Source organism: Bradyrhizobium quebecense, assembly GCF_013373795.3.
Taxonomy (GTDB): domain Bacteria; phylum Pseudomonadota; class Alphaproteobacteria; order Rhizobiales; family Xanthobacteraceae; genus Bradyrhizobium; species Bradyrhizobium quebecense.
Genome location: NZ_CP088022.1, coordinates 3957952 through 4069740, shown reverse-complemented (window position 1 = coordinate 4069740; position 111789 = coordinate 3957952). Strand labels below are relative to the sequence as shown.

115 protein-coding genes, 1 pseudogene and 1 riboswitch (2 of these 117 cut by a window edge) are annotated in these 111789 nt (G+C 64.5%); of the genes and pseudogenes, 69 read left to right on the top strand and 47 right to left on the bottom strand.

What is annotated here, in order from left to right:
- Both HU230_RS19820 and HU230_RS19815 read left to right on the top strand, forming a co-directional pair.
- Nucleotides 1-214: the 3' portion of a phosphatase PAP2 family protein gene (locus HU230_RS19820; RefSeq protein ID WP_176530230.1), read on the top strand. The gene continues 224 nt to the left of window position 1, outside the view; 214 of the gene's 438 nt are visible here — the last part of the coding sequence; its start codon lies beyond the left edge, outside the window; it ends in the stop codon at nt 212-214.
- A gap of 116 nt (nt 215-330) precedes the next feature.
- Nucleotides 331-603 (top strand): hypothetical protein, encoded by a 273-nt coding sequence (locus HU230_RS19815; protein WP_176530231.1) that lies wholly within the window; start codon nt 331-333, stop codon nt 601-603.
- A 156-nt stretch (nt 604-759) separates the two neighbouring features.
- Here HU230_RS19815 and HU230_RS19810 read toward each other — a convergent pair whose 3' ends face one another.
- From HU230_RS19810 to flgF, 6 genes are all read right to left on the bottom strand, one after another.
- Nucleotides 760-1053 carry an antibiotic biosynthesis monooxygenase gene (locus HU230_RS19810; RefSeq protein ID WP_176530232.1) on the bottom strand — a complete coding sequence of 98 codons (294 nt, stop codon included), beginning with the start codon at nt 1051-1053 and terminating at the stop codon, nt 760-762.
- Between the two features lie 96 nt (nt 1054-1149).
- On the bottom strand, nt 1150-1584 hold the full coding sequence (locus HU230_RS19805; protein WP_176530233.1) for a hypothetical protein: 435 nt from the start codon (nt 1582-1584) through the stop codon (nt 1150-1152).
- Nucleotides 1585-1912: 328 nt separating this feature from the next.
- Nucleotides 1913-2665: a flagellar basal body L-ring protein FlgH gene (gene flgH / locus HU230_RS19800; RefSeq protein WP_173637557.1), complete on the bottom strand. Its 753-nt coding sequence runs from the start codon at nt 2663-2665 to the stop codon at nt 1913-1915.
- 5 nt (nt 2666-2670) lie between these two features.
- The gene (flgA, locus tag HU230_RS19795) at nt 2671-3726 is read right to left on the bottom strand and encodes a flagellar basal body P-ring formation chaperone FlgA (protein ID WP_176530234.1); all 1056 of its coding nucleotides are present in this window, start codon (nt 3724-3726) and stop codon (nt 2671-2673) included.
- A 2-nt stretch (nt 3727-3728) separates the two neighbouring features.
- Entirely contained in the window at nt 3729-4517 is a 789-nt protein-coding gene (gene flgG / locus HU230_RS19790; protein WP_173637555.1) for a flagellar basal-body rod protein FlgG, read from the bottom strand.
- Nucleotides 4518-4533: 16 nt separating this feature from the next.
- Nucleotides 4534-5298, bottom strand: coding sequence for a flagellar basal-body rod protein FlgF (gene flgF, locus HU230_RS19785; protein WP_092115410.1), 765 nt, complete (start codon nt 5296-5298; stop codon nt 4534-4536).
- Between the two features lie 383 nt (nt 5299-5681).
- Between flgF and fliL the strand changes: the two genes are divergently transcribed.
- The 4 genes from fliL to HU230_RS19765 are packed head-to-tail and all read left to right on the top strand — an operon-like array spanning nt 5682 to nt 8670.
- Entirely contained in the window at nt 5682-6170 is a 489-nt protein-coding gene (fliL, locus tag HU230_RS19780) for a flagellar basal body-associated protein FliL (RefSeq protein ID WP_176530235.1), read from the top strand.
- Nucleotides 6171-6188: 18 nt separating this feature from the next.
- Nucleotides 6189-7391, top strand: a complete 1203-nt coding sequence (gene fliM / locus HU230_RS19775) for a flagellar motor switch protein FliM (RefSeq protein WP_092115408.1) — start codon at nt 6189-6191, stop codon at nt 7389-7391.
- Nucleotides 7388-7861 (top strand): DUF6468 domain-containing protein, encoded by a 474-nt coding sequence (locus HU230_RS19770; protein ID WP_176530236.1) that lies wholly within the window; start codon nt 7388-7390, stop codon nt 7859-7861. Before fliM ends, HU230_RS19770 begins: the two co-directional genes overlap by 4 nt.
- Entirely contained in the window at nt 7858-8670 is an 813-nt protein-coding gene (locus tag HU230_RS19765; RefSeq protein ID WP_176530237.1) for a MotE family protein, read from the top strand. The genes HU230_RS19770 and HU230_RS19765 overlap by 4 nt, the downstream gene beginning before the upstream one ends.
- 40 nt (nt 8671-8710) lie before the next feature.
- Here the strand turns inward: HU230_RS19765 and HU230_RS19760 are convergent, their stop codons facing one another.
- On the bottom strand, nt 8711-9913 hold the full coding sequence (locus HU230_RS19760) for a glycosyltransferase family 87 protein (protein ID WP_176530238.1): 1203 nt from the start codon (nt 9911-9913) through the stop codon (nt 8711-8713).
- 527 nt (nt 9914-10440) lie between these two features.
- On the opposite strand from HU230_RS19760, the gene HU230_RS19755 reads away from it, so the two are divergent.
- Both HU230_RS19755 and HU230_RS19750 read left to right on the top strand, forming a co-directional pair.
- Entirely contained in the window at nt 10441-11664 is a 1224-nt protein-coding gene (locus HU230_RS19755) for a glycosyltransferase family 87 protein (protein WP_176530239.1), read from the top strand.
- 261 nt (nt 11665-11925) lie between these two features.
- Entirely contained in the window at nt 11926-15744 is a 3819-nt protein-coding gene (locus tag HU230_RS19750) for a tetratricopeptide repeat protein (RefSeq protein WP_176530240.1), read from the top strand.
- 115 nt (nt 15745-15859) lie between these two features.
- Here the strand turns inward: HU230_RS19750 and HU230_RS19745 are convergent, their stop codons facing one another.
- Entirely contained in the window at nt 15860-16678 is an 819-nt protein-coding gene (locus HU230_RS19745; protein WP_338077450.1) for a glyoxalase superfamily protein, read from the bottom strand.
- Between the two features lie 299 nt (nt 16679-16977).
- Here HU230_RS19745 and HU230_RS19740 point away from each other — a divergent pair, with 299 nt between their 5' ends.
- The 5 genes from HU230_RS19740 to HU230_RS19720 all read left to right on the top strand — a co-directional run bounded on the left by HU230_RS19740 (nt 16978) and on the right by HU230_RS19720 (nt 20739).
- Nucleotides 16978-17214, top strand: coding sequence for a hypothetical protein (locus tag HU230_RS19740; protein WP_176530242.1), 237 nt, complete (start codon nt 16978-16980; stop codon nt 17212-17214).
- Nucleotides 17215-17340: 126 nt separating this feature from the next.
- Complete coding sequence (locus HU230_RS19735) at nt 17341-18300, top strand: LysR family transcriptional regulator (protein WP_176530243.1); 960 nt, start codon at nt 17341-17343, stop codon at nt 18298-18300.
- 88 nt (nt 18301-18388) lie between these two features.
- The gene (locus HU230_RS19730) at nt 18389-19099 is read left to right on the top strand and encodes an SDR family NAD(P)-dependent oxidoreductase (protein WP_176530244.1); all 711 of its coding nucleotides are present in this window, start codon (nt 18389-18391) and stop codon (nt 19097-19099) included.
- 24 nt (nt 19100-19123) lie between these two features.
- Complete coding sequence (locus tag HU230_RS19725; protein WP_176530245.1) at nt 19124-19375, top strand: tautomerase family protein; 252 nt, start codon at nt 19124-19126, stop codon at nt 19373-19375.
- 122 nt (nt 19376-19497) lie between these two features.
- Nucleotides 19498-20739, top strand: coding sequence for a YbfB/YjiJ family MFS transporter (locus HU230_RS19720; RefSeq protein ID WP_224943380.1), 1242 nt, complete (start codon nt 19498-19500; stop codon nt 20737-20739).
- Here HU230_RS19720 and HU230_RS19715 read toward each other — a convergent pair.
- The 4 genes from HU230_RS19715 to HU230_RS19700 form a co-directional block, all read right to left on the bottom strand.
- The gene (locus HU230_RS19715; RefSeq protein ID WP_176530246.1) at nt 20705-21886 is read right to left on the bottom strand and encodes an aminotransferase class V-fold PLP-dependent enzyme; all 1182 of its coding nucleotides are present in this window, start codon (nt 21884-21886) and stop codon (nt 20705-20707) included. The two genes, HU230_RS19720 and HU230_RS19715, sit on opposite strands and share 35 nt — an antisense overlap.
- A 53-nt stretch (nt 21887-21939) precedes the next feature.
- Nucleotides 21940-22827 carry a hypothetical protein gene (locus HU230_RS19710; protein ID WP_176530247.1) on the bottom strand — a complete coding sequence of 296 codons (888 nt, stop codon included), beginning with the start codon at nt 22825-22827 and terminating at the stop codon, nt 21940-21942.
- Between the two features lie 85 nt (nt 22828-22912).
- On the bottom strand, nt 22913-23665 hold the full coding sequence (gene fliP / locus HU230_RS19705) for a flagellar type III secretion system pore protein FliP (protein ID WP_176530248.1): 753 nt from the start codon (nt 23663-23665) through the stop codon (nt 22913-22915).
- On the bottom strand, nt 23662-24597 hold the full coding sequence (locus tag HU230_RS19700) for a flagellar biosynthetic protein FliO (protein WP_176530249.1): 936 nt from the start codon (nt 24595-24597) through the stop codon (nt 23662-23664). Before HU230_RS19700 ends, fliP begins: the two co-directional genes overlap by 4 nt.
- Nucleotides 24598-24955: 358 nt before the next feature.
- On the opposite strand from HU230_RS19700, the gene flgB reads away from it, so the two are divergent.
- From flgB to HU230_RS19655, 9 genes are all read left to right on the top strand, one after another.
- Nucleotides 24956-25366, top strand: coding sequence for a flagellar basal body rod protein FlgB (gene flgB, locus HU230_RS19695; protein ID WP_176530250.1), 411 nt, complete (start codon nt 24956-24958; stop codon nt 25364-25366).
- 27 nt (nt 25367-25393) lie between these two features.
- Nucleotides 25394-25819 carry a flagellar basal body rod protein FlgC gene (gene flgC / locus HU230_RS19690; RefSeq protein WP_097675999.1) on the top strand — a complete coding sequence of 142 codons (426 nt, stop codon included), beginning with the start codon at nt 25394-25396 and terminating at the stop codon, nt 25817-25819.
- Nucleotides 25820-25845: 26 nt separating this feature from the next.
- Nucleotides 25846-26157 (top strand): flagellar hook-basal body complex protein FliE, encoded by a 312-nt coding sequence (gene fliE / locus HU230_RS19685; RefSeq protein WP_173637542.1) that lies wholly within the window; start codon nt 25846-25848, stop codon nt 26155-26157.
- A 62-nt stretch (nt 26158-26219) separates the two neighbouring features.
- Entirely contained in the window at nt 26220-26483 is a 264-nt protein-coding gene (gene fliQ / locus HU230_RS19680) for a flagellar biosynthesis protein FliQ (protein ID WP_050401183.1), read from the top strand.
- Between the two features lie 18 nt (nt 26484-26501).
- Nucleotides 26502-27272 carry a flagellar biosynthetic protein FliR gene (fliR, locus tag HU230_RS19675; RefSeq protein WP_176530251.1) on the top strand — a complete coding sequence of 257 codons (771 nt, stop codon included), beginning with the start codon at nt 26502-26504 and terminating at the stop codon, nt 27270-27272.
- Between the two features lie 12 nt (nt 27273-27284).
- Nucleotides 27285-28358 carry a flagellar biosynthesis protein FlhB gene (flhB, locus tag HU230_RS19670; RefSeq protein ID WP_176530252.1) on the top strand — a complete coding sequence of 358 codons (1074 nt, stop codon included), beginning with the start codon at nt 27285-27287 and terminating at the stop codon, nt 28356-28358.
- Between the two features lie 141 nt (nt 28359-28499).
- Nucleotides 28500-31079 (top strand): cell cycle histidine kinase CckA, encoded by a 2580-nt coding sequence (gene cckA / locus HU230_RS19665; protein WP_176534948.1) that lies wholly within the window; start codon nt 28500-28502, stop codon nt 31077-31079.
- Nucleotides 31080-31322: 243 nt separating this feature from the next.
- On the top strand, nt 31323-32282 hold the full coding sequence (locus HU230_RS19660; protein WP_176530253.1) for a Tim44 domain-containing protein: 960 nt from the start codon (nt 31323-31325) through the stop codon (nt 32280-32282).
- 201 nt (nt 32283-32483) lie between these two features.
- A complete protein-coding gene (locus tag HU230_RS19655) occupies nt 32484-33110 on the top strand; it encodes a lectin (RefSeq protein WP_224944183.1) in 627 nt (208 codons plus the stop codon).
- Nucleotides 33111-33243: 133 nt separating this feature from the next.
- Here the strand turns inward: HU230_RS19655 and HU230_RS19650 are convergent, their stop codons facing one another.
- Nucleotides 33244-33639, bottom strand: a complete 396-nt coding sequence (locus HU230_RS19650) for a DUF3606 domain-containing protein (RefSeq protein ID WP_176534949.1) — start codon at nt 33637-33639, stop codon at nt 33244-33246.
- A gap of 153 nt (nt 33640-33792) precedes the next feature.
- On the opposite strand from HU230_RS19650, the pseudogene HU230_RS19645 reads away from it, so the two are divergent.
- Nucleotides 33793-34499, top strand: a pseudogene (locus HU230_RS19645) (glutathione S-transferase).
- A gap of 137 nt (nt 34500-34636) precedes the next feature.
- Here HU230_RS19645 and HU230_RS19640 read toward each other — a convergent pair.
- Nucleotides 34637-34996: a GFA family protein gene (locus HU230_RS19640; protein ID WP_176530256.1), complete on the bottom strand. Its 360-nt coding sequence runs from the start codon at nt 34994-34996 to the stop codon at nt 34637-34639.
- 9 nt (nt 34997-35005) lie between these two features.
- Nucleotides 35006-35680, bottom strand: coding sequence for a methyltransferase family protein (locus HU230_RS19635; protein WP_176530257.1), 675 nt, complete (start codon nt 35678-35680; stop codon nt 35006-35008).
- A 156-nt stretch (nt 35681-35836) separates the two neighbouring features.
- Between HU230_RS19635 and HU230_RS19630 the strand changes: the two genes are divergently transcribed.
- Nucleotides 35837-36163 (top strand): ArsR/SmtB family transcription factor, encoded by a 327-nt coding sequence (locus HU230_RS19630; protein WP_176530258.1) that lies wholly within the window; start codon nt 35837-35839, stop codon nt 36161-36163.
- A complete protein-coding gene (locus tag HU230_RS19625; RefSeq protein WP_176530259.1) occupies nt 36163-36603 on the top strand; it encodes an SRPBCC family protein in 441 nt (146 codons plus the stop codon). Before HU230_RS19630 ends, HU230_RS19625 begins: the two co-directional genes overlap by 1 nt.
- Nucleotides 36604-36607: 4 nt before the next feature.
- Here HU230_RS19625 and HU230_RS19620 read toward each other — a convergent pair whose 3' ends face one another.
- Together HU230_RS19620 and HU230_RS19615 are read right to left on the bottom strand one after the other, a co-directional pair.
- The gene (locus HU230_RS19620; RefSeq protein WP_224924882.1) at nt 36608-37051 is read right to left on the bottom strand and encodes a hypothetical protein; all 444 of its coding nucleotides are present in this window, start codon (nt 37049-37051) and stop codon (nt 36608-36610) included.
- A gap of 123 nt (nt 37052-37174) precedes the next feature.
- Complete coding sequence (locus HU230_RS19615) at nt 37175-37492, bottom strand: Kazal-type serine protease inhibitor family protein (RefSeq protein WP_176530261.1); 318 nt, start codon at nt 37490-37492, stop codon at nt 37175-37177.
- Between the two features lie 233 nt (nt 37493-37725).
- On the opposite strand from HU230_RS19615, the gene HU230_RS19610 reads away from it, so the two are divergent.
- Together HU230_RS19610 and HU230_RS19605 are read left to right on the top strand one after the other, a co-directional pair.
- Entirely contained in the window at nt 37726-39381 is a 1656-nt protein-coding gene (locus tag HU230_RS19610) for a fumarate hydratase (RefSeq protein ID WP_176530262.1), read from the top strand.
- The gene (locus HU230_RS19605) at nt 39378-40052 is read left to right on the top strand and encodes a DUF429 domain-containing protein (RefSeq protein ID WP_176530263.1); all 675 of its coding nucleotides are present in this window, start codon (nt 39378-39380) and stop codon (nt 40050-40052) included. The genes HU230_RS19610 and HU230_RS19605 overlap by 4 nt, the downstream gene beginning before the upstream one ends.
- A gap of 68 nt (nt 40053-40120) precedes the next feature.
- Here HU230_RS19605 and HU230_RS19600 read toward each other — a convergent pair whose 3' ends face one another.
- The 4 genes from HU230_RS19600 to HU230_RS19585 form a co-directional block, all read right to left on the bottom strand.
- Nucleotides 40121-40417, bottom strand: a complete 297-nt coding sequence (locus tag HU230_RS19600; protein ID WP_173637531.1) for a hypothetical protein — start codon at nt 40415-40417, stop codon at nt 40121-40123.
- 79 nt (nt 40418-40496) lie between these two features.
- Entirely contained in the window at nt 40497-41051 is a 555-nt protein-coding gene (locus tag HU230_RS19595; RefSeq protein ID WP_176534950.1) for an inner membrane-spanning protein YciB, read from the bottom strand.
- 54 nt (nt 41052-41105) lie between these two features.
- Nucleotides 41106-41681: a hypothetical protein gene (locus HU230_RS19590; protein WP_176530264.1), complete on the bottom strand. Its 576-nt coding sequence runs from the start codon at nt 41679-41681 to the stop codon at nt 41106-41108.
- Nucleotides 41682-41980: 299 nt separating this feature from the next.
- The gene (locus HU230_RS19585; protein ID WP_176530265.1) at nt 41981-43384 is read right to left on the bottom strand and encodes a carotenoid oxygenase family protein; all 1404 of its coding nucleotides are present in this window, start codon (nt 43382-43384) and stop codon (nt 41981-41983) included.
- 113 nt (nt 43385-43497) lie between these two features.
- Between HU230_RS19585 and HU230_RS19580 the strand changes: the two genes are divergently transcribed.
- The gene (locus HU230_RS19580) at nt 43498-44214 is read left to right on the top strand and encodes a TetR/AcrR family transcriptional regulator (protein ID WP_176530266.1); all 717 of its coding nucleotides are present in this window, start codon (nt 43498-43500) and stop codon (nt 44212-44214) included.
- Nucleotides 44215-44218: 4 nt separating this feature from the next.
- Here the strand turns inward: HU230_RS19580 and HU230_RS19575 are convergent, their stop codons facing one another.
- Nucleotides 44219-44791, bottom strand: coding sequence for a hypothetical protein (locus HU230_RS19575; RefSeq protein ID WP_176534951.1), 573 nt, complete (start codon nt 44789-44791; stop codon nt 44219-44221).
- 195 nt (nt 44792-44986) lie between these two features.
- Between HU230_RS19575 and HU230_RS19570 the strand changes: the two genes are divergently transcribed.
- Complete coding sequence (locus HU230_RS19570; protein WP_176530267.1) at nt 44987-45754, top strand: SET domain-containing protein; 768 nt, start codon at nt 44987-44989, stop codon at nt 45752-45754.
- 29 nt (nt 45755-45783) lie between these two features.
- On the opposite strand, the gene HU230_RS19565 is transcribed toward HU230_RS19570, so the two are convergent.
- On the bottom strand, nt 45784-46218 hold the full coding sequence (locus tag HU230_RS19565; RefSeq protein ID WP_176530268.1) for an RrF2 family transcriptional regulator: 435 nt from the start codon (nt 46216-46218) through the stop codon (nt 45784-45786).
- 84 nt (nt 46219-46302) lie between these two features.
- Between HU230_RS19565 and HU230_RS19560 the strand changes: the two genes are divergently transcribed.
- Nucleotides 46303-46764 carry a group III truncated hemoglobin gene (locus HU230_RS19560; RefSeq protein ID WP_176530269.1) on the top strand — a complete coding sequence of 154 codons (462 nt, stop codon included), beginning with the start codon at nt 46303-46305 and terminating at the stop codon, nt 46762-46764.
- A gap of 116 nt (nt 46765-46880) precedes the next feature.
- Here the strand turns inward: HU230_RS19560 and HU230_RS19555 are convergent, their stop codons facing one another.
- Nucleotides 46881-47279, bottom strand: a complete 399-nt coding sequence (locus HU230_RS19555) for a hypothetical protein (RefSeq protein ID WP_176530270.1) — start codon at nt 47277-47279, stop codon at nt 46881-46883.
- Nucleotides 47280-47309: 30 nt separating this feature from the next.
- On the bottom strand, nt 47310-47534 hold the full coding sequence (locus HU230_RS19550; RefSeq protein ID WP_176530271.1) for a hypothetical protein: 225 nt from the start codon (nt 47532-47534) through the stop codon (nt 47310-47312).
- Nucleotides 47535-47628: 94 nt separating this feature from the next.
- On the opposite strand from HU230_RS19550, the gene HU230_RS19545 reads away from it, so the two are divergent.
- The 3 genes from HU230_RS19545 (at nt 47629) to HU230_RS19535 (ending at nt 49905) form a co-directional block, all read left to right on the top strand.
- Entirely contained in the window at nt 47629-48453 is an 825-nt protein-coding gene (locus HU230_RS19545) for a helix-turn-helix domain-containing protein (protein WP_176530272.1), read from the top strand.
- A 62-nt stretch (nt 48454-48515) separates the two neighbouring features.
- Nucleotides 48516-49181, top strand: a complete 666-nt coding sequence (locus tag HU230_RS19540; protein WP_176530273.1) for a DsbA family oxidoreductase — start codon at nt 48516-48518, stop codon at nt 49179-49181.
- A gap of 85 nt (nt 49182-49266) precedes the next feature.
- Entirely contained in the window at nt 49267-49905 is a 639-nt protein-coding gene (locus tag HU230_RS19535) for an NIPSNAP family protein (protein WP_092115365.1), read from the top strand.
- 260 nt (nt 49906-50165) lie between these two features.
- Here the strand turns inward: HU230_RS19535 and HU230_RS19530 are convergent, their stop codons facing one another.
- Both HU230_RS19530 and HU230_RS19525 read right to left on the bottom strand, forming a co-directional pair.
- Complete coding sequence (locus HU230_RS19530; RefSeq protein ID WP_176530275.1) at nt 50166-51350, bottom strand: GNAT family N-acetyltransferase; 1185 nt, start codon at nt 51348-51350, stop codon at nt 50166-50168.
- A 194-nt stretch (nt 51351-51544) separates the two neighbouring features.
- The gene (locus HU230_RS19525) at nt 51545-51973 is read right to left on the bottom strand and encodes a hypothetical protein (RefSeq protein ID WP_224943378.1); all 429 of its coding nucleotides are present in this window, start codon (nt 51971-51973) and stop codon (nt 51545-51547) included.
- 181 nt (nt 51974-52154) lie between these two features.
- On the opposite strand from HU230_RS19525, the gene HU230_RS19520 reads away from it, so the two are divergent.
- The 3 genes from HU230_RS19520 to HU230_RS19510 all read left to right on the top strand — a co-directional run bounded on the left by HU230_RS19520 (nt 52155) and on the right by HU230_RS19510 (nt 56039).
- Nucleotides 52155-52382 carry a hypothetical protein gene (locus tag HU230_RS19520; RefSeq protein ID WP_176530277.1) on the top strand — a complete coding sequence of 76 codons (228 nt, stop codon included), beginning with the start codon at nt 52155-52157 and terminating at the stop codon, nt 52380-52382.
- Between the two features lie 129 nt (nt 52383-52511).
- The gene (locus HU230_RS19515; RefSeq protein WP_176530278.1) at nt 52512-53942 is read left to right on the top strand and encodes a caspase family protein; all 1431 of its coding nucleotides are present in this window, start codon (nt 52512-52514) and stop codon (nt 53940-53942) included.
- 72 nt (nt 53943-54014) lie between these two features.
- Nucleotides 54015-56039, top strand: coding sequence for a pyrroloquinoline quinone-dependent dehydrogenase (locus HU230_RS19510; protein ID WP_176530279.1), 2025 nt, complete (start codon nt 54015-54017; stop codon nt 56037-56039).
- Nucleotides 56040-56129: 90 nt separating this feature from the next.
- Here HU230_RS19510 and HU230_RS19505 read toward each other — a convergent pair whose 3' ends face one another.
- Together HU230_RS19505 and HU230_RS19500 are read right to left on the bottom strand one after the other, a co-directional pair.
- Entirely contained in the window at nt 56130-56591 is a 462-nt protein-coding gene (locus HU230_RS19505) for a PaaI family thioesterase (RefSeq protein WP_176530280.1), read from the bottom strand.
- Between the two features lie 18 nt (nt 56592-56609).
- Complete coding sequence (locus HU230_RS19500; RefSeq protein WP_176530281.1) at nt 56610-58112, bottom strand: amidase; 1503 nt, start codon at nt 58110-58112, stop codon at nt 56610-56612.
- Between the two features lie 178 nt (nt 58113-58290).
- Here HU230_RS19500 and HU230_RS19495 point away from each other — a divergent pair, with 178 nt between their 5' ends.
- From HU230_RS19495 to HU230_RS19485, 3 genes are all read left to right on the top strand, one after another.
- On the top strand, nt 58291-58422 hold the full coding sequence (locus HU230_RS19495; RefSeq protein WP_176530282.1) for a peptidylprolyl isomerase: 132 nt from the start codon (nt 58291-58293) through the stop codon (nt 58420-58422).
- A 74-nt stretch (nt 58423-58496) separates the two neighbouring features.
- A complete protein-coding gene (locus HU230_RS19490; RefSeq protein WP_176530283.1) occupies nt 58497-58799 on the top strand; it encodes a hypothetical protein in 303 nt (100 codons plus the stop codon).
- Nucleotides 58800-58898: 99 nt separating this feature from the next.
- The gene (locus tag HU230_RS19485) at nt 58899-59129 is read left to right on the top strand and encodes a hypothetical protein (RefSeq protein ID WP_097676056.1); all 231 of its coding nucleotides are present in this window, start codon (nt 58899-58901) and stop codon (nt 59127-59129) included.
- 22 nt (nt 59130-59151) lie between these two features.
- Here the strand turns inward: HU230_RS19485 and HU230_RS19480 are convergent, their stop codons facing one another.
- Nucleotides 59152-59358: a hypothetical protein gene (locus HU230_RS19480; RefSeq protein WP_176530284.1), complete on the bottom strand. Its 207-nt coding sequence runs from the start codon at nt 59356-59358 to the stop codon at nt 59152-59154.
- A 1816-nt stretch (nt 59359-61174) separates the two neighbouring features.
- Between HU230_RS19480 and HU230_RS19475 the strand changes: the two genes are divergently transcribed.
- The 7 genes from HU230_RS19475 (at nt 61175) to HU230_RS44095 (ending at nt 68341) form a co-directional block, all read left to right on the top strand.
- Nucleotides 61175-62035: a tyrosine-type recombinase/integrase gene (locus tag HU230_RS19475; protein ID WP_029085027.1), complete on the top strand. Its 861-nt coding sequence runs from the start codon at nt 61175-61177 to the stop codon at nt 62033-62035.
- A 20-nt stretch (nt 62036-62055) separates the two neighbouring features.
- Nucleotides 62056-63282: an IS91 family transposase gene (locus HU230_RS19470; RefSeq protein ID WP_176528572.1), complete on the top strand. Its 1227-nt coding sequence runs from the start codon at nt 62056-62058 to the stop codon at nt 63280-63282.
- A 418-nt stretch (nt 63283-63700) separates the two neighbouring features.
- Nucleotides 63701-64652 (top strand): IS630 family transposase gene (locus tag HU230_RS19465; RefSeq protein ID WP_176528729.1). Its coding sequence is split into 2 segments (ribosomal slippage): nt 63701-64041 and nt 64040-64652, totalling 954 coding nucleotides; the frame shifts between segments, so codons are not numbered across the junction.
- A gap of 185 nt (nt 64653-64837) precedes the next feature.
- Nucleotides 64838-65296: an IS66-like element accessory protein TnpA gene (tnpA, locus tag HU230_RS19460; RefSeq protein WP_166073826.1), complete on the top strand. Its 459-nt coding sequence runs from the start codon at nt 64838-64840 to the stop codon at nt 65294-65296.
- On the top strand, nt 65289-65642 hold the full coding sequence (gene tnpB / locus HU230_RS19455; protein ID WP_166073804.1) for an IS66 family insertion sequence element accessory protein TnpB: 354 nt from the start codon (nt 65289-65291) through the stop codon (nt 65640-65642). Before tnpA ends, tnpB begins: the two co-directional genes overlap by 8 nt.
- A 52-nt stretch (nt 65643-65694) precedes the next feature.
- On the top strand, nt 65695-67266 hold the full coding sequence (gene tnpC, locus HU230_RS19450) for an IS66 family transposase (protein ID WP_166213725.1): 1572 nt from the start codon (nt 65695-65697) through the stop codon (nt 67264-67266).
- Nucleotides 67267-68197: 931 nt separating this feature from the next.
- Nucleotides 68198-68341, top strand: coding sequence for a hypothetical protein (locus HU230_RS44095; protein ID WP_420831831.1), 144 nt, complete (start codon nt 68198-68200; stop codon nt 68339-68341).
- A gap of 200 nt (nt 68342-68541) precedes the next feature.
- Here the strand turns inward: HU230_RS44095 and HU230_RS19445 are convergent, their stop codons facing one another.
- A complete protein-coding gene (locus tag HU230_RS19445) occupies nt 68542-68790 on the bottom strand; it encodes a hypothetical protein (RefSeq protein WP_176530285.1) in 249 nt (82 codons plus the stop codon).
- 474 nt (nt 68791-69264) lie between these two features.
- Here HU230_RS19445 and recA point away from each other — a divergent pair, with 474 nt between their 5' ends.
- The 4 genes from recA (at nt 69265) to HU230_RS19425 (ending at nt 73538) form a co-directional block, all read left to right on the top strand.
- Nucleotides 69265-70359 carry a recombinase RecA gene (recA, locus tag HU230_RS19440; protein WP_176530286.1) on the top strand — a complete coding sequence of 365 codons (1095 nt, stop codon included), beginning with the start codon at nt 69265-69267 and terminating at the stop codon, nt 70357-70359.
- A 108-nt stretch (nt 70360-70467) separates the two neighbouring features.
- Nucleotides 70468-71448 carry a hypothetical protein gene (locus HU230_RS19435; protein ID WP_224943376.1) on the top strand — a complete coding sequence of 327 codons (981 nt, stop codon included), beginning with the start codon at nt 70468-70470 and terminating at the stop codon, nt 71446-71448.
- 125 nt (nt 71449-71573) lie between these two features.
- Entirely contained in the window at nt 71574-72452 is an 879-nt protein-coding gene (locus HU230_RS19430) for a hypothetical protein (RefSeq protein WP_224943374.1), read from the top strand.
- A gap of 222 nt (nt 72453-72674) precedes the next feature.
- Nucleotides 72675-73538, top strand: coding sequence for a hypothetical protein (locus tag HU230_RS19425; RefSeq protein ID WP_224943372.1), 864 nt, complete (start codon nt 72675-72677; stop codon nt 73536-73538).
- 33 nt (nt 73539-73571) lie between these two features.
- Here the strand turns inward: HU230_RS19425 and HU230_RS19420 are convergent, their stop codons facing one another.
- From HU230_RS19420 to gcvT, 4 genes are all read right to left on the bottom strand, one after another.
- Nucleotides 73572-74003, bottom strand: coding sequence for an acyl-CoA thioesterase (locus HU230_RS19420; protein ID WP_176530288.1), 432 nt, complete (start codon nt 74001-74003; stop codon nt 73572-73574).
- A 117-nt stretch (nt 74004-74120) separates the two neighbouring features.
- Nucleotides 74121-76994, bottom strand: a complete 2874-nt coding sequence (gene gcvP, locus HU230_RS19415; RefSeq protein ID WP_176530289.1) for an aminomethyl-transferring glycine dehydrogenase — start codon at nt 76992-76994, stop codon at nt 74121-74123.
- A gap of 22 nt (nt 76995-77016) precedes the next feature.
- On the bottom strand, nt 77017-77382 hold the full coding sequence (gene gcvH, locus HU230_RS19410; RefSeq protein ID WP_176530290.1) for a glycine cleavage system protein GcvH: 366 nt from the start codon (nt 77380-77382) through the stop codon (nt 77017-77019).
- Nucleotides 77383-77402: 20 nt separating this feature from the next.
- Nucleotides 77403-78548: a glycine cleavage system aminomethyltransferase GcvT gene (gcvT, locus tag HU230_RS19405; RefSeq protein ID WP_176530291.1), complete on the bottom strand. Its 1146-nt coding sequence runs from the start codon at nt 78546-78548 to the stop codon at nt 77403-77405.
- Nucleotides 78549-78689: 141 nt separating this feature from the next.
- Nucleotides 78690-78778, bottom strand: a riboswitch (glycine riboswitch).
- Between the two features lie 202 nt (nt 78779-78980).
- Between gcvT and alaS the strand changes: the two genes are divergently transcribed.
- Together alaS and HU230_RS19395 are read left to right on the top strand one after the other, a co-directional pair.
- Nucleotides 78981-81668 carry an alanine--tRNA ligase gene (alaS, locus tag HU230_RS19400; protein ID WP_176530292.1) on the top strand — a complete coding sequence of 896 codons (2688 nt, stop codon included), beginning with the start codon at nt 78981-78983 and terminating at the stop codon, nt 81666-81668.
- An 11-nt stretch (nt 81669-81679) separates the two neighbouring features.
- Nucleotides 81680-82933 carry a cyclic nucleotide-gated ion channel gene (locus HU230_RS19395; RefSeq protein WP_176534954.1) on the top strand — a complete coding sequence of 418 codons (1254 nt, stop codon included), beginning with the start codon at nt 81680-81682 and terminating at the stop codon, nt 82931-82933.
- 98 nt (nt 82934-83031) lie between these two features.
- On the opposite strand, the gene HU230_RS19390 is transcribed toward HU230_RS19395, so the two are convergent.
- The 3 genes from HU230_RS19390 to HU230_RS19380 form a co-directional block, all read right to left on the bottom strand.
- A complete protein-coding gene (locus tag HU230_RS19390) occupies nt 83032-83532 on the bottom strand; it encodes a DUF3455 domain-containing protein (RefSeq protein WP_176530293.1) in 501 nt (166 codons plus the stop codon).
- 40 nt (nt 83533-83572) lie between these two features.
- The gene (locus HU230_RS19385; protein WP_092115336.1) at nt 83573-84787 is read right to left on the bottom strand and encodes an NADP-dependent isocitrate dehydrogenase; all 1215 of its coding nucleotides are present in this window, start codon (nt 84785-84787) and stop codon (nt 83573-83575) included.
- Between the two features lie 192 nt (nt 84788-84979).
- The gene (locus HU230_RS19380) at nt 84980-86674 is read right to left on the bottom strand and encodes an alpha/beta hydrolase family protein (RefSeq protein WP_224943369.1); all 1695 of its coding nucleotides are present in this window, start codon (nt 86672-86674) and stop codon (nt 84980-84982) included.
- A 349-nt stretch (nt 86675-87023) separates the two neighbouring features.
- Between HU230_RS19380 and HU230_RS19375 the strand changes: the two genes are divergently transcribed.
- A complete protein-coding gene (locus tag HU230_RS19375) occupies nt 87024-88223 on the top strand; it encodes a TrmJ/YjtD family RNA methyltransferase (RefSeq protein ID WP_176530294.1) in 1200 nt (399 codons plus the stop codon).
- A gap of 458 nt (nt 88224-88681) precedes the next feature.
- A complete protein-coding gene (locus tag HU230_RS19370) occupies nt 88682-89527 on the top strand; it encodes a c-type cytochrome (protein WP_210284209.1) in 846 nt (281 codons plus the stop codon).
- A gap of 35 nt (nt 89528-89562) precedes the next feature.
- Here the strand turns inward: HU230_RS19370 and HU230_RS19365 are convergent, their stop codons facing one another.
- The 4 genes from HU230_RS19365 to HU230_RS19350 form a co-directional block, all read right to left on the bottom strand.
- Nucleotides 89563-90333: an SDR family NAD(P)-dependent oxidoreductase gene (locus HU230_RS19365; protein WP_176530295.1), complete on the bottom strand. Its 771-nt coding sequence runs from the start codon at nt 90331-90333 to the stop codon at nt 89563-89565.
- Between the two features lie 11 nt (nt 90334-90344).
- Entirely contained in the window at nt 90345-92009 is a 1665-nt protein-coding gene (locus HU230_RS19360; protein ID WP_176530296.1) for a thiamine pyrophosphate-binding protein, read from the bottom strand.
- Between the two features lie 120 nt (nt 92010-92129).
- Nucleotides 92130-93356 carry an ABC transporter substrate-binding protein gene (locus HU230_RS19355; RefSeq protein WP_176530297.1) on the bottom strand — a complete coding sequence of 409 codons (1227 nt, stop codon included), beginning with the start codon at nt 93354-93356 and terminating at the stop codon, nt 92130-92132.
- A gap of 219 nt (nt 93357-93575) precedes the next feature.
- Nucleotides 93576-94037 (bottom strand): PACE efflux transporter, encoded by a 462-nt coding sequence (locus HU230_RS19350; RefSeq protein WP_176530298.1) that lies wholly within the window; start codon nt 94035-94037, stop codon nt 93576-93578.
- An 85-nt stretch (nt 94038-94122) separates the two neighbouring features.
- Here HU230_RS19350 and HU230_RS19345 point away from each other — a divergent pair, with 85 nt between their 5' ends.
- Complete coding sequence (locus HU230_RS19345) at nt 94123-95013, top strand: LysR family transcriptional regulator (RefSeq protein WP_173637496.1); 891 nt, start codon at nt 94123-94125, stop codon at nt 95011-95013.
- A gap of 101 nt (nt 95014-95114) precedes the next feature.
- Nucleotides 95115-95843, top strand: a complete 729-nt coding sequence (locus HU230_RS19340) for an SDR family oxidoreductase (RefSeq protein WP_176534957.1) — start codon at nt 95115-95117, stop codon at nt 95841-95843.
- A gap of 125 nt (nt 95844-95968) precedes the next feature.
- Here HU230_RS19340 and HU230_RS19335 read toward each other — a convergent pair whose 3' ends face one another.
- Entirely contained in the window at nt 95969-96628 is a 660-nt protein-coding gene (locus HU230_RS19335) for a TetR/AcrR family transcriptional regulator (protein WP_176534958.1), read from the bottom strand.
- A gap of 267 nt (nt 96629-96895) precedes the next feature.
- Between HU230_RS19335 and HU230_RS19330 the strand changes: the two genes are divergently transcribed.
- The 7 genes from HU230_RS19330 (at nt 96896) to cynS (ending at nt 103453) form a co-directional block, all read left to right on the top strand.
- Nucleotides 96896-97438 (top strand): OsmC family protein, encoded by a 543-nt coding sequence (locus tag HU230_RS19330; protein WP_050402025.1) that lies wholly within the window; start codon nt 96896-96898, stop codon nt 97436-97438.
- A gap of 36 nt (nt 97439-97474) precedes the next feature.
- Entirely contained in the window at nt 97475-98602 is a 1128-nt protein-coding gene (locus tag HU230_RS19325; protein WP_176530299.1) for an acyl-CoA dehydrogenase family protein, read from the top strand.
- Between the two features lie 48 nt (nt 98603-98650).
- Nucleotides 98651-99529, top strand: a complete 879-nt coding sequence (locus HU230_RS19320) for a sulfurtransferase (RefSeq protein ID WP_176530300.1) — start codon at nt 98651-98653, stop codon at nt 99527-99529.
- A 106-nt stretch (nt 99530-99635) separates the two neighbouring features.
- Nucleotides 99636-101027 (top strand): CmpA/NrtA family ABC transporter substrate-binding protein, encoded by a 1392-nt coding sequence (locus HU230_RS19315; protein WP_176530301.1) that lies wholly within the window; start codon nt 99636-99638, stop codon nt 101025-101027.
- A 157-nt stretch (nt 101028-101184) separates the two neighbouring features.
- Complete coding sequence (gene ntrB, locus HU230_RS19310) at nt 101185-102024, top strand: nitrate ABC transporter permease (RefSeq protein ID WP_176530302.1); 840 nt, start codon at nt 101185-101187, stop codon at nt 102022-102024.
- 2 nt (nt 102025-102026) lie between these two features.
- The gene (locus HU230_RS19305; RefSeq protein WP_176530303.1) at nt 102027-102944 is read left to right on the top strand and encodes an ABC transporter ATP-binding protein; all 918 of its coding nucleotides are present in this window, start codon (nt 102027-102029) and stop codon (nt 102942-102944) included.
- 20 nt (nt 102945-102964) lie between these two features.
- Nucleotides 102965-103453 carry a cyanase gene (cynS, locus tag HU230_RS19300; protein WP_092115321.1) on the top strand — a complete coding sequence of 163 codons (489 nt, stop codon included), beginning with the start codon at nt 102965-102967 and terminating at the stop codon, nt 103451-103453.
- Between the two features lie 56 nt (nt 103454-103509).
- Here cynS and purB read toward each other — a convergent pair whose 3' ends face one another.
- Together purB and HU230_RS19290 are read right to left on the bottom strand one after the other, a co-directional pair.
- A complete protein-coding gene (purB, locus tag HU230_RS19295; protein WP_176530304.1) occupies nt 103510-104940 on the bottom strand; it encodes an adenylosuccinate lyase in 1431 nt (476 codons plus the stop codon).
- A gap of 218 nt (nt 104941-105158) precedes the next feature.
- Complete coding sequence (locus HU230_RS19290; protein WP_176530305.1) at nt 105159-105983, bottom strand: isocitrate lyase/PEP mutase family protein; 825 nt, start codon at nt 105981-105983, stop codon at nt 105159-105161.
- A gap of 113 nt (nt 105984-106096) precedes the next feature.
- Here HU230_RS19290 and HU230_RS19285 point away from each other — a divergent pair, with 113 nt between their 5' ends.
- On the top strand, nt 106097-107041 hold the full coding sequence (locus HU230_RS19285) for a LysR family transcriptional regulator (RefSeq protein WP_176530306.1): 945 nt from the start codon (nt 106097-106099) through the stop codon (nt 107039-107041).
- 34 nt (nt 107042-107075) lie between these two features.
- Here HU230_RS19285 and HU230_RS19280 read toward each other — a convergent pair whose 3' ends face one another.
- Nucleotides 107076-107399 carry a DUF1476 domain-containing protein gene (locus HU230_RS19280; RefSeq protein WP_176530307.1) on the bottom strand — a complete coding sequence of 108 codons (324 nt, stop codon included), beginning with the start codon at nt 107397-107399 and terminating at the stop codon, nt 107076-107078.
- A 347-nt stretch (nt 107400-107746) separates the two neighbouring features.
- Here HU230_RS19280 and purC point away from each other — a divergent pair, with 347 nt between their 5' ends.
- The 5 genes from purC (at nt 107747) to HU230_RS19255 (ending at nt 111058) form a co-directional block, all read left to right on the top strand.
- Nucleotides 107747-108514 (top strand): phosphoribosylaminoimidazolesuccinocarboxamide synthase, encoded by a 768-nt coding sequence (purC, locus tag HU230_RS19275; RefSeq protein WP_016843454.1) that lies wholly within the window; start codon nt 107747-107749, stop codon nt 108512-108514.
- A gap of 15 nt (nt 108515-108529) precedes the next feature.
- Nucleotides 108530-108772: a phosphoribosylformylglycinamidine synthase subunit PurS gene (gene purS / locus HU230_RS19270; RefSeq protein WP_176530308.1), complete on the top strand. Its 243-nt coding sequence runs from the start codon at nt 108530-108532 to the stop codon at nt 108770-108772.
- 69 nt (nt 108773-108841) lie between these two features.
- Nucleotides 108842-109366: a hypothetical protein gene (locus tag HU230_RS19265; RefSeq protein WP_224924494.1), complete on the top strand. Its 525-nt coding sequence runs from the start codon at nt 108842-108844 to the stop codon at nt 109364-109366.
- 4 nt (nt 109367-109370) lie between these two features.
- Nucleotides 109371-110072 carry a phosphoribosylformylglycinamidine synthase subunit PurQ gene (gene purQ / locus HU230_RS19260; RefSeq protein WP_176530309.1) on the top strand — a complete coding sequence of 234 codons (702 nt, stop codon included), beginning with the start codon at nt 109371-109373 and terminating at the stop codon, nt 110070-110072.
- 5 nt (nt 110073-110077) lie between these two features.
- Nucleotides 110078-111058: a tripartite tricarboxylate transporter substrate-binding protein gene (locus HU230_RS19255; RefSeq protein WP_176530310.1), complete on the top strand. Its 981-nt coding sequence runs from the start codon at nt 110078-110080 to the stop codon at nt 111056-111058.
- Nucleotides 111059-111066: 8 nt separating this feature from the next.
- Here the strand turns inward: HU230_RS19255 and HU230_RS19250 are convergent, their stop codons facing one another.
- On the bottom strand, nt 111067-111789 hold the 3' portion of the coding sequence (locus tag HU230_RS19250; protein WP_210284210.1) for a DMT family transporter. The gene runs 258 nt beyond the window's last position; the window shows 723 of its 981 coding nt (coding positions 259-981); the start codon falls outside the window, past its right edge; it ends in the stop codon at nt 111067-111069.

Sequence of the window (111789 nt, the reverse complement as noted above, 5' to 3'; positions counted from 1 at the left end):
TTTGGCGACGATCGACACATGGTGGCTGTTCGGCATCACGCTGATCTGGAATCTCCTCGTCCTCGTCTCGACGCTTCCGATCGGCGGGCATTACGTCATCGACCTGACCTGCGGTGCGCTGCTGTGGCTGGCGGCGATGAAGATCGAGGCGATGCTCGGCAGATCGTTCATGACCTGGCGCGGAATGCCGATGCCGGAAGCCGTGTCCGCCTAGCGCGGGCGCAGAGCGGATCAGCGAGGCGATATCACCTCTGCTTGATGTCGGCGGCGGCTCTTTAGCTGAACCCGCCAACCGCGGTTCCGACAAACGTGAAGGTGGAGCGGACGGCAATGGACTGGGAAGCGTTGTGGGAAGCCCTGTTAGGCTCGTTCTTCCCGGCGCCAACGGGCTCCAGACTGCTTGACGCTGCCCCAACTGGAATTTTCCGCTCACGGCTTTTCTGGGCGTGGATTGTACTGCTTGCCCTTCTGATCGGACTGGCGTGCTGCATCATTCACATCGGCCTTCGGTCAACGCCGACGTTGCTTCGGCTCGCTGTCCTCGTGGATGCCGTTGCACTGGTGTTCGTGCGGCGCGCGCTCAAATGGCGCTATCCGATCTAGCGATAATTTCGATGGCACCGCCAAGCGACCGCCGGGCTCGCGCACAGCCAACCTACGCCGAGATGTCCACCGCCTGGCCGGATCGCGATGATGCGACACGCGCCAGACGTGCGGCAGGAAAGTTCTGCCGGGTGAACCTTGCCTGGGAAGCGGCCGTCACGCCTTGGTGTGCACGATCACCGGTCCGGCAATTGCCGTGACTTGCCCGACCAGCAATGGGCCGAGATTGTCATCGATCCAGGCCAGTGCGCGGCGGTTGGCTTCCTCGGCGCCGGCATGGTTGTTGAAGACGCTGATCGCGGTGACCGTGTCGTCGCCGGCATAGACCACGTAGTAGGCCATGAAGCCTTCGACATCGCTGATGATCGGAATTGCGCCTTCCTTGATCCGGCGCGCGAGTTCTTCGGCGCTACCAGTCTTCGCCTTGGCGTGACGGATGGCGGCATACATGCGTTCCTCCTGCCGGCTGCATCGATCGGGCTGCGCTTCGCGCATGCGCGATGGTACGCCTGAAGCGGCGGAGATGCCATCGGGATTGCGGACCGATCAGCTGAAGCGCCGCGTCACGACGGCCGCGCGGCGGTCGGGGAGCTTCGGCAGCCTCGTCAGATCCGCGCGCGTTGCCATGGTTTTTGGGCCGGGGGCGGGCGCCTGCTCCTGTTGCTGCAGAAACAGCGTGGCTTCGAACAGCACGCCGGGGGCCTGCTTGGCGGTGCCCGAGCACACCGCGCGATTGCCACTGAAGGTGCCGGTCAGCTGCGCCTCGACCTCGTCGCAGCCGAACACGGTGGTGAAGGGGCCGTCGGCATATCTGTGCGTCGTCAGGACCGCCGTGAAGCGGTCCTCATCGAGCTGATAGGAGCCGCCATAGGTGAACATGGCGTCGCCGCCTGTGATCCTGCCGTTTGCGAGCTGGACTATTCCGGTGCCTTCGCCCCGCGGCGTCCGGAACCACGCCGCATATCGACCGTCTCTTTGCATGACCGTCATAGAAACAGAAAACCCTGCGTTGTCTCCTTGCTACGTTGCAAGCGCCGGGACTGCTACTGCGGGCTGCTGCAACGGTTAACGAACCGAGAAAGCGATCGCGCGAGTTGCGCGAAGCGGTATCGAACTGATGCGCGACGATCGCGCGAGTGAATTGGACCGGTCACAAGAACGCCACGGCCCTCGCCAGGGGAGCTAGCGAGGGCCGTGTTGGTACACCGCGCCGCGCCTAGGTTCGCGACGAGATGTGGGAGCTCGAAAAAGTCTTACTCACGCATGATCCGTTTCCGAAAACCGGTTCCCACTTTTCGGGACCGTGCCGTTAGAAGGGCAAGAGCACGTCGAGAACCTGCTGGCCGTAGCGCGGCTGTTGCACGTCGGTGATCTGGCCGCGGCCGCCATAGGCGATGCGGGCCTGGGCGATCTTCGAGGAGTCGATCGTGTTGTCGCTCTGGATGTCTTCCGGACGTACGATGCCGGCCACGATCAGCTCGCGGATTTCGTAGTTGACTCGGATCTCCTGCTTGCCTTCGACCACAAGATTGCCGTTCGGGAGAATCTGGGTGACGACGGCGGCGACGTTGGTCTGCAATGCTTCCTGGCGGTTGACCGAGCCCTTGCCGTCGCTCGAGGCCGTGGAGTCGGCGGTCAGGATACGGCCGGGCAGGATCTTGTTGGCCTGCGTGATGGTCTGCGAGCCGAGGAAATTGGTCACCCCGGAATCTTCGGAATTGGTGCGGCTGCGCTGGGTTTCGTTGGCGATCGCGGCCTTGTCGGTGATGTTCACCATGACGGTCAGGATGTCGCCGACACGTGCGGCGCGCTGGTCCTTGAAGAAGGCGCGCGAGCCGCTGCGCCACAGCGAGTTGGGGCTGTAGGAGGCGACTTCGGGCTTCGGCATCGGCATCTGCACCGGCTTGTAGCCGGGCTGCGCCGTCGGGTTCTCGATCTCCGTCAGCTTCGGCTTTTCACCGATCTGGGAGAGACGGTCGATCGACGAGCAACCGCTGGCGATCGTTCCGAGCGCGAGCAGCGCACCGGTCAGGATGAGGCGGTTGATGCGGTACTGGGACATGAACTTTACTCGGCGTTTGGTGCGACTGAACTCAGCTTGACGGGAGCGGAATCTGAAGAGGCGGCGTCGGCGGCCGGCGCTGCGCGCGGCGTCGCGACCGAGATCGAAACCTCGCCGCGCCCGGTGACGACGCCGGTGACGGCGCGCTTGGACTGCAGGTTCATCACGTTGACGACATCGCCCTCGGCGCCGCCATCCATCGCCTTGCCGCGGATCGTGAGGTAGAGACCGGAGGTGCGGTAGACCAGCGTGACGTTCTGGTCGCGGGTGACGAGATCGGGTTTTGCCATGTCGGCTGTGCGCAGCGCCTGGCCGGCGCGGATCTGGCGGCGCATCTGCATGCCGACGGCGCTGTCGCGCACCGCCGCGTCGTTGCCGATTTCGGCTTTCGGACGGCGCTCGACCACCACGTCGGAGGCTTTCAGCACGTCGCCGCGCTCGACATTGCGCGTCAGCACGGCGGCCTCGATGGTCTCGATCGCGGTTCCGGTGAGGCGCAGCTTGTACGGAGCCGTGCCGGCTTCGTTGCTGACCTCGAAGGTGACGTCGAAACGCGTCGAACGCGGGTCGTAGCGCACGGCGACGGGCTGCATCGCGCCGGTGTTGGTTGCCTCGAGGCGGAGGTCGCCGGGATCGCGGTCGAAGGTCAGCGCGATGTTGCCGGCCTTGCCGAGCCCGTGGCGGCCCTCCAGCGCGCGCGCCAGCTGCTGCTCGATCTCCTTGCTGTCGATGGTGCGCGCGAGCCGCGTGACGGTGATCTCCTTCAGCTCGCGGGTGTCGACGCCGATCACCTGGTGGGTGCGCAGCACGTTCAGCACCTGTGCGACCGGCAGCGTGCCTGTGGTGCCGAGGTCGGGCGCGCGGTAGATCGCAATGCTGCCGGCGCTGCCGGCGTTGTCGATGAGGTCGCCGACCCGCACGATGTCGTCCGCGACCGTGACGCTGGCGCGCAGCGTCGGCACCGCGATGCTCTCGCCGCGGACTTGCGCTGTGGCTGGTAGCGCGGTCACCGCGAGGAGCGCGGCTGCGATCAGGAATGAGCGGGCGATCATCGACATCATCCTCAGCGGAACAGGTTGGAGGTCGACTGCATCATCTGGTCGGCCGCGGAGACCACCTTCGAGTTCATCTCATAGGCGCGCTGCGCGGCGATCAGGTCGGAGATTTCCGAGACCACTTCGACGTTGGCCTGTTCGAGGTTGCTCTGCTGCATGTCGCCATAGCCGTCGGTGTTGGCGATGCCATCCTGCGGCTGGCCGGAGGCCGGCGTTTCCTGGAACAGATTGTCGCCGATCGGCATCAGGCCCGCCTTGTTGATGAAGCGGGTCAGGCCGATCTGGCCGATCGTGGTCGATGCGGTCTGGCCCGGCAGCGTCACCGAGACCTGACCCTGCGCATTGATGGTGAGGCCGGAGGCGTTCTGCGGGATCGTGATCGTCGGCTGCACCAGATTGCCCTGCGCGTTGACGATGCGGCCCTGATTGTCCATCTGGAACGAGCCGTCGCGGGTGTAGGTGAAGGTGCCGTCGGGCATCAGGATCTTGAAGAAGCCTTCGCCGCGGATAGCGATGTCGAGATCGTTGCCGGTCGGCGACAACGTGCCCTGGGTCATCATCCGCGGCGTGCCGACGGTCTTGACGCCGCCGCCGAGATCGATGCCCATCGGCATGATGGTGTTCTGGTCGGAGGCCTGCGCGCCGACCCGGCGCACGTGGTCGTAGATCAGGTCCTGGAACGCGGCGCGCTGCTTCTTGTAGCCGGTGGTACGCAGGTTCGCGATGTTGTTGGAGATCACCTGAACGCTGAGTTCCTGTGCCGCCATTCCGGTCGCCGCGGTATAAAGTGCGCGCATCTGTCAGTCCCCCGGATCAGTTCGGCACGTCGGCGAGCTTCTCGATCGCCGATTTGTGCAGGTCGCTCTGCTGCTGGAGCAGCGAGGCGATTTGGGTGTAGGTCCGCGTGATCTCGATCATGCGGCTCATCTCGACGACGGAATTGACGTTCGACTTCTCGATGAAGCCCTGGCGGATCTGCGCCTTGGTGTCCGGCTGCGGTACCGCGCCTTCGCCCGGCACATAGAGGTTGGAGCCTTCCTTCAGCAGGCGCTGGGCCTGCGCGAACGAGACCAGGCGCAGCTTGCCGCGGATCGAGTCGAGCCGGGACGTGCCCTCGAGCACGCTGACGTTGCCGTCGGGGGCGATGTTGACGTCGTGATCGGTCTGCTGGAACGTGATCGGGCCGGCGGTGCCGAGCACCTGATAGCCCGAGGCGGTGACGAGCTGGCCGCGATTGTTGATCTGAAGGTTGCCGTCGCGGGTGTAGCGCTCGCCGCCCGGCGTCTGCACGACCAGGAAGGCGTTGCCGTCGATCGCGACGTCGAGCGGGTTCTTGGTCTCTTCGGTCGGGCCCTGCGAGAAATCGTGGAAGGTCGCGCGGTCCTGCACGAAGGAGACGCGGCGGTCGGAGGACGCGAAATTGTCCTCATGCGCGTTCGAGGACAGATATTCCTGGAACAGCGACCGGTCGGCCTTGTAGCCGTTGGTGTTCATGTTCGCGATGTTGTTGGAAACGACATCCATCTGCCGTTCCAGCACCATCTGCTTCGATAGTCCGACCAGAAGCGTATTCTGCATCGGTGGTTCTCCCCTGTGAGGTGATCCGATGCGAATGGTTCTCCCAAACCTTCACGCCGGACCGTCGGTAACCATTGGGTTCTCCCAAACCCGCCAGTCACGTCGTCCTCTCAGCGAAACCCGTGCCAACTTGAAATAGGCAGATATTTTAATGGTTTAGATGTTTTGCGGGACGCCGTGCCGGGCGGCAGAAAGGTCTTGTTGACCATGTTTGCCCGGCAGTTTTTTCCTAGTGGAAGGTAAATCCTAATCTTCCATTAACCATTATGACCCCAGTGTTGCCGGCATTGGGGCGCGTGTGCGCCGGCGGCCTTTGTATCGCGTCTTCAAGCCAAAGCTGGGGCAAATCGCGTTCGCATCCTTCGGGTTGAAGCGAGCGGACGATGGCGGATGAGGAAAAGACGGATGGCGGCGAGGGCGCGGCCGCTCCGAAGAAGGGCAAGCTCAAGCTGATCATTGCCGTCGTCGGCTTCCTCGTCGTGCTCGGCGCGGGCGCGGGCGGATGGTTCTTCTTCATGCGCGGTCACGGCGAGGAGCAGCACGCCGAAGCGCCGCCGCCGAAGCCGCCGAGCTTCGTCGACGTGCCTGACATGCTGGTCAATCTGGTCGGCGCGCCCGGCGAGCGGGTGCAATATCTCAAGCTGAAGCTCGTGCTCGAGATCAAGGAAGAGAAGCAGGTCGAGGCGATCAAGCCGGCGCTGCCCCGCGTTACCGACCTGTTCCAAACCTATATGCGCGAGCTGCGCCCGAGCGATCTCAACGGCTCGGCCGGCCTGTTCCGTCTCAAGGAAGAGCTGACCAAGCGCGTCAACCTCGCGCTGGCGCCCAACCAGGTGAACGCGGTGCTGTTCAAGGAAGTCGTGATCCAGTGACGGGGCGGATGTAAAGCCATGGCCGGCAACGACCAGATGGACCAGGACGCCATTGCGGCCCAGTGGGAAGCCTCGCTCGATTCCGAGGATCCCGCGGCGGCCGCGGCGGAAGCTGCCAAGAACGAGCTCACCGAGAACATGGCGCTGCAATGGGCCGCCATGGTCGAGGACGGCAGCCGCGACTTCGGCGGCAAGAACACCAATGGCGAGCGCGTGCTGTCGCAGGAGGAGATCGACAATCTCCTCGGCTTCACGGTCGGCGACGTCAGCCTCGACGATCACTCCGGCATCCGCGCCATCATCGATTCCGCGATGGTGTCCTACGAGCGTCTGCCGATGCTCGAAATCGTGTTCGACCGCCTGGTACGGTTGATGACGACCAGCTTGCGCAATTTCACCTCCGACAACGTCGAAGTCTCGCTCGACCGCATCACCTCGGTGCGCTTCGGCGACTACATGAACTCGATCCCGCTGCCGGCGGTGCTCTCGGTGTTCAAGGCGGAGGAGTGGGAGAATTTCGGCCTCGCCATGGTCGACTCCAACCTGATCTATTCGATGATCGACGTGCTGCTCGGCGGCCGCCGCGGCCAGACCCAGCTCAAGATCGAGGGCCGGCCCTACACCACGATCGAGACCAACCTCGTGAAGCGGCTGGTCGAGGTGGTGTTGTCCGATGCCGAGCAGGCGTTTCGGCCGCTGTCGCCGGTGACCTTCACGATCGACCGCCTCGAGACCAACCCGCGCTTTGCCGCGATCAGCCGTCCGGCCAATGCCGCGATCCTGGTGCGCCTGCGCATCGACATGGAAGACCGCGGTGGCAATGTCGAATTGCTGCTGCCCTACGCCACCATCGAACCGATCCGCAACGTGCTGTTGCAGATGTTCATGGGCGAAAAGTTCGGCCGCGATCCGATCTGGGAAGGCCATTTCGCCACCGAGGTGGCGCAGGCCGAGATTGCGGTCGATGCGGTGCTGTACGAGGCCGATATCCCGCTCAAGGAGCTGATGAAGCTCAAGGTCGGCGACACGCTGCCGCTGGATATCCGTTCCGACGCGCTGGTCTCGGTCCGTTGCGGCAATGTCACCTTGACGGAGGGCCGCATGGGCCGCGTCGGTGACCGCGTCGCGATCCGCGTCACCAAGAATTTGCGTAAACCCCAAACCACCTTCGCGATGTTCGAGAAGGCGGACGAGCGGACCAAGATGATGGAGGCACCATGAGTCATGTGCTTGGACTAGCAATCGAGAGTCTGGTAGCCGTGCTGCTGATGCTGACGATCGGCTATTGCTGGCTGCTCAACAAGCGGCTGCAACGGCTGAAGGCGGACGAGCATTCGCTGAAGGCGACGATCGCCGAATTGATCACCGCGACCGAGATCGCCGAGCGGGCGATCGGCGGGTTGAAGCACGCGGTGCGCGACGTCAACGAGAACCTCGGCAACCAGCTCGATGCAGCGGTGCAGATGTCGGCGCAGCTGAAGAACCAGCTGGCGGAAGGTGATGGTGTGGTGCGCCGCCTGTCCAAGATCGCGATGGCCGCGCGGCCGCCGGAGCCCGCGCATGCACCGGCACAGGCGGCGGCGCCCGCCGCACCGGTAGCGCCGGCGCCCAGGGTTTCGGCCGCGCGCGCGGTTGCCGCGGCGGCTGAAGCCTTCACCGAGCGCAGGAGGGCCGGCGGCCTCGCTGCATGAAGTTGCTTCGTGACATCAGAGTGATGCCCGTGGTGCTGGTCGCGATCTTCGGCCTGATGGTGCTGAAGGTCGCGGGCCTCGTGCTCGATGGCGGCTACGTGTTTGCCGACGACGCGCCGCCGGCCGGCCCGGCCGGTCCATCTTGGGCGCAGCAGAATTTCAACTTCCCCGGCGCTCCCAAGGCGGTTGCCGACAGCAAGTTCAAAGCCGATCCCGGCGACATCACGGGATCGGTCGAGGGCAAGGACGCGAAGAAGGACGAGGCACCTAAACCGGCCGCACCGGCCGCGGAGGCGCCCAAGCCCGACGGCGTGGTGGTCAATCTGGATGCGCCGCCGCCGGTGTCAGCGTCCGAACGCGCGATCCTGGAACGGCTGCAGTCGCGCCGCCAGGAGCTCGAGACGCGCGCCCGCGAGGTCGAGATCCGCGAAAGCCTGCTGAAGGCCGCCGAGAAGCGCATCGAGGCCAAGGTCGAGGAGGCCAAGGCCAATGACGCCAAGGCGAATGCCGATGCGGCGGCCAAGGCAGAAGCCGACGCCGCCCGCTTCAAGGGCATCGTCACCATGTACGAGAACATGAAGCCGAAGGACGCCGCAAAAGTGTTCGATCGGCTGGAGATGACCGTGCTCTACCAAATCGCCTCGCAGATCCAGCCGCGCAAGATGTCGGACATCCTCGGCCTGATGCAGCCCGAGGCCGCCGAACGCCTCACGGTCGAACTCGCCCGCCGCGCCGGCGGCGACAAGTCGGTATCAACAGACGATCTTCCCAAGATCGAAGGCAAGATGCTCACGCCGAAGACGAATTGACGGACGCTATCGGGAAATCCGTCAATTGGCAGTGGCGTCCTCAGCCGTAAGCCAGATCCGACTTAACGCCGGGTTGCCGGCATCTGATCCAGATCATCGCAATGACGGTCGCGCACATGAACGGACCGACGGGCACGAGCGCGACCGGGTAGGTAAACCCCGCCAGGACAAGCACGCCGAAGCCGATCCGGAGTTCGGAGCGATTCGAGAGAAGGGAGCCATGTTCGGCCATTGGCTCGTTCATGAGAAAAATGAGCGCGAGAGCCAGTATCGCCGTGTCGTAGATCGCGAAGTAGGGAGAGACAAGTAGGGTTGCGACGAGCAGGCTCGCGGCCTTCACGGCGAAGCTGACGTTGCGGCGCCATATGATCACGCCCCACATCGCGGCTGCCGCAGCGACAGCGATGTGCAATGCCATGGCCGATCCGTAGCCAAAGCCGGCAAACCGAAGCACACCGTAGACGCTCTGCAGCTTGTACCAAGCCAGTGTGCCGGTGAGATGGAACTGCGTCGTCGCGAAGACTGCCGCCTCACGGAATCCCTCAAAGGTACCCCAGCCGAAAGTAAGCCCGGCGAGCAGCATGAGGACCGGTATCACCAAACTGGCCGTGATGACGACGACCCAGCGTCCAGTGGCTATCAGAACGAGAGGAAGCAGGACGCCATATTGCGGCTTGAAGATCAACAGCGCGATCAGGAAGCCGCTGACGATCGGACGCCTGTCCAGCGTCAGCAGGATGACGCCGAGCAGCGATGCCGCGAGGAGGGAGCTTTGGCCGACAATGAAATCGTATAGGACGGCCGGCACGGCGAATGCCACCAGCAGCGCGGCGAAGCGCGGCCGGATGGCGGAAACAACGAGCGCCCAGCACAGCAGCTTTGCGGAGCTCCAGATCCAGAACGCGGTCGGATACGGCAGCAAAGCCAGCAGTCCCGCCAGAAAGAAAAATACCGGCGGGTAGAAGAACGGTATAGGTACCTCGTAAACGGGATACGGAGCCAGGTTCAAGCTAGGATGAATCTGAAGGATCAGTTGCCGCAACTGCGGCCAATCGTAGGCGGTGGCGGCATGGCCATCGAGAGCCATTTTCCCCGCACTCCAAAAACATGAAAAGTCGAGCCCGGTCGCGCCGGTACCGTCAACGACTTTCGGTACCACGCAGTATAGGGTGAAACTCAACACGATGAGGCTGGCAATGGCCAACGCACGGTCGTATCCGCTGCGCTCCGTACCGCGCGCCATTCCAATTCCATTCATGAAACTGCCAGAAGCTAAAAAATATTTGAAATGTAAGCCGTTTTATACCGCCACTGGCCGCGGCGCAAGCAAGTGGCCCGTCTCCGTGCAGGCTGAGGTTAATCGCCAGGAGTTCCGCGCGTGCCCGGTGGATCGGGTCGTTGATCTTCTCGATACAATGGCGGAAGCCGAGGCCATCCGCTTCAAGGCCATCGTCACCAAGTACGACAACGCGGTCGGAGGCGCTGCAGTGCCAGGTGCCGGCTGGCTGAAGCGGATGTTCGCCCGCCTTCGGTGGTGTAGGGCTCGACGGGGCCTCGGCGAAGCCAAATTCGTATCGACGCCGAGAAGTCTCCGGTCGCCACCGCATCTCCCAAGACAGATGCGGGATCTTTTGCGCGGTGCCCGATGGACACGATCGCCACGGAGCACCGAGGTTATGGTAGCGTTAAATGGTAGCGTTAAGTTGCAACCGATTTGTCATTTTGGAATTGAAGTCGCTATGTCTCAAGGTGGTGCTTTAGGAATTGCCGATGCTGAAAGACATGCCCTGGCTGACCGCGCGGCGCGCCCGGTTATACGTAAGTGGCACCGCAATTGTGCTGGTGCTGACCTTTGCGAGGTCGCTTTTGCTGTTTTACCGCGATGGCGGCTATGGCGCGAATGATTTTCTGCTCGGCTCGGACTTCCTGACGTTCTGGGCAGCCTCGCTTCAGGTTTTGGCCGGGCATCCCGCAGAGGTTTATGTGCCCGAATTGCATCTGCTCGCGGAAGCTCCATACCTGCGAGATGGCTACGAGGCGTTCTTCTATCCGCCGCCGATGCTGATCCTGTGCCTGCCGCTCTCGCTCGCGCCCTATTTCGCCTCGTTGTTCGTGTTCATCAGTATCACGGCGGCGTCGTTCGTCGCGGTGATCTGGCGTATCCTGCGATCGCCTTGGTGCCTGGTTGCGATCTGCGCCTATGCGCCGGTCTATCTTAATGCGGTGGCAGGGCAGAATGCTTTTCTGACGGCTTCGATCCTTGGGTGCGGTCTCGGCATCATGGACCGGAAGCCAAAGCTTGCCGGCGCGATCCTCGGGCTGATGGTGATCAAGCCACACCTGGCGCTGGCCGTGCCGATCGCCCTGATCGTCACGGGTCGCTGGCGCACGCTGATCTCGGCAGGTCTTTCGTCGATTTCGCTCGTCGTGCTGTCCGCGCTGCTGTTCGGCCTGGATACGTGGTTCAGCTTTCTCGACGTCTCTCACTCGGCCGGCGAGACCCTAAAGAACGGCGACGTCGGGTTTTCGTTGTTGCAGAGCGTGTTCGCGATGGCGCGCATACTTGGCGCCAGCGTCAGCACGGCCTTTGTCATTCACGGCCTTGCGACATTGGGCATGGTGTGTGTGATGGTCTGGATGTTGCGTCGGAACATCAGCGCTGCCGCTGAACGCTCGATCATCGTGCTCGCCTGCCTCCTGATTACGCCGTTCTCTCTGTTCTACGACATGCTCATCATGGCGTTGCCGCTGGCGTGGATGGTGCGCGAATGGTTGAAGGTCGGCTTTCCGGCCTGGTCGAAATTGGTCGTTGGCGTGACGTTTCTCGCGCCGATGGTCTTCTACCTGCCGGTCCTCTATCAACTGTCGGTGGTGAAGCCGCTGCCGTTTGGTGCTCCGGTCATCATCCTGTTCTGCTGGTTGCTGGTCCGGGAGAGCACGCAGACGCGGCAAGCGGCGCATGGCGAGCCAGAGGTCTCGGCGATCCGAGTTTGAGCATGCTCACTCGGGCCTCCGTGACACGCAGTCCGCACTCCGCCAGCCCGGTCGGCAGGACGCATAGACCGGCCCCATCCGCGGCGGTCGAACCGGGAACCCGGGGCGCATGGTTGAGCGTCGTACCGGCATCGCCCGAATGAAATCAACGGGCTTCGGTTTACGTTAACAGCTCCTTAACGCCGCCCGATCCAAGATCGGGACGCGTGGGCGAGGGCGCTTCGCGCTGGTATGGCTGAGGTCCTGAGAAGACGTTTCGAGATGGCGCGAACGGCTGCCGCTGAAACATGGTCGCTAGGCCGCGCCTGGGCGCGGACTGCGCGTCTGTGCCTGCTCGCCACCGGCCTTGCCCTTACAACCCTCACATATCCAGCCACAGTGCGGGCCCAAGACCCGCCGCCGGTGCCGGGCGAGGCGACATTCTCGGCCGCGAACGGCTATGCCCGGCTGGTGCTGAAGCTGAAGGAAGACGTCGAGTCGGAGGTCACGACCGCCGGCTCGATCATCGTGATCCGCTTCAAGCGTCCGGTCGATATCCCTGTCGAGAAACTCTCCGATGCGGTGCCCGATTATGTCGGCGCCGCGCGCCGCGATCCCGACGGTTCGGCGATCCGCCTGTCGCTGGCGCGCCGCGTCACCATCAACACCATGACCGCCGGCGAGCGCATCTTCGTCGACTTCCTGCCCGACGGCTGGACCGGCCCGCCGCCGTCGCTGCCGCAGGAAGTGATCCGCGAGCTGGCGGAGCGCGCCCGTGCCGCCGAGCGTCTGTTGCGTATCCAGCGCGCCGCCGATGCCGCCAAGAAGAAGCCGCCGATCCGGGTTCGCGCACTGGTGCAGCCCACCTTCGTCCGTTTCGTGTTCGAGGTTCCCGACGGGGTTAGCGTCTCCTCGGTGCTGAACGAGCAGAAGCTGACGCTGTCCTTCAACTCGGTCCTGAGCTTCGACCTGGCCGATGCCAAGGTTGCCGCTCCCCCGAACGTCGCGTCGATCAGCTCGCGCGCCGACACGGATACCTCGGCGGTCGACGTGACGCTGATTGGCGATGTCGACGTGCATTCGTTCCGCGACGAGAAGAACTACATTGTCGATGTCGCCTTCCAGCAGAGCGAGCAGCAGCCGGCGGCGAAGCCCTCGCTGAGCTCGTTGTTGCCGACGCCGCGCGGCAAGCCGAGGGGTGCCGCTGCGATCGCGCCGGTGACCTCGGAGAGCATCGCGCAGCAGGCCAAGATCGAGATCAAGTCCGAGCAACCCAAATCTGAGCAGTCCGAGGCGGAGCCGGCCAAATCGGAACAGGTAAAGTCTGAACAGGTGCAGTCCGAGCCGGTCAAGCCCGAACAGGCCACGACCGAACAACCGGCGCCCGTGCCCGCCAAATCGGAACAGCCGAGATCCGAGCTGCCCAATTCGGAGCTGCCGAAGATCGCCGCGGCGCCGGCGGCCGACGTCGAGAAAGCCGCGGCGCCGGCCGCGCCGCGCGAGGGCGGCGCTGCGACGGAACAGAGCGACGCGCCAAAGCCTGCTGTCGCGGCCGCGCCGGTCATGGAGACACCGAAGCCAGCGGCGGCGCCATCGCCGCCTGCAGAGGCCCGCGCCAGCGCCAAGTCTGCTGCCAGTTCCGCGGTCGAAGCCCAGCGCGACAGCGACGGGCTGCGGGTGACGTTCTCATTCCCCGGCGCGACGCCGGCGGCACTGTTCCGACGCGCCGACACGGTATGGATGGTGTTCGACACGCCTGAGCCGATCGACGTCGATCCGATCCGCGTCAAGGCCGGCTCGCTGATATCAGACGTCAGCCGGATCGCGCTGGAGAAGGGGCAGGCGGTGCGCTTCCGCCTCAACCGGCCGCAGATGCCGTCACTCGAGAGCGACGATCGTTCGCGCGGCGTGAGCTGGACACTGACCTTCGCCGACCGGGTGCAGAAGCCGCCGCTGCCGCTCAGCGTGGTGCGCAACATCAGCGAGCCCTCGCTCGCCAATGTCAGCGTGCCGCTCGCCAATCCCGGCCAGCTCCACAGACTGATCGATCCCGATGCGGGCGATACGCTCTGGGTCGTGACCGCGCCGCCGCCGACCCGCGGCATCATCAAGCGGCAGGACTTTGTCGAGCTCTCGCTGCTGGAATCGATTCACGGCGTCGTGGTTCATCCGAATGCCGACGACGTCAAGGCGGAGGTCGGCGCCGACAAGGTGATGCTGGGCCGGCCCGGCGGCCTGACGCTGTCGTCGGCCGACGTCGCCGCCGAGCGCGCGACCGCGGCGGTGAAGCCGCTGTTCGATCCGGACGAGTGGCGCAAGAACCAGTCGGAGAACTTCCTCAAGCAGCTCGACGGGTTGATTGTGGCGGCTTCGACGGCCAATGCCGAGCAGCTGCCGCAGGCGCGGCTCGATCTCGCCGATTTCTACATGGCGCGCGGCATGTACCAGGAAGCCCATGGTGTCGCCAATCTGATGCTGTCCGAAAGCAAGCGCGGCAGCGAGGCGGCCTCCGTGGTGATGGTGCACGCGGTTGCCAGCATCCTGATCGGGCACCCGGCACAGGGGCTCAAGGATCTCGCCAATCCCGTGATCGGCAATGGGTACGATTCCCAATTGTGGAAAGGGCTGGCCTTTGCGCGCGAGGGCAAATGGCCCGAAGCGCGCGAAAAGTTCAAGAACGCCGAATTCGCGGTCGCGACTCTGCCGCCCGATCTGCAGCGCATCGTCACCATGGATTCGATGAAGGCCTCGCTCGAGGTCAAGGACTATGCCGGCGCCGCGCGGCGCAAGAGCGATCTCGACGTGGTCGGCGTTCCCGACGCGCTCAAGCCCGCGGTTGCGGTGCTGCGCGGCCGGCTCGCCGAAGCGCTCGGGCAGGAGAAGGATGCGCTCGACGCCTATCGCTTCGCCGCCGGTTCGCCCGACCGGCAGGCCGCCGCCGAAGGCAGACTGCTGGAGACGCTGCTGCGGCAGAAGCGCGGCGAGATCGGCCGCGACGATGTGCTGAAGGAGCTCGAGCTCTTGTCGATGCTGTGGCGCGGCGACAATATCGAGCTGAAGACGCTGTACGTGCTGTCGAATATCTATGCTGAGACCGCGCGCTATGCCGATGCCTTCGCGGTGACCCGTGCGGCGACACGGCTGCAGCCGAACGCGCCGGAATCGCGCCAGGCGCAGGATGCCGCCTCGGCGTTGTTCGTGCAGCTCTACCTCGGCCCGAAGGGCGACGAGATGGCGCCGATCGATGCGCTCGGCACCTTCTACGACTATCGCGAACTGACGCCGATCGGCCGCCGCGGCGACGAGATGATCCGCCGTCTCGCCGACCGTCTCGTCGGCGTCGATCTGCTCGACCAGGCCGCCGACCTCCTGCAGTACCAGGTCGACAAGCGGCTCGAAGGCGCGGCGCGCGCCCAGGTCGCCGCACGCCTTGCGATGGTCTATCTGATGAACCGCAAGCCCGACCGCGCCATTGGCGCGCTGCGTTCGACCCGCATTGCGGATCTCTCCGGCGAGCTGCGCCAGCAGCGGCTGCTGCTCGAGGCGCGTGCGCAGAGCGACGTCGGCCGGCACGACCTCGCGCTCGACATCATCTCGAACATCACCGGCCGCGAGGCGATCCGGCTGCGTTCGGACATCTATTGGGCGTCGCGGCACTGGCGCGAGGCATCCGAGCAGATCGAGCTCTATTACGGCGACCGCTGGCGCGACTTCACCCCGCTCAATCCGAGCGAGAAGGCCGACGTCATCCGCGCCGTGGTCGGCTACGCGCTCGCCGAGGACACCATCGGCCTGTCCCGATTCCGGGAAAAATACGCGCCGCTGATGTCCGGCGATGCCGACAAACTGGCGTTCGACGCGGCCAGCAAGCCGGTCGCGACCTCAAGCGCCGAGTTCGCCCAGATCGCGCGGATGGCCGCCAGCGTCGACACGCTCGACGGCTTCATCCGCGAGATGAAAACCCGCTTCCCCGACGCCACCGCCCGCGCGCCGCTGCCCGATCCGTTCACGACCGGATCGCTGCCGGAGAAGCCGAAGGCCGCGCCGGTCAGCGCGCTGCCGGTCATCAAGGGCGAGCGCCGCGCCGGCGCGACGCCGTAGAGCATTTTCGGTTCTGATTGAATCAGAATCGAAGCTCTAGATTTTTGTCTTGACGCGTTTTCTTCACGCGAACCGGTGTCCACTTCGCTTGAAAACGCTCGAGCGGCGCCGGCTCTCACGGGCCGGGAGTCACCCACGCGGTCGAAATGATCCCCTTGTCGTCGAGCGCGATGCGCCAGTGCGTAGCGCCGTTCGCCTGTCTCACGCTATAGACGTCTTCGCCTTGCTCGCCGACACCGAGAAAGAGGATCGACTGGATCGTGCCGAGGTCCGCGAGGGGCTGAAGCCACGCCATCTGCTTGCGGGTCGCCGCCGCCAGCGGCGGGCTCATCTCATTGTAGTTGGGAGTCCCCGAGGCGATCCCATCGATCAGGCGGTGAAGTGCAGCCTCGGTCCCAGGATTGGCCGACTGGTTCTTGACGCGCTCCGCCGTCTGATCGGCGATCTTCCGTGCCGCCGCGGCGTCGATGCGCGCCATCGCAATATCGCTGCCGTTCTGATGCAGAATCAGCGAGGTGGCTGGTCCGTCCGGTCCGACAACGAAGCTGACCTGCGCGTCGACGATCCTGGCGAAGAATTCGGTCACGCTCTCCGCAAAGAACTGCACCGAGCGCTGTCCGGTCAGTTGCATCACCAGATGATGTCCGTCAGGTGTCACCGTGAACACGGCGCGGTCGTTGAGCTGATAGAACCCGGCATAACGATCGAGCGTGGCTGAATCCACGGCGGTCTCCTGCCGCGTGACGATCGGCGGTGATTCTGCGGTGGAGTCTGCAGCCTGTGCCGGCGTGCTCGGCGGTCCGGCGGAGTGAATCCGGGCGGACAGCGTGTTCCAGTCACGCAGACCGAGGACGTTGGCGATCAGCTCCAGGCTGTCGCTGTGGGTGAGGGGGATCGATTTGGCGGCGAGCGCTTCGCGCAGCGTCTGCGCCATGGCCTTGGCATCACGAAAGTCGCGCATGGGATCAACCTTTGCATCGACGAACGGAAAGCGTCAGGGGCTTGCGTTGCTGACCCGTTCGTGCGGGCAAAGGAAGCCTGAAACCTGGCTTGATACGTTCACCGTCCCCAGGGCGGGGTGCAAGCGGCGGGTGGTATCGACCCAGCCCGATGTTCGCCGGGGACCTGCAATTTGTCAATTGCAACAGCCCGTGATCGGGTGCGTCCCTCTCGACATTCCGCCGCCAAATCGGCAACCATGGCTGATGTCGCCAGCCGGGAGGACGTCGTTACATGAGCAAGCCGATCAAGACCGAAGCCGAACTCGTCGCGATGGCGCGGGCCGAGTTGAAAGTCCATGCCGACTGCCCCGACGGCATCGACATCTCCGTGCTGCGCGACGGCGACAGCTGGGAATTCCGCGCCAGCGCCAACGAAGCCACGGTGGCAAGGCCCGGCTATCCCGAATGCGTCGCGATGCTGGTGCAGATCGGTGATCACCTCAGCAAGCAGTATGACGTAGAGAGCTAAAGCATGATCCGGAAAAGTGCGAAGCGGTTTTCCGAAAAGATCATGCTCAAACAATGAGCTAGAGCGCGATGAGAACTCAACCCAATCTCATCGTGCTTTAGCGGCGGCCGCGAACCGGGGAGAGCGATGGACCGCATCGACGCCATGAAAGTCTTCGTCGCAGCGGTCGACGAGGGCAGCCTTGCCGGTGCGGGGCGGAAGCTGCGGCGCTCGCCGGCGGCGGTCAGCCGGGCGATCGCGTTCCTCGAGCATCATGTCGGCGCCGAACTGCTTCATCGCACCACGCGGTCGCTGAAGCTGAGCGACGCCGGCCAGCGTTACGCGGCGGCGTGCCGGCGGATCCTCAGCGAGCTCGAGGAGGCCGACATCTCGGCCGGCGGCGAGCGGTCGGCGCCGCGCGGCACGCTGACCATCACCGCACCGGTCGTCGTCGGCGAGGACGTGCTGCGGCCGCTGCTCGACGCCTTCATGACCGAGCATCCGGCGGTGACGGTGCGGCTCGTGATGCTCGATCGCACCGTCAACCTGATCGACGAGGGCATCGACGTCGCGCTGCGCATCGCGCAACTCGCCGATTCCAATTTTGTCGCGATCAAGCTCGGCGAGGTGCGTCGCGTGGTCGCGGCGTCGCCCGGCTATCTCGCGCAGCACCCTGATATCAGCGAGCCGGCTGATCTCGCAAAACACCAGATCATCGCGATGACGCATTTCGGGCTCGACTCCTGGAGCTTCCCGCCGGCCGCGAAGTCGAAGGTTGCGCGCGCGGTCCAGTTCGCGCCGCGCCTGGTCGTCAACACGGTGCGGGCGGCGGTCGCCTCGGCCAGCGAAGGGCACGGCGTCACCCGGCTGTTTTCGTATCACATTGCCGAGGAAATCCGTGACGGGCGATTGCAGATCCTGCTTGCCAAGGACGAGCATCCGGCGTTGCCGGTGCATCTGTTGGCGCCGCAGGGTCGCTTCGACGTTCCGAAGGTGCGCGCCTTCGTCGATTTCGCGGCGCCGCGGCTGAAACGCTATTTCGAGCGGCTGTCGCGCGAGGCCAGCCGGGCCAGTCGTTCGCGCCGCGGAAGAGTGTCTGCCGAATAGCGGGCATTCGCACGAAATGCGGATGTATCTAGGTTGCTCTCCATCGAGGCGGTGCTGATGCCGCTTCAGCAACAGATGGAGAGAGATCATGGGTGCAGAGCAGAAGGTTGCCATCATCACCGGTGCGTCGCAGGGGATCGGCGAGGCACTCGTCAAGGGCTATCGCGACCGGAACTATCGCGTCGTCGCCAATTCCCGCAGCATCAAGCCGTCGACCGATGCCGATGTGCTGGCGGTCCCGGGCGACATCGGCGATCCCGAGGTGGCCGACCGCGTCGTCAGGCAGGCACTCGCGCGCTTCGGTCGCGTCGACACGCTGGTCAACAATGCCGGCATCTTCGTCGCCAAGCCCTTCACCGATCACACCGACGAGGACTACGCCGCGGTGTTGGCGACGAACCTCAATGGTTTCTTCTACATCACCCGCCGCGTGGCGAAGGAGATGGTGAAGCAGGGGTCGGGGCATATCGTGCAGATCACGACGAGCCTCGTCGACCACGCCAACAGCAACGTGCCTTCGGTGCTGGCCTCGCTGACCAAGGGCGGGCTCAGCGCGGCGACCAAGTCGCTTGCGATCGAATATGCCGCCAAGGGCATCCGCGTGAACGCAGTGGCGCCCGGCGTGATCAAGACGCCGATGCACGCCCCCGAGACCCACGACTTCCTCGCCAAGCTGCATCCGGTCGGCCGCATGGGCGAGATGAAGGACATCGTCGACGCCGTGCTGTTCCTGGAAGGCGCGGGCTTCGTCACCGGCGAGATCCTGCATGTCGACGGCGGCCAGAGCGCCGGACACTGACAGGCACGATCGGGAGCTCGTGTGATGCCTGTTGTCACCATCCAGGTCACGCGTGAGGGGACGACGCCGGGTGCGTCGTCCACCACGCCGGAGCAGAAGGCGGCGCTGATCAAGGGCGCCAGCGAGTTGCTCCGCGACGTACTCGGCAAGCCGATGGAATCGACCTTCGTCATCATCGAGGAAGTCGATACCGACAATTGGGGCTGGGGCGGACTGCCCGCGCTGGAATATCGCAAGAAGCGCGCCGCCGCTGCGGCGTCGAAATCTTCCCGCTGACGGCCCTTGCCACATCGAACTTGGCGCCTCTCCCGATCGGGAGAGGTGAGCTGTGATCGCTGCGAGCGATTGCTGCGATCGGAACTAATCATTTTTCCCGAACGGCCGGAGGGCCTACTGCGATGTCCATGTCAGCCAATGTCGATCATGACCGGCGCCATCACGCCGAGCCGCAGCGTGATGCCGGCGGGCCGCTGTGGCTGTCCGCCGCCGCGGGACTTTGCGCCTCGCTGGTCGGGCTCGGGCTGGCGCGCTTCGCTTACACGCCGCTGATTCCAGCGCTGATAGCGGCAAAGTGGTTCACGCCGGCGGAAGCGGTCTATCTCGGTGCCGCGAACCTTGCCGGCTATCTCGCCGGCGCGCTGATCGCCCGCGATCTCGGCGCGCGTGTCGGCTCGGTGTGGGCGCTGCGCGGCATGATGGTGCTGGCGGCCGTGACCTGCTTTGCCTGCGCGGTGCCGATCTCCTTCATCTGGTTCTTCGGCTTCCGCTTTCTCGCCGGCATCAGCGGCGGCGTGATCATGGTGCTGGCGGCGACCGCGATCCTGCCGCACACCGCGCCGAGCAAGCGCGGTTTGATCGGCGGCGTGATCTTCGCCGGTGTCGGATTGGGGGTCGCCGCGTCCGGCACGCTGGTGCCGCTTTTGCTGCAGCAGGGCGTCAAGCAGGCCTGGTACGGCCTTGGCGTGCTGTCGGCGGTGCTGACATTGATCAGCTGGAAGGCATGGCCGGCGGAAGTGCCTGCCGCGCATGCTGCGGCCGAGCAGCCTGTTGCTGCGCATAGTGTGCGCTCGCCGCTGGTGATCGCGCTGTGCGTGGAATATGGCCTCAACGCGCTGGCGCTGGTGCCGCATATGGTGTTCCTGGTCGATTATGTCGCCCGTGGCCTCGGGCAGGGGATCGCGGCGGGATCGTATTACTGGGTGCTGTACGGCATCGGCGCCGTGATCGGCCCGCTGCTCACGGGTCATCTCGCCGATCGCGCCGGCTTCGCTGCGGCGCTGCGCGCTGCGTTCCTGATCGAGGCGGTCGCGGTCGCGCTGCCCGCCGTGACGAACTCGCCCGCCGCGCTGATCGTGTCGAGCCTCATCGTCGGCGGCTTCACGCCCGGCATCGTGCCGCTGGTGATCGGCCGCATCCACGAGCTGATCCCGCATTCCGCAGCGAGCCAGCGCTCGGCCTGGGCGCAGGCGACCACGACCTTCGCGCTGTTCCAGGCGGCGGGCGCCTACGGCCTGTCCTACCTGTTCGCGCAGAGCGGCGGCGATTATGCGCTGCTGTTCGTGATCGGCGCGGCGGGCGTCGCTGTCGCGCTGGCGATTGAATTGTTCAGCGTCGTGGCGCTGGGACGAAAGCGCGGCTAGCCGCGAGCGCTTTCGTGAAGACGGCGATGAGGCGGTCGACATCCGCCTCGTCGTTGAAGACGTGCGGCGAGATCCGCATCCGGCCGAGCCGCAGCGCCACATGGATGTTCTCCGCGGCGAGCCCCGCGATCAGCTCCTTCGGAATTCCGCCGGCCATGCCGAGGCTCAGGATGTTCGGCGCGCGCAGGCCGCGCGCCAGCAGATTGAGCCCGAGATCGCGCACCCCATCGGCGATCCGCCCGTTCAGCATCGCGAGCCGCGCGCTGACGGCAGCAGCGCCCCATTCCGCCATCATCTCCATGCCGATCGAAGCCATCTCCAGCGTGATGAAATGATCGCGCTCGCCCATGTCATAACGCCGGGCATTGTCGACATAGGCGAGGTCGCCGAAATAGACCGGGTTCTCGGAGTTCACATTGCGGCGGCCGGCGGAGGTCTGCTCCAGCGGCACGCCGTTCTGGTGGCGCTTTGCAACGTAGAGGAAGGCGCGGCCGTAGGGGCCGATCAGCCATTTGTAGGTCGGGAAGATCACGGCGTCCGGATCGAGCCGTGTCACATCCAGCGCGACGACACCGGCGCTCTGCGTCGCGTCGATCACGAGCATGGCGCCCTGCCGCCGCAGTGCGGCCTGCACCTTGTCGACGTCGATGATGCCGCCGTCGGACCAGTGCACTGACGAGATCGAGGCGAGGCCGACCGGCGGCGCGCCCGAGCGGTCGATCGTTGCAAGCACCGCCGACGTCCAGTCGCCGTCGGCGGGCTGGCGCACGGTGTCGACGACAAAACCCTGCGCCTCGGCGCGGGCGTGCCATTCCAGCACCGGCGAGGAGTGATCGTTCTCCAGCACGATGACGCGGGTACCGCGCGGAATGGTCAGCGCCTTCGCCACCGTAGCTATGCCGTAGCTGATCGCCGGGATCAGTGCGATGTCATTCGCATCGGCATTGATCAGGCGTGCCGCCGCGGTGCGGGCGCGTTCGTGCTGGCGGCCGGCGAAACCGGCGTCGATCGTCCAGGGCTGGCCCTTGCGTCCGACCGCGGCGCGGCCGGCATCGAGCGTCTTGAGCGGCAGCGGGCTGTAGGACGCCGAGTTCAGGTAGCAGAGGTCGCGTGGGATCTCGAACAGATGGCGCTGGGAGGGAAGCATGTCGTCTCGTGGCTGGGATTGCGGATGATGTCGCGATGCGGATGAGCGCGCGCTCATCCGTCATACTGGTCCGGCCCCATCGCCCACGGCGCCTGATCGTAGCCGTTGGCGAAGGTACGGTTGGTCTGCGCCGGATTGCGGTTGATCAGCGGCCGCAGATACATCGGATGGGTGGCGCTGCGCACCTCATGCTCGACGGTGAACAGGTGCCGGCCATTGGCGGGATCGACGATGTCGCAGAAGCGGTACTGATATTGATTGTCCTCGCGGGATACCAGGTTGCGCTCGCGCAGCCGCTTGTAGGGGCCGGAGAAGTCCGTGATGTAGATCTGGACGTGATGGCCGTCGAACTCGCGCTGCGCCTGGTCGGTTTCGCGGAATTGCAGATACTGATCCTTGCCGACCTTGGCGCGCGCGACGACACCGTCGCCGTTCACGACGCTGGCGGGGATGCCCATGATTTCGGGATAGAACCGGCTGATCGCTTCAGCGGTGCCGCGCGGCACGTCGAACTCGACATAGGGCATGCCGAGCGCGATGCGCCCGAACCGCTCGGCGTCCGGTTCAAAGCAGCGCAGCCGGTTGCCCCACGGGCAAATGGCCTCGACGTGATCGTTGTGCTCGCGATAGCCGAACGCGGTGCCTTCGAGCTTGGGCGCGACCGCGGCAAGCCGCTGCAGCAGGGCCTGCCGTCCGGCGATCACGATCGCGGTGTGGCCGCGCAGCACCTGCGGCCGTCCGCTCGGCAGATGAAACTGGCTGCGGCCGGCATTCACCCACATGTTGCTGTCGGAGACCATCAGATAGGGATCGCGGGTCAGCCCGATTCCGGCGATGTAGAACAGCGTGGCGAGGCGCTGGTCCGGCACCTGCACATTGACATGCTCGAGATGGATGGCGTTGCCGAGGTCTTCTGCGGCGCGGTCGAATGGCTGCTGCACGGCGCGGCTCCCTGGATGCGATGCCGTGCATGATAGTGCAACGGCACGGCCGATCCAGCTGACGGGCCATGAATGTTTCGCGGGGCTACCCCCCGTAACTCTGCACCAGGCTGCCGGCCACCAGCGCCCAGCCGTCGACCAGCACGAAGAAGATCAGCTTGAACGGCAGCGAGACCACCACCGGCGGCAGCATCATCATGCCCATCGACATCAGGACCGAGGCGACCACGAGGTCGATGATCAGGAACGGCAGGAACAAGAGGAAGCCGATCTCGAAGGCGCGCTTCAGCTCGGAGATCATGAAGGCCGGCACCAGGATGCGTAGCGACAGCTCCTCCGGCGTCGCCGGCGGCGGCTCGCCGGAGAGGTCCATGAACAGCTTCAGATCCTTCTCGCGGACGTTCTTCTGCATGAAGCCGCGCAAGGGGACCGAGGCGCGCTGCAGCGCTTCCTCGACGCCGATCTGGTTGGCGACCAGCGGCTTGATGCCGTCGTCATAGGATTTCTGCAGCACCGGCCCCATCACGAAGGCGGTGAGGAACATCGCGAGCGCAATCATCACCGAGTTCGGCGGCGCGGTCGCGGTGCCGAGCGCGGTGCGCAGCAGCGAGAGCACGACCACGATGCGCGTGAACGACGTCATCATGACGAGGATCGACGGCGCGATCGACAGCACCGTGAGCAGCGCGATCAGCTGGATCGCGCGCTCGGTCACGCCGCCATTGCCGCCGCCGAGATTGATGCTGATATCCTGCGCCATCGCCAGATCGGCGAAGGATCCGGCGGCGATCAGGACAGCGATGAAAAAAACTCTACGCGGGACTGCCCCGAACCTCACGAAGGATTCTTCGGTCGGCCGAGCAGCGATGCCATCTCGTCCTCGAGATTCTCGAAGCCGCTCTTCTGTCCGCCAGCGGGCGGGGCAGGCGGCTCGCTACGCGGCGCGCGAACCGGCGGCGCCTCGGGCGCAACCGGCGGCGCGACGGTCTCGCCGGCGCCGGTCGGGCGGCGCAGCGCCGCCTCAAGCCGCTGCGCCATCTCGGCCAAATTTGCATCGGCGTTCGATGCAGGCGGCACCGGCGGTGGCGCCTGGGTTGCGACCGGCGGCGGAGCAGGGGGAGGCGGTGGCGGCGGCGTGACGGCGCGCTCGGGCGCCCGCGGCGGGGCCTTCGGCGGCTCTGCAGCGCGCGGCGCACGCGGGATGACGGGTTCGGAGCGCGGCGGCAGCCGCGGCGGCATCGGATCGGGGCGCGGTTCGTTGCGCTCGGCCGTGAAGCCCGCGAGCGGATCGTTGCGACGCTCGGCGATCGGCGGCGGAGGTCGGCGCAACTCGTCGGCAAAGGAGGGTCGCGCCTGGCGCGGCGGTAGCTCCGGCTCGGGAAGCTCGAAATTGTCGGAGCGGGCGGCTTCGCTCTCGTTCCAGGCGGCATCCGGAAGCGGCGCCACGCGCGGCGGCGCGGCATCCGCGGCGACCGCGGGCCGGGTCGACATCTGATCGCGCCCCGGCGTCGCCCGGACGATATTCGGCTCGACGACGATGTCGGTCGGGCCACCGATCATCAGCAGATGCTCGATGTTGTCGCGGCGGACCAGCACCAGCCGGCGGCGGCCATCGACGGCAGCGGCGTCGATCACCGCCAGCCGGGGCATGCGTCCGCGGTTGGCGTTGGCCCCGAGGCGGTTTCCGGCGAAGCGGCGGACGAGCCATGCGGTGACGCCGATCAGCGCCAGCACGACAACGAATGCCAAGACGAAAGTAATGACCTGCATATTGGAGTCCCCGGCCATGGTGGCCTTCCTCAGCTTCCGCCATCAACGAGCGCGGATTGATAGGTGCGGTTTGCGCAGCGAATCGCGCCCGAGATTCGCCTTATTTCTTAATTCCCAGCGGCTTGCAGCCGACTGTTCTATTAATAAACCAAGAATCGCTTGTCCCAAAACGACTTCTCAGCGCCCACGCTGTCTTGGTTTGTGCTGGTTAACGCAGCATTCGTGGCGAAAATGCGCTCGCCGCCCGCAGTTGCGGCGTTCTCCACGGCTCCGTCCGACATTTTAACCACCCGTTAACCATACACCGGGCAAATTCTGCCTACCTCGGGAGGTCCCAGAGGTTAACGGAGCCGCGGCGATGTCCATGAACGATCTGCCGATCCTGTCGGCGTTGCGCAGCAAGATGCAGTGGCACCAGGAACGCCAGCGGGTGCTCGCCGAGAACATCTCCAATTCCGACACGCCGAACTTCCGGCCGCGCGACCTGGTCGAGCCGAAGTTCGACCGGGCCGGCGCCACGGTCGGCGGCGGCATGGGGACGCTGCCGATGATGCAGACCAGCGCCACCCACATGGCGGCGTCCGGCGCGCCCGACACATTCGACAATGATCGCGGCAAGAGCGGGTTCCAGACCCGCCCGGCCGGCAACGCGGTCAATCTCGAGGACCAGATGCTGAAAGTGTCGGCCAACCAGATGGACTACGCAGCCGTCACCTCGCTCTACAGCAAGAGCCTGCATCTGCTGAAGACCGCGATTGGCAAGAGCTAGGCCGCCTGACGGCGGCGGGAGGATCCCATGGCAGATGGAACAAGCGATTTCACCCGCTCGATGAGCATCGCGACGTCAGGCCTGCGTGCGCAGGCGGGGCGGATGCGGGTGATCTCGGAAAATATCGCCAACGCCGATTCGACGGCGCAGACCGCGGGCGGCGATCCCTACCGCCGCAAGGTGCCGACCTTCTCCTCGGCGCTCGATCGTTCGCTCGACGCCCAGGTCGTGACGCTGGGCCGGATCCGCCCCGACCAGTCGTCATTCCGCATCAAGCACGAGCCGGGCAATCCGGCGGCGGACGCCTCCGGCAACGTCAAATATCCGAACGTCAATTCGATGGTCGAAATGACCGACATGCGCGACGCCCAGCGCTCCTATGAGGCGAACCTCAACATCATCAGCGCGACGCGGCGGATGATCCAGCGCACGCTCGACATCCTCAAGTCCTGACGCAACAAGAACAGGGAACGTAAATCATGGCTACACCGACAGTCGCCGCCAACGCCTACGCCAGCCTCGCGAAATTGATGGAGCGCGGCGGTGTCGAGAAGGCGGGGCAGGCCGTCGCCGGCCCGTCCTTCAGCGCGTTGCTGAAGGACTCCGTCGGCAGCGTGCTGGAAGCGGGCAAGAAGTCCGACGCGCAGACCATGGCGATGGCCTCCGGCAAGGCGAATGTGATGGACGTGGTGACGGCGGTCGCCGACACCGACGTTGCGGTGTCGACGCTGGTCTCGGTGCGCGACCGCGTGATCCAGGCCTATGAAGACATCATGAAGATGCCGATCTGACGTCCGTCAGGACGTCATCCCGGGGCGATGCGAAGCAAGATTGCAAAAGCGAGAACACAACAATGACCGGCCCTGAAACTCTCGACGTGGCGCGCGATGCGATCTGGACCATCGTGCTGGTGTCGTCGCCCCTGATGGTGGTCGGCCTTGTGGTCGGCGTCGTGGTGTCGTTGTTCCAGGCGCTGACCCAGATCCAGGAACAGACGCTGGTCTTCGTGCCGAAGATTCTCGCGATCTTCGTCACATTGCTGCTGGCGCTGCCCTTCATGGCGGACGCGCTCTCCAGCCACATGATGCGGATTTCGTCGCGAATCATCGGCGGTTGATGCACTAATGCCGCGGTCATGCGCATCGATGTCTCCCTGCTTCCGGCGCTGGCCGCAATCTTCGTGCTGGTCTTCGCGCGCGTGGGCGCGATGGTGATGCTGCTGCCCGGTTTCGGCGAGAGCAACATCCCGGCACGGGTCAAGCTGTCGATCGCGCTGCTGCTGACGCTGATCATTCTTCCCCTGCATCGCAACGCCTATCACGTCGACCTGACGTCGATCTCCTCGCTCGGCGTCCTGATGGTGCATGAGCTGATCATTGGCATCGTGCTCGGCGCGACCGCGCGGGTGACGCTGTCGGCGCTCAACGTCGCGGGCTCGGTGATCGCCCAGCAGCTCGGGCTCGGCTTCGTCACCGCCGTCGACCCGACCCAGGGGCAGCAGGGCCAGATCGTCGGCAACTTCCTTACCATCCTCGGCCTGACGCTGCTGTTCGCCACCGACAGCCACTATCTCGTCATCGCGGCGCTCAGCGAAAGCTACCGCATCTTCTCGCCGGGCGAGATCATGCCGACCGGCGACGTCGCCGCGCTTGCGACCTCCGCGTTCTCCGCCGCCTTCAAGATCGGCCTGCAGCTGTCGGCACCGTTCCTGGTGTTCGGCCTCGTCTTCAACATCGGGCTCGGCGTGCTGGCGCGGCTGATGCCGCAGATGCAGGTCTACTTCGTCGGTGTGCCGCTCTCGATCGTGGTCGGCTTCCTGATCTTCGGTGTCGTGCTCGCGGCGATGATGAATACCTATTTAGACTACTTCAACGGCGTCATGCGCCAACTCGCTCCCATGAATTGATCAGGAGAAGAGATGGCCGACGATACCGAAGACAAAACAGAAGACCCTACGCAAAAACGTCTAGATGACGCCCTTGAGAAAGGCGACGTCGTCAAAAGCCAGGAGGTCAACACCTGGTTCATCATCGCCGGCGCCACGCTGGTGCTGTCGACCTTCTCGGGCTCGATCGGCGGCGGCATCTTGATGCCGCTGCGCAATCTGATCGCCAATTCATGGATGATCCGCACCGACGGTGCTGGCCTGCTGCAACTGACCCAGACGCTTGGCTATGCGGTGGTCGCCGCGATCGGCGTGCCGTTCCTGATGCTGGCGCTGGCGGCGATCGCAGGCAACATGATCCAGCATCAGCTGGTGTGGTCGGGCGAGCAGCTCAAGCCGAAATTCTCCAAGATCTCACCGGCGGCCGGCTTCAAGCGGCTCTTCGGCAAGCAGGCGGTGGCGAACTTCCTGAAAGGCCTGTTCAAGCTGATCGCGCTCGGCGTCGTGATGGTCATGGTGCTGTGGCCCGATCGGCTGCGGATGGAATCGTTCCTGCGGGTCGATCCAGCCGAGCTGCTGCCCGCCATCACCGGCATGACGGTGCACTTGCTGGCGGCGGTGGTCGCCCTCCTCGCCGTGGTGGCGATTGCCGACTACTTCTTCCAGTACCGGACCTGGTACGAGCGTCACAAGATGTCGCTGCAGGAGATGAAGGAGGAGTTCAAGCAGTCGGAGGGCGACCCGCACATCAAGGGCAGGATCAAGCAGTTGCGGGTCCAGCGCGCCAAGAAGCGCATGATGGCCCAGGTTCCGAAGGCCTCGGTGATCATCACCAACCCGACCCACTATTCGGTGGCGCTGGCCTATGACCGCAGCATGTCGGCGCCGATCTGCGTCGCCAAGGGCGTCGACAACCTCGCCTTCAAGATCCGGGAAATCGCCAAGGAGCACGACATTCCCATCGTGGAGAACGTGGCGCTGGCCCGGGCGCTCTATGCGACCGTCGAAATCGACAAGGAAATCCCGGTCGAGCACTACCATGCGGTTGCCGAAATCATCGGCTACGTGATGCGGCTGAGGCGCGGCCTGTCCGGCCTGCGCCAATAAGGGGCGGAAAACCGCTTGAAATGCGCGTAACTTGCGAAATTGCCGCCTGATGGACTTGCGTTTTCGGGTCCGATTCAGGCACTCAGGGTCGAGGTGGCCGGCCGGTCGCCTTCGTGATGCAGACGAGCCATGTCTCTCCAGATGACCGCCGATAGCAACGATCCTCCCGCGACCGAGCCGTTCGTGGCTCACGGGCCAGCGCGGCGGAGCGGCAGTATCCTGCTGGTGCTCCTGATCGCCACCGGCATCGTCGCGGTGGCCGTCTGGCTCATGACCATCGGCCGTACCCAGGCGCAGCCCTATATCCTGTTTGTGCTGGCGCTGCTCGCCACCGTCGGGCTGTTCAACCTGTTCGCCCTTGCCGCCGGCATCATCCGCTTCTCCGACCGCACGAGCGACGACCCGGTGATGGGGCGGATCGCCGACCACGCCCATGAAGGGCTCGTCGTCACCGATTCCCGCGGCCACGTGGTCTATTCCAACGCCGCCTATCTCACGCTGACCGGCGCGGCCGGTCCGCAGGACGTCCGTCCCGTCGAACGCGTCTTCATCGGCAACCCCGACGTCTCCGAGGCGGTGTTCCGCCTCTTGAAGGCGGCGCGCGAGGGCAAGCGGCAGCAGGAGGAGGTCCGTGTCGCCGGCCACGAGGCCGGGCAAGGTGGTGGACAAGGCCGCTGGCTGCGGCTCAGGGTACGTCCGCTCGGCGAGGGCAAGCGCGACGCGAAATACGCGGTGTGGTCGATCGCCGACGTCACCCGCGACCGCGAGCGCCAGGAAGACGTGTTCCAGGAGCTGCGGCACGCGATCGAATATCTCGATCATGCGCCGTGCGGCTTCTTCTCGGTCAATCCGGCCGGCGAGATCGCCTATATCAACGCCACGCTGGCGAACTGGCTGGACTACGATCTGGCCGAGATCGGCTCGGGCGGTCTGAAGCTGACCGACATCGTCTCGGGCGACGGCGCGGCGCTGCTGACCTCGATCGCGGCGGTGCCCGGCGAGGTCAAGACCGAGGTGTTCGACATCGACCTGCGGATGCGCGGCGGCAAGACCGTGCCGGTGCGGCTCTATCACAAGCTCGCCTTCGGCGCCGACGGCGCGGCGGGCGCCTCGCGCACGCTGGTGATCAGCCGCGCCCGCGACGAGCATTCCGATCCGGAGCGTGCCGCCGAGGTGCGCTTCATGCGCTTCTTCGACCATACGCCGATGGCGATCGCGACCGTCGATCGCGGCGGCAATGTGGTCGGCGCCAATGCGCGCTATGCCAAGCTGGCGCAGGGGCTGAACGGCGACGGCGGCGCGGCCAAGTCGATCTTCCGCGCGGTCAATCCACGCGACCGCGGCCTGCTGATCGCCGCGATCAACCAGGCTGCCGAAGGCCAGGGCGACATTGCGCCGGTCGAGGTGATGCTCGACGGGCCTAAGGAGCGCTCGGCCCAGTTCTTCGTCACCACCGTCGAGAAGGATGAGCGCGACGCCGAGACCGCGATCGTCTATATACTCGAGACCACCGAGCGGCGCGCTCTGGAAAACCAGATCAACCAGTCGCAGAAGATGGAGATGGTGGGCCAGCTCGCCGGCGGCATCGCGCACGACTTCAACAACGTGCTGTCGGCCATCATGATGGCGAACGACTTCCTGCTGAACGCGCACAAGCCGACCGACCCGTCGTTCCAGGACATCATGCAGATCAAGCAGAACGCCACCCGCGCCGCGACGCTGGTGCGGCAGCTGCTTGCATTCTCGCGCCGCCAGACGCTGCGGCCGCAGGTGCTCGATCTCGGCGATGCGCTCTCCGACCTCACCATGCTGCTGCGCCGGCTGATCGGCGAGAAGGTCAAGCTCGACCTCGTGCATGGCCGCGATCTGTGGCCGGTCAAGGTCGACGTCTCGCAGTTCGAGCAGGTGGTGGTCAATCTCGCGGTGAACGCGCGCGACGCGATGCCCGACGGCGGCAAGCTGATCATCCGCACCGCCAACGTGCCGACCGAGGAAGCCGCGCAGCTCGCCAACAAGGGTATGCCGGCAGCCGACTACGTGAAGATCGAGATGTCGGACACCGGCACCGGCATTCCGCACGAGATCATCGACAAGATCTTCGAGCCGTTCTTCTCGACCAAGGAAGTCGGCAAGGGCACCGGCCTCGGCCTGTCGACGGTCTACGGCATCGTCAAGCAGACCGGCGGCTTCGTCTATGTCGATTCCGTGCCGGGCGGTGGCACCACGTTCCGGATCTATTTGCCGCGACATCGCCAGGAGCAGGAGGTCGCACCGGAGGCGCATGGCGGCACCGGCGCGGCGAAGGAAGCCGCCGTCGCGGATGCCCCCAAGCCGAAGCCGGATCTCACCGGGCAGGGCACCATCCTGCTGGTCGAGGACGAGGACGGCCTGCGCTCGCTGAATGCGCGCGGCCTGCGTTCGCGCGGCTACAGCGTGATCGAGGCGGCCAACGGCGTCGAGGCGCTGGAGGCGTTCGAGGAGAACAACGGCCAGGTCGACCTCGTCGTCTCCGACGTCGTGATGCCTGAGATGGACGGGCCGACGCTGCTGAAGGAAATGCGCAGCCGCAATGCGGAGCTGAAGATCATCTTCGTCTCCGGCTATGCCGAGGACGCGTTCGAGAAGAGCCTGCCGGAGAACCAGCAGTTCGCGTTCCTGCCGAAGCCGTTCACGCTGACTCAGCTGGTTGCCGCGGTGAAGGAAACCATGACGGCGAACTAGGCCCGGGTGACGAGCCACCTGTTCGCTTCCCGCAGGGCAGCAGGCAATGTTGCAATGCGGTCGCGGTTGAACCTGAGCCCCATCTCGCGCTAGGACGCGCTGTCGCATCCACAAGGACCATAGTGTCACATCGCCGCGACCGAGGGCCGCAGCCGCGGTTCCCGTTTCCCGCTTCACTTTTGACCGGCTCTGCCCATGTTAGGGGCGTTTCCCCATGCCGGGGAATCCTTTGAGGAAACCAACATGAATTTCTCGCAACGCACGCGTGGAATTGTCCGGGCGATCGCCGTCGCGATGGCGCTGGCGCTGCCCGTGATGATGACCGTTTCGGCGGCCGACGCCCGCGTTGGCGGCGGCGGCTCGCGCGGCTCGCGGACATTCTCCGCGCCGCCCTCGACCAGCACCGCGCCGGGCTCGGTTGCTCCGATGAACCGTACCTTCAGCCAGCCTGGTAGCCCCAGCATGGGCTCGCCGGCGGCGGCGAATTCCGGCGGCCTGTTCGGCCGAGGCGGAATGGGTCGCGGCCTGCTCGGCGGCCTGGCCGCGGGCTTCCTTGGCGCCGGCCTGTTCGGCATGCTGTTCGGCGGCGGCCTGTTCTCGGGCCTCGGCGGCCTGTCGTCGATGCTCGGCCTGCTGCTGCAGATCGGTCTGATCGTGCTCGTGGTCCGGCTCGCGATGTCGTGGTGGCAGCGGCGCAATACGCCGGCCGCCGCTTACGCTGGCGGACCCGACGTCGGCCCTGGTCCGCAGGCCAATGCCCGTTCGGGCTTCGGCTTTGGCCTCGGCGGCGGATCGAACGCGCCGGTCGAGATCACACCCGGTGACTACGAGACGTTCGAGCGGTTGCTCGGCGACATCCAGGCCGCGTGGTCGAACGAGGACATCGCGAAGCTGCACACGCTCGCGACGCCGGAGATGGTGTCGTACTTCTCGAAGGATCTTGAGGAGAACAAGGCGCGCAACGTCACCAACAAGACGTCCAACGTGAAGCTCTTGCAGGGCGATCTCGCGGAAGCATGGCGTGAAGGCGACAGCGAATATGCGACGGTCGCGATGCGCTACGCGCTGGTCGACACCATGCTGGAGCGCGGCACCGGCCGCCAGGTCAGCGGCGGGCAGCCGGAGGAGATCACCGAGGTTTGGACCTTCGTGCGCCAGCGTGGCGGCAATTGGGAGCTCTCGGCGATCCAGCAGACCAACTGATCGATTGCCTGACATGACAATGCAAGGCGCCGCGGCATCAACCGCGGCGCTTTCGTTTTGTGCGCTTCATTCGCGTGTCGCGGCGCCGGAATATCTGGACGAGCAGCGGGTTGATGTGAGCGGACCATAACCAACCATCGGGAGAAAGAGATGAAGAGCATTGCGCAAATCGCGGTTCCCGCCTGTCTTGCGTTCGTCGTGATGGCCGCGCCGCCGGCCGCGGCGCAGACCGCCGACGCCAGCTTCTTCGTGACCAGCAACGGCATCGGCAATGGCGGCAACCTCGGCGGCCTCGCCGGCGCCGACAATCATTGCCAGACCCTGGCGCAGGCCGCGGGCTTCGGTGCGCCGAAGACCTGGCGCGCCTATCTCTCGACCCAGGCGGCCAACGGCCAGGTCGCGGTGAATGCGCGCGATCGCATCGGCAAGGGCCCGTGGAAGAATGTGAAGGGCGTCGTGGTCGTCAAGGACGTCGCCGATCTGCACAGCGCCGGCAACAATCTCTCCAAGCAGACCGCCCTGTCCGAGAAGGGCGAAGTCATCAACGGTGCCGGTGACACGCCGAACCGTCACGACGTGCTGACGGGATCGCAGACAGATGGTACGGCGTTTGCGGCGGGCGAGGACCGCACCTGCAAGAACTGGACAAGCAGCACGCAAGGCGCCGCCATGGTCGGGCATTTCGACCGCAAGGGCCTGCGCGATGACGAGCCGTCAAGATCCTGGAACACGTCGCATCCCTCGCGCGGCCCTGACGGCGGCTGCTCGCAAGCTGATCTGAAGAGCACCGGCGGCGACGGTCTGCTGTACTGCTTCGCGGCGAATTGAGGGGATATATTGGCTCGTCATTGCGAGGAGCGATAGCGACGAAGCAATCCATATTTTAGCGCACGGGGCGCGATGGATTGCTTCGCTTCGTTCGCAATGACGAGGCGAGACTAGTGCCTCCCGGCGACCGCGCTCAACTCTTCTTGCGCTTAGCGGCCTTCTTGGCGGTTTTCTTCTTCTTCGCGGTTTTCTTCTTTGCCGCGAAATGGGCCGCGACCTTCTTCGAGGAATGTCCGACCTCGGCCACCGCGGCCTTGAGGCGGGCAGGGGTCACCTTGAACTTCTTCGACCAGTAGCGGACCTCGTAGGGCTCGCTGATCGCGATCCGCGCGCGGTCGGCGGCCATGTGCCGCTGCTCCTTGAAATGGGCTTCCACCTTCTTGGCGGAATGCCCGACCTTCTTGACGGCGGCCTTGAGCTTTGCCGGTGTGACCTTGAACTTCTTGGACCAGTACGCAACTTCGTAGGACTCGCTCAACGCGATCAGAGCGCGATCTTGCGCGCCCCGCTTCTTCTTGTCGTCCGCCATAAGTTGATCCTTCATCGAAGATTCGACGCTGGAACCTTAGCAGTCTCCGCGCGGTTCGGACAGACGCGCGGTGGGCGGTGGACGATCTGACCGTGGCACGGCTACGATCACGGTGAAGCAAAGCGATGCGGTGAAGTTTGTGGAGGTAAGTGCATGCACTATCAGCTTTACTACTGGCCGATGATCCAGGGCCGCGGCGAATATGTCCGCCTCGCGCTCGAGGATGCGGGGCTGAATATACCGATGTCGCGCGCGGCAAGGGCGGCACCGGCGCCATGATGAAGATCATGGACGCGCATAAGGGTACGCCGCCCTTTGCGCCGCCGTTCCTCAAGGCCGGCCAGCTCGTGATCGGGCAGACCGCCAACATCCTGCTCTATCTCGGCGCGCGCCATGGCCTCGCGCCGAAGGCGGAAGGTGGGAAGCTCTGGGTGCACGAGCTGCAATTGACGATTGCGGACCTGGTGCTGGAAATCCACGACACCCATCACCCGCTCGGTCCGTCGGTGTATTACGAGGACCAGAAGGCGCCGGCGAAGAAGCGCACGGAAGAGTTCTGGAAATCGCGGGTGCCGAAATATCTCGGCTATTTCGAGGATCTTGTGCGGGCCAATGGCGGCGGCTTCGTCACCGGACGCCGGCTGACCTACGCCGATCTGTCGTTGTTCCAGATCGTGGAAGGCCTGCGCTACGCGTTTCCGAAGCGGATGGCCGCGTTCGAGAAAAAGGTGCCGCGCCTGATCGCGCTGCGCGATCGCGTCGCCGAGCGGCCGAACATCAAGACCTATCTGGCCAGCGAGCGACGGATTCCGTTCAACGAGGAGGGGATTTTCCGGCGCTACAAGGCCCTGGATTTGTAATCGCTTGTGGGCAGTCCTGCTGCTCTCGTCATGGTCGGGCAGAAGCGCGTCTTCGCGCTAGATGACCCGACCATCCACGTCTCCAGATGATGGATGCCCGGGTCAAGCCCGGGCATGACGGATGTGGGCGGTGAGTTCTATCGATTCCGGCCGTCCACCGGCGTCATCGCGATCTTCGACAGGTCGATGCCGTCGATGCAGTTGATATTGAGCGCGATGATGTCGGTACCATCGGGCTTCTTGCCGCGCGCGAACACGTCGACGCCGCAATCGACGCAGAGCTGGTGGCGGATCGCGTGGCGGTTGAACAGATACTCCTTCAGGTTCTCGGCGCCGGCGCGGAGCTGGAAGCTCGATGGCGGCATGAACACGAAGTGCAGGCCCTTCTTGGTGCAGATCGAGCAGTTGCAGGCGGTCACCATCGCCATGTCGGTGGTGCATTCGAAGCGCACCTGGCCGCAATGGCAGCCGCCGGTGTAGGTCTTGCTCTCTGCCATGACGGTCCCTCACCACAGTCCAGGCACGAGGCGATAGCGCACCCGTGCCGCATAGTCGGCATAGCCTGACAATCCCGCCACCAGCGTGCGCTCCTCGATCCCGGTGCGGATCGCGAACATCACGAAGAACACCGGCACGAAGGCAAGGCCCCACCAGGAGCCGAGCGTCAGCGGCACGCCGATGAAGAACAGCATCACGCTCGTATACATCGGATGGCGCACCAGCGCGTAAGGACCGGTCGAGATCACGTGATGGTGGCGCTCGGTCTGCACCTTCACGACCGGCGCGGCGAACGAATTGGTGCGGAACACCCACAGGATCAGCACGGTCGAGGCCAGATACAGCACCAGGCCGAGCAAGATCAGCGCCACGCCGGCATCGGCGCCGCCAAACCGGCGATCCAGCCCCATCGCGACGAACCACAGCACGGCAACGACCAGGAACACCAGCATGAAGCGCTTGTCCTCGGCGGGCTGGCCCTCGCGCGCGGTGAGGCGCATGCGCTCGGCCAGCAGGCCGGGATCGACCTTGGCAAGCCATAGCCCGCAGGCCGGGCCGATCAGCGCCGAGGCGATCAGATAGGCCCACGCGCCGGGCCAGTGCAGGGTGCCGGCGAAGGCAAACAGCAGCGCGGCCATGGCGATGACGAAGAAGGTGTTCTGCAGGAGGAGCTTTGCGATCATGGGCGGGCTCCGTGATTCCAGCCGCGATTATCGCACCCTTTTTCCGGCAAACATGCGACCGCAGTCATCAACTTTCGGAGCAGGCGAGGTGTTCCTGCGCCGCGACTGCATCGTCTCTGCATTGACATTCGTATAAGCAATTGCTTATATATTTCTATGACCGCCGCCGTGCAGCTGACCAATGTGCTCAAGACCCTCGCGGACCCGACGCGGCGAGCGGTGTTCGAGCGGATCATCCGGGAAGGGGAGGTCGCCGCGACCGGGCTGGTGCAGGGCTCCAAGGTGTCGCAGCCGGCGGTGTCGCAGCATCTGCGCGCGCTGCGCGATGCCGGCCTCGTCGCCGAGCGGCGCGAGGGCCGGCACATCCATTATCGCGTCGCGCCGAAGGGGCTCAGCCCGCTGATCGACTGGCTCGGCCATTACGAGACGTTCTGGGCCGAGCGCTTCGCAAATCTGGAACGGTTGTTGAAGGAGAGTGAGTGATGGGTGAGACGCACGCGATCACGGTCGAGAAGGTGCTGCCTTATGCCGCCGACAAGATCTGGCGGACGCTGACCACGAGCGACTTGCTGATGAAATGGCTGATGCCGAACGATTTTCAGCCGAGCGTCGGACACCGCTTCAATTTCCGCACGCGGCCGATCGGCGACTGGGACGGTGTCGTGCATTGCGAGGTGCTGGACTGCGATCCGCCGCGCCTGCTGCGCTATTCCTGGAAGGGGGGCGCCGACACCAATCCGGAATTCGGCTCGAAGCTCGACTCGGTCGTCACCCGGACGCTGACGCCCGTCGAGGGCGGCACGCAGGTCCGCATGGTGCATGACGGCTTCGTCTTCCCCGGCAACCGCTACGCCTTCGACATGATGAGCTCGGGCTGGGGCAAGATCGTCGATGCGATCGGACGGGTCGCCGCGGAAGCCTGACGGATCACTCGTTCTTTCCGCGCCGGACCGTGATCGAGGCGTCGGTCCGGTTGCGCGTGCATTCGAGGCTGAGGCGGCGATAGCGCATCGTGATGGTGTTGCCGCGCAGGATGCCCATGCGTTTCAGGCAGCGCGAGGTGCCGGTGGCGGCGTCGTCCTTCGGCACGGTGAAGACCAGCGCGGTGGCGGAGCCGACCAGGTTGAAAAACTCGGGCTTCATCTTGCGATCGGTCTTGGCAAAGAGCTCGATCGAATAGTCCTTTCCGCGGCAGCCGAGCGACAATTCCTTCGCCGCCGGATGTGTGAGGTAGGTGATGTTGGCGGCGCTGAAGTTGACCTTCAGCCCGTCGATCTGACCGGCGAGCTGCTTGGCGATGTCCTCGCAGGGATCGGCATGCGCAGGCGCGGCAGTGAAGGCTGTCGCCAGCGCGATCAGCGCGGCCGGCATGAAAGAGCGGATGCTCAAGGCAAAGCGTCGGCGCAACGGTGCTGTCACGAAATACCCCCGCGGTATGAAAATACGCGAAGTTACATGCAGGCTCCCGCGCAGCGCGTCAATACGGCCGATCCGTCAGGATGCGCACTTGCCGTCCTGCGCCTTGGAGGCTCCCGCGGCGCGGCGCTCGCAATCATTGCCATAGGTCTTGCCGTCGCAGCCGCACACCGGCTTGAAGATCTTGTTGCAGATCGTCGGCCGGAATGCGCAGGTGCCGGTCTGGTCGAAGCGGCCACACTGTCCTGGTTTGAACTGGCAGAACTGACCGACACGGCTGCATTGAACGCCGGCTAGGCCGCCGCATGGCTTGCCGAGGCGGGCCGCATCGACGCCGGTCGGGACCGCGATCAACAAGGCCAGCGCCGCGAACCAGATCAAAAGCGCTGTCTTCATGATGGTCTCCTGATGGCTTCCTTGGTGGTTTCGCGGATCGCTGAAGCGTTGTGGCAACCAGAGATTACGGAGGGATGAAGCATAGCACGCGGATTGCCGGTCCCGTGCATGGCTGGAAGGCGGCCGGCTTCCCTTTCCTTTGTCCGAAAAAAGCTTAGAACGGCTCTACATTCCGGCGGCCGCGCGGCCGGACCGGCCTTTCGAACCCGACCTGCAAGCCCAAAGAGCAGCTCATGAACGCCCCCTCCGCCTTCCCCGACCAGCAGAAGCCCGTTCCGCCCTACAAGCACACCCCGCTGTTCCCGCTGGGTGCCGACACGACACCCTACAAGAAGGTGACGAGCGAGGGCGTCCGGGTCGAGAAGGTGTTGGGCAAGGACATGCTGGTGGTGTCGCGGGAGGCGCTGCGGGCGCTCTCCGAGGCCGCCTTCGGCGATATCAACCACTATCTGCGGCCGGGCCATTTGAAGCAGCTGCGTTCGATCCTCGAGGACAAGGAAGCCAGCGACAACGACAAGTTCGTCGCATTTGATTTCCTGAAGAACGCCAATATCGCGGCCGGCGGCGTGCTGCCGATGTGCCAGGACACCGGCACCGCGATCATCATGGGCAAGAAGGGCTGCAACGTCATCACCGACGGTGACGACGAGGCCGCGCTCTCCGAAGGCGCGCGCGACGCCTATCTGCGTCGCAATCTGCGCTACTCGCAGGTCGCGCCGCTGTCGATGTACGAGGAGAAGAACACCGCCAACAACATGCCGGCGCAGTGCGAGATCTACGCCGAGGGTGATGATGCCTACAAGTTCATGTTCATGGCCAAGGGCGGCGGCTCCGCCAACAAGAGCTTCCTGTTCCAGGCGACGCCCTCGGTGCTGACCAGGGACCGGCTGCTCGCCTTCCTGAAGGAGAAGGTGCTGACGCTCGGCACCGCGGCCTGTCCGCCCTATCACCTGGCGATCGTGATCGGCGGCACCTCGGCTGAGCTCTGCATGAAGACCGTGAAGCTCGCCTCGGCGCGCTATCTCGACGCGCTGCCGGCCCACGGCTCGGCCGACGGCAACGCATTCCGCGACCTCGAGATGGAGCAGGAAATCCTCAAGATGACGCAGTCGCTCGGCGTCGGCGCGCAGTTCGGCGGCAAGTATTTCTGTCACGACGTGCGCGTGATCCGGATGCCGCGCCACGGCGCCTCGCTGCCGATCGGGCTCGGCGTCTCCTGCTCGGCGGACCGCCAGGTGCTCGGCAAGATCACCAGGGATGGCGTCTATCTCGAGGAGCTCGAGCACAATCCGGCGCAGTATCTGCCCGCGGTCGAGCAGTCGCTCGGCGGCGAGGTCGTCAAGATCGACCTCAACAAGCCGATGAAGGAGATCTTGGCGACGCTGTCGCAATATCCGATCAAGACCCGCGTCTCGATGACCGGCACCATGATCGTGGCGCGCGACTCCGCCCACGCCAAGCTGCGCGAGCGGCTGGAGAAGGGCGAGCCGCTGCCGGACTATTTCAAGAACCACCCGGTGTATTATGCCGGCCCCGCCAAGACGCCCGATGGCTACGCCTCCGGCGCGTTCGGCCCGACCACCGCCGGCCGCATGGATTCCTTCGTCGACCAGTTCCAGGCCGCGGGCGGATCGATGGTGATGGTCGCCAAAGGCAACCGCGCGGTCGCGGTGCGCGAGGCCTGCAAGAAGCACGGCGGCTTCTATCTCGGCTCGATCGGCGGCGCGGCAGCGAATCTCGCCGAGCACTGCATCAAGAAGGTCGAGGTGGTCGAGTATCCCGAGCTCGGCATGGAAGCGATCTGGCGCATCGAGGTGGTCGACTTCCCGGCCTTCATCATCATCGATGACAAGGGCAATGACTTTTTCAAGGAATTGAATCTGGGTTGAGGGCAATCGGCCTCGACGGATTTTCCAGAGGCTGGGTCGCCGTCACCATCGACGGCGACCAGCGCACGATTTCCTTTCACGGCGATATCGCGGATGCGCTGGCGCGTCCGTTCGATCGTGCCGGAATCGATATCCCGATCGGCATGACCGAGGACGGCGAGCGCGATTGCGATCGTGTCGCGCGCGAGCGGCTGCGCCCGCACACCTCGCGCGTCTTCACCGGGGCACGGCGCTGGCTGTGGCAGGAGTTTCGCGATCCCGACGCGGCGAACCGTGAAGCGCTGCGCCGCGGCCAGACCCGCGTCTCGCGCCAACTCTGGCATCTCGGTAACAAGATCATGGAGGTCGACGCGTTCGTGCGCGCGAACCCCGCACGCGACATCCGCGAGGTGCATCCCGAACTGGTGTTCCTGCGGCTGAACGGTGGCACGCGATTGCCGCGCAAGAAGTCGGAGGAGGGCGATGCGCTCCGCCGCAGGCTGCTGAAGCGATCAGGCTTTCGCGAGATCGACCGCTGGCTTACCGAGGTGCGGATCGGTACCGGCGCGAAACGTGACGACGTGCTGGATGCCTGCGCGGTGGCTTTGGCCGCTCATCAACCCAGCGGCTGCGTTCCCGAGGGACCGCAGCCGCTGGATGGACATGATCTGCCGATGCAGATCTGGTTCTAAGGCGTGTTCGAGCGAAGTGGACACTGGTTCGTTTGAAGAAAACGCGTCAAGACAAAAAGCCAGAGCGGTTACGCCCGCGTGCCGGTGAAAGGGAAGCTGCCCATCGGGCCGATGCCCATCTCGCCGGAGATGCCATCGCCGGAGACCGTGCCGGAGAATTCGAGCGTCAGCGGCATCGGATTGGTGATGGAGACCTTCCAGGCGACGCTGTCGCCGTTCACGGTGCCGTCGAAGATTTCGGTGGAGTTGCCCTCGGCACCTTGCGTACCGGTGAGCGTGCCGCCCGAGCTCGCCAGCGACAGCGTCGCCTTGCGCTCGCCCATCGGCGTCGTCATGGTCAAATTCCAGTTTCCGTCCACCGCCATTGATGTCTCCCCTCCGGTTAAAAAGCGTGCGCGGGTATAGCCTATCTTGCCGCGCGCGCCTAGTTCGCGGCTGCGGCGATCAGGCGCGGGCGGCGGCGCGCAGCCGGTTGCCGACCAGGAAGCGGAAAGCGACGTACTGGATCGCGAAGGCCGCGATCTTGGCGCCGACCAGCACCACCGACACGTAGAACGCCCACAGCTTCATGTCGCCGGTCGCTGCGATTGCGATGGTGCCGGCGGCGAGGATGAACATCAGCACGGCCCACGCGTAGCCGGCGAGGGTGGCGTATTCCGGAATGGTCTCGGTCACGATCGGCGGCAGATAGCGCAGCATCCAGCCGCGCTTGAGCATGATCGCGCCGATCGCGATGTGGCCGATCGCAGGCTTCGCCAGCACGAAGCGCGGATCGTTGGTGAGCAGCGTCGCGCCGCCGAGCACGATCACCAGCCCAAGGCTCGCCCAGGTCATGTAGCCGAGCGCCTGTCCCTTGACGCGCGCATAGACCACTTGCGCAATCGCACCCACGATCGCAACAGCGGTAGCAATCAGGACATTGTCGGTGGCGAGATAGACCACGAGGAATACGATGGTGGACAGGAAGTCGCTCGCGAGCCTGGCAAATACGCTCTTCATCGTCATGCTTTCCGTTTCCTCGAGATGATCGTTGTGATCTTGATATGTGGGTGTTCAGCGTGACGGCAGCGCGCCAGCCGGCGGCACCCCATCCTTGGCCGCGCGATATTGCGGATACCAGCGCGTGAAGCACACCGCGGCGTTGCGCGCAGCGAAGGCGATCAAGAGGCCGGTCCACAGCGGCAGGGCCGGCACATAGAGCACCGCGATGTTGCCGATCAACATCAACAGCGTCGCAGCGGTCCATGCTCCGGTGATCAGGTAGTTGGCTGTGATGAAGCCCGGCTGCTTCGCGGTCTCGGCATCGACCTGTTCGAGCGCATATTGCCGCGTGAACGGATGGCCGATCAGGATCGATGCGAACGACACCAGCAGAATGCCGACATCGACGGCGATCTTCACCGCGATGGTGCTTGGCGTCGCATCGACGAAGGTGAGGTAGCTGCCGACTGCGGTGAACACGATCACCGAACCGACGCCGAGGATCTTGATACTGCGGCCGCGCGCAATATCGAACGCGATGACGGCAAGGCAGATCAGCGCGGCGCAGAGCAGGCTCACCGTGGCTGAGGTCACCAGCATCAGCGTGGCGAAGGCGCCGTAAGGAGCGAGGATCAGGAAGATCGTCATTGGGAGCCTCGAAGGCTGATCTTTACATCGTAAAGATAACCTAGAGGCAGGCAGAGGGGACGTCAAGCGAAATCTTTACACTGTCAAAATAGAGATCATTGTCTCAAAAAAAACTAGTCATTTCTATCTGTTGCGTCGGTGGTGATGGCTCGCTGGGGTTCTCGCAGTCGTCATGCCCGGGCTTGTCCCGGCCATCCACGTCTCTTGCGCGAATGGTGACCGGGACGTGGATGCCCGGGACAAGCCCGGGCATGACGAGTGGAGAGACTGGGTATTCACACGCCTGAAGTGACGCGCCGCTAATCCGCCCCCACCCAATTGCCGTGGAAGCCATCGGGCACGCGGTGGCCGAGATGAACCAGCGCGGTCGGGCCAGCCTCGACGTCGGTGGCGTTGAAGACGGCGAGGTCGCTGCGGTTTTCGCGGGCGCGCCAGACCACGGCAAGCAGCCAGCCGTCGCCTTCTGCGGCATCGGCGCCACGCTCGACGAACACAGGCTCGGAGATGGTGTCGCCGGCGGGCAGGAGGTAGTGGCCGAGCCGCTTGCCGCGGCCGTCGACATGCACGATGCCCGACAGCGCACCGAACATCGGCAGATCGGGGTTGGCGCAGGCGTACCAGCCGTGATTGCTCGCAAATCCTGCGCGGCGATCGTCGACGCGGGGGAATTCGCCGGTGAGGTCGTCGAGATAGGTCTGCGTGAAGCGGTCGGTATTGCCGGAAAGGTCGAACGTCCAGCGGCAATAGCGCGCGCGATTCTTTTTCGGGTTGGTCTGCGAGCCGTCAGGATGGTTGAACAGCGGCGCTTCCTCGAACTGCATCACGTCGGCGATGATGCGGTTGCCATCCTCCCACGCGTTCATGACATGGAAAACGTAGCAGGTCTCGGCGCGGAACCAGACGATGTCCTTTGTCGCACCGCTGCGCTTCATCACGCCGACATAGGCGCCTTTCTCCGGCTCCCAGGCATAGGGCGCCTGGCCGCGCATCGCGCGCTGCATGCTGCCCGTGATCGGCAGGATAGGAAACAGCACGTGGTTCTCGGTGACGATGAAGTCATGCACCATGCTGGCATAGGGCGCCTCGAACCGCTCGAACCGCGTCACCACACCGGATGGGCTCACCGCGCCGTACGACAGCGCCGGCGTCAGCGGACCCGCGGCGTTGTAGCCGAAGAACACCATCTCGCCGGTGACCGGATCGATCTTGGGGTGCGCCGAGAAGGGCCCGGAGATCGCCCCCTTGTAGTCGCAATAGCCAAGGCGATTGAGCGTGCCAGGCTCGATCTCGGTCGGCAGATGGCCTTCCTCGAGCGCGAGCAGGCGGCCGCCATGGAAGATGATGTTGGTGTTGGCGACGCCGCCGTCGGTCGTGATGTCGGCAGGGGCGTCCGGCAGCTTGCGGCCGAAGCCGCCGAACAGCGCGCGGCCGGCGTCGTGCTCGGCCTGCCATTTCGGGGTGCGGACCCAGCGGTTGCGGTAGCTGGCGCGGCCGTTCTCGAGATGGAAGGCGTGCAGCATGCCGTCGCCGACGAACCAGTGCGCGCCCGGCGCCTCGAACTGCGGGTTCGGACCATTGCGGTAGAGCGTGCCGTTCAGCTCGCGCGGCAATTCGCCAGTGATCTTGAGGAAAGGCGCATCGGCTTCAAACGGGATCGGCGCCAGATTGGTCCGCGCCGTGTTGGAGGTGACCTGGTCGAGCATTCCGCATCTCCCTGCATTATCATCTTTACATCGTAAAGATATCAGTAGGGATGAGGCCATCGATCGTCAAGCAAAATCTTTACAGTGTAAAAATTGCGACATATAAGGGCCGCATGGCAAGATTATCCAAAGAAAACAAGGCGGCTCGCCCGGCACGGGCTCCGAGGCGGCGGATTGCGCGTGCCGCCGCCGATCGTCCGGCACCGCGGGGCCGGGCCAATGACACGCCGTATCATCATGGCGATCTGCACGAGGCGCTGCTCAAGGCCGCCGAGCGCGTGCTCGAGCGTGATGGACTGGCGGGGCTGACACTGCGAGCGGTGGCGCGCGAGGCCGGCGTGTCGCACGCCGCGCCCACGCATCATTTCGGCGATCTCACCGGCCTCGTCAGCGAACTTGCCGCGATCGGCTTTCGCCAGTTCAACGCGGCGATGGTCGCGGCCGGCGCCAGCGGCGCCACCGCGATCGAGAAGGGGCTGGCGCGCGCCAAGGCCTATGTCGCCTATGCGCAGGCGCATCCCGGCATGTACGGGCTGATGTTCCGCACCGAGCGGCTCGATATGTCGAGGCCTTCGCTGCATGAGGCGGCCAATATTTCGTTCGCCGGGCTCGCCGGTTCGATCGGCGAGAGCCGTCACGAGCAGATCCAGGAGAGAGCGCTGTCGCTCGATCAGGCCGCGGCGATCGTGCGCGCGTGGTCGCTGGTCCATGGCTTCACGATGCTGCTGCTGGATGGACGCCTGACCGACGTGCTCAACCGGATGCCACAGGGCAGCACGCTCGACATGCTGTTCGAGGCGATGCTGAAAGGCAATGCGAAGCAGTGTTGAATGGCTAGCGCTGCACAAGCAACGTCGAGCGGCCGGCCTGTCCGATCGTCTTCACCGTGTCCGCGCCGCATTTGAAATCGCGGGCGAAATCGTCGGCGGCCTGCCGCGCCAGCTCATTGGCATTGGGATTGGCGGCAACGTCGACATAGGCGACGTGACAGACCTCGCCTGGCGGTAGCCGCGTCACGACGAGCATTGCCCGTGAGACCGGGCCGCCGCGCTTGTCCTGCGCGCTGCTGTCGGCGATCTGCCAGCGCTGGATGATCGCGAAGGGCTTGCTGCCGGCGGTACGCCATTCGACCGTATCGCCGGTCGAGCTGAACGGGCCGAACCAGGCCTGCGCCGCCGGTTCCCTGGCTGCCGCCGTGCGGTTGCGGCCGACCGACACCACTTCGCGCAGATCGCCCTCGTTGATCAGCACCACAAGGCCGGATTTTCCCGGGCAAACCCGCGTGGTGCTGCCGTCCTCCTCGTTGGGCTTGCCGATCATCCGGCAGGCCTTCGGCGCGGTCGACGTATAGCTGCTGCTGATCGTTTGGGCGCCGGCCTGACCAGGATTTGCACTGGCGAGCGCCATCACAGCTGTTGCAAAAGCAAGGTATTTCATCGGGGGAAACCTGCGATCCGGACGTTACTTTGTGTCTGACTTATGCAATCTGGGGAAGGTTCAACAGACACGCGGGAAACACCTGACAGGCGCGCGGAATCGTCCTAGAAGGGCGGCTTCGCAACTTCTGTCGCGTGCACCTTGCGTGCCTTAGCTTCGATCGTCATGCCCGCATCATCATCGCAAAAGCCCTATCGCGTCGGCCGTTCCCGTACTGGCCTTGGCCTTTTCGCCACCAAGCCGATCAAGAAAGGCACCAAGATCATCCGTTATTTCGGGCCGTTGCTCGACTCGAAGAAGAAGGATGAGGACGCGATCGAGAACAAATATCTGTTCGAGCTCACCAATCGATGGACCATCGACGGCTCGATCCGCCAGAACGTCGCCCGCTACATCAACCACGCCTGCCGGCCGAACGCGGAATCCGACGTCAAGCCACGCAAGCGCAAGGTGTTCATCCGCGCCATCAAGGACATCGAGCCGGGCGACGAGATCAACTACGATTACGGAACCGACTATTTCAAAGCCTATCTGAAGCCGATCGGCTGCAAGTGCGATGCCTGCGAGAAGAAGCGCAAGAAGAAGCGCGCCGAGGCGAGGGCGGAGCGGCTGCGGCTGAAGGAAAGGGCCGAGCGGAAAGCCAAGCGCGAGGCCGAGAAGCTCGCTGAAATGCGGGCCAGGCAGAGGAAGTCCAGCGCGAAGAAAGCTGCCAAAGCCAACGGCAAGCTCGGCAACGGCAAGATGCTGAATGGCTCGGCGCTGAATAGCAAGGCCCCGAACGGCAAGGCTCTGAATGGCAAGGCTCTGAATGGCAAGGCTCTGAATGGCAAGGCCTTGAACGGCAAGCACCTCAACGGCCACAGCCTGACGGCCGCTGCCGGCAAGCGAGCGGCCCCTTCAACGCGCGGCGCCGCGCGGGTGCTGCAGGCCTGAGTTCCGAGACCGATCCGGTCCGACGATCGTCATGATGCGCGTGCCTGATGGCGCGCGGGACGCGGCGCATAGGCGCATTCGGCGAGCGTGGTTCCGTCGAGTTCGCGCATGAAGGCCTCGCGGGCCGCCGCGAGCCTCGCCTTCAGGCGGCAGCGTGGCAGCAGCACGCAATCGCCGCCATCATCCCTGAAACATTCCACCAGCGCGCTGCCGCCTTCGAGCGCGCGCACCACCTCGCCGAGCGTGATCGCCTGCGGGGCGCGCGCCAGCGAAAATCCGCCGCCGGCGCCGCGCTGGGTCGCGATGAAGCCGGCCTCGGCGAGGTCGCGCACCACCTTGGCGAGGTGATTGCGGGAAATGCCAAACTCGGCCGCGATCTCGCTGGTCGCGAATGTGCGGTCCGGCTCGCCGGCCAGCCGCATCAGCGCGCGCAGCGCAAAATCCGTGAATGATGTCAGGCGCATGGAAGCCCTTCGAAATCAGCCCTTGGCGGATTCGCTATAGCAGTCTAAATAGGTATTTAAAATACCTATTTAGGATGTGAGTGAATGACAGGAGCAGAGCGCCGCGAGCAGATCACCGCCGAGATCGTCGCGCGGACCGGGATCACCGAGGCCATGATCGAGCGCTTGGTGCACGCCTTCTACGCCAAGGTCCGCAAGGACCCGATGATCGGGCCGGTGTTCGAGGCCAGGATTACGAATTGGGAGCCGCATCTGGCCCAGATGTGCGCGTTCTGGTCGTCGGTTGCGCTGATGACCGGGCGCTACCACGGCACGCCGATGGTCAAGCACATGCCGCTGCCGGTCGATGCCGCGCATTTCGACCGCTGGCTCGAACTGTTCGAGGCGACGGCACATGAACTGTGCCCGCCGGTCGCAGCGCTTCATTTCATCGAGCGCGCGCGGCGCATCGCTTCGAGCCTCGAGATGGGTGTCGCCAGCGGGCGGGGCGTGATGCTCGGGGTTGGCGAGAGATTTCGGCGAAGCGAGGCTGAGGCGGTGCAGTAAGGTCGCACTCCGACCCCGTCATTGCGAGGAGCGAAGCGACGAAGCAATCCATGCTTCCGCACATGCGGCTCGATGGATCGCTTCGCTTCGCCCGCAATCACAGCAGGCGGCGGCCGTTACGCCGTCACCACACCCTCGCTCTTCCGCAAGCCCATGTATTGCAGCTCGGCGAACACGCCGGTGGCGATCGCCTGGGCGAGGATCACGATGGTCCCGACGAGGTTCGGCGACACCGCGCCCGAGAGCAGCAGCGCGATGCTGGCAAGCGTCCAGGCCGCGTTGCCGGCGACCACGAGGATCACGGGTCCCTTCGGCAGCGAGGTTCGCGCGCCGAGCCAGCCGACCAGCGCGGTATAGGCGATCAGGAACAGCCCGGTCTCGCGCAGCAGCGCTTCCGGCAGGCCGAGCAGCGAGGCCAGCGCGCCGGTGTCGAGCACCATTGCGATGGCGGATACGCCGCTGAACACGGCATCGGCAAGCAGGGCGCGGCGCAGCAGCTGGGACGAATGGATCATGGCAGTGTCTCCTCGGGTTGGGATGGGTTTTCAGCGCATCAGGGACTGCAGCTGACGCCACAGGCGGAACGGGCAGAGCGCCTTGCCGACCCTCATCTCCACCGCATAGACCTGCGCGAACACGAACATGCCGGTGTCGTGCACGATCGGCTGGGGCATGTTGAGCGAGCGCGCGACCAGCCAGGTGGCGAGATGGACCAGCCACGGGATCAGGACGGCGAAGGCGCGGATAAGGGACAGCATCAGCATGGTCATCTCCTGTGCCGTGGAAGATGAGCCGGCCCGCGCGCCAATTCGATTACCTCGGGCGTAATGGAACGGGCGAATTTCGCATGGTAGGTTTTGCACCATGAACGCACATGCATCCATGGCGCGGGCCGAGCCCGCAAAACCCGTCCTGATCGGCGAGCACCTGCGCGAGTGGCGGCAGCGCCGCCATCTCAGCCAGCTCGACCTTGCCGTCGATGCCGAGATCTCGGCGCGGCATTTGAGCTTCGTCGAAACCGGCCGTTCGGCGCCGTCGCGAGACATGGTCCTCAAACTGGCGGAGCGCCTCGACGTGCCCCTACGCGAACGCAACGTGCTGCTGGTCGCCGCGGGGTTCGCTCCCGCATTCCCGCAACGCTCGCTGGAGGATCCCGCGCTGAAATCGGCCCGCGAGGCGATCAACCTTGTGCTGAAGGCGCATGAGCCCAATCCGGCGCTGGCCTATGACCGGCACTGGAATCTGGTCTCCGCCAACCGGATGGTGGCGCCGCTGCTAGAGGGCGTGCCGCAGCGGCTGCTCGGCCAGCCCTTCAACATCCTGCGGCTGGCGTTCCACCCGGAGGGCCTGGCGCCGCGCACCGTGAACCTGGCGGAATGGGCAGCGCATCTGCTGGAGCGGCTGCATCGGCAGTGCGAGGCAACGGCAGATCCGGAGCTGCTCAAGCTCTATGAGGACCTGAAGTCCTATCCGATCCCGGCGCGGGCCGCCCCGATCACGCCCGACAACAACGTCGCGCTCCCGTTCAAGCTCCGCCTCAATGGCGAGATCCTGAGCTTCATCTCGACCACCATGGTATTCGGCACCCCGGTCGACATCACGCTGCAGGAACTGGCGCTGGAGACCTTCTTCCCGGCCGACGAGCTGACCGCCGAGCGGATGCGGCAGATGGCAGCCAGTATGAAATAGCGGCTTGTCTCGGGGCGCTTTCGGCCTACTTTTGGGGTTCCAATTCCGCCGGGAACCCTGCCATGAGCGATCCGAAACCGCTTCGCCTCGATATCGTCTCCGACGTCGTTTGCCCCTGGTGCTACATCGGCAAGCATCGCATCGAGGATGCGCTCAAGCTGGTGCCCGACGTGCCGGTCGAAGTGCACTGGCGGCCGTTCTTCCTCAACAATTGGGTGCCGCGCGAGGGCATCAGCCGCGAGGAATATCTCACCGCCAAGTTCGGCTCGGTCGATGCCTACAAGCGCATTGCCGGCCGCGTGGTCGCCGCCGCCAATGAGGAGGGGCTGACCTACCATCCCGAGCTCGTCAAGCGGCAGCCCAACACGATCGACTCCCATCGCCTGATCCACTGGGCCGAGGCCAGGGGCAAGGCGGCCGAAATGAAGCAGCGGCTGATGGAGCTGTATTTCCGCGACGGCGGCGATCTCACCGATACCAATGTGCTGGTGCAGGCGGCAGCCGATGTTGGGCTCGATGCCGACGACGTGCGCAAGCGCCTTGCCACCGACGAGGATGTGGCACTGGTGTCCGCGCAAGCGCAGGAAGCCTCCGAGAAGGGAATTTCGGGCGTGCCGACCTTCGTATTCGCGCAGAAATACGCGGTGTCCGGCGCCCAGCCGGCCGAGCAACTCGCCCGCGCCATCCGCGAGGTCTCGGCCGAGATCAACGCGCAGGCGGCCGAGTAGTCCGCAGTCGTTCACGAAAGCCCGGCTCGTGCCGGGCTTTTTCGTTTGCCCACACGATCCATCGGAAACAACCAGGGAGACCATCATGATCTATGAGCTGCGCACCTACACGGTACGTCCGGGAGCCGTCGGCGAGATGGTGAAGGCGGCGAGCACGATCTCGCGCGACATCCGCGCCGACAATTTCGGCAAGCTCGAAGGCTACTGGATCACCGAGATCGGGCCGCTCAATCAGGTCATGCACATGTGGAGCTACGCCGATCTCAACGAGCGGGCCCGGCTGCGTGCCGAGCTTGCGAAGAATCCGCGCTGGACTGGCGAGTACATTCCGGCGATCCGTCCGCTCTTGGTGCGCCAGGAGGTCCGGCTGCTGAATGCGATCATTCCGCCGGTGGCGCCTGCCACCAAGGGTAACATCTACGAATTCCGCAACTATCGCGCCAAGCCGCTCGGCGGCGTCAAGCAATGGCTCGATCTGATCACCGGCGTGCTGCCGGAGCGCGAGAAATATTCCAAGATCGTCGGCCTCTGGCACACCGATTCCGGGCAGCCCAACGAGGTCTGCCACATCTGGGCCTATCCCGATCTCAACGCCCGCGCCGCGGCGCGCGGCGGGGCGATGAAGGATCCGGCCTGGTTGGAATTCCTGGGCAAAGGGACGCAGCTGCTCGAAGAGATGCACTCGACCATCATGCTGCCGGCCCCGCATTCGCCGCTGCAGTGACACAGAGGATGCTCGGGCCGGGGCGTAAAGCCGGCAGAAAGCCTCACCCGATGTTTCCATCAGATGAAGCTTTCCAGGCAAGGGCATGCGCTGCCTGAGAAACAGCGCACCGCAACGCTAGAAGGGCCAGCTGACACCAACCTGACGGCGGGAACTTATTGTTTCTTGATGTATCTGCATGGCTACGAAAAGGTAAACCATTGGTCGCGGTGAAGGAGGCCGCCTCGATCCGCGCGGGCTCGCGTAATGGGGGGACCGTGTTATCCGGGCTTGCCGCGCCGGCTGCGGATGAAGTGGACGGCGCTGCGCGCGGCTTCGTAGCCGAGATTGTTCAGGGTCAGCGCGGCATGAACGGCGGCGACCAGCGGATCGCGCCGCCGCAGCGGCAGCAGCACGTCGCCGATCGCGAAGCGCCCGCGCCAGATCGGGTCGATCATGGGATGGCCGGGCGCCGCGGTGGAATCGGCCGAATTGATCGCGGGATCGGCGCAGAGATGGCGCGTCAGCTCCAGCGTCAATTGTGCGCCCGGCGAATGCTTCGCAAAGCGTTCGTCGATGCCGATCTTGAAGAAGAAGGCGCGGTCCTGATGGCGCACCACGATGCCGCCGGCGACCGCCGTGCCGCCCGCATGCAGCGTGACGATCTCGCAGCGGCCGGTCTCGGCCAGCGCCGAGGTCGCGCGGCGGATGAAGGTTGCGTCGCCGGCATGCTGGCTGAGCGCGGTGCCGCGCTGGCCCTTCCAGCCGCCGGCTTCGAGCGCAAGGAAAGTCTCGAGCGCCGCCGCAACGTCGCGCGGCGTGCACGCGACGTCGAAGCGCACCGCGCCGTGGTCGGACAGGCGATGGCGCTGCCGGCGCAACTCCTTCAGCTTCTTGGGCCCGAGCGCGTCGCGCAGCAATTCATCGGCATCGCGCGTCGCATCGAGCTGGGCGCGCTGATAGGCGCTCAGCACGCGCGGCTGCAAGCCGTCGCGCGCGAGCACCGCGCGGATCGCCGCCATGACCGGGCCCTCGAGCGACATGGTGCGCAGGATCAGCGCGTGCGCGCCCGCATTGCGTGCCTGCTGCAGGATCTTGCCGGCGGCCTGCTCGGCGGCATTGCGGTCGAGCAGCGGTGTGCACAGCGTGCCGTAGGGTTCGGCGCCGACCAGCGCGGGCAGAGGGATCCGGTAGATTCGCCGCAATGGCACGACCGGCAGCAGCCCGATCAATTGCCCGGCATCGGCGGTAGCGCTGAGCAGCGACGCGCCGGTGCGGCCGCGCGCGGAGGCATCGACCGCCAATTCCCAGTCGGGCTGGTAGTAGCCATTGGCCTCGATCGCGCGCTCGGCAAGCGCCCGCCATGCGCCGGCCGACGCAGCCGACAGCGGCGGCAACGCGCGATCATCCGTGGCATCCTTGCGCGATGCACGGCGGATCATTGCCTGGTCAGCAATATCGGCCACGTCCCATGTTCCCCGGTCGGCAAGGCTGATTAGCCTTACGTTCATCACGGGCAACGCTAGCGGAAAGAAATGGAAAATGCCGTTGAGGCCATCCGGCAATTTGAGCGGTCATGTTAACGGGGCATTCAGCATACCGCCGTCGCGAACGCGGCGCTCGCGCTGTGCGGGCTCATGCCGGGGCAATGCGTCAAATGCTACGGCTTGGGACTTCGCTGCGCTTCCTGAACCGAGCTTTCGACCGGTTCGTAAGTCTCGGTCACGCAGTTGTCGTCAGCCTCCACCTGCCGGCGATCGAAGATCGCGCCTTCATTGATGAAGACGCGATAGGTCTGCGTCCCGAGCGGCTTGCCGATCACCGAAGTCAGTTCGGCGCGCACGCAGGCGGTCCAGCCGGTGCCGCGGGGGTCGTGCAGCGGAGCGGAGACCCGCACAAGGGTCGGCTGCGAGCCGGCGGTGAACACCGAATCCAGCTTGCCGGCCACCAGCCGCTTGACGTCCGGAGGCGTTTCGAGCGGCGCCGGCTCGGTGGCCTTGACCTTCAACATGTCGGGCCATACAGCGTGGCTGTCCGCCAGCCCGCAGCCGCTCAACATCAAGGCGGCGCCGGCCAGCAGCGCCGCCACTTGCACTTGTCCCTGTCCCATCGAGTTAATTTAATGTGCCGCCGCCAACATTGCGCCCCCTGGTGGGGCTGAATTCGCATCGCGCGGCGCTTTGTCGATCAACAAATGTCGAGCGACAAGCTACGTTTGGGGTAGAGGTGTTGCCGGATGTTTCTACGGCTGCGGGGGGAGAGAGACTGACATGAAAAGCTTCACGGTTGCTGCCGTCATTCTGGCGCTGATTGCGACACCGACCCTGGCCCAGGGCCGGCGAGGCGGCGGGGGCGACGACAAGAAGACGGAGAAGAAACCCCAGATCGACGAGAAGGCCTACAAGGCCGCACTCGATCGTATTCCCGAGCCCAAGGAGAAATACGATCCCTGGGGCGTCACCAAGCCGGCCGCCGATCCAGCCAAGAAGCCGAAATAGCCGGGCCCATCCGATCCCTGCGACAATTACGGCGTGAGAACCGGTGTCGGCGGCAGCAGATTGTCGCACGGCATGAACCTTCACCTGACGGCTATCGACCCATCTCCGATGTCATTGTCGGAGGCCGCCATGCTTCGCCGTTCCCTCCTCAGCCTGATCGTTCCGGCAGCGATCCTGTTCGGTGCCGTGCCGGCATTGGCGGAAAGCCGTCTGGCGCTGGTGATCGGGCAGTCCGCCTACAAGTCGGTGCCCGCGCTGCCCAATCCGGCCAACGACGCCAGGGCCATGTCACAGATGCTGACCGATGCCGGCTTTGCCGTGACCACGGCATCGGATCTGTCGCAGGACGAGATGCGCGCAAGGATCAGCGACTTCGCCGGCCAGGTCGCTGCGAAGGGCGCCGACACCGTGGCGCTGGTGTTCTATGCCGGGCATGGCCTGCAGATCGATGGCGAGAACTATCTGGTACCGGTCGATGTCGATCCGAAGCGCGAGGCCGACATCCCGATCCAGGCGGTTCGCCTCAACGACATCCTGAACACGCTGACCTCGGTGCCGAGCCGGATGCGCATCGTGCTGCTCGATGCCTGCCGCAATAATCCCTTCCCGGAACTCAGCAAGACCGCCGGGCATGGGCTGGCCATCGTCGATGCCAAGATCGGCGCGCCCGGCACCTTTGTCTCGTTCTCGACGTCACCGGGCGCCGAAGCCGAGGATGGCAGCGGCGCCAACAGCCCCTACACCACCGCGTTGCTGGCCTCGGCGAAGGAGCCGGGAATTCCGATCGAGGACACCTTCAAGCGCGTCCGCCTCGCGGTGAACAAGGCGACCGACGGCCGTCAGACGCCGTGGGACTCCTCGTCGCTCACCGACGATTTCCGATTCATGGCAGGTATGTCAGCGTCGCCCGCGGCCACGCCGGAGCCGGCCGCGGCCAAGCGCACCGTCGACGAATGGAAGCGCGAATTGCAGGGCAAGCCGATCGAGGTTGCAAACGAACTGATGGTGGTCGACGGCACCGATGAAGCCTATGAAGCCTTCGCCGCGATCTTCGCCGGCACGCCACGCGGCCTGCAGGCGCGCGACTGGCTCGACCGGCATCGCCGCATGGTGGCTTGGAGCAACGCCATTCTCGCCAACACGGCGGCGGCCTATCGCAGCTTCCTCGTGCTGTACCCCGACAGCGATCTGACAGCGACCGCGCGCAAGATGATCGAACGCTTGCGCTACCGTCCCGATCTGACGCCGGCCTTAGCGCTCAGTGTGCCCGCGACCAACGTCGCGCTGGCGGCTCCGACCTGTCCCTGCAACGCCGCGCCGCCGCAGGAGCAGCAGAGAGCCGCAGCGCCCGTGAAGAAACGTGCCGATCCCGATCCGCCGCGGCGCGCAGGCAAGCGCCCGCCGCGCGTCGTGGTCGAGGACGACGTCGTGGTCGTGCGGCGGCCGCCTCCGGCCGTGGTCTACGAGCCGGTCGGGCCGCCGATCGGAATCGGGATTGGCATCGGCGGCGGTGGCTATCGCGGCGGTTATGGCGGCGGCTTTCGCAGGGGTGGATACTGACGCGCCAATCGCGTAAAGGCTCTCCCCGCATGAGATGCGGCGTTTGATGATCGCATTTCGCGGGAGGACGCAATGCGGTCGCTGTTTCGCCTGCTTGTCGCGCTGGCGCTGTGCGTACAGCCGGCGCTCGCCTGGGAGTATTGGGGCGGCGACCGCGGGGGACAGCGCTTCTCGCCGCTCACGCAGATCACATCGGACAATGTCGGCACCCTGGTGCGCGGCTGGCAATTCCGCACCGGCGATCTCGACGCGCGTCCGCCCGAGGTCATGAAGCGCACCAAGTTCGAGGTGACGCCGCTGTTCGTCGAGGACAGCGTGATCTTCTGCACGCCGTTCAACGAGGTGATCGCGATCGATCCCGGCACCGGTGCGCAGAAATGGCGGTTCGATCCGAAGATCAGCATGGCGCAGCGGCCGGCCAACCGCTTTGTCTGCCGCGGCGTCGCGCACTGGACCGATGATCGTGCCGCTGATGGTGCGGCCTGCAAGTCACGCATCTTCACCGGCACCAATGACACGCGCCTGATCGCGCTCGATGCCAGGACCGGCAAGCCCTGCGCTGATTTTGGCAACAATGGCGAGATCAAGATCGACGCCGGAATGAAGCTGGAGTGGCCGGGCGAGTTTCAGATCACGTCGGCGCCGGTGACGGGACGCGGTGTGGTCGTGGTCGGATCCGCGATCGGTGACAACCGGCGGGTCGATGCGCCGGTCGGCGTGGTGCGCGCCTTCGATGCACGGACCGGCCAGCCGCGCTGGATCTTCGATCCGCTCGTGCATGACAGCGTCGAGGCCGGCCACAGCAACGTCTGGGCGCCGATGTCGGTGGACGAGGAGCGGGGCCTGGTGTTCCTGCCGACGACATCGCCCAGCCCCGATTTCTGGGGCGGCAAGCGCCCGGGCAATGACGAGCACGCCAATTCCGTCGTCGCGCTGCGCATCGAGAGCGGGGAGCTCGCATGGGCATTCCAGACCGTGCATCACGACGTCTGGGACTATGATTTGCCGGCACAGCCGACGCTGACGCGGATCGACACCGGATCGGGCATGCGCGACGTCGTGATCCAGCCGACCAAGCAGGGCTTTGTGTTCGTGCTCGATCGCGACACCGGCAAGCCGGTGTGGCCGGTCGAGGAGCGCGCGGTGCCGCAGAACGGCGCCGAGGGCGAGAAGCTGTCGCCGACGCAGCCGTTTCCGACCCATGTGCCGCCGCTGTTGACGCAGCGGATGACGGCCGATGATGTCGGCGGCCTGCTGCCGGGCGTCGGGAGCGTGGCCTGCGAGAAGCTGCTCGCGCAATCCCGCAATGAGGGGCTTTACACGCCGCCGTCGACGCAGGGCACGATCGTCTATCCGATGACCGGCGGCGGTGTGAACTGGGGCAGTGCGGCGTTTGATCCGGTCAACCAGATCCTGTTCGCCAATGTCAGCCATGCGGCGCATGTCATCACGCTGATTCCACGCGACCAGGCCAAGGGCTTCAATCCGCCACCCGGCCACGATTTCGGCCAGCAGCAGGGTGCGCCGTTTGCGATGTCGCGGGCGCTGGCGAGTACGGAGGTTGGGTCGCCGTGCAACAAGCCGCCATGGGGCGAGACGGTGGCGGTCGATCTCAAGGCCGGCAAGATCCTCTGGCATGCGACGGTCGGCACCAGCGAGGATCTCGCGCCGCTCGGCATCGCGCTCAATACCGGCACGCCGTTGCTCAGCGGCGTCGCGATCACCGCGGGCGGAGTGGTGTTCACCGGCGCGATGGATGCCTATCTGCGCGCGTTCGACGTCAAGTCGGGCCGGCAGTTGTGGCTCGGCCGGCTTCCGGTGCCCGGCGTCGCCAATCCGATGACCTATCTCTGGAAGGGCGAGCAGTATGTCGTCATCGGCGCCGGCGGCCATTCCGAGGGCGGCACATCGATCGGCGACAGCGTGGTGGCATTTCGCCTGCCGCGCCAGGGCGAGGCCGTGTCGCTTCTCACGCGCCTGATCGATCGTCCCGGCGGACGGTTTGCTGTCAAGGCACTCGCAGCCGGTGTGGCGCTGACGGTGCTCGTCGCACTGCTCTGGCGTTGGCGCAGGAGGCGTCGCGTCAAGGCGGCGTAGTTCGGCGGCGCGCGCCGCGCCGCTGCAAGTAACCTTTAGTTTGAGCATGATTTCACCGGAAAACCGCTTCACACTTTTCCGGATCATGCTCTATCCCGGCAGCATCGCGAACGCGCTCGATACCATCGCCACCGGCTTGTTGTCGGTGGCGGACAGCAGCGTGACGCGGCCGAAGCTCATGGTGCGGCCGAGCCGGACCACGCGGGCGTCGGCCAGCACATCGGACGCGGTCACCGCGCGCATGAAATGTGTGGTCTGGTCGACCGTCGTCATCGGGCGATAGCCCTTGTTGGCCGCGAGATTGGCCAGCACCATTGCGGTGTCGGCGAACGCCATCAGCGCCTGGCCGCAGACGATGCCGCCGGTACGGCAGAGCCGTTCGGAAAACGGCATACGCAGGATTGCTCCGGGCTGCCAGTCAGCGGCGCCGTCCGGCGGAGGCGCAAAGTCGAACCGCTCGACCGACAGGTTGAGGTCCTGGACCCAGGGCGCAAAGACATCGCCGAGCATCAGCTTGGCGTCGTCGATCCCGAATTCACCGGCCTGCTGCATGACGTTCCGTTCCCTCCGCTAATGTTCTTGCTTGCTGTTTATTGCCTGGTTGCGCGTGACATGCACGCCAGGCCGCTTGCCGTCATTCCACTTGCCGTCGATCGCCCGTTCGATCTGGGCGGCGAGCTGCAGCAAGAGGCCGTCATCGGCCTGCTTGCCGATCGCCTGGATGCCGAGCGGCAGGCCGTGCTCGTTGGTCGCGAGCGGCAACGAGATCGCCGGGATGCCGCAGAGATTGGCGAGCGGCGTGAAGGCGAAGTTGCGCCAGAGATTGCCGAACCAGTCCAGCACCGACGGGTTGTCGCTGATGGTGAGATTTTCCGTGGTGCCGATCTTCGGCGTCGGCAGCGCCGTGATCGGCGTCAGGATGATGTCCCAATCCTCGAAGAAGGCGCCGAAGCCGCGCGCCGTCGTATTGAACACTGCCTGCATGCGGGCGCGGTCGGCGAAGCTAAAGTCGCGGCCATGCTCCCAAATGCGGATGTTGATCGGCTCGATCAGGTCCGCAGGCGGCCGCTCGAGTCCGCGCGCCGCGAGCATGTTGCCGATCACGACGGCGAAATTGCTGATGTAGCAGGTGGTCTGTGCCGCGAAGGCTTCGCGATAGTCGATCGGTGGCAGGGCGTGATCGACCTGATGGCCGAGGCCCTCGAGGAAACGTCCGACCCGCTCGAGCTCGGCTGCGATGTGCGGCGTCGCGCGATAGTCGCCCCAGGTGTGCGACAGCGCGATCTTGAGCCGGCCGGGGTCGCGCGCGATCATCGCTGTATAGGGTTCCGGCGGTGTCCAGAACGGCATGAACTCGCCGGGCGCCGGGCCGCGGCAGCTATCGACGAAGGCTGCGGTGTCGCGCACCGAGCGCGACTGGCAGCCCTGGATCGAGACGAGGCCTGTGAGATCGGACAGATGCGGTGCGAGCGAGAACACGCCGCGCGACACTTTCAGCCCGATATTGCCGTTGACGCCGGCGGGAATCCGGATCGAGCCGCCGCCGTCGGTCGCATGCGCGATCGGGACAGCGCCGGCGGCAACCATCGCCGCGCTGCCGGCCGACGAGCCGCAGGTGGTGTAGTCGGTGTTCCAGGGATTGCGCGTGACATAGACCGCCGGGTTCTCGGCCGAGCTGCAGACCCCGAACTCCGGCGTGGTGGTGCGGCCGATCAAATTGAGACCGGCCTTGCGCAGCTTCGTGGTCAGGAAGCTGTCGGCCGCGGCGCGGTTGCCGCGCATCATCAGCGAACCCATTTCCTGCAGCCGGCCCTTCAGCGTGGGACCGAGGTCCTTCATCAGGAAGGGCAGGCCGGCGAACGGGCCGTTGAGATCGGCGCCGTCGCGCGCGGGATCGGCGATCACGTCGTCGAACAGTTCGACCACGCCGGAGAGCGCGGGATCGACCTTGGCTGTGGCGGCGGCAGCCTGCGCCGCCAGCTCCCGTGGCGTCAGCTCGCCGTTCCGGACGCGCTCGGCGAGCGCCGTCCCGTCATGCCGCGTCCATTCGTCCCAGCTCATCGCCAAAGTCATGTCGTCGATTCCTTTTCTGCTTTGTTGCGCAGTGTAGTTTGGGGGGCCGTCCGGTCAAACCATCGCGCGGACGCAGCGCCGGCGCTGTGCTCGGGCGCGGCGCTGCAAGCACCGTGCCCGGCTTGAAAATGCCCCAGTTTTGGCGCCCAATTGCCCCTTGTCAGTGGTGGGGGCGTCCATGTTCCGCAGGTTGGTATTGCTGGGCGGCGTGATCGCGATCGGGCTTGCGCTTGTCGGCTGCACGCGATGCGGTCCGATCTGGGACGACTGGATGCAGTCGCCGAAATCCTGCAAGTCAGACCACCTCTAGGGCAGGGACGGGCGCGCTTGGCGGCAGCTTTCTTGGGGTGATATACCGCTGACGAAAATGCAAGGAGCGTTCTTATGAGAGTTTTGAGCGCAGTTGCGGCTGCGGTGCTGCTGTCGGCGCCGGCCTATGCGCAAATGCCGAACGTCAATCTGATGCCTGAGGTCAAGACCAAGACCCAGGAGGAGAAGGATCGCGACGCGATCAACGACAAGGCCTACAAGGACTCGTTGAGCAAGATTCCGGATGCCAAGGGATCGGCCGATCCCTGGGGCGCGGTGCGCAGCGATGCGCCGAAGGCGGCGGCCCATCCGGCCAAGCCGAAGACCAAGACCGGGAGCTCCGCGCAGCCCGGAGGCTCCGCGCAGCGCAGCCAGTAACGCCCGCTCGGGGCGGCTTCCTCCGCTTCCCGCAGACTCGGATTTTGCCGGCGCCGCCCCTATATTGGGGGCGTCGTCAGTTGGTTCGGAGTTGCGGCAATGGTGTTTCGTCCGCGCGATCTTGCCAGCCGGATGGCCGCGCGGCGCAAGCCGGATGACGGCTATCTGCGCGAGACCTTCAGCCTGCCGCGCGATCAGGCCCGCCTGCGGGCGCGCGACTTTCTCAAGCGCTATCCGAAGGCCGCCTATATGAGCGCGGTCGAGAGCTGGCGCGAACTGCCCGGCGGCGACATCGAGTTCACGATGCGGCGGCTGGCAAGCGCGGACTGAAGCTTGCCGGACGGACTGCGTCTCAGTCCTGATCGCGGTGTCCGCGGGTCCGTCCGAGCCCGAGATTGTTCAGCTCGCGGTCGATCCGCAGCTGCACGCGGCGGATCGCCAATAAGTCGAGCTTTGCTTCGGTCTTGCCCGTGAAGACCCGATCGCCGATCTGGAAACGCCATTTCCAGACGCCGGGCATGAGCTGCGTGATGCTGAATTCGACGCTCTTGTGAATCATCTGGAACGGTTCCGCGAATGAATGGCGGTCGTCGATTTTTAAATCAAAGGTTGTAGCAATAACTAACACCCGTCAAACGATTGAGTGAAGCGTCGCGCCCGTTTGGGCGTCGTTGCGGATCCCGGTGTGGATCCGTTCGCCGACGGCGTCGCCTTGCCTTGCGACGCGCAATCGGTGCGTCGGCCGGACAAGCCAATGTTAGGAACACTGCCGGAACCCGAGTCTTCCCTCCAACGCTACGCAGTTTTTTTGGGCATCAAGAGGGTACCAAGGTAGTATGCAGATTGTGCCAGCCGTGATCCGGCGTCGCCAAATCCGTCGGTAACTCATTGATTATCCGATGCAGTCGGGACGAGGGCCGAGCCGCCTGCTCGCGGAACTTTGTTCTGCCCCGGAGAACTACGGATCGCGCCGCGCCGCAGCCCAAACGCTTCGACAACGGCTCCCGTCGGCGTGCTCGGATCCGCCCGGTTTCATTCCGGCTGATGTCTGACAGCACAACGCCGCCCGCTGAAATGCTTGCGAACGGCGCTGGCCCTAGCCCCAGGAAGGTATGCAAAATCCTGATAGCTGGGAGCCTATACAATTTGTGCCACAGCACACGTCCCAAATTGGCTATCACGAGCGATCGGTCGGGACGGCTCGGCCTCGGTGCTTCACCGATGGGGCAGACGACGTCACGCGGACGATTGCGACGGGTAAATGGCAAACTAGGCCACGCAGAAAATCAGAGCAAGCCACAGGGATGGAAACAGGCCACACGCCGTTACTGTCCTAATTCGGACACGGTCAGATGGGAGTTAGGACACTTGTCAAGTCGAGGTAGTCCGGGAGAGCGTTCTATATTGCCGACGTTCCCCGGTACACTTCACGGCGCTCTCAGCTGGACCGCGCGCTGAGTTTGCGCTCCGGGGAGGATCGCATCCGGAAAGAGGCCCTGACGCGCTAGCCCCCGTCGGGGCTTCTTGCTGTTTACGACATACGCTCAAATGTACGAACGCCGCCCGCTTAAAATGCATGCGGACGGCGTCGGCTCTAGCCCCAGGAAGGATTTGCAAAATCCTGGCAAGGGTATGTCTGCATGGCGCATTAAAAAGTTTAATACCTCTGAAGGGTTAGTTGCGGGCAGGCAACGGGTGCGGCGCGCGCCGCCCAGATCAACCATGCCGGTTTAGAGCGGCCACGCTTGGTAGCGTGCTTGGCGGGTGTAGCGGGCCGCATATGAGCGCTATCGCGCGAACTGAACTCCAGCCGATTATGGGGGTCATGGCCCCACACCAACCGAGGCGGCCTCTGAAATGAGCGACCCCGGCAACCATTGGGGGCCTGTGTGAAGGAAGGCTAGTTGCTGGGGCCATCTACCGGCCCGATGCGCCGAGCCAGTGGCGAATTTACTGCACGTACAATGCTCCCCAATTGCCCGGCCCTCCAGTGGGCTTCATCCGAGAAAGAGCCAAGCCACGCTGGCAATCAGCGCCACAAAAGACACCGCCACTGCGCAGACAAAGGCGGTCTCAACGCCATCGAATTGATTCCGGTTCGCTGACACCGTCGTGCTCCTAAATTGGAGCGCGTGGCCCGGGAGACATCAGCCACTCGGTCAAATGAGCGGTGGTCTCATTGTGACGCGCCTTTCTCAGCAATGCTTCCCGCTCTCGACACGGGGCAAGTCTTCTAGAGCATTTTCTGACCTGGCGGAATCGGAAGGGATTGAACTAAGCCGCTGCCGCGGCGTAGGGGGCAAGGTGGCATAGATCGCCTCCTGGCTGAGAGGATGTGGGTGTTGGAGCCCACCCCCTCAGACAGGAGTATCGAGATGGCCGATTTGAGCCCTCTTCGCCGCCGCATGATCGAAGACATGACCGTCCGCAATCTGTCGCCGGCGACGCAAAGATCCTACATCAGCGCGGTTTCGAAGTTCAGCCGCTATTTTGGCCGATCGCCTGACCGGTTAGAGCTGGAAGACGTCCGCGCCTTCCAGGTGCATTTGGTCTCGACCGGCATCTCATGGCCGGCGCTGAACCAGATCGTCTGTGCGCTACGGTTTTTCTACGGCGTCACGCTCGGCGAGGCGCTCATCCCAGAGCGCATTCCCTATGCGCGAGAACCGCGCAAGCTGCCGGTCGTTCTCAGCGCCGACGAAGTGGTTCAGTTTCTTGAAGCGGTATCGAGCCTGAAGAGCCGCGCCGCGCTCACCACCGCCTATGCGGCCGGGCTCAGGGCCTCGGAGGTTGCGGGACTGCGGATCGAAGACATCGACAGCGCCCGCGGCGTCATCCAGGTGCGCCACGGCAAGGGCGCGAAGGATCGCAACGTGATGCTGTCGCCCCAGCTGCTGGGCATCCTGCGCACCTACTGGCGGCTCGCCCGGCCGCGGCTTTATCTGTTCCCTGGTCGTGACGAAGATCATCCGATCGATCAGACCGTGCTGCATGCCGCCTGCCGGTCGGCGGTGAAGGCTGCGGGCCTGACCAAGCGCGTCACGCTGCACACGCTGCGCCACAGCTTCGCGACACATCTTCTCGAGAACGGAACCGATATCCGGATCATCCAGGTCTTGCTCGGGCACAATAATTTGTCGTCGACAGCGCGCTACACGCAGGTCGCCACCGATACGATCCGAGCGACGCAGAGCCCGCTCGATCGCCTGTCGCTGGAGGTGACGCCACCTGGATGACCCGCAGCGGGATGCGGGTCATGACCCGCTCCGACATCCGCTCCAACAGGCCCGCCATCGAGATTGCCGATATTCTGTGCCGGCATGGCGACGCCTATCGCCGTGTACATGCCGGTCATCTGGGGCGGGTCGAGCGGCGCGTGATGAGCGCGATCGTTGCGTGCCGGACCGAGGCGCTCGGCGGCCACATGCAGGCTTGCGACGACTGCGGCACGACACGCGTTGCCTATAATTCCTGCCGCAATCGGCACTGTCCGAAGTGTCAGGGGAGAGCCCGAGCCGCGTGGCTCGCCGCGCGTCAAGCCGACCTGCTTCCGGTTCCCTATTTCCACGTCGTCTTTACACTTCCCGCACCGATCGCCGCGATCGCTTTCCAGAACAAGGCCGTCGTCTATGCCATCCTGTTCAAGGCTGCCGCCGAGGCGATGACGACGCTCGCCGCCAATCCACGCCGGCTCGGCGGTGCGATCGGCGGCGTCGCCGTCCTCCACACCTGGGGACAGACGCTGATGCATCATCCCCACGTCCATTGCGTCGTTCCGGGTGGCGGCCTCTCGCCCGATGGCGCGCGCTGGACCGCTTGCCGACCGAACTTCTTCCTGGCCGTCAAACCGTTGTCCAGACTATTTCGCACACTTTTTCTCAAACGTCTGTCGGCAGCCTTCAACTCCGGTGCCTTGCGTTTCTTCGGCGATCTCGGAGCTCTGGCCGAGCCGGCTGCCTTTGCGGCCCACCTCGACGCCATGCGACGCATCAACTGGGTTGTTTACGCCAAGCGGCCCTTCGGCGGACCCGCACAGGTCCTGGCCTATCTCGGCCGCTACACCCATCGCGTCGCGATCGCCAACAGCCGGCTCGTCGCACTCGACGACGATCATGTCGCCTTCTCATGGAAGGACTATCGCCAAAACAGCGCGACAAAGATCATGAATCTCAAGCCCGATGAGTTCATTCGCCGTTTCCTGCTTCATACGCTGCCTGACGGCTTCCACCGCATCCGCCACTTCGGCTTCATGGCCAACCGCCATCGCGCTGCCAAGCTCGCCCTTTGCCGCGAACTTCTCGATCATGAGCGAACAGCCCCAAACGATGGCCAGCCGTCGCCTGTGGATTCGGAGGCTCAAACCCGGGCCGAGGTTCCTGCCTGTCCCGATTGTGGTGGCGTCATGCGCATCATTGAGCGCTTTCGACATAGCTTCAGACGCCCCAGCCCTCGAACATCACCGTTCCGATGCGACACATCGTGAGCCAAGTCATGTCGTGCACGACGATCATCATTCGTCATTTCGCTCCCAGCGTCTCGATCATCGCGGACGATGTCGAATCCGTGCTGTCACACTGCGCGACAACAACCGTCCGATGCAGCAAAAGGCCTATCGCGATCTCAGGCGAAGCGCGTCTGATCTCAACTCTTCCAGGATGCGCACTCCTGTGTCTCTGCCTCACGCGCCGAGCCAGCAGATCGGGCATGGCGATCTCGAACAATCCCCATAGCTGCAAAACCGCGAATAGCCTCCCGCGCCTTCGTTCAATCCGGCTTCAATGAGGTCGCGTCATAAGCGCCTGCCGCGCCCTCGCGTGAGCGCGACCTCACAGAACCCTCCAGATTCCCTTGTGAGGCAAATCGTGATTCACCCTGAGGGCTGGTGATGGAGGCCAGCCCCCATGGCTAAGCCGCTCTCGCCGGACCTTCGCCTTCGCATTATTCGGGCTGTGGAAGAGGAAGGCATGAGCTGTCGGGGCGCCGCCGGCCGGTTCGGCGTAGCGCCATCGACAGCGATCGAACTGGTCAACGAATGGCGCAGCACCGGCGCTTGTGAGGCGGGAGCGCAGGGCGGAGACAGACGTTCAGCTCGGATCGAGGGTCATGCTGCGGAGATCCTCTCCCTGGTCAAGGCTACGCCTGACATGACGCTGGCCGAGATCGCTGACCATCTCCTCAAAGTCCACGGCGAGCGTTTCGTGCCGAGCGTGGTCTGGCGATTCTTCGATCGCCGCAACATCACGTTCAAAAAAAACATCGCACGCCAGCGAGCAGGATCGGCCGGACGTGGCCGCTGAACGCGCGGCGTGGAAGGCATCTCAGCCTGAGATCGGCATCCATCGGTTGGTGTTTATCGACGAGACGGGAGCCTCGACCAAGATGGCGCGGCGCTATGGCCGCTCGCCGTACGGCCAGCGCTGTGTCGCAGCGCTCCCGCATGGTCATTGGAAGACGACGACCTTCGTCGGCGCGCTCAGAGCGACCGGCATGACTGCGCCGATGGTCCTTGACGGTCCCATGGATGGTCTGGCGTTCGAGGCTTACGTGACGCAAGTCCTCGTGCCGACACTCAGGCCCGGCGACATCGTGGTGATGGACAATCTCGCAGCACACAAGCGCGCCGAGGTCGGCATCGCAATCGATGCCGTGGGCGCCCAGCTCCTCTATTTGCCGCCTTATTCGCCCGACCTCAATCCGATCGAAATGGCCTTCGCCAAGCTCAAAGCCGCACTTCGAAAGGCCGCCGCCAGATCAATCGAGGCTTTGGACAACGCTATTGCCACCGCCCTGACCGCCTTCACCGCCCAAGAGTGCCTGAACTTCTTCGCCGCAGCCGGTTATGACCGTGTCTGATCAGAATCTGCTCTAGCTCGTTGGCGCAGCTCTCTGGCTTGCTGGGTGAGACGTTCTTCAAGGGGGATAATCTGAACAACCCGGCGTCGTCGTCGCTTCATGAGTAAGCGCGAATTTCTCCGCACCTTTTGCTTTTGAGAGTCCTGATGCATGAGGTGTCCACCAAAATAGGTGGACACCTTGTGATGAGCGACGATGATCAGAAACTGCGGGTCAGGCTTGTCGGCCGGAACGGTCGCCGGCGCTACGAGGCGGCATCGAAAGAGCGTCTTGTCGCGGCCTGCCTTGAGCCTGGGGTTTCGGTATCGAGGCTTGCACTCGAACATGGGGTCAACGCGAACCTCCTTCGGAAGTGGATCAAGAAGCACAGCGCGACCAGGTCGCTGCCGCCGTCCTCACGCCCGGCGTTCATCCCGGTTCAGCTTGAGGGGAAGTCCGAGCGGGACCTGTCGCGAAAAGACAGCGTGGCGACGGTTGATTTGCCGGCTTACGATGAAGTGCGTGGTTCGGAACCCAAAGGGACTCCAGCTTTTTGTTCTCCGGCCAAAGTGAGCGTGTCGCTGCCGAATGGCGTGAAGCTCGCGCTGGAATGCGGCGATGTGGATGCATTGACGGCGATCATCGGAGCGCTGGGCGATGTTTAGACTGGGCGATGACCTGCAGGTCTATCTGCACCGTGAGCCGATCGACTTCCGGGCTGGCATCAACAGCCTTGCGGTCCTGGTCCAGGAGACGATGGCGCTCGATCCATTCACTCCGGCGGTTTTTGCGTTCTGCAATCGCCGTTGCGACCGGATGAAGCTTCTGTTCTTCGATCGGTCCGGCTTTGTACTGGTCCTGAAGCGGCTGACCGAAGACAGGTTCCGATGGCCGCGCCGCCAGGAGGCGATCGTCACGCTGACGACGGAGCAATTGCACTGGATCCTTGACGGCATCGATATCGATGCGATGGTCCGCCATCCGGTGCGGCAATATCAGGTTGCCGGCTGAGCTCTCGAGTTGAGCGGTTGACGCGTCGGTACGGTTCAGATTCAAGAATTCGATGAATCGAACCGGCGATCCGAGTGTTGAAGTGCTGTTGGCACGCATTGCTGCGCTGCAGGCGGAGAACCATCAACTCGCCGACCGCGTCGCCAAGCTCGAGGAAGAACTGGCGCTGGCACGCCTGCATCGTTTTGCGCCGCGCAGCGAAAAGCATGTTGATCGTCTCTTCAATGAAGCCGAGCAGGCCTCCGATGAGGAGGACGCCGGCAGTGAAACGAACAATATCGCCGAACTTCCGGACACGGGCTTGCCACCCGTCGAAAACACAATGGGAAAGAAGCGCGGCCGCAAGCCGCTGCCGGGGAACCTACCTCGTGAGCGCGTCGAGTATGACCTGTCCGACGATCAGAAGGCGTGTCCTTGCTGCCGTGGCCAGATGCATCGCATGGGCGAGGCTGTCACCGAGCAACTTCATATCGAGGTGAAGGCGAAGGTTTTACAGAATGTGCGCTTCAAATATGCGTGCCGCCATTGCGATCGCACCGGGATCCACGCCCCTGTCGTGACCGCGCCGATGCCGCCGCAACCATTGCCGGGCAGCGTTGCCACGCCCTCGACGCTGGCGTTCGCGCTGGTTCACAAATATGTCGATGGCACGCCGCTCTACCGCCTGGCGCAGGCCTTCGAACGTGCAGGTGTTCCTGTCAGCCGCGGCGCTTTGGGCCACTGGGTGATTGGCTCGAGCGAGAAGCATCTGCATCGCATCTACGACGCCCTGAAGCTGCGGCTCAGATCACAACCTCTCATCCATGGCGACGAGACAACGGTTCAGGTCCTCAAGGAGAAGGACAAACGGGCCACCAGCACATCGTACATGTGGGCTTATCGCAGCGGCAAGGGCAGCCACGAGCCGATCGTTCTTCTGGATTATCAGCCGGGCCGCGGCCAAATCCACCCGCAAGCCTTCCTCGGCGATTACCGTGGCATTGTAATGAGTGACGGCTATACCGCATGGCGCACGCTGGAAGGGGCCACCCACATTGGATGCATGGCCCACTCCCGGCGGCGCTTTGTCGATGCCCTCAAAGCCAGGAAGAAGGGCGGCGGTCCGCCCGAGCAAGCGCTGCGGTTCTTTGAACAGCTCTACCGGGTTGAAAGGCGGGCGTGGGACGGAATACCGGAGAAGGGTGAAACACAGGCCTACTGCATTCGCCGCTTCCGCCAGCAACATAGTGTCCCCATCCTCAATGCTCTCAAAGTATGGCTCGATGACATGGCCCCGAAGGTCTTGCCTGACAGCAAGCTCGGCGACGCCGTATCCTACACCCGAAACCAATGGGAATATCTGACGCGCTACACCGGGGACGGCAGCATGCCGATTGACAACAATCTTCTGGAGCGCGACATCAGGGTTTTTGCAACTGGCAGGAAGAGTTGGTTGTTCAGCGATACCGTGGACGGAGCCAAGGCCAGTGCCGTCGTCTATAGCCTGATGCTGACCTGCCGCGCCTCACGTGTCGAGCCGTTAGCGTGGTTGCGCCACGTCCTCACCGAATTGCCTCAGCGCGCCGGCGACGCCGATATTACAGACCTGCTGCCCTTCAACTTCCACAAAGCCGCCACTGCCTGAACGGCTCGGTATCGCCCGATACCAGGGCAATCCATCAAAACCGCCGGCGTGCGAAGAAAATCGCGCTTACCTTCATGACACCTCTACCTCGCCTTCGGGTCCTAACCGTTGGGTTTGAGTTCCACGAATCCTAATATGCAAATGGCCGGTGCTCAGTTCCAAAGTGAACATTGCAAAGATCGCGATTTACGAACTCGGTTCACCCACGGAGAGATCCCGGTAATCCCTCTGTTCTGTGGACCTGGAACGGATGGTGTCCAATCGAAATCTATATGCCTAGAAAGGTGAATAGGACTGCTCGGTAGTCGTGTTGAGAACAACGGGCAACGCATGGTTGCGACGCGGTTAAACCCAAACTAGGCCACTCGAAATTTCAAAGTAGACCACTGGGAATGGAAACAGGCGGGTACCGACACGCCGGTGCTGTCCTAATTTGGGCACTCGCAACCTGGAATTAGGACGCGCAGCAGCGACGATCTGGAAGTCCTAACCGAGGACATACGGAAACGAAGCTGAGATCGAGATCAAAAAAGAAAGAGGCCGCCGCCAACTGAGGCGGCCTTATCGTATGCCAGTGAGCATCACCGTGGCGAACAGCACCGCGCCAATGATCGCAATACCAAGACAGATGCGCGCTCGAACTACATACGAATCGAGATTGGGATGCTCCATCATGCCAACCTCCTCTTTGTCCCTTTCGTTGAGAGGCAAGCGGTCAGTTAACGCGAGCGTCTAATGTCAGGTTCCTGGTTCCGATAGCGAAACACCGTAGTTTATCGGAATCCTAAAGGTCTGTTGAAAACTCTAACGTAAGACTTGCCGGGGCTAGATTTTCATCCCGAACAGATTTTCGAAACTAAACCGGCAAGGGGCCGCGCGTGGAGCGGCCCCTTTCGATTCGCCCAAATGAGGCGGCCAGAAAGGCTCAAACATGCAGCCGAAGATCAAAGAGCGTATCTGCCCAAACTGCAATGGAATGGGCGTCCAGCCAATTGCGCAGGCGGTGCAGCCGGGTCACAGAATCTATCCGGTCAAATGCACGGCCTGCGAAGGCAAGGGCAAGATCAGGGACTAAGGGCCCAGACAAAGCTACGCCGCCCGTTTGAAACTCTTACAGGCGGCGTAGCCTTCCAGTCCGAGAGGGTAGGAACAAAATCCCGGAAATTGCACTTTCGAGTGCGATGACCTTTTACTTGCGGAGCCTGCTCCAGAAGTAATTCAGGACCGCCTTGATTGCCGTATCGCTCTTGCTTGCCCAGCGCCTACGAAAATTGACTATCCTGCTTGCGCCGCTTTGCGCATGGAAATGGTATCGACCCCTAACGTCAGCGCTCGTAAACCCGGCGACCGCAGCCAGTCGCTCAACTGTGAGGCGGTTTCGGCAAGGCGCGCCTTGCGGATAAGGCGGGAGCGCTCGACGCCGGTGGAGTGCCCCCAAGCCTCCTTCAGGAGCCGCTGTGCCTTGATGTTGAGACGCTCTTCAAGTGATTCTGTGTGCATGAGACGCGATCGCTTTATGACCATGGCGCGCTCCGTTCCGTTAGAGGAAGGCAGGAGCGCTAACCGGGCGTTCTCATCACCGACAGATACCGCGTGCCGCGCAGTGGCGAATAAGCAATAGGCCCATAGCCATAGGGTTCCTAGTTAATTCGGAACTCCGTTCACCCACGGAGAACCTCGGTAACACTTCTCCCCTGTGGATGGAGAACACTTGGCGGACCATAAGTGTTGCTATGGGCAGAACATCCACCGCGCGACTCAGTAGTCCTACCGAGAACAACGGCTAAGTCATGGTTATCGTTAGCTTAATCGGAGTTGGGACACTCCAGAAATCAACTTAGGACACGGGGGCTTAAATACGGACAGCACCGACACGCCAGAAAGAACATATTGCGAACATAGAACAAACGTGGTACGGGGTTTCTATCAACAATTCCGCCTGATCGCATCGCCCATCTTTCCCGCTAGCGAATCCCCGCCATAAGGAGCACATCCCAAATGTCCGCTACTGCACTGCGTATCGTCGAAGGATCCTCCATGGACAAGTCCAAGGCCCTCTCAGCCGCGCTCTCCCAGATCGAGCGCCAGTTCGGCAAGGGCTCGGTGATGAAGCTCGGCAAGAACGACCGTTCGATGGATGTCGAGACGGTGTCGTCGGGGTCACTGGGACTCGATATCGCGCTCGGCGTCGGCGGTCTGCCGAAGGGACGTGTCGTCGAGATCTACGGGCCGGAATCCTCGGGCAAGACCACGCTGGCGCTGCACACCGTGGCGGAAGGCCAGAAGAAGGGCGGCATCTGCGCCTTCATCGACGCCGAACACGCGCTCGATCCGGTCTATGCGCGCAAGCTCGGCGTCAACATCGACGAGCTCCTGATCTCGCAGCCGGACACCGGCGAGCAGGCGCTGGAGATTTGCGATACGCTGGTGCGCTCCGGCGCGGTCGACGTGCTGGTGATCGATTCGGTCGCGGCACTGGTGCCGAAGGCCGAGCTCGAGGGCGAGATGGGCGACGCGCTGCCAGGCCTGCAGGCGCGCCTGATGAGCCAGGCGCTGCGCAAGCTCACCGCCTCGATCAACAAGTCCCACACCATGGTGATCTTCATCAACCAGATCCGCATGAAGATCGGCGTGATGTACGGCTCGCCGGAGACCACGACCGGCGGCAACGCGCTGAAATTCTATGCCTCGGTCCGCCTCGACATCCGCCGCATCGGCGCGATCAAGGAGCGCGACGAGGTGGTCGGCAACACCACCCGCGTCAAGGTGGTGAAGAACAAGCTGGCACCGCCCTTCAAGCAGGTCGAGTTCGACATCATGTATGGCGAGGGCGTCTCCAAGATGGGCGAGATCCTCGACCTCGGCGTCAAGGCCGGCATTGTCGAGAAGTCCGGCGCCTGGTTCTCGTATGACAGCCAGCGGCTCGGCCAGGGCCGCGAGAACTCCAAGGCGTTCCTGAAGGCGAATCCCGACATCACCGCCAAGATCGAAGCTGCGATCCGCCAGAACTCCGGCCTGATCGCCGAGCAGATCCTTGCCGGTACGCCCGAGCGCGATGCCGACGGGGAAGAGCCGGCGGCCGCTGAGGAATAAGCTTCAAGGCTGGCACGATTTCGCTGCAAGCGGGCGCTGAGGACGTTGAGTTGCCGACGTCTTCGGCGCCCGTTTGGTTCTGTAGCCGGTGTTCAGTGAGTTGAAGCGGTGAAGCGCCTGATCTTGGGTAATCCATCTGGGCTCGACCTGAAACGCGCAGGTCTGGGCGACGCGGTGCTTCCGCTTTCATTTCGCTTCGCCTGGGGCGTGCTGCCTTCGCCACAAGAGCTGGCGGCCTATTTCAGCGTGCGAGCGGGCCAGAAGCCGGGGAATCATTGGTCGGATTGGATTTCCCCGTCCGCGAAGCGCGCGACTTGGAAGGACCTCGCGTTCAACGATTATTGCCAGTCGTTCGACATCATCGAATTGTGGTTTGACCCTGACCCAAACGATCAGCTGCAGTTGATCTGGGTGCTCGACCAGTTTCATGCTCAGCCGGACATGTTAGCGAAGCTGAAATTGCGTCTCGTCGGCTTCAGCCTGCTAACGATGGACCCGGCATGGCGCGGTTGGAACGAGGTCCCGCTGGCTAACATCCGACCTGTGGATATCGAGACCGCAAGCATGTGCTGGCAGGCGTATCGGGCGACAACTCCGCAGACGTGTTTCGATATGGTGCACCGCGACCTGAGTGCGTTTCCCTTGCTGAGGCCGGCTCTGCTGGATCTGCTTCGTGAGCTGCCATGGAGCGGATCGGGACTTGGCGCGACCGAGATGCGGTTGCTCGAGCTGATCGCGGCGGGATTCATGAGGACCAACGCGCTATTCTACCTCCGCGGCTTTCGCCAGCGCGGCGTCTTCAACGACATGGAAATCGGCAGGCTGCTCGAGGGGCTTGTGCATGGACCCCAGCCGGCGATCGCCGGGCTTGACGATGGCTTGCGCTCTATCGACCCGGACAATGCGAGAGGTCGCCTGGAGGCCTTCCAGCGAAGCCGCTTGTCCGTGACAGAGTTTGGCAAGGCGGTGCTCGCCCACAAGGCGGACTTCACCGATCACAATCCGATCAATCGCTGGTGGGGCGGCACCCACCTCACCAACGACAGCCTTTGGCGCTGGAATCCGGCGGTGACTGGCCATAGCACGTAGTGGGAGCCGCGCGCATCGTGACAAGTCTGATCCTTGCGACAAGCGATCTCGCGAGCTTTCGCCTGAGGCAGGCGCGAAGGGCGGATATCGTCGTCGGGTTGAGGCCACGCTTCGTTTGGAGGAAAATGCCCTCGCCAGCTGACCTCGCGACCCTCCTGGAACCGCGTTCCGCAGTGCATGTCGATTTCGACACGCACTGGCTCGACTTCGCCAGTTCGAGATGGACTGGCTCGATCGGTCGGGACGTCGGTCTTGTCGAGCTCTGCGAGCGTTGCGACAGCGTCGAGTTATGGGCTGATCCCCGGCCGAATGACCAGCTGGTGCTGGTCTGGTTGCTCGACGTGCTCCGTCCGCACCGGCATGTCGTGGCGAAGCTCAGTCTGGTCCAGACCGATGTCGAGATCGGCATATACCGAGGCGAGAGCTCGGCGAAATGGCAACTGCCTGCACTTGCGGTGACCGATGAGCGATTGGAATTGGCGAGCTGGGCCTGGAATGCCTATCGCGCTCCGACTCCCGAGCCCTGTTTCGACCTTCTCATGCAGGATCGGTCGGCCATCCCGCAGCTCAGGGCGGCGCTGATCGCGCTGCTCGAGGAGCTTCCCGGGCGAGACACCGGCCTCGGCGCGACCGAATTGCGGACGCTGGATCTCATCGCCGACGGCGTGACAAGGCCGAGGGTCCTTTCAAGCGAGTTGAACAGGGAGCGTGGCGTGTTCGATTTTCAGGAGACCTCGTTGATCCTGGATGGACTCGTCTATTGTCGATCGCCGGTTCTGGCCGGATTCTCCGCGGAGATCGAAGCGCCTGACGATCTGCAAGCCCGGGACAGCCGACACCGGGACAGTCGGCTGTCGCTCACCGATTTCGGCCAGGAAGTGTCGGATCGCGAGCTCGACTTCAGCCAGCACAACCCGATCCATCGTTGGTGGGGCGGCACGGAGTTGACCAACGAGCGGCTGTGGCGCTGGGACGCCGAGAGCCGCACTTTGGTCGCTCCATAGGTCCACGCATTGGATCGAAGCCGGAGGCTCGCAAAGTGTCGTTCAGCAAGTTGGACCGATGAATCCTGTGACCGCGAATGACCTGTTATGAGCCGACTCATCCTCACATTCACCGATAGCGGCGCTGGTGGCCTGAAGGCCGCGCGGCTCGCCGATTGCGTTGTTGGCGTCGAGCAGCGGTTCGTTTGCGGAAAATTGCCGCCATCAAGCGAGCTGGATGCCTTGTTCTCGCCGCGCGCCGCTTCGCATCGCGCCGGGGCTCATTGGCTGGACAATCTCACCGGCAGATTGCTTGAGGATGCGCATCGTCAGGGTCTCGGATTGATCGAATTTTGCGAGCTCTTCGATGCCGTCGATCTTTGGGTCGATCCCGATCCGAACTCACAACTGCAATTGATCTGGCTGCTGGATTACCTGCGCCCGCATGCGAGCGTCACGTCCAGGCTTGCGATGCTGCAGACCGATCACATCATCGGCGAGCAACAGCCAGCCGAATTGGCCGCTTGGCAGCTGCGCCTCGCTCCCGTCCGCGGGCATCATCTCGAAGTCGCCGGCGCTGCGTGGGCGGCTTGGGGCGCATCAACGCCGGAAGCCTGGTTCAATCTGTTGACTCGGGATCCAGGAGCACTTCCGCAATTGCGCAGCTCAGTCGTAGCGCTCCTGGAAGAGCTTCCCTCGCGTGGCTCCGGGCTTGGCGCAACGGAAATGCGGATGTTGGAGTTGCTCTCGGCAGGACATGTCCATCCGTACGATTTGTTTCCCGGGCACGAGAAACTCAGCCCCCGGCGGACGTTCGGTTATTGGGAAACGGGGGCCTTACTGGATGGGCTGGCTCACTGTCCGGTGCCTGCCATCTCCGGCTTCGACGATGGGCCGTTCGATCTCGACATGCACGAGGACCCGGAACGTCACCAACGCTACAAGCGGAGCCGGCTCGCGCTGACCGGCCTCGGCAGGGCAATCGTCGCGGGCGCTGGCGACTTCAGCCAGTACAATCCAATCCATCGCTGGTGGGGCGGCACCGAATTGACCACTGAGCGCTTATGGTGCTGGGACGCCGAGGGCCGCACCTTGGTCGCGCCGTAAGGCTTGATCCGCCTGACGCCGGCAGGCGGCGTGTTACGCCAGCGCCGTTTCCCGGCTCGCAATCAGCGCACGCAGGTCTTCCGTCACCGCGACCGATTGGTGGGACTTCTGATCGGTGGCGACCCAGATGATCTCGCCGGTGGCGCGCAGGTCGTCGGAGCCCTTGGCGAAGATCGCGAGCGTAAGCACGATCGAGGAACGGCCGATCTTCGCGACCCGTACGCAGACATCGATGTCCTCGTCGAACCGGATCGGCGCCTTGTACTCGACCACCGATTTCACGGTGTGAAAATCGATGCCAGTCCGCGCGACCTCGCCGAGATAGTCGTAGCCGAGCGCGCGAAAATATTCTGTTATCGCGGTGTCGAAGTAGGTCAGGTAGTGCGCGTTGAACACCACGGCCTGCGCGTCGACTTCGGAATAGCGGACGCGAAACGGGAAATGAAACCAGAATTCCTCGCGCATGTTTCCTCCTGCGGCGGTATTGCTCGCCGTCGTTCGCCCGCGGTCTCGTCGGGCCTTATGATTGCCGGACCGTAGGATGGGTTTCGCTGCGCTCTACCCATCCTGCAACATGGCCCGTTACTCCGCCGCCTGCGCGTAGTCCTCGATCGGCGGGCACGAGCACACCAGATTGCGGTCGCCGTAGACATTGTCGACGCGGCCGACCGGGCTCCAGTATTTGTCGGACCGCGACACGCCGGCCGGGAAGCAACCCTCGGCGCGGGCGTAGGCCCGGTTCCAGGCGTCGTCGGCGATGTCGTGGACGGTGTGCGGTGCGTGGCGCAGCGGCGACGCCTCGACCTTCCAGCGGCCCTTCTCGATTTCCGCGATCTCGCCCCGGATCGCGATCATCGCGTCGCAGAAGCGGTCGATCTCGAACTTCGATTCCGATTCCGTCGGCTCGATCATCAGCGTGCCCGCCACCGGGAAGCTCATGGTCGGCGCGTGGAAGCCGTAGTCGATCAGCCGCTTGGCGATGTCGTCCACGGTGACGCCGCTGGTCGTCTTCAGCGCCCGCGGGTCGACGATGCACTCATGCGCGACGCGGCCGCGCTCGTTGCGGTACAGCACCGGGAAGTGCGGCTGCAGCCGTGCGGCGATGTAGTTCGCGTTGAGGATCGCAACCTCGGTCGCGCGCGTGAGGCCTTCGCCGCCCATCATCAGGATGTAGATGTAGGAGATGGTCAGGATCGACGCCGAGCCGAACGGCGCGGCCGACACCGGGCCGATCGCGTGCGCCGTCGTACCGTCGGTTGCGGGATGACCCGGGAGATAGGCCGCAAGATGCGCCTTCACGCCGATCGGGCCCATGCCGGGGCCGCCGCCACCATGCGGGATGCAGAAGGTCTTGTGCAGATTGAGATGGCTGACATCGGCACCGTAATCGCCGGGCCGCGACAGCCCGACCTGCGCGTTCATGTTGGCGCCGTCGAGATAGACCTGGCCGCCATGCGCATGCACGATGTCGCAGATATCGCTGATATGCTCCTCGAACACGCCGTGGGTCGACGGATAGGTGATCATGACGGCGGCGAGATTGGCCGAATGCTTCTCCGCCTTGGCGCGGAGATCATTGACGTCGACATCGCCGCGCGCATCGCACGCGACAACCACGACGTCCATGCCGACCATCGCGGCCGAGGCCGGATTGGTGCCGTGCGCGGAGGAGGGGATCAGGCACACCTTGCGGTGCGGCTCGCCGCGCGCGAGGTGATAGCCACGGATCGCCAGCAGCCCGGCATATTCGCCCTGCGCACCGGAGTTCGGCTGCAGCGAGATCGCGTCATAGCCGGTGATGTCGCACAGCCACTGCTCCAGCCGCTTGAACAGCGCGTGATAGCCCTTGGCCTGATCCGCAGGCGCGAACGGATGCAGGTTGCCGAACGCCGGCCAGGTCAGCGGGATCATCTCGGTGGTGGCGTTGAGCTTCATCGTGCAGGAGCCGAGCGGGATCATCGCACGGTCGAGCGCGAGGTCGCGATCGCTGAGCTTGCGCATGTAGCGCAGCAGCTCGGTCTCCGAGCGGTGGGTGTTGAACACCGGGTGGGTGAGGAAGGCGCTGGTGCGCCGCAGCTCCTTCGGCAGCGCCTCGCGCGCGGCCGCCTCGATCTCGGCGAAGCTGAGCTTGCCGCCGAACACGCGCCACACCGCCTCGACGGTCTCCGGCGTCGTGGTCTCGTCGAGCGCGATGCCGAGCGTGGTCGCACCGATACGCAGATTGATCCGCTCCGCGAGCGCGCGGGAGACGATCTCGATCTGCTTCGCGCCGACCTCGACCGTCACAGTGTCGAAGAATGCCTCGCTGGTCGGCGCAAAGCCGAGCTTGCGCAGGCCTGCGGCGAGCACGGTGGCGCGGCGATGCACGCTGCGCGCGATATGCGTCAGGCCTTCCGGGTCGTGATACACCGCATACATCGAAGCGATCACGGCGAGCAGCACCTGCGCAGTACAGATGTTGGAGGTCGCCTTCTCTCGGCGGATATGCTGCTCGCGGGTCTGCAGCGCCAGCCGATAGGCCGGTGCACCGCGCGAATCCACCGAGAGGCCAACGATGCGGCCGGGCAGCGAGCGCTTCAGCGTGTCACGCACGGCCATGTAGGCGGCGTGCGGTCCGCCATAACCCATCGGCACGCCGAACCGCTGCGCCGAACCGATGGCAATGTCGGCGCCGAGCTCACCGGGCGAGGTCAGCAAAGCCAGCGACAGCAGGTCCGCGGCCACGATCGCAAGCGCACCCTTGGCGTGCAGCGATGCGATCGCCGGCCGGAGGTCGCGCACCGCGCCTGTCGTGCCGGGATATTGCAGCAGCGCGCCGAGCACGTCGGCCTTGTCGAGCTCGGTCAGGGGATCGCCGACCACCAGCGCCCAGCCGAGTGGCGCGGCGCGCGTGCGCATCACCGCCAGCGTCTGCGGATGCACCTCCTTGTCGACGAAGAACACCTTTGCCTTGACCTGCGAGTGGCGCTCGGCGAGCGCCATCGCTTCGGCGGCCGCGGTCGCCTCGTCGAGCAGCGAGGCGTTGGCGACGTCGAGCCCGGTGAGGTCACAGATCATGGTCTGGAAATTGAACAGGGCTTCGAGCCGCCCCTGGCTGATCTCCGGCTGATACGGCGTATAGGCGGTGTACCAGGCCGGGTTCTCCAGGATATTGCGCTGGATCACCGCGGGCAGGATGGTGCCGGAATAGCCCTGGCCGATCAGCGAGGTGAAGGTCTGGTTCTGCGCGGCGAGCTCGCTCATATGCGCGAGCGCCTCGGTCTCGCTCAGCGCCCGGCCCAGATCGAGCGGCGCCTTCTGAAGGATCGATGCCGGCAGCGTCTCATTCATCAGCGCCTGCAGGCTCGCGGCGCCGACCGTTTCCAGCATCGCGTTGATGTCGCGCGGTGACGGTCCGATGTGGCGGCGGACGAAATCGGTGGCGGCTTCGTTGATCGGCTTGAAGGGCGCGTTCATGGCTTGATCCTTAAACTGATCCTCAGGCGGTGTGTGCGGCGTAGGCGGCCTCGTCCATCAGGCCGCCGAGTTCGCCCCTGTCGGCAATCTTCAGCTTGAAGAACCAGGCCTTGCCGCCGGCATCCGAATTGACCAGGGCGGGCTCGGCCGCGAGCGCCTCGTTGACCTCGATCACTTCGCCGGTGATCGGCGCGTAGACGTCGGAGGCGGCCTTGACGGATTCGACGACCGCTGCGGCCTCGGCTTTCTTCAGGCTGCGGCCGACCTTGGGCAGTTCGACGAATACGACGTCGCCGAGCTGCGACTGCGCGTAGTCGGTGATCCCGATCGTGGCGACGTCGCCCTCGATGCGGAGCCATTCGTGGTCGGACGTGTACAGCGTCGTCATGGTGATCGATCCTTTGGCGTTTAGCGTTTGTAGGTATTGGGAACGAAGGGCGTGGCTGCGACCTTGAGCGGCAGCCGTTGGCCGCGCACTTCGGCGAAAACCGTGGTGTCGAGCGCGGAAAGGGATGTCGGCAGGTAGCCCATCGCAACCGGCGCATTGAGGCTCGGGCCGAAGCCGCCCGAGGTCACCTTGCCGATTGGCTCGGTCGAGGTCGGATCGGCGAACAGGCCGGCGCCTTCGCGCACCGGTGCGCGGCCGTCGGGCTTCAGGCCGACGCGGCGGCGAGCGGCGCCGTCGGCGAATTGCGCGAGAATCTTGTCGGCACCCGGAAAACCGCCGGCTCGGGCGCCGCCGCTGCGGCGGACCTTCTGCACCGACCACTCCAGCGCGCCTTCGACCGGCGTCGTCGTGGTGTCGATGTCATGACCATAGAGGCAGAGCCCGGCCTCGAGCCGCAGGCTGTCGCGCGCGCCGAGCCCGATCGGAAGTACATCGGGATTGTCCAGCAATGCGGTGACCAAGGCCTCCGCCTTGTCTGCGGGCACGGAAATCTCAAAACCGTCCTCGCCGGTATAGCCGGAGCGCGAGACGAAGCAGTCGATATCGCCGACGCGGCGCGGACCGGCGTCCATGAATTTCATCGAACTGACATCTGCACAAAGTTTCGCCAGCGCCGATTCTGCTTTCGGCCCCTGCAGCGCGATCAGCGCGCGGTCGGCCAGCGACACGATTTCGCAAGCTTCGGAGAGATGCGCGCGCAGATGCGCCTCGTCCTCGGCCTTGCAAGCGGCGTTGACCACCAGGAACAGGTGATCGCCGAAATTCGCGACCATCAGGTCGTCGAGCAGGCCGCCGTCATTGTTGGTGAATTGCGCGTAGCGCTGCCGTCCCGGCGCGATGCCGACGATGTCCTGCGGCACCAGCTTTTCGAGCGCGAGCGCGGCGTCCGCGACCTTGCCCGACTTCGCCCTCAGCACGAGCTGGCCCATGTGGGACACGTCGAACAGGCCGGCTTCCTTGCGGGTGTGCAGGTGCTCTTTCAGCACGCCGGCGGTGTATTGCACCGGCATGTCGTAGCCGGCGAACGGCACCATCTTGGCTCCGCGCGCCAGATGCAGCGCGTGCAGCGGGGTCTGTTTCAGCGGGGAAGTTTCGCGCGCAAGCATCACAGGGCCCTCGCGGTTCCCGCCGGGGACCTATTTCCCCTTGAGAAACCTGCAGAAAGCCCCATCTGTCGCTGTGCCTGAGAGTATTATCCCGTCGGCGGACGCATCGGGGAGAACCCCAGCGCCTCTTTCCAGATGTTAGACGTCACGCGGTCCTTTTGCCTGAGAGTTTCCGGGGCGGTTGCTCCTTCGGCGCCGGCGGTAAGGCCGGTCTCTCCCGACGTGACTAATAACAGGTAGGTAGAAAACACGGCGCCACCAAGACTGTCAACGCAGCTCTCGCGGCTATCCAATGGGCTTTGTGCTGCCGCGGCAAGCCCATGATCCGCCTGCACAGTTTCTGGACACCGCAGCTGGCAATGTCTAAAAGCGTTCGGCCGGAAAATGACGCCTTTTTGCGGCTGGCCGGCCCCTTTTTCCGATTGGATGAACATGAGCAGCGTCAACGACATCAGGTCGACATTTCTGAACTTCTTCAAGGAGAACGGCCACGAGATCGTGGCATCGTCGCCGCTGGTTCCGCGCAACGACCCGACCCTGATGTTCACCAATGCCGGCATGGTGCAGTTCAAGAACGTCTTCACCGGCGTCGAGAAGCGCGGCTATCAGCGTGCCACGACGTCGCAGAAGTGCGTCCGCGCCGGCGGCAAGCATAACGACCTCGACAATGTCGGCTACACCGCGCGCCATCTCACCTTCTTCGAGATGCTCGGCAACTTCTCGTTCGGCGACTACTTCAAGGAGCGCGCGATCGAGCTCGCCTGGAATCTGATCACCAAGGATTTCGGGCTGAAAAAGGACAAGCTGCTCGTCACCATCTACCACACCGACGACGAGGCGGCCGGCTACTGGAAGAAGATCGCGGGCTTCTCCGACGATCGCATCATCCGCATCGCGACCTCGGACAATTTCTGGGCGATGGGCGATACCGGCCCGTGCGGTCCGTGCTCCGAAATCTTCATCGATCGCGGCGAGCATATCTGGGGCGGACCTCCGGGAAGCCCGGAAGAGGACGGTGATCGCTTCCTCGAATTCTGGAACCTAGTGTTCATGCAATACGAGCAGGTGACGAAGGAGGAGCGCGTGGCGCTGCCGCGTCCCTCGATCGACACCGGCATGGGGCTGGAGCGCATGGCCTGCATCCTGCAGGGCGTCGAGAGCGTGTTCGAGACCGATCTGTTCCGCCACCTGATCGATGCGGCTGCATCGGCCCTCGGCCATGGGCCGAACCCGCAGAACGTGGCGTCGTACCGGGTGATCGCTGACCATCTGCGCTCCTCGGCGTTCCTGATTGCCGACGGCGTGCTGCCGTCGAACGAGGGCCGCGGCTATGTGCTGCGCCGGATCATGCGCCGCGCAATGCGCCACGCGCAGCTGCTCGGCGCGAGCGAGCCGCTGATGCATCGCCTGGTCTGGGCGCTGGTCCGCGAGATGGGCCAGGCCTATCCGGACCTGGTGCGCGCGGAGAAGCTGATCGAGGAGACGCTGCAGCTGGAAGAGACGCGCTTCCGCAAGACGCTGGTGCGCGGCCTCTCGATCCTCGATGAGAAAAGCGCCGGCCTCAAGAAGGGCGACATGTTCGACGGCGACACCGCGTTCACGCTGTACGACACCTACGGATTCCCGCTGGACCTGACGCAGGACGCGCTGAAGTCGCGCGGCATCAGCGTCGACCAGGCATCGTTCACCGATGCGATGAACCGCCAGCGCGAGAAGGCGCGCGCCTCCTGGGCAGGCTCCGGCGAGGCGGCTACCGAGACCATCTGGTTCCCGCTGCGCGAGAAGCTCGGCGCAACCGAATTCCTCGGCTATGAGACCGAGAGTGCGGAAGGCGTGGTGACGGCACTGGTCAAGGACGGCGCCGAGGTCGACGGCCTCAAGGCCGGCGAGAGCGGCGCGATCGTGCTGAACCAGACGCCGTTCTATGCCGAGTCCGGTGGTCAGGTCGGCGATGTCGGCATCCTGACCGGCGAGGGGGTCAAATTCCGCATCACCGATATGCAGAAGAAGGCCGGCGACCTGTTCGTGCATGTCGGCACGGTGGAGCAGGGCACCCTGAACGTCGGCACCGCCCTGCAGCTCGAGGTCGACCACGCCAGGCGTTCGTCGATCCGCGCCAACCACTCGGCGACGCATCTGCTGCACGAGGCGCTGCGCCAGGTGCTCGGCGATCACATCGCGCAACGCGGCTCGCTGGTCGCGCCCGATCGCCTGCGCTTCGATTTCGTGCATCCGAAGCCGATTACGCCGGAAGAGCTCGCCCGGGTCGAGGACATCGCCAACGATGTCGTGCTGGAGAATGACGAGGTGACGACCCGCGTCATGGGTGTCGACGACGCCCGCGAGGCCGGTGCGCGCGCACTGTTCGGCGAGAAGTATGGCGACGAGGTTCGCGTCGTCTCGATGGGCAAGAGCGCCCGCGAGCACGGCCAGAACGCGCTTGGCTGGTCGGTCGAGCTCTGCGGCGGCACCCATGTTCGTCGCACCGGCGACATCGGCCTGATTTCGGTGACCAGCGAGAGCGCGGTCGCGTCCGGCGTCCGCCGCATCGAGGCGCTGACCGGACATCATGCGCGCAAGCACGCCAACGACACCATGACGCTGGCGAAGACCGCGGCGGCCGAGTTGCGCACCACGATCGAGGATGTGCCGGCGCGCATCGCGGCCCTGATGGAGGAGCGCAAGAAGCTCGAGCGCGACCTGTCGGATGCCCGCAAGAAGCTCGCGATGGGCGGCGGAGCGTCGTCGAATGGTGCCGCCTCCGGCGTGCGCGAGGTCGGCAACGTCAAGCTGCTCGCGCGCGCGGTCGAAGGCGTCGAGACCAAGGACCTGAAGAGCCTCGTCGACGACGGCAAGAAGCAGATCGGCTCCGGCGTGGTCGCGATCGTCGGCGTCACCGAGGACGGCAAGGCCGGCATCGTGGTCGGCGTCACCGCCGACCTGACCTCGCGCTTCAACGCGGTCGAGCTGGTGCGCAAGGGCTCCGAGGTGCTCGGCGGCAAGGGTGGCGGTGGCCGGCCCGACATGGCGCAGGCCGGCGGGCCCGACGGTGCCAAGGCCGACGCCGCGCTGTCGGCGATCGAGCAAGCCATGACTCAACAGGCATCGGCTGGCGCCTGACGGAGAGGCTGATCGTGGCGACGGCTCCGGGTAAGCCAACGATCAGCGATCCCGGACTGCGGGAGCGTCTCTACGAGCTGCTCGAGCAGGACCACCTGCCATATTCGGTCGGCGCGCGATTTGTCCGGCTCGTCGTCGCGATCATCACCGTCGATGTGCTGGCAGCGATCCTGGCGTCGGTGCCGGAGATCGATGCCCAATTCTGGTGGCTGTTCACGGCGATCGAGATCGCCGCGGTGACTGCCTTCGCGCTGGAATATGCCGCGCGGCTCTGGAGCGTGGTCGGCCGCTCGCTGCGCGACATGACGCCGCTGCAGGCGCGGCTGGAATACGCCTGCTCGGCGCTCGGCGTGATCGACCTGCTTGCTTTCCTGCCGTCGACCATCGCGCTCGCGATCGGCGACAAGACCGCGCTGGTGCTGTTCGGCATGCTGCCGTTCCTCAAGCTGGTGCGCTATTCGACCGCGATGCGCTCGCTGCTGGCGGCGCTGCATGCCGAGCGGCGCACGCTGTTCGGCTGCGTCGTGATCCTGACCGGCGCGGTGCTGCTTTTCGCCTCGCTGCTCTATGCCATCGAGCACAAGGTGCAGCCGGACAAGTTCGGCACCATGCCGCAGGCGATGTGGTGGGCGATCGTGACGCTCGGGACCGTCGGTTACGGCGACGTCGTCCCGGTGACGGTGCTCGGCCGGATGGTCACGGTGGTTGCGATCGTGGTCGGTTTTGCGATGATCGCGCTGCCGGTCGCGATCGTCTCGACCGCGTTCGCCGACGAGGTCCGGCGCCGCGACTTCGTCGTGACCTGGGGCATGCTGGCGCGGGTGCCGCTGTTCTCACATCTCGGCGCTGCCGAGATCGCCGACATCATGCGCCTGCTGCGGTCGCAGACCATCGAGGCCGGCGAGGTGCTGGTGCGGCGCGGCGATCCGGCGTCGTCGATGTATTTCATCACCGCCGGCGAGGTCGAGATCGACCTGCCGAGCCAACGCGTGCGGCTTGCCGACGGCTCGTTCTTCGGCGAGATCGCGCTGCTCAGGCGGACCAGCCGCTCCGGCACGGTGACGGCGACGCGGAAGACCAAGCTGCTGCTGCTCGATGCGCAGGACTTCCATGCCCTGACCGAGCGGATCCCGGCGCTCGGCGCCCATGTCAGGGAGACGGCGGAGGCGCGGCTTGCCGACCCGCTTGCGGCCGGTGGCGACCTTGCCGCCGGCGAACTCGCACAAGCGCCGCCGCGCGAGACCGACGGCGGCATCCGCGATTAGAGCATTTCGGTTCTGATTGAATCAGAACCGAAGCTCTAGATTCTTGTTCTGACGCGTTTTCTTCACGCGAACCGGTATCCACTTCGCTCGAAAACGCTCTAGTCTCTCCGCAGAAACACGTAATCCGCCGAATACGCCGCGCTCTTCAGTGCGCCTGATTTGTCGCAGGCGCCGCTGAGTTCGCCGCCCGAGGTGTTGATCCGCTGCACCGTGGCGACGCTGGAGAGCAGGCCGTTGCCGCGGTGGGAGATCACCTCGAGCTTCAGCCAGGGAATGTCCGCTGGCGTTGCGCCGGGCGCGCTGCCGGCGGTGCGGGCGGTCACGGCGCTGCCGTCGACATGCTCCCAGTTCGGTCCGGCATAGTGCCGGCCGACGGTGCGGCCATCGGCGATCAGGGTGGCGACCGGTTCGCGGAACGACCAGGCGAGCTTGCCGTCGATGACCGGCTTGCACTCATAGACCTGCACGCCCTCGGCGTGGACGGTGAGGACCGCGGTCTCGTCGGGCGCCGCAACGGGGGCGGGCAGCGGATCGGCAGCGAGTGCCGCCGAGCCGGTCAGCAGCAAGGATGCGAGCGTCACCCGGCCGGGAAAGGTCATGGTCACGCTCGCTGCTGTGTTCGGCAACAGGCAGCCGTTATTAGGCCGCCATCGCCTTTCCGAGATTCTCGGCGACCTTGTCGAGGAAGCCGGTGGTGGAGAGCCAGCGCTGGTCGGCGCCGACCAGGAGCGCGAGGTCCTTGGTCATGTAGCCTTCTTCGACGGTCGCGACGCAGACCTTCTCCAGGGTGGTGGCGAACTTCGCCAGTTCCGGGTTGTTGTCGAGCTTGGCGCGGTGGGCCAGGCCACGGGTCCAGGCAAAGATCGACGCGATCGAGTTGGTCGAGGTCTCCTTGCCCTTCTGGTGCTCGCGGTAGTGGCGGGTCACGGTGCCGTGGGCGGCTTCGGCTTCCACCGTCTTGCCGTCCGGGGTGAGCAGCACCGAGGTCATCAGGCCGAGCGAGCCGTAGCCCTGGGCCACGGTGTCGGACTGCACGTCGCCGTCATAGTTCTTGCAGGCCCAGACATAGCCGCCGGACCATTTCAGCGCCGAGGCGACCATGTCGTCGATCAGGCGGTGCTCGTAGGTCAGGCCCTTGGCCTCGAATTCCTTCTTGAACTCGCGGTCGTAGATGTCCTGGAAGATGTCCTTGAAGCGGCCGTCATAGACCTTGAGGATGGTGTTCTTGGTCGAGAGGTAGACCGGGTAGTTGCGCAGCAGGCCGTAGTTCAGCGAGGCGCGGGCGAAATCGATGATGGAGTCGTCGAGATTGTACATCTCCATTGCGACGCCGGCGCCCGGCGCCTTGAACACTTCCCGCTCGATCACGGTGCCGTCCTCGCCGACGAACTTCAGCGACAGCGTGCCCTTGCCGGGGAACTTGATGTCGGTGGCACGGTACTGGTCGCCATAGGCGTGGCGGCCGATGATGATCGGCTTGGTCCAGCCGGGAACCAGGCGCGGCACGTTCTTGCAGATGATCGGCTCGCGGAAGATCACGCCGCCGAGGATGTTGCGGATGGTGCCGTTCGGCGACTTCCACATCTGCTTCAGGCCGAACTCCTTCACCCGGGCCTCGTCGGGGGTGATGGTGGCGCATTTGACGCCGACGCCGACCTTCTTGATGGCTTCGGCGGCGTCGATGGTCACCTGGTCATTGGTCTCATCGCGGTATTCCATGCCCAGATCGAAATAGAGCAGTTCGACATCCAGGAACGGGTTGATCAGCTTGTCCTTGATGTACTGCCAGATGATCCGGGTCATCTCGTCGCCATCGAGCTCGACGACGGGGTTGGATACCTTGATTTTTGCCATGACGGGGAGGCCCTCTTGGGAACGGCGCGCTTTTGACGGCGGGGGTGGAATACGCCTGCGCTATAGCACCGCCCGGGGACGGGCGGAAGCGCACCGGTTATGCACTTTCAGCCCATCTTTTCACCGAGAACCGCCATTCTGACGGCGGCTCTCGCTCCTTGTCCTGGACGGGTTTTCCTCACCTGAACCCCTCTAAAGCGGGACCTGCGTGGCGGTCCCGGCCACGATGTACCAGGTCACGAACAGGCCCGCGATCAGGGCCCCCGGCAGGCTCGATCCGGTTCGCCGCCAGGTGAAGGTCGCGATCACGGCGACGATTGCCAGGAGCGGCACGAACTGAATCGCGACGATGGTCGAGAGCGGCACGAAGCTGGGGTCCGGGATCGGGTTGAACAGCTTTCCGGTCAGCCACAGCGTGCCGTATTGCAGCACAAGCACCACGATGAAACCGAGCGTCAGCGCCAGGATGTTGGTCAGATAGAGCGCTCCGCGCGGGGCGCCCATGGTCGAGAAATTCCGGTGCAGCACGTGTAGCGCCACCACGAAAAACGCCGTGAACGGAATCAGATAGATCAGGAAGATGAGGAATTGCTTCGCGCTCATCAATTTGAGTGCGACGATCCAGAATCTGAAGTCGATCTTGAAGGCGAGGTCGGCGAGCCAGAGCGCAGCGTAGCCCACCGCAACCGAGGCCACCGCGATCACGACGGATTGACCGACGAGGCCGGCCCGGCTGGCGCGCTTCGGGACGAACCACATCAGCGCCAGCGTGATCAGGCCGTTGATGATGGCCCAAACCAGGATCTGGCTGGTGATGCCCTGCGGCAGGAACGCGCTTGGGGTGACGAATGTGCCGCCCAGTGCAAAGGCCGGGTAGTAGGTCAGCGCGGGGATGAAGGCGGACAGGATGAACGTCGTGGTCCAGCGCCGGCCGCCGGCGGCCTGATGCGCCGGCATGGTGCCGTCGCCAGCCGCCGGCAGCCGCAGGCGGGAGAACATCGGCGCCTCCAGCAGCGCGTCGAACGTCCCGATCATGAGCGCCACGAAGCCGATCAGCGCGATCAGGGTACCGATCTCCTTGCGGAACCAGATCTGGTCGTCGACCGGACGAGGCGTGCCGCCCTTCAACGTCTTGGCGAACCAGTCGAGGCTGTAGCCGATCGCCTCATGCGAGATGTGCTCGGCTGGATGGGTCATCGCGGGGGTGTACAGCACCCGGGCGGTGCCGTTGGCCGGATCGCCATAGACCTTGCCCGGCTCGACCGTGCCTTGCGTGCCGAACAGCGCCCAGAGTTTCGGGCTCTTGGTGACGTCGCGGGCGAGGTCGACGCCCCACATCAGGGTGGAGAACTCCTCGTACTGGGCAAAGACCAGCGCGGTGTTTCGCGGCCAGCTCGCGGTGCCCTCGGCGGCGAACGGCTTGCCGGTGGACGAGCCCTCCAGCACCATCGATTTATAGTCGTTGGGCATCGCGGTGGCGGCCGCCAGCACGGTCCAGCCGCCCATCGAATGGCCCTCCAGCCCGATGTTCTCCTTGTCGACGAATGGCAGGCTGCGGAGATAGGCAAGGCCGTCAGGTCCGCCAAAGCCGTTGGCGAAGGAGGGCGGGTCGCTGTAGCCATGGCCGGTCTGATCGAGCGCCAGCACCACATAGCCGCGGCGGGCGAACTCGATGCCGAAGCCGTCCTGGGTCTCGCGCGAATTGATGTAGCCGTGCACGGCGAGGATGCCGGGCGCCGGGATCTGCGGCGTCGCGTTCGGCGGGATGTAGAGCAGGGCGCTCATGGTGTTGCCCTTGGCGCCCTTGAACCTGACATCCGCGATCCGGATGCCGCCTGCGGTCTGTGTGAGGTGGGCGAGCAGGCCCCCCGCCACGATCAAGACCACGCCCACAATCGCCAGCGTCCGTCTGCCCCGCATCATCGCCCCAAGTGCTTCGACCCAAGTGCCCTCGCCGTTCAAGCGGCGTCTCAAGCGTGCCTTTACAGCTTCGCTTTGGTTGTGGTTGATAGCCTATCCGAAGGCGAAGCGCGCGCAAGCGACGGTCTTCGCTCCGTGCGATTGGGATTCCGATTGAGGATTCGCAAACGCCGCTAACCCTGTTATCTCCTTGGAGAAAATGGTCCCGCGCAAAACCGGTGCAAAGCTAGTTGCGCCGCCCTGCATGAGAGTTTGAATCAGCCGCTTCGGAAGCTGATTCAAAATCTTCAGACGTTGAATCAGAAAGTGAAGTTAGATGTCCGGCACCGACAAGACCAAGGCAGGGCACGACCTTGCCGGTCCCGTCGTCATCCTGGTCGAGCCGCAGCTTGGCGAGAACATCGGCATGGCCGCGCGCGCGATGGGCAACTTCGCGCTGACCCGGATGCGCATCGTCAATCCGCGTGACGGCTGGCCGAATGTCGCCGCCCAGCGCGCCGCCGCCGGCGCCGACCACATCATCGGTTCCGTCGAGCTGTTCGACACCGTCGAGCAGGCGATCGCCGATCTCACGCTGGTGTTCGCGACCACCGCGCGCGCCCACGACCAGGCCAAGCCAGTGGTCGGACCGGAAGGCGCGGCGGGCGAGATCGTCAGCCACGTCGCCTCCGGTGGCGGGGCCGGCATCCTGTTCGGGCGGGAGCGCTCCGGCCTGACCAATGAGGAGGTCGCGCTCGCCAACCGCATCATCACCTTCCCGGTCAATCCGGGCTTCGCCTCGCTCAACCTGGCGCAGGCAGTGCTGTTGATGGGGTACGAATGGTTCAAGCTCTCGACCGCCGGCGCGCTGCCGTTCGCGATGCCGGAGCGGTCCGAGCCGGCCTCCCAGCACCAGATGCAGGCGTTCTTCGACAACCTCGTTGCCGAGCTCGACAAGGTCGAGTTCCTGCGGCCGGCGGAGAAGCGCGACACCATGCTGGTGAACCTGCGCAACATCTTCACCCGGATGGATCCAACCAAGCAGGACATGCACACGCTCCATGGAGTCGTGATGGCGATCGCCGAGGGCCGCAAGGGCCCGGCCAAGGGCGGCGTGCTCGACGGCGCCCAGGCGACCCGGCTGCGGGCGCTGCTCGCCGAGCAGGGACAGGGCGGCGCCGCCGCCGACAACTCCAGCACGGTGCGCGGCCTCGCCCGGCTGCTCCGCCGCAACCCGACCGACGCCGAGCGGATCCTGTGGCAGGCGCTGACGCGGGATCGCCGCTTCGCCGGCCAGTTCAAGCGCCAGACCCCGGTCGGCCGGCACATCCCCGACTTCGTCTCCTTCGTGCACCGGCTCGCGATCGAACTGGTCAATCCGAACGAGAGCGAGGCCATCGGCACCGACCGCGCCAATCGCCGCGCCTGGCTCGAAGCGCGCGACTATCGGGTGGTCGACATGCAGGTGGCCAACGTCGAGCGCGACCTCGACGGCGAGCTGGCGCGGCTGGAGGGGAGTTTGCAGCAGGGGCGGTAAGTCTTCGCCGGCTGAGAGTCTGATGGCGTCGAGATCGATCGCGGGCCTCTCCACACGTCGTCCTGGCGAAAACCAGTACGACACTGAATGTGGACCCATAACCACGGGGGTGTGTTGTTAAAGAGAGCTGTGGCCCCGCCGTCGCGCAACAATCACCTTCGGTTATGGGTCCGGCCCCCGTGCGCAATTGCGTGGTCAGGCTGCCTTCTCAAGCGGGTGGAATCTGCTAGATTTTGTCTGGTCAGCCCTCCGGAAATTGGATCTGCCGAAAATTGGGGGCGATCATACCATCGATCCGCGCGCGGCTTTTTCTCGCGCGCCAGCCGTGTAGTTCTTAGTCTTGCACACAGCCTTCGCGGCGTTGAAACCGGTGCGCATATATTTCGCTGACGTACTTCTTTGAAGCCGGAAATCGATCAGAGTTCTATCGCCATACTCAATTGATTGGAGGCATCGTCATGATCCGTATCGGATCGCTCGCGCTCGTTATCGGTGCGGTATTGAGCAGCCCGGTCAGCGCACAATCGGAATTGGTCGAGCGCGGTGATTACCTGGTCAACGGCATCCTGACCTGCGGCAATTGCCATACCCCGAAGGGACCGTCAGGCGAGATCAGGGACAAGGCTTTTTCGGGCGGCACGTCATGGGATCAGCCACCGTTCAAGGTCACGGCCTCGAACATCACGCAAGACAAGGAAACCGGCATCGGCAATTACACCGACGCCGAACTCAAGCAACTGCTGCGCAAGGGCGTCAAGCGCAACGGCGCGCGGGTCGCCATGATCATGCCGAGCGGCTTCTACGAGATCATGACCGATCGCGATCTCGATGCGGTGATCGCTTATCTGCGCACGATCAAGCCGATCAGGAATGCGGTGCCGGAGCCGGTCTACAAGATGGCACAAGAACATCCTGTTCCCCCGGGCGGTGAAAGCCCGTACACCGAAGCGGTGTTGAGCGACAAGGTGCAGCAAGGATTCTACCTCGTCACGATTGCACACTGTATGGAGTGCCATACCCCGATGGGGCCGCAAGGGCGAGAATTTGCCACCAGCATGGGCGCTGGCGGCGGCAAGTTTACGGGACCCTGGGGCGTCTCGGTTTCGCGGAACATCAGCTCCAGCAAGACCAAAGGCATTGGCGGTTGGACTGACGACGAGATCAAACGCGCGATCACTCAGGGCGTCAGCAAGGACGGCAGCAAGCTCAATCCGCCGATGGGCTTCCATTACTACGCCACTGTGTCGGCTGCCGATCTCGACGCCATCGTCGCCTATCTGCGCACGGTGCCGCCAAAGGAATAGCCTGAAAGCCGCGACGCGCCCCGCTGAAGCGCACCTCAGGCGGCGCTGTAGCCGCCGTCGACCACCTGCGATGCGCCTGTCATGAAGGATGCCTTGTCCGAGCACATCCAGACCACGGCCTCCGCGATTTCCTCGGGCACGCCCAGGCGACGTGCGGGCACCTTGGCGATGATCTCGTCGTAACGTTCGTCCATCGTCTCCTTGGTCATCGGCGTCTTGATGTATCCGGGATTGACGCAATTCACTCGGATGCCGTCCTGGGCGTATTCGATCGCCGCAGACTTGGTCAGGCCGACGACACCATGCTTGGCCGCGACGTAGTGGCCCGACGTGGCAAGGCCGACCAGCCCGGCGATCGAGGCGGTGTTGACGATCGCGCCGCCGCCGCCCTGCCTCAGCATCTGCGCGACCTCGTATTTCAGGCACAGGAACACGCCCATCAGATTCACCGAAAACATCTTCGCCACCGAGGGCTGCGTGAGCTCATGGATGCGTTGGCCGGGCGGGCCGACGGAGCGCCCGGCCACGCCGGCATTGTTGAACGCGCAATCGATGCGCCCAAACGCCGACACCGTGCGTGCCACCATGTTGGCGATGTCAGCCTCGTCGGTGACGTCGCCCTGGATCGCGATCGACTGGCCGCCTGCGGCGTTGATGAGCGCGACTGTCTGTTCGATTCCGTCCTTTGACAGGTCGGACACCGCGACGCGCGCGCCTTCGCGCGCCATGGCAATCGCTGTTGCCCGACCGATGCCCGAGCCGCCGCCAGTCACCAACGCAGCCTTGCCGTCCAGAATGCCTGCCATCAGAAGCTCCTCTAGCGCTTGCCTTCGATCGCAATCTCGACGAGGTACGGACGCTGCGCCGCGGCAGCCTTTGCGACTGCGCCAGCGATGTCGTCCGCCTTCTCAACCCTGACCGCCTCGACGCCCATGCCGGCCGCGAGATGCACGAAGTCGAGCGCGGGACCGGTGATATCCATGTTCTGATAGGGATGCTGGGTGCCGGCTTCGAAGTTCTGTCGCCAGACGTCCACATTGTGCTTGAGAATGCGGTACTCGCGGTTCGCGAGCACCACGAACACGATCGCAAGCTTGTGGTGCGCGGCAGTCCACAGCGCCTGGATCGCATACATCGCCGAGCCGTCGCCGGAGATCGCGACAACGGGACGGTCCGGCATGGCGACCTTGACGCCGATGGCGCCGGCAAGACCCTGGCCGATGCCGCCGCCACGTCCGCCGAAATAATCGCCGAAGCCGCGATAGTCGAAGGCGCGCGCGAGATCCAGGCTCGCCGTGATGCTCTCATCGACGATGACCACATCATCAGGCAGGCCGCGACGAAGTTCCGCGGTGACGCGCGGCATGGAGCTCGGCTCACGGTTCCAGCTCTTCTCGACGCGCGCGCGATAGGCTTCCTTCTCTTTCGCCTGCAGTTCGGCCAGCGCAGCGTTGCGGTTTTGCGCAGCCTGCCTGAAGTCCGCGCTCGCCTTTGCGTGCAGCGCGTCCGTCAATGCGCCGAGGCTGATGGTGATGTCGCCGACAATGCCGGCGTCGAGCCTGTTGTTGAGCGCGAGACGCTCTGCCGAGGCCTCGATCTGGAGCACGGGTGCGCCGTGGGGAATGTGGTTATCAGGCGCAAACCAGATATCCTCGAAGAACGGACCGCCGATGAGCAGCACAAGATCGGTATCGCCGAGCACCTTGCGTACCTGCCGGGCGTCGCCGGGGAGCGACTGACGATAGCTCGGGTGGCCGGTCGGGAAGGACGCGTGATGCCGCAACCCCTCGAACCACACGGTGGCGCCGATCGTTTCCGCAAGCGCGACCAGCGCCTGCTCGCCGCCCGATCTCGCGACGTCGTCGCCGGCGATGATTGCCGGATTGTGTGACTTGAGAAGCAGCGCAAGCATCGCCTCGATCCCTGCCGGATCGGGGCGTGTCGACCGCCACAGATTGTCCGGCGTCGATGCATCGACCGAGGTCTCCTGTTCCAGGACGTCGATCGGGAGCGAGACGAACACCGGCCCTTGTGGCGCATCGGTCGCCACCTTGAACGCGCGGCGGATGATTGGTGCGATCTCGTCGGCGCGCTCGATCTGAACGCTCCACTTCGTCACCGGGGCCGCCATTGCAACGAGGTCGTGGCCGAGGAGGGGATTGTTGAGCCGCATTCGCGTGTCCTGCTGACCCGCCGTCACGACCAGGGGCGAATTTGCTTTCAGCGCGCCATAGAGCGAACCGATACCGTTGCCGAGGCCGGGAGCGACATGCAGGTTGGCAACGGTGACGCGTCCGGATGCCTGCGCATAGAAGCTGGCGGCGCTGACTGCGACGCCTTCATGCAGCGCCATGATATATTCGAGTTGCGGAAATGCCGGCAGGCTGTCGAGCAGCGGCGTTTCCGTCGTGCCGGGATTGCCGAAGATATGACGCACGCCGTGCGACACGAACGACTCCATCAGCACACGGCGTCCACGCATTCACTTCCTCCCGGTTGGTTCGGATCCGTTTCGCGCATCATCGGCCGATGAGCAGCCGATGGCAACTGCGAGACGGCTCGCGCATGCGCCGCGCTGGTTTTCGCGGAGCGCCGTGGACGATCACGCCTTCGAGATGCCGCCGTCGATCACGGGGCCCATCGGCTCGTAGCGTTCGCCGCTGAAGCGCGTCAGTTGCAGTTGCTCGAGCGGATAGTAGTCGGTCGGCGAGGTGTTGATCTTGATGCCCGGCAGCAGCATGTCGGATTCGACGTCCCTGAGGTTCGCCGCCTGCCTGATGATGTTTTCGGGCGAGACGTCGTCGCCGCACTGCTTGAGCACCTGAACCAGGATCTGGCTGGTGAGATAGCCGGTGACCGCGTAGATGTCGTTCTTGGCCGCCGCCGGATCGTATTTGTCGAGGAAGGCGCGCCATTTCTGAATGGCGGGATCGCTGTCCCAGGCGGCGTCGACCGGATCTTTCAAATAGGCGCTCGAAATGATCCCCTTGGACACGTCGAAGCCCGCGGCCTTCAGGGTCGAGCCGGCGGAGGAGGCGTTGTTGCCGATGTAATGCGCCGGCTGCCAGCCGAGCTCGGCGATCTTCTTGATGCCTTGCGCGGCGAATTTCGGCGTGGTCATGCTCATGAACACGTTGGCACCCGCGGATTTGCAGCGGACCACCTGGCTGTCGATGGTCGGGTCTGATGTCTCATAGGACAGCTCGGCGACGATTGCGGAGGTCTTGGCGCCAAGTCCGTCCTTGAAGCCCTTCAGCACGTCGCGTCCGAAATCGTCGTTCTGGTAGACGATGCCGATCTTGGGATCATTCTGTGTCGACAGGACGTGTTGCGCGAAGGCCCGGCCCTCGATCTGGTAGCAGGGCTGGAAACCCATCGTGTAGGGGAAGTTCTTGTAGTCGCCGAACTTGGTCGCGCCCGAGGCGATGAAGAGGTGCGGGACCTTCTTCTGGTTCATGTATTTCATGATCGCCGCGTTGGTCGGCGCACCGAGCGGCGCAAACAGCACATCGATCTCGTCGCCTTCGACCAGCTTGCGCGCCTGCTCGACGGTCTTGGCCGGGCTGTAGGCGTCGTCATAGGTGATGTACCTGATCATGCGGCCGTTGATGCCGCCTTGCTCGTTGATCATCTTGAAATAGCCGCCAGGCGTGCGGCCGATCGACGAATAGACCGCAGCCGGTCCCGAATAGGCGTCGATGTTGCCGATCACGATCTCGGTCTTGCCCTTGGCAATGGCGGGCTTGCCGAGCAGCAGCGTGGCCGACGTGGCGGCAGCGCCTTTGATGAGATGACGGCGGGTGAGGTGGGGTGAACGGTTCCCTGGCATTGTAGTCCTCCGCTTCTTCTTGTTGGCCGTTTTGGCAGCCTCTGACGGGCATGTCGGCCTGAAGCATTCCACAGCGCTCAAGCCGGATCAAACCAGTCTATGAGCGCTGCGCAGCGGAACTTGTGCGCAGTCGCTACCATCAGGAATATTGCTGCGGTGTCAGGGTCCGGCGCGGCGCCGCAGATCACATGATCCGAGGCGCCGAGTACCGAGGGCCGATCAAGCCGGCAGGGCCCGGCTTGCCCTGCGACCGTGCGCGCTGAGCTCGCGGACCGGGAAGACGCGATCGTAAGCGATGTTGAATACGAACGCGTAGACCAGATAGAACGCGACGATGGAGATATCCATCATCAGCGCGGCCCACAGCGAGATGCCGAGATACCAGGCGACGAACGGGATCAGCAGCACGATCAAGCCGGCCTCGAACAGCATCGCGTGAGCGACACGGATCGGCATCGTCTTGATGACACGGCCGGTGACGCGGACCAGCGCGTGGTCGAAGCCGAGATTGAACAGCAAGTTCCAGATCGTTGCCACCGTCGCCGAGACGACGCCGATGACGCCCATATGGGCGACCGGCTGATTGAACAGCCACGCGGCTGCCGGCGTGAAGATGGCGATACCGATCAGTTCGAACAGGACTGCGTGCCTGACCCGATCGGAGAAGGAACGCATAGACATTTTGAAACCCTTTCTGTCGTTGTGACCGGGTTTCTATCTGATATTGTGGGATTATAAAGTTAGGTAGTATCTGGAAAAGAGATAGATGGCCGTTTCCATGGACCAGCTCGAATCCTTCGTGGCGGCGGCCGAGCAGGGCTCGTTCTCCGGTGCGGCACGGCTTCTGAAGAAAGCGCAATCGGCGGTCAGCACGCACGTCGCCAATTTGGAAACAGACCTCGGGATCGCGCTGTTCGACCGAGCCGGTCGCAACCCGGTGCTGACCGAAGCCGGTGCGCGGCTGTTGCCGGAAGCAAGATTGATCCTCGATCGCCGTGAGCATCTGATCGGCGTCGCGAGCAGTTTCGAGGCGCATGTCGAGAAGCGGTTGGTGGTGGCGATCGACGAGCTCTATCCGGAGAGCGCGGTCGGGGAGCTGTTTGCGGAATTCGCCAAGCGCTTTCCTCATGTCGAAGTGGAGCTGCTGTTTCCGATCATGGAGGACGTCAGCCGCCTCGTGCTCGACGGTAAGGCCGATGTCGGCGTGATGTGGCGGCAGGAGCATCTGCCGCCCGAGCTCGGCTTCAAGACCATCGGCTGGGTGCCGCTGCAGCTCGTGTGCGGCAAGAACCATCCGCTGGCGCATGGCCGGGTGGACTGGGAGGAGCTGAAGCGGCATCGCCAGATCATGGTCACGGTGCGCAACGAGGGCACCGAGCGGCATCGGCTTCGTGTCGCCGCGGAGGTATGGTGGGTGGAGAGCCATTGGGTGATCCTGCAGATCCTCAAGCAGGGCGTCGGCTGGGCGCTGATCCCGGCGCACATCATGGCGAGCTCGCAGGTTGCCGAGGAACTGGCAATTCCCGAACTGGAATTCGACGAGGGCGCGCATCCCGTTGCGCTCGAAGTGGTCTGGCACAAGCAGCGGCCTGCGGGGCCGGCGGCAAAATGGCTGCGTCGCCGTTTCGCCACGCGGCCGCCGATGCTCCGCATGTGACGGGACATGCGCGTCAGGCAACGTCGTTTGTCGCATGGGAGCTGACATCGCGACCGCGATGTGTTGCCATGCGCGCCGCACTGACCGGACGGGTGGAGACGATGGCGAAGCAATTGGAAGGCAAGGTCGCGGCGGTGACCGGGGCGGCGTCGGGCATTGGACTTGCGAGCAGCGAGGCGATGCTGGCCGCGGGCGCGCGCGTGGTGATGGTCGACCGTGACGCGGCCGCGCTGCAAGCGCTCGCCGGCAGGCACGGCGATGCGGTGATCCCGCTGGTCATCGACCTGCTCGATCCGAAGGCCTGCGCGACGCTGTTGCCCGCGATCCTCGAGAGGGCCGGCCAGCTCGACATCCTGCACGCCAATGCGGGGATCTATGTCGGCGGCGATCTCGTCGATGCCGATACCGGCGCGATCGACCGGATGCTGAACCTCAACGTCAACGTCGTGATGAAGAACGTGCACGACGTGCTGCCGCACATGATCGCGCGCGGGACCGGCGACATCATCGTGACGAGCTCGCTCGCCGCGCATTTCCCGACGCCGTGGGAGCCGGTCTATGCGTCGTCGAAATGGGCGATCAACTGCTTCGTGCAGACGGTGCGGCGCCAGGTGTTCAAGCACGGTATCCGCGTCGGCTCGATCTCGCCGGGGCCCGTGATCAGCGCGCTGCTCGCGGACTGGCCGGCGGAGAAGCTTGAGGAGGCCAAAGCAGCGGGCAGCCTGCTGGAGGCGAGCGAGGTTGCCGAGGTCGTGATGTTCATGCTGACCCGGCCGCGCGGCATGACCATCCGCGACGTCGTGATGCTGCCGACGAACTTCGATCTGTAGGATCTCACGGGAAATCCGACGAAGGCCAGGATTGATATCGGCTGCGCGCAGCGCCGACTCAGGCAGTGCTGCAGTTGATCGTCGGATCAGAGATGGACCGCGGGAGGTCGCCGTGATGCGCCGCGTTAGACCGCGAGCAACTCGTCCGAGCGTCCCGCGCGCTTCGTCTTCTTCAGCTTCGCCGGCGCGAACAGATTGCTGGCGGCGAGGCCGGCGGTGTCGGCGACACCGGGATCGCAGGACACCATGGCGGCGACGATGGCGCCGTCGATCAACAGCGCGAGCTGATGCGCGAGCACGGCCGGCTCGGTCGCGCCCATCTCGCCGGCGAGCTTCTCGATATGCGCCAGCACCACCTTCTTGTGCTTCAGCGCGATGTTGCGGAACTGCTTGGCGTCCTTGTCGTGCTCGGCGACCGCGTTGATGAAGGGGCAGCCGTAGAAGCGTTCCTCGGCGAACCAGGACTTCAGGGCGGGGAAGATCCGTGCCAGCTTGGTCTGCGGATCGCCGCCGCCGGCCTCGATCGCGCCGATGAACCATTCGCGCCACTGCTTGCCTTCGCTTTCTAGCACGGCATGCACAAGGTTGGTCTTCGAGCCGAACAGCTTGTAGAGCGTCGTCTTGGCGGTTCCGGCTTCATCGATGATCGCATCGATGCCGGTGGCGTTGATGCCGTTCTTGCAGAACAGATGCGTGGCCGCGTTGAGCAGGCGCCCGCGCGCGGATTCGTCGTCGCCGGCGGCGGACGCCGCGGCAGGTTTTTTCTTCGCAAGCGATTTGACCATGCGCGGCAGTAAATCGGAGCGCGGCGAAATCATCAAGCCGCATCTTCACGGGGGCGGGCATGTGCGCCGTCCTGCGCTCAAAATAATCGCTGCGGCGCGGCAGATGCACCGCGTTTGAGCAGCCGCGCCCTGACCAATCCGCAGGCAGGCACAGCTAAGCGTTTGCGGGATTTCGCCTTTTGATTTGGGGCGGGACTGGCACGCTTCGTGCATGAAACAGACCGTTCGGTATCCTGACCCAATCCAACGCTCCCAGGGAGAAAACTGATGACCGCTGTCGCTCAAAAAACCGCACTGACCGGCTGCCTCGCGCCGATCGACAGAGGCGGGCTCGAGCAGCTGATTGCCAACGGCAAGGCCAACCCGAAGGTCATCAAGACCTTGAAGTGCAGGACGGTGGCCGAGGGCAAGTTCCGTCACGCCAACTACATCCGCAACCTCGCGCCCTACATCGTCGACGAACCGCCGGGCCTGCTCGGCGACGACACCGCGCCCAATCCCTCCGAGGCCTCGCTCGCCGCGCTCGGCTCCTGCCTTGCGGTCGGCCTGCACGCCAACGCCGTGCATCGCGGCTGGATCGTCAACAAGCTCGAGCTCGAGCTCGAGGGCGATCTCAACATCACCGCGGTGTGGGGCACCGGCGACGTCAGCGAGAAGCCGGTCGGCTTCACCGATGTCCGCGTCAAGGTTGACATGGAATGCGAGGGCGTCGCGCAGGACGAGATCGACGCGCTGGTGGCGCATGTGAAGAAGTGGTCGCCGGTCGCCAACACCTTCACGCGCCCCGTCAATCTCGAGGTCAGCGCCTAGGCGCTCGATCGGCAATTCCAGGTGCGGAGACCAACCATGGGTTCACTGGCATTATCGCGGGTCGCAGCTCAAGATCCCGCACCGACCATCACGGACGAGGTCGCGCGCCTCGCCCGTCAGGAGCTGGCACCGCTCGCATCCGCGATCGATGCCGGCTCGGTCTATCCCGGCGAATTCCTGCGCCGGCTCGGCAAGGTCGGCGCGTGGAGCAGCCACGTGCCGCAGGAGGGGCCTGCCGACCTGCGCTGGGCGATCCAGTCGATGGCCGCGCTCGGCGAAGTCTGCGGCGCCACCGCTTTTATGGCGTGGTGCCAGAACACGCTGGTCTGGTACGTCGCGAACTCCACCAACATGAAGCTCGCCGCGCGCTTCGGCAATTGCTTCTCCAGCGGGCGCGCGCTCGGCGGCACCGGGCTCTCCAACCCGATGAAGAGCTTCTTCGGCATCGAGCGGCTGAAGCTGAAGGGCCGCAAGGTCGATGGCGGCTACATCGTGCGCGGCGCGCTGCCCTGGGTGTCCAATCTCGGCCCCGACCATTACTTCGGCACGATTTTCGAGCGCGAGGACGAGGGCAGCAAGGGCGAGCCGGGCAGCACCGTGATGTTTCTTGCCGATTGCTCCGATCCCGCGATCACGCTGACGCCGTGCAAGCCGTTCCTGGCGATGGACGGCACCGGCACCTACGGCGTCCAGTTCCGCGACGTGTTCGTGCCGGACGAGCTGATCCTCGCTGAGCCGGCTGCGCCGTTCGTCAAGAAGATCCGCGCCGGCTTCATCCTGCTGCAGGCCGGCATGGGCCTCGGCCTGATGAAGGATTGCATCAGCATCATGGACGAAGTCCATGCGCCGCTCGGTCACGTCAACCGCTATCTGCCGCAGCAGCCGCTGCAATTCCGCGAGCTCTATGCCGAGTTCGAGAAGGAGGCGATGACGCTGGCAAGCGATCCCTACAACACCGATGACAGCTATTGGCGCCGCGTCGTCGCGCTGCGCCTGCGGATCGGCGATGCCAGCGTCGCGTTCGCGCATGCGGCGATGCTCCATTGCGGCGCGCGCGGCTATCTGATGAGTCACCGCGCCCAGCGCAGGCTGCGCGAGGCCTATTTCGTCGCCATCGTCACGCCTGCCACCAAGCAGCTGCGCAAGATGCTGGCGGACGGCTGACCAGGAGTTCGGGACCACCACAACTGCAACCACAAACAGGAGAGAGCCATGACGGACGTTCTGATCACCGCCGGCGAACTTGCCGAGCTCGTCAAGAAAGAACCATGTGTCATCATCGACACGCGGAATCCGGATGCCTATGCGGCCGGCCATCTGCCGGGCGCCGTCAATGTGCATGACATCTTCACATTCCTTGCGACCTCGACGCCGGAAGGCATCCACGAGCTGAAGACCAAGTTCGCCGACGCGTTCGGCGCCGCCGGTCTGTCCGGCAAGGAGACCGCCGTGATCTACGAGCAGTCGATGAATTCCGGCTTCGGCCAGTCCTGCCGCGGCTACTACCTGCTGACGATGCTCGGCTATCCCAAGGTGAAGGTGCTGCATGGCGGCTTCGATGCCTGGAAAGCCGCCGATCTGTCAGTCACCACCGACGTTGCGGTGCCGCCGAAGGCCTCCTTTGCGATCGTGCCGGAGGCCGGCGACATCATGATCGACGCGAAGGCGATGCTGGCCGCGGTCGGCAAGCCCGGCGTCGCGATCCTCGACGTGCGTGACGTCGACGAGTGGATCGGCGAGAGCTCCTCGCCCTACGGCAAGGATTTCTGCCCGCGCAAGGGCCGCATCCCCGGCGCCGTCTGGCTGGAATGGTACCGGATGATGAAGCCGACCGGCGAAGGTCAGCGCTTCAAGTCGAAGGACGAGATCCTGGCGGAATGCGCCACCGTCGGTATCTCGCAAACCACGCCGGTCTATCTCTACTGCTTCAAGGGCGCGCGCGCCTCGAACACCTTCCTGGCGCTGAAGAACGCCGGCGTGAAGGACGTGCGGATGTACTTCGGTTCATGGAACGAGTGGTCGCGCGACCCGGCGCTGCCGATCGACGAGGGTCTGCCGACCGCGGCCGTCGTCACGGACAAGGCGGCATAGAACCTGCATGTTTGTTGGCGTCCGGCGGCGCAAAACGCGGCCGGACGCCGATCAATGCACCGGATCGCGGAGCTCTCCGTAGTTCGGTGCGACAATGGGGCGCAGCATGTCCACGTCAGATGATCCCTTCGACGCCGACCGCGCGCTCGTGCGATCCGGCTGCGCCTGTGGCCGGCATCGCTCAACCGCCGAGCACGAGCATGCCGCGCGCACGCTGCGCTGCGAGCCGGTCGCCGATCTCAGCGAGCAGAAGCGCTACAAAGGCATCGTCGCGTCGGCGGTGATGCGGGCGGTGTTTCCGCAGGATGTCGCGCGCCGCGCCTTCCTGAAATCGGTCGGTGCCGCGACCGCACTCGCCGCGCTGTCAGAGTTCTTCCCGCTGAAGAGGGCGACGGAGGCGTTCGCCGACGCCGGACCGCCGGAGAAGAAGGACCTCAAGGTCGGCTTCATCCCGATCACCTGCGCGACTCCGATCATCATGGCGGCGCCGCTCGGCTTCTATGCCAAGCAGGGCCTCAACGTCGAGGTGGTGAAGACCGCCGGCTGGGCTGTCATTCGCGACAAGACCATCAACAAGGAATACGACGCTGCTCACATGCTAGCGCCGATGCCGATCGCGATTTCGCTCGGGCTTGGCGCGAACGCTATACCCTTCACCGTGCCCGCGATCGAGAACATCAACGGGCAGGGCATCACGCTTGCCATCAAGCACAAGGACAAGCGCGATCCGAAGGATTGGAAAGGCATGAAGTTCGCCATTCCGTTCGACTACTCCATGCACAACTATCTGCTGCGCTATTATCTCGCCGAGCACGGGCTCGATCCGGATACCGACGTGCAGCTCCGCTCGGTGCCGCCGCCGGAAATGGTCGCCAATCTGCGCGCCGACAACATCGACGGCTTCCTCGCGCCCGACAACATCTGCCAGCGCGCGATCTATGACGGTGTCGGCTTCCTGCACATCCTGTCCAAGGAGATCTGGGACGGTCATCCCTGCTGCAGCTTTGCCGCGAGCCGCGAATTCATCACGACGGCGCCGAACTCCTTCGCGGCGCTGACCCGCGCGATCGTGGACGCCACCGGCTTTGCTGCGAAGGCCGAGAACCGCAAGCAGATCGCGGAGGCGATCGCGCCGGCCAACTACATCAACGCGCCGGTGACGGTGCTGGAGCAGGTCCTGACCGGCACCTATGCCGACGGCCTCGGCGGCGTGAAGACCGATCCGAAGCGCGTCGACTTCGATCCGTTCCCCTGGCAGTCCTTTGCGGTGTGGATGCTGACGCAGATGAAGCGCTGGGGCCAGATCAAGGGCGATGTCGACTACAAGGCGGTCGCCGAGCAGGTCTATCTCGCCACCGACACGAAAAAGGTGATGGCCGAGATGGGGCTCACGCCGCCGACAAGCTCGTACAAGTCGTTCTCGGTGATGGGCAAGAGTTTCGATCCGGCCAAGCCCGAGGATTATCTCGCAAGCTTCAAGATCAGGAAGTCGTCGTGAGGGGCGAAATTCTATCCACGCCGTCGTCCCTGCGAAAGCAGGGACCCATACGCCGTGTTGTCTCGGTTAGGCGCGCGGGGAGACACTCAGCGCAACAATTGGGGCCGGTGGTTATGGGTCCCTGCTTTCGCAGGGACGACGCGGGGAGGGAACGCGCATGACTCTCTCCCTCCGCCTCCGCGCCGCCATCGTCTCGCTTGCGCTGCTCGCGGCCTTTCTCGGCGCCTGGCACCTCGCGACCCGCAGCAGCGGCACAACGGCGGCCATGAGCCCCGAATACGCCAGGCTGATGGGGCTGACCGCGACGCAGGGCAAGTCGGCGTTGCCCGGGCCGCTCGATGTCGGCGCCAAGCTGTGGGAGCACCTGAAGCGGCCGTTCTACGACAACGGGCCGAACGACAAGGGGCTCGGCATCCAGCTCGCCTATTCGATCGGGCGCGTCGGGCTCGGCTATCTCATCGCGGTCATCGTCGCGATCCCGCTCGGTTTCATGATCGGGATGTCGCCTTTGATCAGCAAGGCGCTCGATCCCTTCATCCAGCTGCTGAAGCCGATCTCGCCGCTGGCCTGGATGCCGCTCGCGCTCTACACCATCAAGGATTCCTCGATCTCGGCGATTTTTGTCATTTTCATCTGCTCGGTGTGGCCGATGCTGTTGAACACCGCGTTTGGGGTCGCAGGCGTGCGCAAGGAGTGGATCAACGTCGCGCGGACGCTCGAGGTCGGCACCGTCAGGCGCGCCTTCACCGTGATCCTGCCGGCGGCGGCGCCGACGATCCTGACCGGCATGCGGATCTCGATCGGGATCGCCTGGCTCGTGATCGTCGCCGCCGAGATGCTCGTCGGCGGCACCGGCATCGGCTATTTCGTCTGGAACGAGTGGAATAATCTGTCGATCACCAATGTGATCATCGCGATCCTTTTGATCGGCCTCGTCGGCATGCTGCTCGACCAGGTGCTGGCGCGCTTCACGCGCATGGTGACGTTTCCGGAGTAGCGATGACCGACAAGTTCATCTCCATCGAGGGAATCGCCCGGCGTTATCCCGGCGCTGGCGGCGGCACCACCACCACCACTGTGTTCGAGGACTTCTGGCTGTCGATGACGCGCGGCGAGTTCGGCTGCGTGATCGGCCATTCCGGCTGCGGCAAGACCACGGTGCTGAACATCCTCGCCGGACTCGACGAGCCGAGCGGGGGGACTGTCATCGTCGATGGCCAGGGCGTCGAGGGCACCAGCCTCGACCGCGCCGTGATCTTCCAGAGCCATGCGCTGCTGCCGTGGCGCACGGTGCTCGGCAATGTCGGCTATGCCGTGAGCTCGAAATGGCGCAAATGGGACCGCGCCCGGGTCAGGGCCCACGCGCAGAAATTCATCGATCTCGTCGGGCTGACCGGCTCCGAGCACAAGCATCCGTCGGAGCTGTCGGGCGGCATGAAGCAGCGCGTCGGCATTGCGCGGGCGCTGTCGATCACGCCGAAGATCATGCTGATGGACGAGCCGTTCTCGGCGCTGGACGCGCTGACCCGCGGCACGCTGCAGGACGAGGTGCGGCGCATCTGCCTGGAGACCGGGCAGACCACCTTCATGATCACCCACGACGTGGATGAGGCGATCTTCCTCGCCGACAAGATCTTCCTGATGACCAACGGGCCCGGCGCGGTGCTGGCCGAGATCGTCGAGAACCCGCTGCCGAAGGAGCGCGGCCGCATCGACCTGCACCGTCATCCCTATTACTATGCGCTGCGCAACCATATCGTCGATTTCCTGGTCAGCCGCAGCAAGAGCTTTGCCGCTGAGGTGACCGATCACGATCCGCGCCACGTGCCGACGGTGCGGCCCGGTGTCGGCGAGCCGGTGATCGTCTCGCCGCCGCGCGTCGTTGAACCCAATCCCGCGCAGAGCGTTGCGCGCTGAAGCCTGAGGAGGAAACCCCCATGAAACGCGAAGACCTCACCGAGAAGCTGCTCGACATCAAGCGCGAGAAGGGCTGGAGCTGGAAGCATATCTGCGAGAAGATCGGAGGGTATTCCGAAGTGCTGATCGTGGGCGCGATCCTCGGCCAGATGAAGCTGACCAAGCCGCAGGCGGCCAATGCCGGCGAGCTGTTCGGGTTGTCGAAGGCCGAGACCGCCATGCTCAACGAGGTGCCGATGCGCGGCGCCGGCACGCCGATGCCGCCGACCGATCCGCTGATCTACCGCTTCTACGAGATGGTGATGGTGAACGGCCCGGCGTGGAAGGCGCTGATCGAGGAGGAGTTCGGCGACGGCATCATGTCGGCGATCGACTTCGACATGGCGATGGAGCGTGTCGCCAATCCGAAGGGCGACCGCGTCAAGATCACCATGAGCGGCAAGTTCCTGCCGTACAAATATTACGGCGCCAGCGGCAACGTGCCGGAATACGGCTTCAAGGAAGAGTGAGACAGCGCGAATGGCGAGTAGCGAATGGAATCGCTACTCGCCCGTAGCGAATGACCTCACAGAATCGTGCCCGGCGCGTAGCTCGCGGCTTCCGGCTTGGCGCGGGCGAGCGCATCGACCTGCTGGGCGAAATAATCGACCTGGGCGCCGGCGTCGCCAGAGTTGGCGCGACCTTGCGCGAGCACGAGCTGCAATTCGGCTTCGCTCAAGCCAAGCCGTTGATCGGCGGCCAGACGCTGCAGCAGATCGTTCTGCACGATCTTGCCGGTGCGAAGGTCGCCAATGGCGGCGACGGCGTGCTCCTTGATCGCCTCGTGGGCGCCTTCACGGCCGGCGCCCTTCTTGACCGCTTCCATCATGACAGTGGTGGTCAGCAGGAAGGGCAGGTAGCGGTTGAGCTCGGTCTCGACGACGGCTTCGAACACCTCCATCTGATCGAGCACGGTGAGCAAGGTCTCGAGCAGGCCGTCGGTGGCGAGGAAGGCATCGGGCAGCATGACGCGGCGCACGACGGAGCAGGAGACGTCACCCTCGTTCCACTGATCGCCGGCGAGCCCGGCGGCCATCGCGAGATAGCCCTTCAGGATCACATGCAGGCCATTGATGCGCTCGCAGGAGCGGCTGTTCATCTTGTGCGGCATGGCCGAGGAACCGACCTGGCCCTTGGCAAAGCCTTCGCTGGCGAGTTCATGGCCCGCCATCAGGCGGATGGTCTTGGCGAAGTTGCCGGGACCGCTGGCGAGCTCGGTGAGCACGCTGACCGCACGGAAGTCGAGGCTGCGCGGATACACCTGGCCGACGGCGTCGAGCGCTTTCGGCAGGCCGAGGTGAACGAGGATGCGTTCCTCGAGCGCGCGCGCCTTGCCGGCATCGCCATTGAACAGGGTGATCTGGTCGAGACGCGTGCCCACTGCGCCTTTCAGGCCGCGCGCGGGGTAGGTCTGCAGCACATTGACCAGGTTCTGATGCGCCAGCAGCATCTCCTCGCCTGACATGGCGATGCGCTTGCCGAGCGTCGTGACTTGCGCGGCCACGTTGTGGGTGCGTGCGGTGAACGGGATGTCGCGCAACTGCTGGGCGCGCTTCGCAAACCGAACCAGCGCGGCGATGCTCTTGGTCTCGACCAGCTGCAACGCGCGGTAGACCTGCAATTGCTCCACGTTCTCCGTGAGGTCGCGGCTGGTCATGCCCTTGTGCAAGTGCTCATGGCCGGCCAGATCGCAGAACTCCTCGATGCGCGCCTTGACGTCGTGGCGGGTGACGCGCTCCCGCTGCATGATGGAGGCCAGATTGATCTGGTCCTTCACGCGCTCGTAGCTTTCGATCACGCCGTCCGGAACCGGAATCCCGAGATCGCGCTGGCCCTTCAGTACGGCGATCCAGTAGTCGCGTTCGAGGCGAACCTTGCCCTCGCCACTCCAGATGGCGCGCATGGCGGGTGAGGCATAACGTTCAGCGAGAACGTTGGAAATGTGATCCTGGGACATGATCCCGCTCTCTTGGCATTGCCTGAGGCTGCCTGCAAGTCGCGACCTGTCATGAATCGTCAGGTCTGATAGCGCCTTGGCCGGACTTGCGGTGTTGGCGCTACCATACCAGATCCTTGCAGCCGCCGCCCCCTGGCGATCCGGGGCGGCGCCGCCATGCCGCGCGGGGGGCCAACGGCTCGTCGCCAGCGCCCCTGCGATGACCGTCGGCGGTTAGGTCATGCCTGACCAGCTGCAAACATATCCCTTATCGCCTTCACCGGCGCCATGTCGCGCACGAAACTGAACGTGCCCTGATCCTTCATCTCGCGGGCGCAGCGCAGGAACGCGGCCAGCGCGTGCCGCTCCATCGCGCCACCGACGCTGATGCGCTTGACGCCGGCGGCGGAGAGCTGTTCGACCGTCAAGGTCGGATCGGCAAAGCCCATCACGAGATTGAACGGCCGCTTCACGGCCGAGACCACCGTCTTGATGGTGCCGATGTCATACAGACCCGGCGAATACAGCACGTCGGCGCCGGCGGCCTCGAACGCCTGCAGCCGCTTGATTGTATCGTCGAGATCCTTGCGGCCGTACAGGAAGTTCTCCGCGCGCGCGGTCAGCGTGAATGGGAATGGGAGCGCCCGCGCGGCTTCGACGGCGGCCTGGACCCGCTCGACCGCTAGCGAGAAGTCGTAGATCGGATGCTGCGGATTGCCGGTCGAATCCTCGATCGAGCCGCCGACGACGCCGGCTTCGGCGGCCCGGGTGATCGCCTGTGCCGCGGTCCTCGGATCATCCGCGCCGCAATTCTCCAGATCGGCATTGACGGGCAGGTCGGTGGCCGCGGCGATCACCCGACAGTTCTCGATGATGGCATCGAGGCTGACGGTTGCGCTGCCGAGCGTGTTGGCGAGCCCGAGGCTCGTGGTCGCGAGCGCCTCGAAACCCATCGCCGCGAGCAGCTTCGCCGTGCCGGCATCCCAGGGATTCGGGATGATGAAGGCGCCGGGGCGCTGATGGAGCTCGCGAAACCGTGCTGCCTTGTCTGCCTGGGTGCGCATGTGAACTCCTGATGATTGGAAAAAGCGACTGGCTCAAGCGATAGGGCGGTTTCGGCCATCAGACAAATTTGTTATTTCTCTCGATATCATCAGCTTTTTGCATGAGGTGAGGGATGGACAGCGACGCACTCAACACGTTCCTGGTGGTGCATCGCCGCGGCGGAATCTCGAACGCCGCGAAGGCGCTGCATCGGTCGCAGCCGGCGATCTCCAGGCGCATCGCGCTGCTCGAGCAGGAGCTCGGCGTGCCGTTGTTCGAGCGGATCGCGGGCAAGACGAGATTGAGCGATGCGGGGCGGGTGATGGTGCCCTATGCCGAACGGGCGGTGGCGGCAGCGCAGGATGCCGAGAATGCGGTGCGCGCGCTGCTGCGCGACAATTCCGGTCCGGTGGCGCTGGCGGTGACGGGCACGCTTGCGGGCGAGCGGCTGTCGAAAGTGCTGAAGCGCTTTGCCCGCCGGCATCCTGATGTCGCGCTGACGCTGCGCACCGCGACCAGTGCCGAGGTCAGCGATCTGATTCGGCGCGGCGAGGCGACGATCGGGCTGCGTTACGACCGCGACCGCTCGGGCGATCTCGATTGCGAGGTGCTGTTCGCCGAGCCGCTCGGGGTCGTCTGCGCGCCGGACCATCCGCTGGCGGGACGCCGGGTCGGCAGACTTGCCGATCTCAGGGACGAGCGCTGGATCGCCTTTCCCGAGGTGCCCGGACGGCGCGAGATCACCGCCTCGCACGTGTTCGCCCTGTTCCTGACGCACGGGCTCGGCGAGGTCGACTGGACGCCGGTCGACAGCCTCACGGCGCAGAAGCGGCTGGTCGAGGCCGGGCTCGGGATCGCGCTGCTGTCACGAAGCAATGCGGCGGAGGAGCTGCGTGCCTCCTCGATCGCGACGATTCGTGTCGGCAATCTCACCGCAAGTCATGAGGTCGTCGCGGTGACGCGGCATGGCGGCTTCCTCAGCGCCGCGTCGCGGCGCTTGCTCGAGATCATCCGGGCCGACTTTACCAAAGCGAGGGGCACAAACACGTCGCGCCGGAACGGTGTCCGGCGCGCGTAAAAAGTCGAATTGGAGCTCAGGCGGCGCGAGAAACTTAGGTTCCCGCCTTCACCTGCGCCGCGGCCACGGCCAGCAGTTCGTCCATCTTGGCGCGAACGTCGTGCTCGGTGACGGCCTGGCCCTTGGCGGTGAGGTCCTTCAGAACCTTGTGCAGCACGTCATTGTCACCGGCTTCCTCGAAATCGGCGGCCACCACTTCCTTGGCATAGGCGTTGGCGGCATCACCCGAGATGCCGAGCTTCTCGGCGGCCCACAGGCCGAGCAGCTTGTTCCGGCGCGCTTCGGCCTTGAACTTCTGCTCCTCGTCGAGGGCGAACTTCTTCTCGAAACCTTCCTCGCGCTTGTTGAATTCGTTCATGCCGAAGTTCCAATTCCCTGCTGAATGCGGGCCGATGCTCGTTGCGGCAGCCCCGATGCCTGCTTAGATAAGTGGGAGGAATCGGCAAGACAACGAGCCGTTAAGCCGCAGGCAAAACAGGCGGAATCGGGCCTTTTTGATAGGGTGGTATAAGTGCCCCGATGGGGGCACTATCGATTGTGCTGGATGGGCCAATCGGATAGGTTGCCAATAGGTATGGTTCTTGTTCTGTTTCCAATTGGATTGCCCAGGTTCCAGGCCTCCGCGGCAGCTCCGTCGTGGGTCGTAACCCCAAGTCATCCGGAGCACCCAAATCCATGGATTTCAACAAAACACGGTACATCCCAATGAGCCGTCGACGCCGTATTTATGAAGGCAAGGCCAAGGTGCTTTACGAAGGCCCCGAGCCGGGAACCCTGATCCAGCACTTCAAGGACGACGCGACCGCGTTCAACGCGAAGAAACACCAGGTGATCGAGGGCAAGGGCGTCCTCAACAACCGGATTTCGGAGTACCTGTTTCAGCACCTCAACGACATCGGGGTGCCGACCCACTTCATCCGCCGCCTCAACATGCGCGAGCAGCTGATTCGCGAGGTCGAGATCGTGCCGCTCGAGGTGGTGGTGCGGAACGTCGCCGCCGGCTCGCTGTCGCAGCGGCTCGGGATCGAGGAGGGTACCCAGCTGCCGCGCTCGATCATCGAGTTCTATTACAAGAACGACCAGCTCAACGACCCCATGGTGTCGGAAGAGCACATCACTGCCTTCGGCTGGGCCACGCCGCAGGAGATCGACGACATCATGGCGCTCGCCATCCGCGTCAACGACTTCCTGACCGGTCTCTTCCTCGGCATCGGCATCCGCCTCGTCGACTTCAAGATGGAGTGCGGGCGGCTGTTCGAGAACGAGATGATGCGGATCATCGTCGCCGACGAGATCTCGCCGGACTCCTGCCGGCTGTGGGACATCAAGTCGAACGAGAAGCTCGACAAGGACCGTTTCCGCCGGGATCTGGGTGGCCTGCTTGAGGCCTACACCGAGGTCGCGAAGCGGCTCGGCATTCTGATCGAGAACGAGCGGCCGGCCGGCAGCGGCCCGGTGCTGGTGAAGAGCTAAGCTTAAGGGGCGACCGTGAAGGCACGTGTAACAGTGACATTGAAGTCGGGCATCCTCGATCCGCAGGGCAAGGCGATCGAGGGGGCGCTGAAATCGCTCGGCGTCGACGGCGTCGCCAGCGTTCGCCAGGGCAAGGTGTTCGACATCGAGCTCGCCGCGACCGACAAGACCAAGGCGGAGGCGGTGCTCAAGGCCGCCGCCGACAAGCTGCTGGCCAATACCGTGATCGAGAACTACCGGGTCGAGGTTCTGAGCTAGCGAGCGCGCCAAATGATAACAGCCGCTCCCGCCGCTGCTCGCCGTGACCGAATCTTCGTCGGAGCGCTCTTGGTCGGCCTGCTGACCGCAGCTGGAATCGGCGGGGCCTCGGCTCAGCCGGTACCGGCAGCGCCTGCCGCGACGACGCAGCCGCCGCCGTTCACGGTCAGCGGATGGAGCTACGAGCGCCGCGGCTCCGATGTGCATATGTTCCGCTGCGCGCAATCGTCCTGCGGGGCGGGCTCCAAGGTCAGCTACCGGTATTATACCGGCGGAAAACAGATGACGCTCGACCAGTTCCGCGAGGGGCAGGAGCAGATCATCAAGGCGCTGGAGCAGCGGACGCCGGGGCAGCACATTACGCTGCTCGGCGTTGATGGCGATAAGGGCACCGCGGGGCCGCGCATGTTCAAGGCACGGCGCCTGACCGTGACAGCCAACGGCGCGAGCGAGTATCAAGTCAGCGGCTTGCTGCTTGCCGGACAAGGCTCCGCCAGCCTGATCAGCTCGGCGCGTGACGAAAAGGCCAGCAACGACAATTACGCGAAGTTTGCCGCCGCAGTTAAGCTCGTGCTGGCACCCAAAACCAGGTGATGCAATGAAATCAGTCGTCCTCGTCTTCCCCGGCATCAATCGCGAGCGCGACATGGCGCGCGCGCTCAAGCTTGCATCCGGCAATGAGACCGCGATGGTCTGGCACGCCGAGACGGCGCTGCCCAAAGGCACCGACCTCGTGGTGGTGCCCGGCGGCTTCTCCTATGGCGACTATCTGCGCTGCGGCGCGATCGCGGCCCGCGCGCCCGTGATGGACGCGGTGCGCGACTTCGCAGCCTCGGGCGGGCTGGTGCTTGGCGTCTGCAACGGTTTTCAGATCCTCTGCGAATCCGGGCTGTTGCCGGGCGTGCTGATGCGCAATGCCGGGCTGAAATTCGTCTGCCGCGACGTGCATATGCGCATCGAGCGCTCCGACACGCCGTTTACCCGCGGCTACAATGCCGGCCAGGTGATCCGCGTGCCGGTCGCCCATGGCGAAGGCAATTACGAGGCGGACGAGGAGACGCTGAAGCGGCTCGAGGGCGACGGGCGGGTGCTCTATCGGTACTGCTCCGCCGAGGGCGTGGTCGACGAGACCTCGAACTTCAACGGCGCCGCGCATTCGATCGCCGGCATCGTCAACGAGCGCGGCAACGTGCTCGGCATGATGCCGCATCCGGAAAACCACGTCGAAGAGATCATGGGCTGCACCGACGGCAGCGGCCTGTTCGCAGGCCTGGCCCAGCAGTTCGAAAAAGCGGCGTAACCATTATGTTTGGAAGGTGCTTAACCGCAGCGGCAGCCGCATTGCTGCTGCTTGCGACGGTCGCGCACGCCCAAGAAACCTCGAAGCTGGACTTCCCGAAGCGTCCGATCACGATGATCGTGCCGTTCACGGCCGGCGGCACCTCCGACGTCATTGCCCGCGCGGTCGCCGACCAGATGAGCGCGGCGCTCGGCCAGACCATCATCATCGAGAATGTCGGCGGCGCCGGCGGCTCGACCGCGCTGACCCGCGCCGCACGCGCCGAGCCGGACGGCTACACGATCGCGATCGGCAACGCCGGCACCAATGCCGCGACCTACACGATCTATCCGAAGCTGTCGTTCACGCCCGACTCCTTCGCGCCGATCGCCGTGGTCGCCAAGACCTTCGGCATCGTCGCGCTGCGCAAGGATTTTCCGGCCAAGGATCTCAAGGAATTCATCGACTACGCGAAGAAGAATCCGGGCAAGGTCAATCTCGGCCATGCCGGCGTCGGCTCGTCGAACTATTTGATCTGCAAGAGCTTCGTGCATGCCGCCGGGATCGACGTGCAGCTAGTCGGCTATCGCGGCGCGGCGCTCGCGCTGACGGACGCGATCGGCAGCCAGATCGACGGCGTCTGCGATGCCGCCGCTTCGGTGTCGCAGGCGATCGACGACAAACTGGTGAAGGCGGTCGTGGTCGGCTCGACCGTGCGGCTCGCCTCGCTGCCGAATCTGCCGACCTCGGCCGAGGCCGGCCTGGCCGAGTTCGAGGCGCAGGGCTGGAACGGCCTTTTCGCGCCGAAGGGCACCCCGCCTGAGATCATCGCCAAGCTCAACGCCGCCGCGCGCACCGCAGTCGCGAGCGAGGCAGTGAAGAAGCGCTTTGTCGAGTTGTCGACCGTTGCGCCCGATGCCGATGAGCTCGCACCCGAGGTGCTGCAGCAACTCGTGACCCGCGACGTCGCGAAGTACCGCGCGCTGCTGGCGGACGACAAGAAATAGCCGGAAGGCTATCCTCGCAACCTGCCAAGCCAGCGCTTGACGGCCTCTGTGGGCACCGTCATCGCGGCGACGCCGGCCATGACAAGCAAGAGGCCGAGCGTAAGGTTCGACGGCACGGATTCCCCGAGCAGGATCACCGACAACGCGACGCCGATCGGAATCCGCAAATAGCCTTGCGCGTTCGTGGTGAGTGTGCCGAGCCGCGTCAGGCACATGTAGAACAGCATCAGGCCGAACGCGCTGGAGAAGATGCCCATCACGACGGTGGCGACCAGCGCCTGCGGCGTCGGGTGCAGCGTCCAGGGATGGTCGACGATCAGGGCGACCGGCAGCAGCACGGTGCCGCCGAACAAGAGCGAGCCGGCGGCCACCACCATGGGGTCATAGTCGGAGAGACGAAGCCCGAAGATCGTGGCGCAGGCGAACGAGATGGTGGCGAGCAGGATCGCGATCTCGGCGACAATCTCCTTGCCGAAGCCCGAGAGCGCGTCGAGGCCGATGATCGCGACCGTGCCCGCGAGGCCGAGGATCGCGCCGACGAATTTGAGCGGCGAGGCCGGCTCGTGCCGCGTGATCGCCCAGGTGATCAGGAAGGCGAAGATCGGCGTCGTCGATGCCAGCACCACGGTATTGGATGCCGGCACGTAGAGCTGCGCCCAGGTGATCACCAGGAACGGGATCGTCGAGTTGATGGTCTGCTGGAAGGCGAACAGCTTCCAGGCCTTGATGTC

Bases quoted from the DNA above. Each gene is read 5' to 3' on its own strand.
- HU230_RS19815 (WP_176530231.1), top strand. From the start codon at position 331: ATGGACTGGGAAGCGTTGTGGGAAGCCCTGTTAGGCTCGTTCTTCCCG.
- HU230_RS19810 (WP_176530232.1), bottom strand. From the start codon at position 1,053: ATGTATGCCGCCATCCGTCACGCCAAGGCGAAGACTGGTAGCGCCGAA.
- HU230_RS19805 (WP_176530233.1), bottom strand. From the start codon at position 1,584: ATGCAAAGAGACGGTCGATATGCGGCGTGGTTCCGGACGCCGCGGGGC.
- flgH (WP_173637557.1), bottom strand. From the start codon at position 2,665: ATGTCCCAGTACCGCATCAACCGCCTCATCCTGACCGGTGCGCTGCTC.
- flgA (WP_176530234.1), bottom strand. From the start codon at position 3,726: ATGATGTCGATGATCGCCCGCTCATTCCTGATCGCAGCCGCGCTCCTC.
- flgG (WP_173637555.1), bottom strand. From the start codon at position 4,517: ATGCGCGCACTTTATACCGCGGCGACCGGAATGGCGGCACAGGAACTC.
- flgF (WP_092115410.1), bottom strand. From the start codon at position 5,298: ATGCAGAATACGCTTCTGGTCGGACTATCGAAGCAGATGGTGCTGGAA.
- fliL (WP_176530235.1), top strand. From the start codon at position 5,682: ATGGCGGATGAGGAAAAGACGGATGGCGGCGAGGGCGCGGCCGCTCCG.
- fliM (WP_092115408.1), top strand. From the start codon at position 6,189: ATGGCCGGCAACGACCAGATGGACCAGGACGCCATTGCGGCCCAGTGG.
- HU230_RS19770 (WP_176530236.1), top strand. From the start codon at position 7,388: ATGAGTCATGTGCTTGGACTAGCAATCGAGAGTCTGGTAGCCGTGCTG.
- HU230_RS19765 (WP_176530237.1), top strand. From the start codon at position 7,858: ATGAAGTTGCTTCGTGACATCAGAGTGATGCCCGTGGTGCTGGTCGCG.
- HU230_RS19760 (WP_176530238.1), bottom strand. From the start codon at position 9,913: ATGGCGCGCGGTACGGAGCGCAGCGGATACGACCGTGCGTTGGCCATT.
- HU230_RS19755 (WP_176530239.1), top strand. From the start codon at position 10,441: ATGCTGAAAGACATGCCCTGGCTGACCGCGCGGCGCGCCCGGTTATAC.
- HU230_RS19750 (WP_176530240.1), top strand. From the start codon at position 11,926: ATGGCGCGAACGGCTGCCGCTGAAACATGGTCGCTAGGCCGCGCCTGG.
- HU230_RS19745 (WP_338077450.1), bottom strand. From the start codon at position 16,678: ATGGCGCAGACGCTGCGCGAAGCGCTCGCCGCCAAATCGATCCCCCTC.
- HU230_RS19740 (WP_176530242.1), top strand. From the start codon at position 16,978: ATGAGCAAGCCGATCAAGACCGAAGCCGAACTCGTCGCGATGGCGCGG.
- HU230_RS19735 (WP_176530243.1), top strand. From the start codon at position 17,341: ATGGACCGCATCGACGCCATGAAAGTCTTCGTCGCAGCGGTCGACGAG.
- HU230_RS19730 (WP_176530244.1), top strand. From the start codon at position 18,389: ATGGGTGCAGAGCAGAAGGTTGCCATCATCACCGGTGCGTCGCAGGGG.
- HU230_RS19725 (WP_176530245.1), top strand. From the start codon at position 19,124: ATGCCTGTTGTCACCATCCAGGTCACGCGTGAGGGGACGACGCCGGGT.
- HU230_RS19720 (WP_224943380.1), top strand. From the start codon at position 19,498: ATGTCCATGTCAGCCAATGTCGATCATGACCGGCGCCATCACGCCGAG.
- HU230_RS19715 (WP_176530246.1), bottom strand. From the start codon at position 21,886: ATGCTTCCCTCCCAGCGCCATCTGTTCGAGATCCCACGCGACCTCTGC.
- HU230_RS19700 (WP_176530249.1), bottom strand. From the start codon at position 24,597: ATGCAGGTCATTACTTTCGTCTTGGCATTCGTTGTCGTGCTGGCGCTG.
- flgB (WP_176530250.1), top strand. From the start codon at position 24,956: ATGTCCATGAACGATCTGCCGATCCTGTCGGCGTTGCGCAGCAAGATG.
- flgC (WP_097675999.1), top strand. From the start codon at position 25,394: ATGGCAGATGGAACAAGCGATTTCACCCGCTCGATGAGCATCGCGACG.
- fliE (WP_173637542.1), top strand. From the start codon at position 25,846: ATGGCTACACCGACAGTCGCCGCCAACGCCTACGCCAGCCTCGCGAAA.
- fliQ (WP_050401183.1), top strand. From the start codon at position 26,220: ATGACCGGCCCTGAAACTCTCGACGTGGCGCGCGATGCGATCTGGACC.
- fliR (WP_176530251.1), top strand. From the start codon at position 26,502: ATGCGCATCGATGTCTCCCTGCTTCCGGCGCTGGCCGCAATCTTCGTG.
- flhB (WP_176530252.1), top strand. From the start codon at position 27,285: ATGGCCGACGATACCGAAGACAAAACAGAAGACCCTACGCAAAAACGT.
- cckA (WP_176534948.1), top strand. From the start codon at position 28,500: ATGACCGCCGATAGCAACGATCCTCCCGCGACCGAGCCGTTCGTGGCT.
- HU230_RS19660 (WP_176530253.1), top strand. From the start codon at position 31,323: ATGAATTTCTCGCAACGCACGCGTGGAATTGTCCGGGCGATCGCCGTC.
- HU230_RS19655 (WP_224944183.1), top strand. From the start codon at position 32,484: ATGGCCGCGCCGCCGGCCGCGGCGCAGACCGCCGACGCCAGCTTCTTC.
- HU230_RS19650 (WP_176534949.1), bottom strand. From the start codon at position 33,639: ATGGCGGACGACAAGAAGAAGCGGGGCGCGCAAGATCGCGCTCTGATC.
- HU230_RS19640 (WP_176530256.1), bottom strand. From the start codon at position 34,996: ATGGCAGAGAGCAAGACCTACACCGGCGGCTGCCATTGCGGCCAGGTG.
- HU230_RS19635 (WP_176530257.1), bottom strand. From the start codon at position 35,680: ATGATCGCAAAGCTCCTCCTGCAGAACACCTTCTTCGTCATCGCCATG.
- HU230_RS19630 (WP_176530258.1), top strand. From the start codon at position 35,837: ATGACCGCCGCCGTGCAGCTGACCAATGTGCTCAAGACCCTCGCGGAC.
- HU230_RS19625 (WP_176530259.1), top strand. From the start codon at position 36,163: ATGGGTGAGACGCACGCGATCACGGTCGAGAAGGTGCTGCCTTATGCC.
- HU230_RS19620 (WP_224924882.1), bottom strand. From the start codon at position 37,051: ATGCCGGCCGCGCTGATCGCGCTGGCGACAGCCTTCACTGCCGCGCCT.
- HU230_RS19615 (WP_176530261.1), bottom strand. From the start codon at position 37,492: ATGAAGACAGCGCTTTTGATCTGGTTCGCGGCGCTGGCCTTGTTGATC.
- HU230_RS19610 (WP_176530262.1), top strand. From the start codon at position 37,726: ATGAACGCCCCCTCCGCCTTCCCCGACCAGCAGAAGCCCGTTCCGCCC.
- HU230_RS19600 (WP_173637531.1), bottom strand. From the start codon at position 40,417: ATGGCGGTGGACGGAAACTGGAATTTGACCATGACGACGCCGATGGGC.
- HU230_RS19595 (WP_176534950.1), bottom strand. From the start codon at position 41,051: ATGAAGAGCGTATTTGCCAGGCTCGCGAGCGACTTCCTGTCCACCATC.
- HU230_RS19590 (WP_176530264.1), bottom strand. From the start codon at position 41,681: ATGACGATCTTCCTGATCCTCGCTCCTTACGGCGCCTTCGCCACGCTG.
- HU230_RS19585 (WP_176530265.1), bottom strand. From the start codon at position 43,384: ATGCTCGACCAGGTCACCTCCAACACGGCGCGGACCAATCTGGCGCCG.
- HU230_RS19580 (WP_176530266.1), top strand. From the start codon at position 43,498: ATGGCAAGATTATCCAAAGAAAACAAGGCGGCTCGCCCGGCACGGGCT.
- HU230_RS19575 (WP_176534951.1), bottom strand. From the start codon at position 44,791: ATGGCGCTCGCCAGTGCAAATCCTGGTCAGGCCGGCGCCCAAACGATC.
- HU230_RS19570 (WP_176530267.1), top strand. From the start codon at position 44,987: ATGCCCGCATCATCATCGCAAAAGCCCTATCGCGTCGGCCGTTCCCGT.
- HU230_RS19565 (WP_176530268.1), bottom strand. From the start codon at position 46,218: ATGCGCCTGACATCATTCACGGATTTTGCGCTGCGCGCGCTGATGCGG.
- HU230_RS19560 (WP_176530269.1), top strand. From the start codon at position 46,303: ATGACAGGAGCAGAGCGCCGCGAGCAGATCACCGCCGAGATCGTCGCG.
- HU230_RS19555 (WP_176530270.1), bottom strand. From the start codon at position 47,279: ATGATCCATTCGTCCCAGCTGCTGCGCCGCGCCCTGCTTGCCGATGCC.
- HU230_RS19550 (WP_176530271.1), bottom strand. From the start codon at position 47,534: ATGACCATGCTGATGCTGTCCCTTATCCGCGCCTTCGCCGTCCTGATC.
- HU230_RS19545 (WP_176530272.1), top strand. From the start codon at position 47,629: ATGAACGCACATGCATCCATGGCGCGGGCCGAGCCCGCAAAACCCGTC.
- HU230_RS19540 (WP_176530273.1), top strand. From the start codon at position 48,516: ATGAGCGATCCGAAACCGCTTCGCCTCGATATCGTCTCCGACGTCGTT.
- HU230_RS19535 (WP_092115365.1), top strand. From the start codon at position 49,267: ATGATCTATGAGCTGCGCACCTACACGGTACGTCCGGGAGCCGTCGGC.
- HU230_RS19520 (WP_176530277.1), top strand. From the start codon at position 52,155: ATGAAAAGCTTCACGGTTGCTGCCGTCATTCTGGCGCTGATTGCGACA.
- HU230_RS19515 (WP_176530278.1), top strand. From the start codon at position 52,512: ATGCTTCGCCGTTCCCTCCTCAGCCTGATCGTTCCGGCAGCGATCCTG.
- HU230_RS19510 (WP_176530279.1), top strand. From the start codon at position 54,015: ATGCGGTCGCTGTTTCGCCTGCTTGTCGCGCTGGCGCTGTGCGTACAG.
- HU230_RS19505 (WP_176530280.1), bottom strand. From the start codon at position 56,591: ATGCAGCAGGCCGGTGAATTCGGGATCGACGACGCCAAGCTGATGCTC.
- HU230_RS19500 (WP_176530281.1), bottom strand. From the start codon at position 58,112: ATGACTTTGGCGATGAGCTGGGACGAATGGACGCGGCATGACGGGACG.
- HU230_RS19495 (WP_176530282.1), top strand. From the start codon at position 58,291: ATGTTCCGCAGGTTGGTATTGCTGGGCGGCGTGATCGCGATCGGGCTT.
- HU230_RS19490 (WP_176530283.1), top strand. From the start codon at position 58,497: ATGAGAGTTTTGAGCGCAGTTGCGGCTGCGGTGCTGCTGTCGGCGCCG.
- HU230_RS19485 (WP_097676056.1), top strand. From the start codon at position 58,899: ATGGTGTTTCGTCCGCGCGATCTTGCCAGCCGGATGGCCGCGCGGCGC.
- HU230_RS19480 (WP_176530284.1), bottom strand. From the start codon at position 59,358: ATGATTCACAAGAGCGTCGAATTCAGCATCACGCAGCTCATGCCCGGC.
- HU230_RS19475 (WP_029085027.1), top strand. From the start codon at position 61,175: ATGGCCGATTTGAGCCCTCTTCGCCGCCGCATGATCGAAGACATGACC.
- HU230_RS19470 (WP_176528572.1), top strand. From the start codon at position 62,056: ATGACCCGCTCCGACATCCGCTCCAACAGGCCCGCCATCGAGATTGCC.
- tnpA (WP_166073826.1), top strand. From the start codon at position 64,838: ATGAGCGACGATGATCAGAAACTGCGGGTCAGGCTTGTCGGCCGGAAC.
- tnpB (WP_166073804.1), top strand. From the start codon at position 65,289: ATGTTTAGACTGGGCGATGACCTGCAGGTCTATCTGCACCGTGAGCCG.
- tnpC (WP_166213725.1), top strand. From the start codon at position 65,695: ATGAATCGAACCGGCGATCCGAGTGTTGAAGTGCTGTTGGCACGCATT.
- HU230_RS44095 (WP_420831831.1), top strand. From the start codon at position 68,198: ATGCAGCCGAAGATCAAAGAGCGTATCTGCCCAAACTGCAATGGAATG.
- HU230_RS19445 (WP_176530285.1), bottom strand. From the start codon at position 68,790: ATGGTCATAAAGCGATCGCGTCTCATGCACACAGAATCACTTGAAGAG.
- recA (WP_176530286.1), top strand. From the start codon at position 69,265: ATGTCCGCTACTGCACTGCGTATCGTCGAAGGATCCTCCATGGACAAG.
- HU230_RS19430 (WP_224943374.1), top strand. From the start codon at position 71,574: ATGCCCTCGCCAGCTGACCTCGCGACCCTCCTGGAACCGCGTTCCGCA.
- HU230_RS19420 (WP_176530288.1), bottom strand. From the start codon at position 74,003: ATGCGCGAGGAATTCTGGTTTCATTTCCCGTTTCGCGTCCGCTATTCC.
- gcvP (WP_176530289.1), bottom strand. From the start codon at position 76,994: ATGAACGCGCCCTTCAAGCCGATCAACGAAGCCGCCACCGATTTCGTC.
- gcvH (WP_176530290.1), bottom strand. From the start codon at position 77,382: ATGACGACGCTGTACACGTCCGACCACGAATGGCTCCGCATCGAGGGC.
- gcvT (WP_176530291.1), bottom strand. From the start codon at position 78,548: ATGCTTGCGCGCGAAACTTCCCCGCTGAAACAGACCCCGCTGCACGCG.
- alaS (WP_176530292.1), top strand. From the start codon at position 78,981: ATGAGCAGCGTCAACGACATCAGGTCGACATTTCTGAACTTCTTCAAG.
- HU230_RS19390 (WP_176530293.1), bottom strand. From the start codon at position 83,532: ATGACCTTTCCCGGCCGGGTGACGCTCGCATCCTTGCTGCTGACCGGC.
- HU230_RS19385 (WP_092115336.1), bottom strand. From the start codon at position 84,787: ATGGCAAAAATCAAGGTATCCAACCCCGTCGTCGAGCTCGATGGCGAC.
- HU230_RS19375 (WP_176530294.1), top strand. From the start codon at position 87,024: ATGTCCGGCACCGACAAGACCAAGGCAGGGCACGACCTTGCCGGTCCC.
- HU230_RS19370 (WP_210284209.1), top strand. From the start codon at position 88,682: ATGATCCGTATCGGATCGCTCGCGCTCGTTATCGGTGCGGTATTGAGC.
- HU230_RS19365 (WP_176530295.1), bottom strand. From the start codon at position 90,333: ATGGCAGGCATTCTGGACGGCAAGGCTGCGTTGGTGACTGGCGGCGGC.
- HU230_RS19360 (WP_176530296.1), bottom strand. From the start codon at position 92,009: ATGCGTGGACGCCGTGTGCTGATGGAGTCGTTCGTGTCGCACGGCGTG.
- HU230_RS19355 (WP_176530297.1), bottom strand. From the start codon at position 93,356: ATGCCAGGGAACCGTTCACCCCACCTCACCCGCCGTCATCTCATCAAA.
- HU230_RS19350 (WP_176530298.1), bottom strand. From the start codon at position 94,037: ATGTCTATGCGTTCCTTCTCCGATCGGGTCAGGCACGCAGTCCTGTTC.
- HU230_RS19345 (WP_173637496.1), top strand. From the start codon at position 94,123: ATGGCCGTTTCCATGGACCAGCTCGAATCCTTCGTGGCGGCGGCCGAG.
- HU230_RS19340 (WP_176534957.1), top strand. From the start codon at position 95,115: ATGGCGAAGCAATTGGAAGGCAAGGTCGCGGCGGTGACCGGGGCGGCG.
- HU230_RS19335 (WP_176534958.1), bottom strand. From the start codon at position 96,628: ATGGTCAAATCGCTTGCGAAGAAAAAACCTGCCGCGGCGTCCGCCGCC.
- HU230_RS19330 (WP_050402025.1), top strand. From the start codon at position 96,896: ATGACCGCTGTCGCTCAAAAAACCGCACTGACCGGCTGCCTCGCGCCG.
- HU230_RS19325 (WP_176530299.1), top strand. From the start codon at position 97,475: ATGGGTTCACTGGCATTATCGCGGGTCGCAGCTCAAGATCCCGCACCG.
- HU230_RS19320 (WP_176530300.1), top strand. From the start codon at position 98,651: ATGACGGACGTTCTGATCACCGCCGGCGAACTTGCCGAGCTCGTCAAG.
- HU230_RS19315 (WP_176530301.1), top strand. From the start codon at position 99,636: ATGTCCACGTCAGATGATCCCTTCGACGCCGACCGCGCGCTCGTGCGA.
- ntrB (WP_176530302.1), top strand. From the start codon at position 101,185: ATGACTCTCTCCCTCCGCCTCCGCGCCGCCATCGTCTCGCTTGCGCTG.
- HU230_RS19305 (WP_176530303.1), top strand. From the start codon at position 102,027: ATGACCGACAAGTTCATCTCCATCGAGGGAATCGCCCGGCGTTATCCC.
- cynS (WP_092115321.1), top strand. From the start codon at position 102,965: ATGAAACGCGAAGACCTCACCGAGAAGCTGCTCGACATCAAGCGCGAG.
- purB (WP_176530304.1), bottom strand. From the start codon at position 104,940: ATGTCCCAGGATCACATTTCCAACGTTCTCGCTGAACGTTATGCCTCA.
- HU230_RS19290 (WP_176530305.1), bottom strand. From the start codon at position 105,983: ATGCGCACCCAGGCAGACAAGGCAGCACGGTTTCGCGAGCTCCATCAG.
- HU230_RS19285 (WP_176530306.1), top strand. From the start codon at position 106,097: ATGGACAGCGACGCACTCAACACGTTCCTGGTGGTGCATCGCCGCGGC.
- HU230_RS19280 (WP_176530307.1), bottom strand. From the start codon at position 107,399: ATGAACGAATTCAACAAGCGCGAGGAAGGTTTCGAGAAGAAGTTCGCC.
- purC (WP_016843454.1), top strand. From the start codon at position 107,747: ATGAGCCGTCGACGCCGTATTTATGAAGGCAAGGCCAAGGTGCTTTAC.
- purQ (WP_176530309.1), top strand. From the start codon at position 109,371: ATGAAATCAGTCGTCCTCGTCTTCCCCGGCATCAATCGCGAGCGCGAC.
- HU230_RS19255 (WP_176530310.1), top strand. From the start codon at position 110,078: ATGTTTGGAAGGTGCTTAACCGCAGCGGCAGCCGCATTGCTGCTGCTT.